This window comes from Rhizobium sp. Leaf311, assembly GCF_001423445.1.
Taxonomy (GTDB): domain Bacteria; phylum Pseudomonadota; class Alphaproteobacteria; order Rhizobiales; family Rhizobiaceae; genus Agrobacterium.
In genome coordinates, this window is sequence record NZ_LMNZ01000004.1 from 171,668 (window position 1) to 285,456 (window position 113,789).

Genomic DNA, 113,789 nt, shown 5'->3' on the forward strand with positions numbered 1-113,789 from the left:
ATGGCGGATGTAAGCGGCGGTTGGGAGGCGGCGTCGAAGCCGCATCATCCGGAAGACTAATTCTTCAACGAAAGGCGGACAGGGAATTGCCTTGCCCGCCTGTTTCGATTTATGCCACATACCCTAGTGCGTACGTAAATATACGCAGGCAAGGCATTGCTCCGTTCGATGACGGGGCCTTAAGAGGGTAAGTGACGTGGCAATCTGGCTGGAGCAGGCGTCTGCTGATTTTGAACGGGCATTCGCGGCATTCCTGACGACAAAGAGAGAAGTTTCAGAAGACGTCAACGCCGTGGTGCGCGACATCATCGATGACGTGCGGGCACGAGGCGATGAGGCGCTGGCCCATTACTCACTCAAGTTCGACAAGCTCGATTTCGCCACGCAGGCCATGCGCGTGACCGCGCAGGAAATCGATGCGGCGATTGCACTGGTGGACAAGGCCGTGCTCGACGCGCTGGAACTGGCAGCCAGACGCATCGAGAAGCACCATGCCCGGCAGATGCCGAAAGACGATATATACGAGGACGATATCGGCGTTGGCCTTGGCTCTCGCTGGACAGCCATCGAGGCTGTTGGGCTTTATGTGCCTGGCGGTACGGCAAGCTACCCGAGTTCGGTGCTGATGAATGCCGTCCCGGCAAAAGTCGCGGGCGTCGAGCGTATCGTCATGGTCGTTCCTGCCAATAATGGCGCCATCAATCCGGCCGTGCTGGCGGCGGCCCGCATAGCTGGCGTGGAGGAAATCTACCGCATTGGCGGCGCCCAGGCCGTGGCCGCGCTGGCCTATGGCACAGAGACAATTGCGCCCGTCGCGAAGATCGTCGGGCCCGGTAATGCCTATGTAGCAGCAGCCAAGCGCCACGTCTTCGGCACTGTTGGTATCGACATGATCGCAGGTCCGTCGGAGGTCCTCGTCATCGCCGACCGGAACAACAATCCGGAATGGCTGGCCGCCGATCTTCTGGCCCAGGCGGAACATGATGAGGGTGCCCAGTCCATCCTGATCACCGATGATGCCGAATTGGGCAAAGCGGTGGAACAGGCGGTCGAGCGGCAGCTGAAACTGCTGTCACGCACGCAGACGGCAACGGCCAGCTGGCGGGACTTCGGCGCCATTATTCTGGTTGACGACCTCTCAGACGCAATTCCCCTTGCCAACCGCATCGCGGCGGAACACCTGGAACTGGCGGTCGATGATCCCGATGCCTTGATGGCCGGAATACGCAACGCCGGGGCAATCTTTGTGGGTCGCCACACGCCGGAAGTCATCGGCGATTATGTTGGCGGGTCCAATCACGTCTTGCCGACGGCGCGCTCCGCCCGGTTCTCCTCCGGCCTGTCGGTGCTGGATTTCGTCAAGCGAACCTCCATTCTCAGGCTTGGTGCAGAGCAATTGCGCCAGTTGGCACCATCAGCGATAACGCTTGCTCACTCGGAAGGGCTGGATGCGCACGCGCGTTCGGTCGCCATTCGTCTCAATCTGGAAGGCTAAGGAATGGGGGCAGACGTGTTCAGGCTCTGCGACGTGGTTCTGGACGAGAGCATCGGCCGGTCCACGCCCGACGTTGAGCATGAGCGCGCCGTCGCCATTTTTGACCTCATCGAGGAAAACAGTTTCGAACCGGTCGGTCATGCCGGCGGGCCGTACAAGCTCAGTATCTCGCTGGTCGACTCCAAGCTGGTCTTTACGATCAAGACCGAGAGCGATGACGCGGTCGCCACGCATATTCTCTCGCTGACGCCTTTCCGGCGGATCATCAAGGATTACTTCATGATCTGCGAAAGCTATTATGAGGCGATCCGCTCCTCCACCCCCAGTCAGATCGAAGCGATAGACATGGGCAGGCGGGGCATCCACAATGATGGCTCGCAAACATTGATGGACCGCCTCTCGGGCAAGATAAAGGTGGATTTTGACACGGCACGGCGCCTCTTCACCCTTGTCTGTGTGCTGTATTGGCGGGGCTAGTCATGCAGGATCAGCCGGCTGCAGACTTGAAAGAGAAGTCGCCGCGCGCCATATTGTTCATGTGCGGCATGAACTCGATCCGCTCCCCCATGGCCGAGGTCATCGCCAAGCAGCTGGTTGCCCCCGGCATCTATATCCAGTCGGCAGGCGTGCGCGCAGGTGAGCGCGACCCTTTTGTGGATGTCGTGCTGGACGAGGCGGGTTTGACGCTCGGCAAGCACAAGCCGCGAACGCTTGAGGAGATCGAGGACGATTTCTTTGATCTCATCATCACGCTGACGCCAGAAGCACACCACACGGCTCTCGAACTGACACGCTCAAACGCGCTTGACGTTGTCTACTGGCCAACGATGGACCCGACCGTTGCGACGGGCACAAGAGACAATATTCTCGAAGCCTATCGTGAGGTTCGGGAACACCTTAAAAAGCTGATTTCGGAGCGCCTGCCGCAACGCGGAAGGCCATTTTCCGAGACACTTTAAAACGGTTGACAATTTAGGTTCACAAATGTGCGGCGATTGTGTAGTTTCCGCGCAATTTTCCCGGACTGTTCAGTCCGGCAATATCAACAGGAAGAAAAACCCTATATGACAAAAGAAGAAGTCCTCGAGTTTCCGGGCGTCGTTACCGAACTTTTGCCGAACGCAACCTTTCGCGTAAAGCTGGAAAACGAACACGAAATCATCGCACACACTGCCGGCCGTATGCGCAAGAACCGTATTCGCGTTCTGGCGGGTGACAAGGTGCTTGTCGAAATGACGCCCTACGACCTGACCAAGGGTCGCATCACCTATCGTTTCAAGTAATCGCCCGCACACCGGGACGACTGGCAGAGCATGACAGACGCAAAACAAAAGCTGATTCTGGCTTCCGGGTCGCCCCGCCGTCTTGAGCTGTTGAATCAGGTGGGCATCGAGCCCGCACGGCTCATGCCCATGGATATCGATGAAACACCGGCACGGCTGGAGCACCCGCGCACATTGTGCCGACGGCTATCCCTCCAGAAGGCCGAAGCCGCGTACAAGGCGGTCAAGGGTGAGCTTGCGTGGAAGGGCGCTTACGTCCTGGGCTCTGATACGGTCGTGGCTGTCGGCCGACGCATCGTCGGCAAGGCGGAATATATCGAGGAGGCATCTGCTGCTCTCCACCTTCTGTCTGGCCGCAGCCATTGGGTCTATACCGGCATCTGTCTGGTCACGCCCAGCGGCAAGGTTCGCCAGAAGGTCGTGGAGACGAAGGTGCGCTTCAAGCGTCTCTCGCAACACGAAATCCAAAGCTATATCGCGTCGGGCCAATGGCGCGGCAAGGCAGGGGCCTATGGCATTCAGGGCATCGCCGGCTGTTTCGTTCAGAAACTGACCGGGTCCTATACGAATGTGGTCGGTCTGCCGCTTTATGAAACCGTGTCACTTCTTGCCGGCGAAGGGTTTGAGGTGGCACCCGCCTGGCAGGAAGGTTGATCCCAATGACAGATGCATCTCACGAATCCAACGTCACGCCTTTGCGCAAGACGCAGCCCTGTCCCGAATGCAAAAGACCGTCGACGCGTGAAGACTATCCTTTTTGCTCGGACCGCTGCCGCTCGCTGGACCTCTCGCGCTGGCTCAAAGGCTCCTACGCCATTCCGGTTGCTGATGATGAGAGCAATCCTGACGAGGAAGGCGTTGCGAGGCGTCCTGCCGACGACGCCTACTGACGGAGCAAGCACCGTATTGATCTAAAGACAAAGGCCCGAAATCATTGAGATTTCGAGCCTTTTTTCTTTATCCCGAGCAGGGATGCCTTTTTACTGCGACCGCAGCTGCGACACGGCCAGAAGCGTATCTGCGCTGATAGACGTGCTGCCACTCAAGATTGACAGAACGGGTGATTGGGATCCCGACTGCACATCGTAAAGCGCCGTATAGCGTTTGACGATCTTCTCGACATATTCCGGATCCTGAAGCTGGGTAATGTCGATATATTTCGTAACCAGTTCCGCCTGCTTCGTCACATCCATATTGGCGATGGAGCTCGGCACGCTAAAGGCAGTCTTGAAAAACTCGAAGAGGGCGTCGTCGCTGAGAAAGCCATAGGCGCTGGAGATGGTGGGAGCCATCCGCTCGAAATACATGGCAAGGCGGACGCCTTGATTGGATTCGCCCTGCTGCTCTTCCAAGGTCTGCCGGACATACTGATTGACCGTTCCCAGCACTGCACCGCGCTGCTGTCCACCCTGGATGGCGTCTTTCGTGATATTGCCCTCTGCATCGAAATTGAATGAGGCGACAATCTCTGCAAATTTCTTGTTTTCATGTGTGTTTACGAAGCTGTTCGGGTCGTCCAGATCGGACGAGAACATCTTCTTGAGATCGTCCGACGTGACGCTCTCCGGGTCGATCCCGTTGGCTTCAAGGATGAAATTCGTCAGCCTCTTATCGGCCAGGAATTCCTTTACGGTCTCGACCGATTGCATTTTCGACTTGAAGTACTCGATCTCGGTGTCGGCCTTCTTGCCCGCCGCTTCTTTTTCGGCGCCGGTCAATGTTCTGAGTTTTATGCTTTCGTAGTCCGAGGCATAGCGGTCGGTAACGCTCTCAGACTGGGCCAGCACAGGTGCTCGCAGTTCGCCATCCGCGCTGAAATTGAAGGCCTTGTTCAACTCAACGAAACGCTCGTCTTTCAGCGAATTGACATAGCTCTTCTTGTCCGTGACGTCGCTCGTCAGGACGCGTTTCAGCTCCGACTGGCTGATCTCATCGGGATCGATGCCGTATGCTCGCAACGCCACATCCCAGACTTCGGTCACAGCGTCATTTTTCTTGTCTTTGTCCTTTTTGTTGGAAACAAAAAAGTCCTCAAGATTGGTAAACGTGTCGATCCTGGTGTCGTAATTCTTGACCGCGTCGTCGATTGTCGCCGTCTTGTCCTTGTTGAAAGCCGTCTTGTAGTCTTTCACCATGACTGTCGTCTGGGCAGAGGTCTGGGCCGTGTTGCCACTTGCCAGTGTCCCGTCAGTCTCGAAGTTGAATGCGTCAAGAAGCTTCGTGTTGCCATATGCGGTCGCCGCATTTTCGCTCGACATGAGGCTTGCGACGGTGGACGGCATGATTGTGCTGCTGAGGCTGAACGTCTTCTTGACGTATTCCAGCATTCGGCTGTCGGCGACAAGATCCTTGGCGGTGGTCACGGTCGCTATGTTCTTTTCCCAATACCGCGTGTTTGCATCGTGAAGCAGGGTCGAGGGAAATGTCGACTGGTTGTAGATATAGTCCAGCTTCAGGTCTTCGGTCTGGTCGGTTGTCTGGATAGAGCCGTCGATCGTTCCATCGGCCTTGAAGTTGAAAGCTTCCGCCAGTTTCTTCCAGGCCGGGTTCTTGGCTTTATTGGCCACACTTTCGGGATCGTCGAGATCGCTTGTCAGAACCTGCTTGAGATAGGTCTTGGATACGTTGTCCGATTCGAGCCCTACTGCTTCGAGAACGTAGGTGCGTAGCCTGGTGTTGTTGATGAGCCCATCGGCACTGGTGACCTTGCCGATCTGAGCTGCAAAATAGGTATTCTCTGCCTTGAGTGCGGTCTCTTCTTCGGTAAAGGACGCCCGGTAAGCATCCGTCAGGCTCGTGGACTGCGAGTCATTCTGGACTGTCTTCTTGTCGCCCTGGAAATTAAAGGCCTCAGCGAACTGGAGATATCGCTTGTCGGTCAGCGAATTTGCAAAGCTTGACGAGTCGGTCAGGTCGCTTTCCAGAACCTTTCTCATAAAGGCCTTGCCGTAGGTCATGTCCCCAAGGCCATAGGCCTTCATGGCATAGGAATAGAGACGGTAGTCGCCAAGGAACTCGTCGACAGTCGTTATCTCGCCGATTTTTTCCTTATAGTAAGCTGTCTCGCGCTCGACCGACGACTGACTGGCAACCTTGGACAAGGTTGAGTTGATGTCGCGGTTCACACTGAGATAGCTTGTATAGGTAGAAATCGACGCCATAGGGTAGCCTTGCAGGGTTTGGCCCTATCATGGCCAGCGTGCACGCTCTCATCGCGCGAATAACTTGCGCACTATATAACGAAAAACAACTGAACCAAAGCCAAAATCTCGCTGGCAAAAAGATCACCGCCGTGGGGGTCTACTTGCGACATTCTTCCACTCTCGCGCAAGCTTGGAGCAATAAAGCTCGTGTGTCGATCTCCGTCCGGAGGGTCGGCACGGTCGTCTCATGATGGGAAGGCCGGGACGTTTCTACAGTTTCTCATGAAGAGATGGAGTTAGAATGGCTACGCCTCCGAGCATATTGCCGCTTCCGAAAGTCGCTGCCCGCGGCCGCGATGTCGGGTTTGCGGTGGGCATCGTGTGCATTCTTTGCATCCTCTTCCTGCCGATCCCTGTCTTTCTCATCGATATGGGTCTGGCGTTCTCCATTGCATTTTCTGTTCTTATCCTGATGGTATCGCTGTGGATCCAGCGCCCGCTGGATTTCTCGTCCTTTCCGACCATTCTTCTGATCTCGACGATGATCCGCCTCGCGTTGAACATCGCCACGACGCGTGTCATCCTGTCCCACGGCAACCAGGGACATGAAGCCGCTGGCGGCGTGATCGCGGGATTCTCAAGCCTCGTCATGTCCGGCGATTTCGTGATCGGTCTGATCGTCTTCCTCATCCTGATCGTGGTCAACTTCATCGTCATCACCAAGGGTGCAACGCGTATCGCGGAAGTCGGCGCGCGCTTCACCCTCGATGCCATTCCCGGCAAGCAGATGTCGATCGATGCCGACCTCTCCGCCGGTATCATCAATGAGAAGGAAGCCCAGCTGCGCCGTCGCGAGCTGGAAGAGGAAAGCGCCTTCTACGGTGCCATGGACGGTGCGTCCAAGTTCGTGCGCGGTGATGCGGTCGCTGGCCTCATGATCACCGGCATCAATATCTGCGGCGGCATCATCATCGGCGTGTTCCGCCATGGCATGGCCATCGGTGAGGCCGCTGACGTTTTCGTCAAGCTTTCCGTCGGTGACGGTATCGTCTCGCAGGTGCCAGCGCTTATCGTTTCGCTGGCCGCCGGCCTTATCATTACCCGCGGCGGTACGCAGGGCTCCACCGATACGGCGGTTCTCAACCAGCTCAGTGGCTATCCAAAGGCGCTTGCTGTGGCATCCGGGCTGATGGGCGTTCTCTCGCTGGTCCCGGGCCTGCCTTTCCTTCCGTTCGTCATCCTCAGCATGTTGCTTGCCTTTGGCGCCTGGATCATTCCCCGCCAGTTGGCGCAGGTCCGTGATGCCGAAAGGGTGGCCGAGCAGGAGCAGACCACGAAGGCCCAGGATGCCGAAAAGGACACGGTCAAGAATTCGCTTCGCACCACCGAAATCGAGCTGGCCCTTGGCAAGCAGGTTTCACCGAGATTGCTCGGCGCGCACCAGGAACTGGGCTTCCGCGTGGGCAAGATGCGCAAGAAATTCGCGACGCAATACGGTTTCGTCGTTCCCGAGATCAAGGTCACCGACGACATCGCTATTCCCGACAAGTCCTATCAGATCAGGATCCATGGAACCACGGTTGCGGCCAGCACGCTGCGCGTCGGCGAAGTTCTGGTCATCACCGGCAAGGGCCGTCGCCCTTCCGTGCCGGGGGACGACGTTCGCGAACCCGCTTTCGGTATGCCCGCCATGTCGGTGCTGGAAAACTTTGCCGATGACCTGCGGCGCGAGGGCTTCCACCCCATCGACAATATCTCGGCCCTTCTGACCCACGTCAGCGAAGTCATTCGCAACAATCTGCCGATGCTCCTGTCCTATAAGGACGTGAAGGTTCTGATCGATCGCCTCGATCCCGAATACAAGAAGCTCGCGGACGAAATCTGCTCCTCGCATATGTCCTATTCCGGCCTGCAGGCTATCTTGAAGCTGCTGCTGGCAGAGCGTGTGTCCATTCGCAACCTGCATCTCATTCTGGAAGCAGTTGCAGAACTCGCTCCGCATCTTCGCAGAACCGAACAGATTGTCGAACACGTCCGTATCCGCATGGCGCAACAGATTTGCGGCGACCTGTCCGACAACGGCGTCCTGCGCGTCCTGCGACTGGGCACGAAGTGGGACGTCGTGTTCCAGCAGGCCATCAAGCGCGATACGAAGGGTGAAGTCATCGAATTCGATATCGATCCGCGCCAGGTCGAGGAGTTCAGCAACGAGGCGAGCAAAGTAATCCGTGAATACATGGACGTCGGGCTGCCATTCGTGCTTGTTACTTTGCCGGAAACCCGGTCTTATGTGCGCATGATAACGGAACGTCTCTTCAGCACATTGCCTGTCCTGTCACATGTCGAACTGGCCAAGGGCACGGAGATAAAGATACTCGGCTCGATCTCATGATCCCAGACCCGCAGGGAACGATAATGGCACTGTTTCTGGCATTTTGCCGGATCGGTGCCTGCGTCATGGTGATGCCGGGTTTCTCTTCCGCTCGCCTGCCCATGCAGATCCGTTTGCTGCTCGCTCTGGCGCTTGCCATGGCGATTTTGCCACTTCTATGGGACGGTATTTATCCCCTCGTAAGAACAGATACGATTTCCTTTCTCAAGATCATGTTCTTCGAATCGTTGATCGGCGCCACCTTCGGCATGATTGCCCATCTCTACGTGCTGGGAATGCAGTTTGCCGCAACGGCAATCGGCACGGCTATCGCCTTTACCGGACCGCCGGCGCAGGACGTGCTGGAAGACACGTCGGAAAACCAGCTGGCGAGCATGTTGTCATATGGCGTCCTGCTGCTGCTGTTCATTCTCGATTTTCACCATGTCATCTTCCGCGCCATCGTTGAATCCTATTCGTCGATACCGCTTGGCGGCGCCATGACCGCGCAGCGGATGCTGATTTCGCTGACAGATACGATCGTTGCCTCGTTCAATATTGCGCTTCGTGTGGCAAGCCCCTTCATTCTCTACGGGTTCCTGTTCAACACGGCGGTCGGTCTGGTCAACAAGCTTGCGCCCCAGATCCCGGTCTACTTCATCTCCACCCCCTATGCTCTGGCCGGTGGTCTGCTTCTGCTCTATTTTGGCATAGCAGCCCTGGTGAACCAGTACGTGACCGGATTTTTCCGGGTTTTTGCAAATATGTGAGGCGTCCGATGGACCCGTTGAAATCCAAGAAGCTCAACAGACTGGCGAAGGTTCAGGGTCACATCAAGAAGATGGCCGAGAACGAACTTGCCATCACGACGCGCGAGCGCAACGAGGTTTCCGAGAAGATCGAGGCACTCAGCGGTTATCTCAATTCGCTCGACCCGCTGCATCAACAGATGCTCAAGCATTATGCCGTTCGCCATGAACGCCTGCTGGTGCGTGACGTTCGCCTTGAGAACATTGAGAAGGCGCAGGAGCAGCAGGTTCTGAAAGAAACGAAAAAGGGTGAGCGTCTGGAAGAAAAACGCGATGCCGCCCGCGAGGACGAGCAAAGGGTGCGGGAAGACAACAGCATCTACGAGATGATTGATCTGCAGCTCGCGCTGAAAGACACCAGCCTCCAGCAAGGTTAGGCCTGTATCGTCATCCGATAAAAACGGAAAGGATGACGACGTGGCCATTTCTCCTCCAAGCGATCTTGTGCTTGATGTCGTGAATGCGGCTGACCCCACCCAGGTCATGGCGGCGCGCGAAAAGCTTCGCTCGGTAAGCGCAGCCAACCAGGCATCGGTGCTGACAGCCAGCAATGCCGGTTTCGAATCCGCAATCAACAGCATCGACACGACCGCCAGCAAAGCAGGCGTCCGCCGCATCGAGCCGCCCAAGAGCGACGAGAAGGTGCCCGAGACCTATCGCAAGTTCGAGGCCAGCGTCCTTTCGACAATGCTTCAGAACATGATGCCAAAGGACAGCGAAGAGGTCTATGGCAAGGGATCTGCCGGCGATTTCTGGAAAAGCATGATGGCTGAACAGATGGCCGACGCCGTTTCCAAGCGTGGCGGTATCGGAATTGCGGAGCAGGTCTATTCGCAGGCCTTGCAGAAGGCACGCAATGCGGAGGCTCCCACCACACCGAATGAAGATGACAAGAGCCTGGCCCTGAGCATGGTCACGGACTTCCAGCGGCGTACTTTTTCTGTAGCCGACACAAACAAGACTGAAAGCTAAGCGGCGGAGCGCTGAGACATCATGGAAATTGTAAATAACGACTACAGAACACAGGCCATTCTGGGCCGTCTGGAAACGGTGATCGACAACGAGAACCAGCGCATCGGCAAAGACCCGGACTTCGATTTCAAGCTTTCGAATGCCCACAAGAGCCGTTGCCTTTATGAACTCAGCATGCTGCTCCGCGATGTCGACGGCGCGCAGATTGCAGCAACGCACAAGCGCCAGATCCTCGACATCAAGGCAAAGCTCGCCATCAATACGCGTCGTGTGGAAGCCAACCTCCATGCGGTCAAGGCGGTCGTTGAGCTGCTGAAGAACGCAGCCAAGCGCGCCGAGGACGATGGTACCTATTCGCTGCAGCAGTTTGCTGGCGGGGCGCAATGATCAAGCTGATCGCGACAGGCGTCTGGATCCTTGTCGTCACACTCGGTGGCGTCTACGCAGCCGTGACCTTTGGCAATCACGGTGCGGACGACAAGGCGGCCGAGGTGGTGCGTCCACCGCACTTCGTACAGAGCGAAACCGTGACCCTGCCGGTCGTGGCGGATGGCAAGGTTTCCGGCTATTTCCTTGTTCGTGCGAGTCTTGAGGTGGACGAAGACGCCCTCAAGGACGTCAAGGTTCCCGTTCCAACCTTCCTCACGGATGAGCTATACAGCCTGCTGGTGGGCGACAAACTGGTCAATGTGAAAGATGCGGACAAGTTCGATGTCGCCGGTTTCAAGACCAGGATCAAGGACGGTCTCAATACGCGCCTCGACAAGCCGCTGGTAAAGCAGGTTCTCATCGAGCAGATGGATTTCATCTCGAAGGAAGAGATCGAAGCCCGGGACCCGAGCCGAAAGCCAAAGCAGATCGTCGTCGATACCGATCCGCCGCCGCCAAAACCGGCACCTGCAGCCGCCGCGCACTGACAGGCAGGCCTTGCAGATCAAGGAAAATGAACCGCCCGGACCGCAATGGTCACCTCGGGCGGTTTTTCTTTATAGAAATGCGACGTCCTTCCACCTCATGGGGGAGACCTTTACGCAAAGCCAAGGCGCAAGCAATCCCACCTCGTCTGTCCAGGGTTGAGCCTGGGAAGAGCGGGGGAGCCGAACAGTGATGGATGATGGGGTCAGTAGAACGATCGGACCAGCGATCCGACAAGCAGGTTCCAGCCATCGATAAGCACGAAGAACAGGATCTTGAATGGCAGCGAGATCGATGTCGGCGGCAGCATCATCATGCCCATTGCCATTGTGATGGTGGCCACCACCATGTCGATGACGAGGAATGGCAGGATAATCAGGAAGCCGATTTCGAAGCCGCGCCGAATTTCGGAAAGCATGAAGGCCGGGATAAGCACACGATATTGTGGCACCGTACCGTTCATCGTTTCCTGACCACGCTCATTTGCGAGATCGACGAAAAGAGCCAGATCTTTGGGTCTGGTATTGGCCACCATGAAGCCTCGGAACGGCTCAGCGGCCCGCTCCACGGCTTGGGCTTCGGTGATCTGGTTTTGCAAGAGAGGCTGCAGACCGTCCTGCCAGGAACGTTCGAAGGTTGGCGCCATGACGTAAAACGTCATGAACATCGCCATACTAGTCAGGATCATGGTCGAAGGCGTGGTGCCGAGCCCCATGCCGGAACGCAATATCGAAAATGCGATGATGAAACGAGGAAAACTCGTCACCATGATCAGAATGCCGGGGGCGATGGAAAGAACCGTCAGCAGCCCGAAGGTGCGAATGATCCACGACGCGGCGGAGCCATCGAGCGGCAGATTAAGCAAATCCGCCGGCGATTGCTGAGCATATGCAAGCCCTGGAGTGAGGGCTAAAATAAGCAGAAGGCCAAGTTTTCGAATCATTCTATCACAAAGGTTCTGAAGAGAACCTTGGATACGCGTCCTTTTGATCTGAGGTCAACGATTTCCCTCAAGTCATCCCTAAGATATTGAAAGCCACGCGGGCCCTGAAGCTGTTGCAGCGAAACCGTTCTGAGATAGGCCATCAATTCCTGATGGATATCCTGCGCCAGCGCGGTGTCTCCGGGGCCGGTGAACTGGAGCGCGATTTCCAGACGGACCCAGCTATCTGCCGGGTAGCCCAGATTTGTGACGATAGGGTCAAGCGGCAAAAGGCTGGGTGCCGCGCCCGCAGCGCCATGCTCTCCACCCGCTGCTGGTGCAGCACCATGCTCGTCCTTGGCAGCGGCAGGCTCTGCGGCATGTTCGGGTTCTGCAGCCGGTGTCGCTGCCGCAGGCGGTGACGGCACGAGCAATGTCTTTCCAACAAAGAACCCGCCTCCGATGCCTAGAAGCGACAGCACGGCAATCACGCCCGCTGTCACAATGATCGACGGCTTCTTCGGTGCTGCGGGTTCGGTGGTGATAAGGCTCATATTCGTATCTAACGTCTGTTCCCGAGAGCAGCTCCTGCAGAATGCGAGGGGCCGTATGTCTGCTTATGCTTGCGCGGTAGCGCGTCAGATCGGCGAGAAGAGATCGACGACCTGCTGGCCGACCGGCGGCTGCTGGATTTCGGTAATGCGCCCGCGCCCGCCGTAGGAAATACGCGCTTCGGCAATCTTCTCATACGAGATCGTGTTTTCGGAATTGACGTCCTGCGGCCGCACGATACCGGCGACGTTGAGAATGCGAACTTCATGGTTGACGCGCACTTCCTGGGAGCCGCTGATCAACAGGTTGCCGTTTTCCAGGATTCCGGTCACGACGGCGGCGACGAGAAGCGTCAGCTTTTCAGCGCGGCTGATGGAGCCCTTGCCGTTCGACTCGCTGGTGTTGTCGAAGCTGAGCGAGGAGTCGGCCTGTGGTTTCCAGCCAAGAATTTCGGCGTCGGCTTTCCAGCCGGTCTCGCGATTGTTCTTCTTGGTGCGATCGGTTTCGTTGTCGAAGCTCGCCTTGTCGTTGATCTGGATGTTGACGGTCAGGATATCGCCAATGTTCAACGCGCGTGCGTCCTTGAACAGCGCGGCCTTGCTATCGCTCCACAGCGAATAGCCGCTTGCCGAGCGTGCCGGCTGCTTGGGATAGGAGGCCAGCTGTGGCGTCTGGCTGAACTGCAGGCCGCTGCCGATCGGGCTCATCGACGGTGCATTGCCGATTTCTCTCAGCGTCTGGTTCTGCGTAATGCTGGAGCATCCTGTCAGAACACTTGCGGCGGAAAGGACAAGAATAAGCGCTTTGTTCATGACGGATCTCTTGATGTGGTTTTATCGGCAGCACTGGACATAATCGACGCCACCATGGCTGCCTTTTTTGCATCCATTTCGGCAAGGATAAGCCCGGACTGGCGGGGGGGCAGCTTCATGATGATGGCGGCGGCAAGACCCGGATTGACCTCTTCGAGCTGCGGAGCCGCAGCATCGGCCTTCATCGTCTTGTAAACGTTTACCAGATTGGCCTCAGCCTGCTGCATGAAGTCGTTTCGACGTTTCAGCCAGTCTTCGTATTCGGCTTTGCGTGCTTCCATGACGGCGATACGGTTGTCGACATCCTGTTGCAGCTGCTCGAGATCCTGTTTTTGCAGGAGATAACGCTGGTCGCGCGCCTGGTCGATGATGTTGGTGCAATATTGCTGGATTTCCTGGCCGCTCGTCTCGCCCGTTGTGACCCGCACCTGCTCCTGCGCCTTGGCGGAGGGAAGGGCGGCGACCATGACGAAGACGGCAATCAATGCGCGGCGCGGCGTGACGATCTCAGAAACTCTTGTCATCATTGTAGCACCAGTTCTGCTTGCAGCGCGCCGGCTGATTTAATGCCCTGAAGAATGGCGATGATGCCGTCCGGCTTGACGCCGATATTGTTCAGCCCAGCGACGAGAGATCGCAGGTTGGGGCCGTTGAGGATGGCGACCGGTCCGCCTGTTGCCTCTGCCGCGATGTCGGTCTGCGGCTGAACGGCGGTTTGACCACCACGCGAGAACGGCGCTGGCTGAATGACCTGCGGTGTTTCGGTAACCTGCACCGTCAATGTGCCATAGCTGACGGCGACCTGGGAAATGCGAACGTCCGCGCCGATGACGATCGTGCCGGTGCGCTCGTTGATGACGACCTTGGCCGGCGTATCGGTCTCCACCTGGAGGCTCTCGATGTTCGCCATGAGACGTGTGAGGTCTGCGGTGCGTGGCTTCTGGATGAAGACCACCTGGCTGTCGCGCGCCTCGGCAATCGGCTCGCCAAAGGAGGTGCGCGCGTAATTGTTGATGGCATCGGCAATGCGTGTCGATGTGGAAAAGTCGGGATTGCGCAGTTGCAGGACCAGATTGACAGAATCCTTGAACTGCGAGGGCAATTCACGCTCGATGATCGCACCGCTTGGGACGCGGCCGGAGGTCGTTACACCCTGCGTCAGCTGAGCGGCCTGGCCTTCTGCGCTGAAACCGGACACGATGACGGAGCCTTGCGCCACTGCGTAAATCTGCCCGTCCGCACCGGACATGGATGTCATGATAAGTGTGCCGCCGCGCAATGACGAAGCGTCGCCGAGCGAGCTGACATTGACGTCCAGCCTGCTTCCGGGGCTTGCAAAAGGCGGAAGATTGGCGGTTACCATGACGGCAGCCACGTTCTTTGAACCGGTCTGGTTGCCTTGCATGGAAATGCCAAGGTTCTGCAGCATCGCCTTCATGGACTGTTCGGTAAACGGTGACGACCGCATACTGTCACCGGAACCCTGAAGGCCGACGACCAGACCGTAACCGATCAACTGGTTCTCGCGCCCGGCTTGAAGCGAGGCAATATCTTTGACCCGGGCATTGGCCTGCGCATAGGCAATGGGTGCGGAGACGAAAAGTGCAGCAATGGCTAGGCTGGCAGCGATCAGGCCCTGACGAAAGTTCATTTCTCGAAAACCTCCACGGTCCCGTCCTGCATGGCGGTACCACTCACCGTCACACCGGTGTCTCTGTTGCGAACCCGCACGATATCGCCCGCCATGCCATCTTCAATGGCTGTGCCGGACGCGGACAGGTTCATGCCACCCTTGCTGTAGGTGATCCGGATCGTAGCGCCGCGCTGAACCGCAAACGGTTCTCGCAGGTCGCCAAGCGGAATAGTTCGACCGGCTACAAGCGTTCGCTTGGAAACCTTGCCGACAACAAGTTGTACGTTGTCGACATAGCCCGGCGCCAGGTTCGGATTTGTAACAGGAACTTCCGTCACCTGTTCGCGGGTAATGGTTTCACCGGGAAAAATCGTACCTGTGGGTATCACGGCGTATTTATCTTGCGAAAAAGCAGCCTGTGCGTTGAACACACACAGGCTCAGCATTGTCGCAAGCGCCATTTTGCAGAGACTGCCAGGCATATTTTTCGGGTGAAACGTCATGTTACCCAACCTTCATTTACTTCAAGTTCTGACTGACGATCGTGGCCATTTCGTCTGCGGTGGTGATGACCTTCGAGTTCATTTCATAAGCGCGCTGGGCCGAAATCAGGTCGGTGATTTCCTTGACGGAATCGACGTTCGAGCTTTCGAGATAGTGCTGCTTGATATAGCCGAAGCCGGTGGACTGCGGCGTTGCGTCAACAGCGTTGCCGGAGGCTTCCGTCTGCTGGAAGAGGTTGTCGCCGAGAGGCTTCAGGCCGGCTTCGTTGGCGAAGTTGCTCATGGTCAACTGGCCAAGTTCGGTCATCGTTTCCGCATTGCCGACACGCACGGACACAATGCCATCGGTGCTGATGGTCGTTTCGGTCGCATCGATGGGAATGGTGATGGCGGGCTGGATCGGCAGGCCATCGATCGTCACCAGACGGCCGGTCGAATCGCGGTTTAGCGCACCTGCACGGGTATAGAGCGTGTTGCCATCAGGACCTTCGACCTGAAGCCAGCCCTTGCCGACGATTGCGATGTCCAGATCGTTGCCGGTCTGGCTGATTTCGCCCTGAATATGCAGCTTGCGCACGGCGGATGTCTGTACGCCCAGACCGATGTTCGCGCCTTCCGGCACCACGGACTGGTTGGCACGGTTCATCACGCCCTGTGCGCGCTCTGTCTGGTACAAAAGGTCGGTAAATTCGGCGCGACCGCGTTTGAACGCAGTCGTGTTGATGTTCGCGATGTTGTTCGCGATGACCTCAAGGTTTGTCTGCTGGGCATCCATGCCCGTCGCTGCGATAGCTAATGCTCTCATTTTTTATGTCCTTAAGCGTCAGATCTGCATTTTCACGATGTCGAGATACGCCGAAACGATCTTGTCGCGCAGGGCAACAGCCGTCTTGAGCGTCTGGTCGGCCTGCATGACGGCATCGACCACTTCACGCGTATTGGCCTTGCCCTGAATGCCCGCAAACGACATGGCTTCACCCTTCTTGAGGGATTCGACCGCATCCGTTGCAACACCACCCAGCACGCTGGCAAAGCTGGGACCGGTAACTGCGGTTGCCGCGGTTGCCGCAGTTGATACGGCGCTGCCCGCCAGCGATGTCAGGCTGGAGGTGATTTCGCTGACGCTGTCTTTGGAAGAGTCGTTGGACAGCGACTTCAGGCTGCTAATGGAGTCGATCATCACTAACCCTTCAAGAGGTCGATAGTTGAGGAAATCAGGTCGCGGGTCTGCTTGATGACCTGGAGATTGGCGTCATAGCTGCGATTGGCTTCGCGAAGGTCGGCCATCTCGATCAGCATGTTGACGTTCGGAAGCTTCACCATGCCCTTTTCGTCGGCGGCCGGGCTGTCCGGGTCGTATTCCTGTGTGAAATCTGACCGGTCTACACCAAGCTTCTTCACCTCAACGAGATTCGTCTGGCTTGCACGATCCAGTTCCGTTGCGAAGGTGATTGTCTTGCGACGATATGGGTCGGCGCCAGGCGTATCGCCTGTCGTCCGGGAGTTGGCGATATTTTCCGAAACGATGCGCAGGCGCGTTGCCTGTGCTTCCATTCCGCTGCCTGCAATCTTCAAGGAAGATGATAATGAGTCCATTTTACTTGCCCACCGCGGTCAACATCATGTTGTGGAAGGATTTGACGAGTTGCGTGTTCAGTTCGTACTGACGCTTGATCTCGCCCGTCTTTGCCATTTCCGTTGAAAGAGAAACTGTATTGCCGGATTCCTGCATCCCGATTTCGTTGGCGAGCGGTGCATCCGACATGCCGATCTTGCCGCCGCCGGCGACTGCCAATTCCATATGGGCAGCGTTGGTGCGAGCCATGGGCATTCCAGCTGCCTGCAACTCGGTTTCGAACGGGACGACGTCCTTTGCCCGAAATTTCGGCGTGTTGGCATTTGCAATGTTGCTTGCGACGACTTCTTGACGCACAGAAAGCCATTCGGCCTGCCGGGACGCCAGCGAAAAGAGCTGAATCGGCTGCATGACAATTCTCCGTGTTTAACTTCACCCTGTTTTAGGCCGACAATCTTGCGCGGGACTTACGGGCTTTGGCTTTGTCCAAAGGCGGCGTTTTCGTCTTCTGACGCAGCACAAAGCGACCACTGTTAACGTTTTGTTTGCCTTATCGCTTTAGGCTTTCTTCATATTTTCCGATGAGCGGGATTTCTGTAACCCTTTGGGTTTTCTATGAATTCTGAGAACGACAGACTTTTGATGCCGAATCACGCTGCGCTTCGCGGAAGGCTTCGCCTTGCGTCCGTGCGGCGCGGTCTGTTGTCGGCCGGGGTCGTTGCGTCACTCACCGCGACCGGCTTTTTCCTGCCTGGCCTGTTGCTTGCTCCGGGCTTCAAGGGCTTTTCCTCCCATGCGAGTGTCGCAATCTCTGAGCCCCAGGTAAGTTCGGGCAATGTGGAGAGGGCAGCCAGAAAGCTGCGGGAGAGCCTGCTGTCTCCGGTGGCGCTCAGCATCATCGCGTCTGACCTCGGCCTTCGTCCGGATGACCTTTTCGGAACGCGAAGCCACGGCTACGTCTCGGTCCTGCTGGACTTGCTGGCAGGCGGAGGCAAGGATGCAAGCCCAATTGTGGGTGCGACCGAAGAGGGGCTCGAAGATGCGGTATCGATAACGCCGGTGCCTGAAAAGGCACGGATCGATGTCGATGTTCTGGCAGCCAGTGCTGAAGCTTCGCAGAAGATTGCGCAATATTTTGCAGCGCGCATCGTCAAGGAGATTGGTGGAGGGTCCGATCAATCGTCACTGGGCACTCTGGAAACGGCGCGTCTTGCGCTCGATAGTGCCGAGGCGGCTCTTTCCGGATTTCAGATGCGCCACGGCGATGATGCCGTTTCACATATTCAAAGCCTGCAGCAGAAAATCCGTGAAGACGATGCGGCAAGAGCGGCGCTAAAGGCAAGGCAGACGGAACTTGAGGATGCCATGTCCTTCGCCTCTTCCATGAAGGTGAATGACGTCCTTAACAGGAGCCTGCCGGCGCTTGCAGCCTTCGAGCCGCTGGAAGCCGTCAGACAGAGTTACACGGCTGCCAAGCTTGCGCTGGCGGATGTGAGCGTCGACCATGGGCCGAGGCATCCGCGCACCATCGCGGCGCAGGCAACGGTTGACGCCGTGCGGACCACGGCAATGCCCGCGCTTCGCCGTGTACAGGATGCCTTGAAACAGGAACATGCGTCCGTTCTAGCAGCTGCGGAGAACCAGACGCGGTTGCGTGCGGACCTTGACGCACAGATGGCCGCACTCGGCGATGCGCCATCAGATCTTGCCAAGCGGCAGGCAGCGCTGGAGAAGGCGCGCCGCGACTATATCATTTCGAGCGAGACCGCAGGCGGCATCTCAACGAGCCAACGCATGAGCGCATCGCTGGCAACACCGGCAAATCCGGGAACTCCTGATTATGATGGATTTACCGCCAATGCTATGGCTGTGGCCGGCGCTTTCGCCGGATTGCTCACATCGCTTCTGCTTCTGAGTTTCAGGCGCGAGGAAGAGGAACGTGAGGAGCAGGGGCAGGAGGTAGCGACGCCTTCGGTGTTGGAGATCGAACCTGTTGCGATGGTTGCGGAAGGTGAGGAAGTGGTCGCAGACGCGATAGAGATAGAGCCCGCGATCTTTGAGGATGTTGCCGACGAACAGGTTGAGCAGCAAACTGCCAGCCAGATGGTGGCGGATGAGCCCGACGCCATGGAGGCTGCGCCATCTGACAATGACGATGAGGCGCAGGAGACCGCGACGATCCATGCCGAGCCGGCAAACGACATACCGCTTGACGAGCGCGTCCGGCAGGTCCTGATCGACAACGCTGTACCGTCACACCGCATGAAGGCGAAGCCGCCCGAATTCAAGCTGCCGCCACTTCTGGCCGCAGCCCTTGCAGGCGAAGCGACGCATGATCAGGCCGAAACCGAGGAACTTCGTGCCCTGCGTCAGGAACTGGCCCTCTTGCGGGCGCGCCTTGTTCAGCACGATACGCGCCGCGAACAGAAGCGCAATCGCGCCTGACACTCCGATTTTTCTTGCATTCCAGAGTGCTGCGCAGCATTAGGGCGGCTGAGGCTGTCCTCCCAGGGGATGGCTTTCAACAGCTATCTCGTTTCCAGGAGGCAGGCATATGGTCGTGGTGATAGACGGCAAGGCGAAGGCAGCATCTGTAACCCAGGCCGTGCGCGAAGCAGCGCAGAGTCTCGAGCAGCAGACGGGCGTCAAACCCGGTCTCGCCGTGGTCATCGTCGGTAACGATCCCGCCAGCCATGCTTACGTCAACTCCAAGAGCAAGACGGCCAAGGAGTGCGGCTTCAACTCCATCCAGCACACGCTGCCTGAAGAAACCACACAGGCCGAGCTGGAATCCCTGGTCACGACACTGAACGCCGATCCTTCCATCCACGGTATTCTTGTGCAACTCCCGCTGCCGCGTCATCTGGATTCCGATACGGTCATTCAGTCGATCCTGCCGGAAAAGGATGTCGATGGTCTGAGCGTCCTCAACGCGGGCAAGCTGGCGACAGGCGACCTCGATACGGGTCTGATCTCCTGTACGCCTGCCGGATCCATGCTGCTGGTGCGCAGCATTCACGGCGATGATCTTTCCGGTCTCAATGCCGTGGTGATCGGGCGGTCCAACCTTTTTGGAAAGCCGATGGGTCAGCTTCTGCTCAACGCCAATGCGACGGTCACGATGGCCCATTCCCGCACGAGGGATCTAGCTGCCGTCTGCCGCCAGGCGGATATTCTCGTTGCGGCCGTTGGCCGTCCGCAGATGGTCAAGGCCGATTGGGTCAAACCCGGTGCGACCGTGATCGACGTCGGCATCAACCGCGTTCCCGCCCCCGAAAAGGGTGAAGGCAAGTCGCGGCTGGTGGGGGATGTTGCCTATGACGAGGCAAGCCAGGTTGCCGCCGCCATCACGCCGGTTCCAGGTGGGGTAGGGCCCATGACCATTGCAATGCTGATGGCAAACACGGTTATTGCAGCCCACCGTGCACTGGGACAGTCGGCGCCGAAATTCTGACAGTCAGGATTCAGGCGTCGGCGTTGCGGGTCGGCGCCGGGCCTGTGGATCCTCGGACCACCAGCTCTGCCTTCCACAGTTCCTGATCCGTGTTCGGCTCCCCGGACTTGATCTGGTTGATCAGCCGCTCTGCGATCCGCATACCCGCGGCCCTCAGGGAAGATCGCGTGGTGGTCAAAGGCACGGAAAAATTGACGGGCTTCAAAAGCGGCAGCACGTCATCATGCGCAATCAGCGACACCTCTCGTCCGGGTTTCAATCCCCGTTGATTGAGAGATCGCACCGCGCCCAAAGCCAGTGCGGTCGAGGCACAGATAACAGCCGTCGGCCTCTCATCGCGCGCAAGAAGTCTCTCCATGTTTAAAAAGCCTGCCTCGTCATTCATGACGCTGTGTATGACGTTGTCAGGCGTCAGCGCATATCCGTGTTCGGCAAGGGCAGCCTCCACGCCACGGTATCTGCGAAACGTAAAGTCGTAGCCTTCAGGGCCGTTCAGCAGGGCGATGTTGCGGTGGCCAAGCTGCAGCAGAAGAGAGGTCGCATCGCGAAATGCACTCTCATTGTCCACGTCGAGATAGGGATAATCGGTCTCGATGCCCCACGAGCGACCATGCACCATGAAGGGTATGGACAGGGCTTTCATCATTTCGATGCGAGGATCATTCTTCTTCATATAGGCAAGATAAAGCCCGTCGACGCTGCCGCTGGTGGCAAGCTCCCGTAATGCGGCTTCTTCATTCGCAGGATCTGTCGGCATGATGACGAGGTGAAAGCCGTTGCGTGCCGATGCTTCCCCAAGACCAGTCAGAAATTCACCGAAATGCACGTCCGACTGATGCTCAGGCCCTGTGGGCATGACGAGGCCGATGGAGCCCATTTTCCCCGTTGCCAGACGCTGCGCGGCGGCATTCGGGCGATAGCCGGTCTTTTGCGCAGCCTCGATAATCTTGCGGCGTGTCTCGGCATTGACCTCAGGATAGCCATTGAGGGCGCGGCTGATCGTCGTTTGGGATATGCCAAGCAATTGGGAAAATTGTTTCAGGTTCATTCGTCGTCCCCCTCCCGCATCGGCATCCGCTGGCGTAGCGCCACTCCACTCCGATCAACCAAACCGCTTTGAATACTAACAAGAGTCTTTGCTGCCCACAAATGCAAACTGAATATTTGCTCGCCAGATATGCATCTGCAAAGGGCGGCGGGATCACTAAAACGCAGTGGTTTCGGTTGGGGGTTGACTCTGCTTCCATCTCAGTGAGATGAATAGTCAGCCAAAGCGCTTTGAGTATCTTTGCGGACGCAGTCCGCTAATGTGATGGGAGGTAGATCACATGAAGAAGACTTTCTGGACGACCGTGGCCTTGGCCACGCTATTGTCGGGTGCAGCCCTTGCGGCCGAGTTGAAATTCAAGCCCGGGGACGACGCGAAGTTCAACTGGAAAAGCTACGAAGACTTCAAAACCGCAAATGCCGCCCTCAAGGGCGAGACGTTGACGATCTTCGGGCCATGGCGCGGCGAAGATGAGGCCCTCTTCCAGTCGGTTCTTGCCTATTTTGCCGATGCGACCGGCGTGAACGTGCGCTATTCCTCCTCAGAAAACTACGAGCAGCAGATCGTCATCGATACGCAGGCCGGATCTCCTCCCAATGTCGCCATTCTGCCTCAGCCCGGCCTGCTGGCCGACCTTGCCGCAAAGGGTCTTCTGACGCCGCTTGGCGACGATACGGCGAAATGGGTGAAGGATAATTACGGCGCTGGCCAGTCCTGGGTCGATCTTGGCATGTATCCGGGCAAGGATGGCCAGAAGGCCTATTTCGCCTTCCCGTTCAAGGCGGACGTCAAGTCTCTGGTCTGGTATGTGCCTGAAAACTTCGAGGAAGCCGGTTATGAGGTTCCCAAAAGCGTGGAAGACCTCGTCAAGCTTTCCGACCAGATCGTCGAGGACGGCGGTACGCCATGGTGCATCGGTCTCGGCTCCGGTGGTGCAACGGGTTGGCCCGGCACGGACTGGGTGGAAGATTTCATGCTGCGCACCCAGCCGCTGGATGTCTACCTGAAGTGGACAACCAATGAGGTGAAGTTCAACGATCCGCGCGTGGTTGCCGCCATCGAGGAATTCGGCAAATTTGCCAAGAACGACAAATATGTTTCCGGTGGCGCCGCTGCCGTTGCTTCGACCGATTTCCGCGACAGCCCCAAGGGCCTCTTCGATATTCCGCCGAAGTGCTACCTGCACCGTCAGGCCTCTTTCATTCCGTCCTTCTTCCCTGAAGGAACCAAGGTCGGGACCGATGTCGACTTCTTCTACATGCCGACATTTGCCTCCAAGCCTGAGCTTGGCAAGCCGGTCCTGGGTGCCGGAACGCTCTTTACCATCACCAAGGATTCCAAGGCCGCTCGCGCGCTGGTGGAGTTCCTGAAGACGCCGATTGCGCATGAAGTCTGGATGGCACAATCCGGCTTCCTGACACCCTACAAGGGCGTGAACCTGGACACCTATGCCAGCGAGCAGACCAAGCGGCAGGGTGAGATCCTCACCACGGCAACCAGCTTTGGCTTCGATGGCTCGGACCTTATGCCCGGCAAGATCGGTGCGGGTGCGTTCTGGACAGGCATGGTGGACTTCGTCGGGGGCAAATCTGCGCAGCAGGTGGGTGACGATATCCAGAAGGCCTGGGACGGATTGAAGTAACCGAAAATTCCGCCCGGCGGCGATCTTCCGCTGCCGGGCCGTTTCTCTCGCATGTCTCTGCCGCAACGGGGTTAACGCTGTCAGGCCGGGTATAGAACGGAAATACGGGGAGGGAATATGATTACCCAGATCGTTTCGGCGCTCGGCGTGATGATCGTCGGCGTCTTTGCCTGCGCTGCCTATTACTGGCTGTCCGACAAGGCGCTACAGCTCATTTTCCCGGTCAAAGATGGTGATGTCATTCACGCATCGCGCAACCTCAACCGGCGTGCGGCGGTTCGCCCCTGGCTTTTCGTGGGCCCGGCTCTGCTGCTGCTGACCGTCTATCTCGTTTATCCCGTCATCGCGACCTTCATTCTCTCCTTTTATGACCGCACAGGCGCCAATTTCGTCGGGCTCAGCAATTATCGCTGGGCGTTCTTCGATGCAGGTTTCCGTCAGTCCATCTTCAACAACATCCTCTGGCTCGCAGTCGTGCCTGCGGCTTGCACCTTCTTCGGTCTCGTCATCGCCGTCATGACCGACCGCATCTGGTGGGGCAACATCGCCAAGTCCATCGTCTTCATGCCCATGGCCATTTCCTTTGTCGGCGCATCCGTCATCTGGAAATTCATTTATGAGTATCGAGGCGAAGGCCAGGTTCAGATCGGCCTGTTGAACGCCATTGTCGAATATTTCGGCGGCACTCCGGAAGTGTGGATCTCCATGCCCTTCTGGAACAATTTCTTCCTGATGATCATCCTCATCTGGATCCAGACCGGCTTTGCCATGGTCATCCTGTCAGCCGCCCTGCGTGGCATTCCCGAAGAGACCGTCGAGGCTGCCGTCATCGATGGTGTCAATGGCTGGCAGATCTTCTGGAAAATCCTTGTGCCGCAGATATGGGGCACTATCGCAGTGGTCTGGACGACGATCACCATCCTCGTCCTCAAGGTTTTCGACATCGTGCTGACCATGACCAACGGCCAGTGGAACACCATGGTTCTCGCCAACCTCATGTTTGACTGGATGTTCCGCGGCGGCGGCGATGGCGGACGCAGCGCCGTCATCGCGCTCGTCATCATGGCGGCCGTCACGCCGATCATGATCTGGAACATCCGCCAGGCAAACCGTGAGATGGAGGGCCGTTGATATGAGCATCGCAACCCGCATTCGCCGCGTCGGTCTGCCGCGCCTTATCGTTCATATCAGTGTGCTCTTCGTCGTCCTGCTCTGGCTGCTGCCGACGCTCGGCATTCTCGTCAGCTCGCTGCGCGACAAGGACCAGCTTGTCGTTTCCGGCTGGTGGACGGCCTTTTCCAGCTCCAGCCAGACTGAAGCCCTTCGCCTTGCCGATCCTGCAACGCAGAAGCAGGAAGGCGACCGTTACGTCATTGCCGGCAACGTCTTCGAAAACGGTGCCGGCGGCAAGATTTCCGCCTTTGGTGTGCGTGTGCAGGACCCTGAAGCCTTTCCGGCTGGAGAGGTGGCTGATCTGGGTGAGGGCGAAACGCTCGTTATCAATGAGGACGGCACCTATCAATATAGCAAGAATGCCAGCTTTGAAGGCTCACGTGCCAAGCGTGTCTATCTTGCGGTGGCGACGCCGCCCATATTTACGCTGGACAATTACCGTACGGTGCTGACCTCGGAAGGCATCGGTCAGTCCTTCGTCAACTCGCTGACCGTCGCCATTCCCGCCACCGTCATCCCAATCCTTATTGCAGCCTTTGCGGCCTATGCCCTGTCCTGGATGAAGTTCAGCGGCCGGTCCTTGATGATCGCGATGGTCGTCGGCCTCATCGTCGTGCCCTTGCAGATGTCGCTTATCCCGCTGTTGCAGCTCTATAACTGGATCGGCAATGTCTTCGGTGTGCCATCCAAGACCTATGCGGGCATCTGGCTGGCGCATACGGCCTTTGGCCTGCCGCTCGCCATCTATCTGCTGCGCAACTATATTTCCGGTCTGCCAAAGGAAATCATCGAAAGCGCGCGCGTCGATGGCGCGAGTGACTTCGAAATCTTCGTCAAGATCATCCTGCCGCTGTCATTCCCTGCACTTGCGTCTTTCTCCATCTTCCAGTTCCTCTGGACATGGAACGATCTGCTCGTCGCCATGGTCTTCCTTGGCACGCAGAAGGATGAGCTGGTGCTTACCGGTGCGCTCAATGCGCTGCTCGGCTCGCGGGGCGGCAATTGGGAAATCCTTACCGCATCGGCCTTCGTCACCATCATCGTGCCGCTCTGCGTTTTCTTCGCTCTCCAACGATACCTTGTTCGCGGCCTGCTGGCAGGCTCGGTCAAGGGAGGCTGATACACAATGAATGCCCATACCAGACAGGATACCGAAATGACCTCTTCCGCTCTCGTGCCCGATAAGGATTGGTGGCGTGGTGCCGTGATCTACCAGATCTACCCGCGCTCCTATCAGGATTCCAACGGCGATGGCATTGGCGACCTCAAGGGCATCACTTCGCGGCTGGAACATATCGCCAAGCTCGGCGCGGATGCGATCTGGATTTCGCCCTTCTTTACCTCGCCCATGAAGGATTTCGGTTACGACGTCTCCAACTATGTCGATGTCGATCCCATGTTCGGTACGCTGGCGGATTTCGACGGGCTGATTGCCGAAGCCCACCGCCTTGGCATCCGCGTCATGATTGATCTCGTGCTGTCGCATACGTCTGATCAGCATCCATGGTTCGTGCAAAGCCGCTCCAGCCGCCAGAACCCGAAGGCGGACTGGTATGTATGGAGCGACGGCAAGCCGGATGGCACGCCGCCTAACAACTGGCTCTCCATCTTCGGCGGTTCCGGCTGGCAGTGGGACCCCACCCGTATGCAGTATTACATGCATAACTTCCTCACCTCGCAGCCCGATCTCAATCTGCACAATGAAGAGGTTCAGCAGGAACTGCTCAACATTACCCGCTTCTGGCTGGAGCGTGGCGTTGATGGCTTCCGTCTGGACACCATCAACTTCTACTTCCACGACAAGGAACTGCGCAACAATCCGGCACTCGCCCCGGAGCGCCGCAACGCGTCCACCGCGCCTGCCGTGAACCCCTACAATTTCCAGGAACATATCTACGACAAGAACCGCCCGGAAAATCTGGAATTTCTGAAACGCTTCCGCGCTGTGCTGGATGAGTTTCGGGATATCGCCGCTGTCGGGGAAGTGGGTGACAGCCAGCGCGGTCTTGAGATCGTCGGTGAATATACCTCCGGCGATGACAAGATGCAGATGTGCTATGCCTTCGAGTTTCTGGCACCCGATGCCCTGACGCCGCAGCGCGTTGCCGATGTGCAGGCGGATTTCGCCCGCGCGGCGCCCGAGGGCTGGGCCTGCTGGGCCTTTTCCAACCACGATGTTGTCAGGCATGTCAGCCGCTGGGGCGATGTGGTGGAAGACAAGGATGCTTTCGCCAAGGTTCTTTCCGCCCTGTTGATGACGCAGCGCGGTTCGGTCTGCATCTATGAAGGCGAAGAGCTTGGGCTGACGGAAGCCGACATCGCATTTGAAGACTTGCAGGATCCCTACGGCATTCAGTTCTGGCCGGAGTTCAAGGGCCGTGACGGTTGCCGCACACCGATGGTGTGGGATGCTGGCCACGCACTGGCAGGCTTTTCCACGGCTGAGAAGGCATGGCTTCCCATTCCGGCAGAGCATAAGCAACGCGCCGTCAGCGCTCAGCAGGGCGATGAGACATCGGTGCTGGAGCACTACCGCCGCTTCCTGACGTTCCGCAAGCAGCATCCGGCCTTTGCAAAGGGCACAATCGAGTTCCAGCCGGTCGTTGGCACGGTGTCGAGCTATACGCGCACGCTTGGCAATGAGACCGTGCTGTGCCTGTTCAACCTCTCGGCAGAACCCTCTGTGGTGACACTGCCGCAGGGTGACTGGCAGGTGCTCGACGGTCACGGCTTCTCCGCAGAGCAGAGCGGCAACGAGGTTACATTACCGGCATGGGGCGCCTACTTCGCCCGCCACGCCTGAAGATTGAGGGAGGACACCGCATGACTGGCGTTATTTTGAAGGATATCCGCAAATCCTACGGGCAGGTCAAAGTCCTGCACGGTATCGATCTTGATATCAAACAGGGCGAATTCATCGTCTTTGTCGGTCCGTCAGGCTGCGGCAAGTCCACGCTTTTGCGCATGATTGCCGGATTGGAGGAAATTTCCGGCGGCGAGATGTATATTGACGGGCAGCTGGTCAACGAAATCCCGCCGTCGCGGCGTGGCATTGCCATGGTCTTCCAGTCCTACGCGCTGTATCCGCACATGACCGTGTATGACAACATGGCCTTCGGGATGAAAATTGCCAAGGAAAGCCGTCAGGAGATCGACCGTCGCGTGCGCGCCGCTGCCGATATCCTGCAGCTGACGCAATATCTGGAACGCCTGCCGAAGGCACTCTCGGGCGGCCAGCGCCAGCGTGTCGCCATCGGTCGCGCCATTTGCCGCAATCCAAAAGTCTTCCTATTCGATGAGCCGCTGTCCAACCTCGATGCCGCGCTGCGGGTGGCGACCCGCATCGAGATCGCCAAGCTTGGCGAACAGATGGCCGATACGACGATGATCTACGTCACGCACGATCAGGTGGAGGCCATGACGCTGGCCGACAGGATCGTCGTCCTTAATGCAGGCCGTGTAGAACAGGTGGGTGCTCCCCTTGAGCTTTACGAAAACCCGGCCAATCTCTTTGTGGCGCGGTTCATCGGGTCACCGGCCATGAACATCATTCCGGCGAAGATTACTGCCAGCGGCGCCCGCACATCGATAGAGCTCGTTGGCGGCAAAACTCTCTCGGTCGATATTGCAACCAGTGAGAGTGAAAAGGGCAAATCAGCATCCTTCGGCGTGCGTCCCGAAGATCTGGCTATCGCGACTGGCGACGAATACCTTTTCGAGGGTAAGGTCTCCATCGTCGAAGCTCTTGGCGAAGTGACATTGCTCTATCTGGAAGCACCCGATGGCCAGGAGCCGATCATCGTGAAAATACCCGGCATAGCCGAGGTCAAAAAAGGTCAGCTTTTGCGCTTTTCTGCACCGTCCCAAAAACTGCATCTCTTTGACGGAGAAGGTCGCACCTATCGCCGGTAAACAGCCGATTTGAACGGCTTCGTAACCATGAAACGAGGCCGTTCCAGCCTGGAATATTCATTCCAAATCTCATAAAATCGTTTCACATCAATTGCTTGAGATGTGTTCCCCAATGCTGGCGCGATAGGGTTTCCCGTTATCCACAGGCTCCTCCGGCATCTGTTCCATATCGAAACGCCGAGAGAAATTGTTAATCAGTTCTGGCTAGTCTTCACCCTTGAATAATAACAGAGGGATCCCCCAGTGAACTCCCGGGCAGACGTCGGCAAACCCACCTATCTCAGCAAGGAAGAGTCTTTCATGTACGACCGCGAAGGTCGTTTCAAAATGGAAGACACAATGAATGCTGCGCGTATCGAATATACCGAAAAAGCCGTGATGAATATGGCGTCACGTCGCTGCGACGTTGTCAAAATCTCGCAATCGGAGGCAGTACTCGCGCTCATGACGCAGTACAACCTTCCCCAGCAGTTCTATCTGGATATTCCCGATGCGCGGATTACAAAGATTGGCTGTCTGCTGATGAAGGTGAACCCGAACAACACAATTCAGGTCCGGTTCCTGCATATTCTGAGCAAGAAGGAAATGGACCGTATTTTCGTATTCAGCACGCATCCGGCCCACAGGGATCGCAAACTCGATATCCGCGCCTGGTAGTCAAATTGGTCAGTGGTGCAGCCGGACTGTTCCGAGCTTGAACCACGCCTTGGCAATCTTGCCCTCAACGACCTCGTAGATACAGATGACATCCACCTCTCCGGGCCCTTCCGGGAAGGTGCGCGTCACCGTTTCATGGTCGACCACCGTGTTGCCGGACACGATGCGGCTGAGCAGTCTGCCGTGAAGGTTCGGCTCCTTGAACCGCTCGACATGCCTTTCGCGTATCTCCCCGGCGCCATTGGCGACGAGTTGATCGGGAAAGACATGATACTGGCAGTCGCTTGCCCACCATATCATGAAAGCATCCATGTCACGGGCGTTATATGCCTCAAGCTGCATATGGACGGGGTAGGCGGGGCTCAGCGGATCCATTGCGTCGGCTCAGTTGGAAAACACGCTCGCACCGTGATCGGCTGCGCCAACACTGCGCCGGAAGGGTGCAAACAGCTCGCGGCCCATGCCCCATTCATTGTCAGAAAGGTCAGCTGTCGCGGGTTCGCGGGCAGACAATTCCGCGGAAGAGACCAGAACCTCGATCGTGCCGGTGATGGCATCAAGGCGGATCATGTCGCCATTGCGAATGCGGGAAATCGGGCCGCAATCGACCGCTTCCGGTGTCATGTGAATGGCGGCAGGCACCTTGCCCGACGCACCGGACATGCGTCCATCGGTGACCAGCGCGACCTTGAAGCCGCGGTCCTGCAGAACACCGAGCGGCGGCGTCAGCTGGTGCAGTTCGGGCATTCCGTTTGCCTTAGGTCCCTGGAAGCGGACCACGGCCACGAAGTCACGGTTCAACCGGCCTTCCTTAAAGGCGGTCTGCAGGCTCTGCTGATCATGGAAGATGATTGCCGGTGCTTCAATGATATGGCGCTCCGGCTTGACGGCGGAAATCTTGATCACGGCCTTGCCCAGGTTGCCGGTCAGCATTTTCAGGCCACCGGTTGGCTGGAATGGCGTTTCGATGCTGGCCAGAACCTTGGGGTCATGGCTGACTTCAGGCGAAGCTCTGCGAGCGACCGTTCCATCGTCGTTCAGCGTCGGCTCGATCGTGTAGGCTTCAAGCCCCTGACCGAAGACGGTGCGAACATCATCATGCACAAGGCCCTGCTTCAGGAGCTGCTTGATGAGGAAGCCCATGCCACCGGCTGCGTGGAAATGGTTCACATCCGCCAGTCCGTTCGGATAGACGCGGGCCAAAAGTGGCACCACATCCGAGAGGTCGGAAATATCCTGCCATGTCAGCACGATGCCAGCAGCGCGCGCCATGGCGATGAGATGCAGCGTGTGGTTGGTCGAGCCGCCGGTGGCGTGCAGACCGACAACGCCGTTGACCACGGAGCGCTCATCGATCATTTCGCCCGCTGGCGTAAATTCATTGCCCTGCGCGGTAATCGCCAGTGCCCGCTTGGTGGCCTCCCGCGTCAGCGCATCGCGAAGCGGCGTGTTGGGGTTGATGAAGGACGAGCCGGGCATATGGAAGCCCATGATTTCCATCAGCATCTGGTTGGAATTGGCGGTGCCGTAGAAGGTGCAGGTGCCGGGGCCGTGATAGGACTTGGATTCGGCTTCCAGAAGTTCCGCACGGCCAACCTTGCCCTCGGCATAAAGTTGGCGAACGCGTGACTTCTCATCATTCGGCAGGCCAGATGTCATTGGCCCCGCGGGAATGAAGATGGATGGCAGATGGCCGAAGGTCAGTGCGGCAATGACAAGACCCGGCACGATCTTGTCACAGACGCCGAGAAACACCGCCGCATCGAACATGTTGTGGGAAAGGCCGATGCCTGCGGCCATGGCAATCGCATCGCGAGAAAACAGCGACAGTTCCATGCCCGGCTGGCCTTGCGTGACGCCATCGCACATGGCCGGAACCGCACCGGCAACCTGTGCAATGCCGCCCGCTTCCTTCGCGGCATCCCGGATCATGTTGGGGTAGACCTCAAAGGGCTGATGCGCCGAGAGCATGTCGTTATAGGACGTTATGATGCCGAGATTTCCAACTCTGTCGCCGGCAAGGATGGCCTTGTCGGCGGGGGAACAGACGGCAAATCCGTGCGCGAGATTGGCGCAGGAAAGAACGGAGCGATGAACGCCCTTGGAGACCTGAAGCCGAAGCCTTTCGAGATAGATCTCGCGGTAAGGTTTCGAGCGCTCGACAATACGGGCCGTGATAGCCTGAATACGAGGGTCGGCAGCCATGGCGTTCATCCTGTCTTTCTGGAGACCATCGGCCGGACGCTTGGGACCGTCAGCCGGTGATCATGTTGTTGTTTCAGGCACCTAAGGTCGCCGCGGCAACGCGACGGAGCTCAGGGCGCCCAGTAAATATGTACGGGCGAATCCGCGCGGTTGAGCACGGCCCGTACGGGCATGTCTTCCTCATCCAGATCGGACTTTGCCTTCTCAAGCGTTTCCTTCTTTGCCGCACCTTCAATGTGCAGCACGAGAAAACGGGCATCGTGAAGGGCGGAAAGATTGAACGTCAGCCGTTCTTCTCCTGCGGTTTCCGCTGCCATCGGCAAAACGGCGCGCTCCTCGTCCAGATCAAGTGCCTCTTCGAGATTGTCTCCACCGGGGAAGAAGGAGGCGGTGTGGCCATCCGTTCCCATTCCAAGGATCACGACATCGAATGGATCGCAGATTGCTTCCGTCTTGACGGTTGCAAGCGTTGCAGCGTCTTCCGGTGTTGCGAAAAACTGATAAAGCGGCACGAAATAGGCGTGCGCGGCCGCGTTTTGCAACAGGTTATCCGCCACCAATTTGTGGTTGGAACGGTCGCTTTCCGGCGGCACGAAACGCTCATCCACCAGCGTCACGCTGATGTTTTTCCAGTCCAGCTCATGCCGGGACAGTGCCTGAAAGAAAAGCTTCGGCGTCGAGCCGCCGGAAACGGCAATGCTTGCCGTTCCGCGCTCTTCGAGTGCACGTCCAAGACGGTCGGCAACTTCTTTTGCTAGGGTCTCGGCCAATTCGGTGCCACTATTGAAGATATGCTCCTGCGCAATCATTCGCATATCCTCACTCGGCTTCGTGCCATGTACGACCATCACGTTCGATCAGCGCAATCGCGCCACTCGGGCCCCATGTGCCTGACGTGTAACCCTGAACGCCCTGATTGACCGCTTCCCAGCTTTTCAAGATAGGATCGACCCACTTCCACGCCGCTTCCACTTCGTCACGACGCATGAACAGGGCCTGGTTGGAGCGAATCGTATCCATCAACAGGCGCTCATAGGCGTCGGGGCTGCGGACGTTGAAGGCCTGGGCAAAGCTCATATCGAGCGAGACCTGGCGCAGACGCATGCCACCCGGGCCTGGGTCCTTGATGAGCAGCGATTGCTTGACGCCTTCGTCCGGCTGCAGGCGAATGACCAGCTTGTTGGCCTCTACCTTGCCCGCAGCATCGTCGAAGATCGAATGCGGGATCTGCTTGAAGGTGACGACGATCTCGGAAACACGGGTGGCCAGACGCTTGCCGGTGCGGATGTAGAAGGGTACGCCCGCCCAACGCCAATTGGCAATTTCCGCCTTGATGGCAACGAAGGTCTCGGTGTTGGAGACGCCGCCTTCCAGCTCTTCCAGATAGCCCTTGACCGGACCGCCAGCGGAAGCGCCCGCGCGGTACTGGCCGCGCACCGTCAGCTTCTCGACGTTGGACTGGTCGATCAGTTTCAGCGAACGAAGAACTTTCACCTTCTCGTCACGCACCGCTTCCGCGTCCATGGAAGAGGGGGGTTCCATGGCAACGAGGCACAGAAGCTGGAGAATATGGTTCTGGACCATATCGCGCAGCGCACCGGCCTTGTCGTAATATCCGGCGCGGCCCTCAAGCCCGACGGACTCGGCAACGGTGATCTGCACATGGTCGATATGCGCGGAGTTCCACAGCGGCTCGTAAAGCGCATTGGCAAAGCGCAGCACCATCAGGTTCTGCACGGTTTCCTTGCCGAGATAGTGGTCGATACGGAAGATCTGCTCTTCCTTGAAAACGTTGCCCAGCGTGTCGTTGAGCTCCAGCGCCGACGCCAGATCGCGACCAATCGGCTTTTCCACGACGATGCGCGTGGACTTGGTAATCAGCTTGTGGTCACGGATCTTGAAGGCGATATCGCCGAAAATGCCGGGAGCGACAGCGAGATAGAAGGCGCGAATGCGGTCCTTGCCTTCGTCCAGAAGCTTCTTCAGCTTGTCCCAGCCGCCATCGGACTTTGCGTCAACCGGGATATAGAACAGGCGGGCGCAGAACTTCGCGACCTGCTCGTCGTCATATTCGCCCTTCTTCAAATGCTCCTTGAGAGCATCCTGAGCGAATTTGCGGTATTCGTCATGGGTCATGACCGAACGGGAGGCGCCGATGATGCGCGTTGGTTCCGACAGCTGGTTTTCCACCTGCCGGTGGTAGAGAGCTGGCAGAAGCTTACGCTCGGCCAGGTCGCCAGTGCCGCCAAAGACGACGCAATCGAAGGGCTCTACTGGAATGATTTGACTGCTCATACCGATTCTCTCGATCTCTCATGTGTTGGAGGCATCCATAATCTAATCGATTTAAAAATGCCAGACGTGTTGTGCAAAATTCTGTTTTTTGCTCATAAGCTATTGTAATTGCTGCTACAGAGCATGTTTTTAAGTTTCTTTTTATAGTGTCCGGTCAGAACCTGTCACGCAATGCGTACCAAGAAAGCGCAAGGAACAGCAAAGGTGCCCGCAATGCCGTGCCGCCGGGGAAGGAGGGCACGTCGAGTGACGAAAACTGCTCAAGCGCCTTGTGCCTGGAAACCACCATGTCGGCATAGAGCTTGCCACAGTAATTTGACAGCATCACGCCATGGCCGGAAAAACCGCCAATCGACATCACGCCGGGCATGACTTCGCGCACAAAGGGCTGACGGGTCAGCGTTATTCCGACCGAGCCGCCCCAGGCATGGGTCATCTCGATATCCTGCAAGGCCGGATAGATCTCTGCGATCTGCTTGCGGATATGCTTGGAAATGTCGCGTGGCGAATCCGCCGTATAGGCCTCTCGTCCACCAAACAGCAGCCGGTTGTCCGGCGTCTTGCGGAAATAGCGCACCACGAAGCGACTGTCGGCAACCGCCTCTTTTCCCGGAATGATGGTCGGGAACTTATCGAGCGGAACGGTCGCGCCGATGAAGGAGCGGATCGGCATGACATGGGCTGCCGTGACCGGCTCCAGATTGCCGATATGGGCATTGGTGGCAATCAGCACCCGTGCCGCTGTGATCGTGCCGGATGGCGTTTCGATCATGGTCTTGCCACCACTCTGGGTGATGGATCTGGCAGGCGTCATTTCGAAGATCTGCGCGCCCGCAGCCTTTGCGGCCTTCGCCAGCCCGGCGATGAGCTTGAGCGGATGGATGTGGCCAGTGCCGGTGTCACGAACGCCGAAATGGTAGTGATCGGAACCAAGCCGCTCTGCGGTTTCGGCCTTTTCCATGAAGGAAACATGGCCGTAGCCATAGCGGCTACGCATGGCCTCGACGCTCTGGCGATAGGTCTTTTCATAGCTTTTCTTGTGCAGGACATTGAGCTGTCCCGGCAGAAATTCCATGTCGATGCCGTGGTCGCGGGCAAAATCCAGCACATAGTGTTTTGCGTTTTCGGCAATGTCGAACAGCGCCTTGGAGCGTTCGAAGCCGACCTCTTTTTCCATTTCATCCGGCCATGCGCGCTGGCCGGTGCCGAACTGGCCGCCATTGCGGCCAGATGCGCCATCGCCGAACCGATAGCCTTCGACAAGCGCGACCGAAACGCCCGCTTTGGCCAGATTGAACGCGGCCTGCAAGCCAGTAAAGCCGCCGCCGATAATGGCGACGTCAACCGTTCGCGAGCCATCCATCGCGGCATATTGCGGCCGTTCACCCAGACTGTCCTGATACCAGGAAACGCCCGGAGATATCGGGCTTTGCCATGCCATGCTCAGGTCCTCACACGTTGAGGAGCAGGAACTCCCGCTCCCATGGGCTGATAACCTGCATGAAGGTTTCGAATTCGCCGCGCTTCAGGCCAGCATAGAGACCGACAAACTCATGGCCGAAAACCCGCTCCAGCTGCGGCTCGCCTTCCAGAAGCGCCACCGCTTCCAGAAGCCCGCGCGGCAGCTCGATCGACCCTTCATTGGCCGTCTCATAGGTCGGCTCGGTCGGCTCGATATTGTTCATGATGCCCAGCCAGCCGCAGGCGAGCGATGCCGCCAGTGCCAGATAGGGGTTGGCATCGGAGCTTGGCAGGCGGTTTTCCACACGCCGCGCGGACGGGCCGGAAATCGGCACGCGGAACGCCGTGGTGCGGTTGTCATAACCCCAGGCATTGTTCACTGGGCAAGCCATGTCCGGTGTCAGGCGACGGTAGGAGTTCACGTAAGGCGCCAGCATGACCAGCGCATTCGGCACGTAACGCTGCATTCCGCCGACGAAAGCGAAGAATTCCTTGGAGGGGCTACCATCCTTGTTGGAAAACACGTTTTCGCCCGTTTCGATATCGACCACCGACTGGTGGATGTGCATGGCCGAACCCGGCATGCCCTGCATGGGCTTTGCCATGAAGGTTGCATAGATCCCGTGCTTGAGGGCTGCTTCGCGGATCGTGCGCTTGAACAGGAACACCTGATCGGCAAGCTCTATCGGGTCACCGTGGCGCAGGTTGATTTCCAGCTGCGCCGGACCCTCTTCATGGATCAGCGTGTCGATTTCCAGACCCTGCTTTTCCGAGAAGTGGTAGATATCGTCGATCAACTCGTCGAATTCGTTGATACCGGCGATGGAATAGCTCTGCCCGCCGACGATGGAACGCCCCGATCGGCCTTTGGGCGGATGCAGCGGATAGTCGGGGTCGTCATTCATGGCGACGAGATAAAACTCGATTTCGGGGGCAACGACTGGCTTCCAGCCCTTGTCCTTGTAGAGATCGAGCACATTTTTCAGCACGTTGCGTGGTGTATAGGGAACGTATTTGCCTTCCTGATCCACGACATCGCAGATGACCTGCGCGGTCGGGTCGCTTTCCCAGGGCACAACGCAGAGCGTCGACAGATCGGGAACCAGCTTCAGGTCGCTGTCGCGTGGCTCATAACGGAAATTCGCCGTTTCATCCGGGTATTCGCCCGAGATCGTGTGGCGGTAGAGGGCCGATGGCAGGGCAAGCGATGTATCGCCGGTAAACTTGGCGGTCGGCATCATCTTGCCGCGGGGAACGCCCGCAAGGTCTGGCGTAATGCATTCAATATCTTCGATGCCGCGGGCCTTCAGCCATTGGGCGGCTTCCCGCCAGGAGGCGCATCCGCGTGTGGAGGAAACGTCGGCTTGTATCTTCTTTGCCATGTTTGCCGGTTTTTTCGGACGGAGCATGGTTTTCTTGGGAGGCATAAATCACCGGGTGTGTGTTTCAATTGGCGTCATCATAACCAGACTTTGGCAATTGGCGAGGGGGGAAAGCGCCATTGACAACGGGTCGGACTTCGAAAAGAGGAAGTACACTGAAACTAGGGAAACTCCATGACGGAAAAATGTAATGTGCTGATTCTGGGCGCGGGCGCTGCTGGCATGATGTGCGCCATTCGTGCCGGTCAGCGCGGTCGTTCCGTCATTGTCATCGATCACGCAAAGGCACCTGGCGAAAAAATCCGCATCTCCGGCGGCGGTCGCTGCAACTTCACCAATATTTATGCGGGGCCGAAGAATTACCTGTCCAGCAATCCGCATTTCGCCAAATCGGCTCTGGCCCGCTACACGCCGAGCGATTTTATCGCCCTTGTCGGGAAGCATCGCATCCCCTGGCATGAAAAGACGCTCGGCCAGTTGTTCTGCGACGACAGCGCCAAGGATATCATCCGTATGTTGCTGGCTGAAATGCAGGCCGTCGGGGCAAAGCTGCGGCTGCAAACGGAGATCGCGTCTGTCGACGCCGTTCCCACGGGCGGCTTTCGGGTTTCGACGTCGTCTGGCGTCATTGAAACAGATAGTCTGGTTCTGGCGACAGGTGGAAAATCCATTCCAAAAATGGGCGCGACTGGCTTTGCCTATCGCATTGCCGAGCAATTCGGCCTTGGCATGATCGAGACCCGCCCGGGCCTGGTGCCGCTGACGCTGGAACCAACGCAGCTGGAAAAACTCGCGGCGCTCTCGGGTGTTGCCGTGCCTGCCGAGATTTCGCATGGAAAGACGTCCTTCCGTGAGGCGCTGCTTTTTACCCATCGCGGCTTGAGCGGCCCATCCATCCTGCAAATCTCCTCCTACTGGAAAGAGGGCGATAGCATTCGCCTGCGGCTTGAACCTGAACTGGATGTGGCCGAACATCTGAAAGCCGCCAAGAAGGTCAATGGCCGCCAGTCCGCGCAGACTGCGCTTAGCGAAATTCTGCCGAAGCGGCTTGCCCAGCATCTGGTGGAACGGGCCAGCATCTCCACCCATCTCGCCGACCTCTCGGACAAGGCCCTTAACGCGCTGGCGGCACATGCGCAGGACTGGCAGATCAAGCCCTCCGGCTCGGAAGGGTACCGCACCGCAGAAGTCACGCTCGGCGGTGTCGATACGTCCCATCTCGACTCCAGATCGATGCAGGCGAAAACCGTCCCGGGCCTGTATTTCATAGGCGAGTGCGTGGATGTGACGGGCTGGCTCGGCGGCTATAATTTCCAATGGGCATGGGCTTCGGGATACGCCGCCGGGGAATCTGTGTAAAGCCTCGACATCTTAATGCCTTATTAAGAGGGCGGAGTCATGCTGATCGAATGCCAGCACAACGCAAGTTGATACATGATGTCTCGCTGGACGCCGGAACCCGGCATCGATCGGTTATGTTTCTCGTTCAGGAAGCCGCTCATGATGATGTCCAGAAAACCCGCTCGTGCTATTGCCATCGCCCGCACAGCCAGTGACAACGCAGTCTACGCTTTCCGTCTCAGCCTGATTTCGGCTGGCGCGATCGCCGCGTTCCTGGTGCTTTTGCACTAGGCTTCCCATAGCCTTCCCGCAACGAACAATCGCGGCCCTGGCACGTCGCCAAGGCGCAGACTGTTGCGCCGCGTCGGCGTAAAACCTGTCTTCTTCCTCCCGCCCGATTCTTGGCCTGTCCGTGCGGGTGATATTTAAGAAGACCAGTGCCGAATAAAGCTCTTGCATAGCAACCTCCATCTTTTGAGGGCTTCAGCATGAGCGATCTTTTTTGATTTATATGCAGCCAAGAATACCCTATGTTTTTCATCGATGAAAAACCTCGGTTGGGATGCATTTCAGATTTTCCTGGATGTCGCTAGAAGCTGCGGCCTGACCGGCGCTGCCGCTGCGACCGGTTTTAGCGCAGCCACCATCGGGCGGCGAATGCTGGAGCTGGAGCAATCTCTTGGCAAATCTCTCTTCATCCGAAGCCAGGCCGGCTATGTGCTGACATCAGATGGCCGAGCGTTGCTTGACCAGTTGCAGGCAATGGAAGATGCGGCGCGCAATATCGATGGCTGGCGAAAGTCCGCTGCTGCCTCGTCACTTGTTCGCATTGCCGCCGGAACGTGGAACGCCCGTCTCCTGACCACAAATTTCTCCGCAATTTGTACTGAGCGCGACGACTTCCGCGTCGATCTTTTCGTTGCAGAACAACGTGCAAGCCTCTCACATCGTGAGAACGATATCGGCATCCGGGCTTTCGAGCCGGAAGAACGGAACCTTGCCGCCATCAAGAGCGGCTACGTTGCTTATGCGGCGTATCGATTGCGCAATGCCGCAGCTTCTATTAGCGATCGCTGGCTTGCCGTTTCAAGCGAGAGCGCGATTTCCGCCTATCTGCGATGGCCGCACGAAAACAAGGCAGGAAACATCGTAGTCTCGGTCAATCGCCCGACTGCTTTGCTGGATTTGGTATTGGCTGGTGCTGGCGTTGCCGTCTTGCCCTGCTTCATCGGCGATGCGGAAGCGCGACTGGTGCGAGAGGGCGAGGTGATCGAGGAGCTGCGCCACAAGCAATGGATCGTCATGAACAACGAAGATCGCCACCGTCGCGATATCAGGACGGTGGCGGATCGTATGGTAAAATTGATCAAGGGCCACACCGATCTCTTCGCCGGACGGCATAGCCGCCCGGCTTGAGATCGAGGGTCACGCTGCCGCCTTACCCTGTGCGACGATGACGGGGATCATCAGGTCGCCCCAGTTTCCATCACCGCCGTGGTGGCGGGCGGAGCGGACGAGCTCTACCGAAACACCGGCCTCGACCGCATTCATGACCGCCTGGTTGAGGCGATGCAGATCATTGGCGAGCACTCGGATGGCGCTTTGCTGCTCCTGGCTCATGGATGAGGACTGTTCCTCGCTGCGTTCCTTAACTCTGGAAATCGAAGCCATTGTCTTTTCCTCCGTTCAATGGGCTTGATGCCTGTGTGTTGCTTGTCGCAAGTGCTTATCTCAAGTCGTCATTCCGCAGCCGGGCGGAACTGGTCGTGTTCGGTCGATTCCTTCATCGCCGTTGTGGATGACGTGCCGCCGGAGATGGCGACCGAGACCGCATCGAAATAGCCGGTGCCGACTTCGCGCTGGTGTTTGGTGGCGGTGTAGCCGTTGATTTCGGCGGCGAATTCCGCTTCCTGTAGCTCCGAATAGGCTGCCATCTGCCGGTCCTTGTAGCCGCGTGCCAGTTCGAACATGCCGTAGTTGAGTTGGTGGAACCCGGCAAGGGTAATGAACTGGAACTTGTAGCCCATGGCGCCAAGCTCGCGCTGGAACTTGGCAATCGTCGCATCATCAAGATGTTTCTTCCAGTTGAAGGACGGCGAGCAATTATAGGCGAGCTTCTTGCCCGGATGCACCTTGTGCACGCCTTCCGCAAAGCGCTTTGCCTGCTCCAGATCCGGCTTTGATGTTTCGCACCAGATGAGATCGCAATAGGGCGCATAGGCATTGGCACGGGCGATGCAGGGCTCCAGCCCGTGTCTGACCTGATAGAAGCCCTCCACCGTTCGCCCGGCATCATAATCCACGAAGGGCTGGTCGCGCTCATCTATGTCTGATGTCAAAAGCTTTGCGGCTTCCGCATCCGTGCGGGCGATGACCAGCGTTGGCGTTCCCATGACGTCGGCAGCCAGACGCGCCGCTGTCAGGTTGCGGATATGTGCCGCTGTCGGGATCAGAACCTTGCCGCCCAGATGGCCGCATTTCTTCTCCGATGCCAGCTGGTCTTCGTAATGCACGCCTGCAGCGCCCGCCTCGATGAAGGCTTTCATGATTTCAAACGCATTCAGCGGACCGCCGAACCCTGCCTCGGCATCGGCAACGATGGGTGCAAACCAGGTATCGACAGACAGGCCCTTGCCTTCGGCAGTCTCGATCTGGTCGGCGCGCTGCAATGTCTTGTTGATGCGCTTTGCCAGTTCCGGTGCCGCATTGGCCGGATAGAGCGACTGGTCCGGATACATTGATGATGCCGTGTTGGCATCTGCCGCAACCTGCCAGCCTGACAGGTAGATCGCCTTCAGCCCCGCGCGAACCATCTGCATCGCCTGATTGCCGGAGAGCGCACCAAGTGCATTGATGTAGCTTTCCTCATTGATGAGCTTCCACAGCCGGTTCGCGCCCATTTCGGCGAGAGAATGCTGGATGGTGACGGAGCCACGCAGGCGCTCCACGTCTGCGGCTGTGTAGGTGCGTTCGATACCATCGAAGCGACCCTGTGGCGCGTTTGGAACCAGTTTGTAAAAATCAGTCATGTCTCTCTCCCATGTCAAAATTGTCAGAAAAGCCACACATCCTTACTCCGATGAGATGTGTGATCCGATGTGACTGAATTTACAGTTTCGTGAATTTCTACGCCAGATAAAAAGGAAAATCAGTGACTTGAAAGAGGTCATGCTGTATCGTCTTTGACAGGGTGGTGTTGTAAAACTGTAAAATTTGTAAAATCGCCCAAGCGATGTTTACTGTGCGGATTTGTAAAGGGAGGAGATTTTGGTGGAGGCCAAGATTTTTGCAGGGCCGCGTGTTCGGCGCGTGCGCAACGGATTGGGTCTGACGCAGACGGCCATGGCCGAGGCGCTGTCGATCTCGCCTTCGTACCTCAATCTCATCGAGCGCAACCAGCGACCGCTGACCGTGCAACTGCTGTTGAAGCTCAGTTCCGTCTACAAGGTCGATCTGGATGACCTGCAGGGCGAGAGCGGGGGCATCGCCAGCCAGTTGCGGGAGGTCTTTGCCGATCCGTTACTTGCGGGTGAGGTGCCTTCGGGGCAGGAGTTGGTCGAGGTGGCAGAAGCAGCTCCGAACGCCGCGAGCGGTATGACCAAGCTCTACCGGGCCTATCGCGAACAGGCGCAGCGTCTGAGCGACCTCTCCGATCTTCTGGCGCGTGAGGGCCATCAAACAACGCTGTCGGCTACACGTCTGCCGATTGATGAAGTCAGAGAGCTGTTCGAGCGGCGCTCGGCGCATTTTGCCCAGCTGGATGCGGCGGCGGAGGCTTTTCATGCGGCTCTTTCTCCCGGTGACGATCTGGCCTCCGCCTTGAAGTCATGGCTTCAAAGGCACCACGGCATCGTCGTACGCTCCATGCCTGTTCATGCCATGCCCAATTTGCGCCGACGCTACGACAGGCACTCCATGCGGCTCTTCCTGTCCGAGCGGCTTTCGCCGCAGGATCAATTGCGCGAAATGGCCATGGAGGCCTGCCTTTTGGCGTTGACGCAGGAGATCGGCGCGGAATTGCAGGATTTGTCGCTGTCGGGCGAGGAAGCCAAACGCATCGCCCGGTTCGAGCTTGCCCGTTATGCCGCCCATGCCCTGATGATGCCCTATGGCGCTTTTCTATCTGCGGCGCAGCGTGCGCGCTACGATATCGACATTCTGCGCGGGCGCTTCAACGTGTCCTTCGAGCAGGTCGCCAATCGCCTCGTCACGCTGGCGCGTCCGGGTGCTTCAGGCATTCCGTTTTTCCTGATGGAAGTTGACAGTGCCGGAAATCGTTTTCGCAAGGCGGGGGCGCAGGGCTTTCCGCAGGCGCGGTTCGGCGGGCTGTGCGTGAAGCTGAACGTCCATGCGGCCTTTTCCCAGCCGGGGCAGGTGCTGGCCGAACAGGTGGAGATGCCTGACGGAGCCGCCTATCTCACGGTTGCGCGATCGCTGGATGGACCGCAGGCGGGCTTTGGAGAGCGCATTCGTCGCACCGCTGTCATGTTGGCCTGCGAAGCAGCGCTTGCGAAAGAAACGGTCTATGGCGACGTCATCGGCATCAAGGCGGGCAGCATCGCCATCGGACCCTCCTGTCGGCTATGCGAGCGGCAGGGCTGTCTTTCGCGGGCGGAGGCGCCGTTGACGCGGCCGCTGGGGCTGGATGAAATGGTGACGGGCCTGAGTGTTTTCGATTTTCAGTAGCGCCAAACAACACAATTGTTTGAAATTGCCGCGCTGCACATTTCCCGCTTGCCGAGCCAAGTTTTCCTTTCTAGTCTCTGCCAAAACAAGGGGATTGCGCGCTCTCCCACAGCGCGTTCAAACAGGAGACATCATGAAACATCGTTCGCTTCGTTTCAGCCTCGCCGTTGCTTCCGCCATTCTGGCCGCAGGCACGGCCTTCGCGCAGGAAAAGGTCGTCCACGTCTACAACTGGTCGGACTATATCGATCCTGCTCTTCTGGAAGAATTCACCAAGGAAACCGGCATCAAGGTCGTTTACGACGTCTATGATGGCAACGAGGTTCTGGAAACAAAGCTTCTGGCCGGCAATTCCGGTTATGATGTCGTCGCGCCGACTTCGCCGTTCCTGGCGCGTCAGATCAAGGCTGGCGTGTACCAGAAGCTGGACAAGTCCAAGCTGCCGAACCTCAAGAACATGTGGCCGGAAATCACAACGCGTCTGGCGCAGTACGATCCTGGCAATGAATATGCCGTCAACTATATGTGGGGCACCACCGGCATCGGTTACAACGCAGCCAAGATCAAGGCGGCGCTGGGTGACGTGAAGGTCGACAGCTGGGATATCATCTTCAAGCCTGAAAACGCTGAAAAGCTGAAATCCTGCGGTATCAACATCCTCGATGCATCCGATGAAACCTTCGCCATTGCCATGAACTATATCGGCAAGAACCCCGACAGCAAGGAAACCGCTGATCTGGAAGCGGGCGGCGATGTATACAAGGCGATCCGCCCTTCGGTCAAAACCTTCAACTCCTCGGCCTATATCGATGAACTCGCCAATGGCGACAGCTGCATCACCATCGGCTGGTCCGGCGATATTCTTCAGGCCAAGACCCGTGCCGAAGAGGCCAAGAACGGCGTCGAAGTGAATTATGTCATCCCGAAGGAAGGCACCTATATCTGGATGGATTCCTTTGCCATTCCGGCAGATGCCAAGAACGTCGATGCAGCCCACGCCTTCATCAACTTCATGATGAAGCCTGAGGTGGCCGCCAAGGCTTCGGACTACGTTCAATATGCCAATGGCAACCTCGCATCCCAGCCGTTGATGGACGAGGCTGTTTCCAAGAACCCCGGGGTTTACCCGGATGCAGAGACGATGAAGAAGCTCTTCACCATCTCGCCATACGGGCCGAAGGAACAGCGCGTGTTGAACCGCGTATGGACCCAGATAAAAACCGGCAGCTGACCGGGTTTTTAAAAGGGGCGGGTGGAAACTCCTGCCCCTTTCTCGTTCAGCCTTTACAAAAAAACAAATGGGACAGTTCATGGCGAAATCTCTTGGCCCGGTTAAACGCAAATTCTCTCCCTGGACCGATCCGGCATCGGTACCCTTCATCCGCTTCGAGAATGTGACCAAGAGATTCGGTGACTTTGTTGCAGTCGACAATCTGACGCTCGATATCTATGAGCGCGAATTCTTCTCGCTGCTGGGGCCATCCGGCTGCGGCAAGACAACATTGATGCGGATGCTGGCGGGTTTCGAGGAGCCGACACAGGGCCGTATCCTGCTGCAGGGCAAGGACATTTCCGGGGTGCCACCCTACAAGCGGCCTACCAACATGATGTTCCAGTCCTATGCACTGTTTCCCCACATGACGGTGGAAAAAAACATCGCGTTTGGTCTGGAGCAGGACAATATTTCCAAGGCCGACATCAGGACACGCGTTGAAGAGATGCTGCGTCTGGTCAAGCTGACCGAGTTTGCCAAGCGCAAGCCAAGCCAGTTATCCGGCGGTCAGCGCCAGCGTGTCGCTCTCGCCCGTTCGCTTGCAAAGCGACCGAAAGTGTTGCTGCTGGATGAGCCGCTGGGCGCGCTGGACAAAAAACTGCGCGAAGAAACGCAGTTCGAGTTGATGGATCTTCAGCAGACGCTGGGGCTGACCTTCCTGATCGTTACGCATGACCAGGAAGAGGCGATGACCGTGTCTGACCGCATCGCGGTCATGGACAAGGGGATCATCGTTCAGGTGGCAACGCCTGCCGAAATCTATGAGGCACCCAACAGCCGCTACGTGGCCGACTTCATCGGCGACATCAACATTTTCGAGGCTGAGATCAAGGAAAAGACCGCTGGCGCGGGCAAGCCGGAAACGGTTATGCTGGATTGCGAAGGGCTGCCTGTGGCGGTGGAGCAGGACTGTGCCGCCGCTGTCGGCAGCAAGGTTGCCTTTGCCATCCGGCCGGAAAAGGTTCGCATCTCGCTCGATCCGCCCGCGGAACAATCTATCAATGTCGGCCATGGCGAGGTCTGGGACATCGGCTATCTCGGTGACTTCTCGGTTTTCATCGTCAAGCTCGATGATGGGCGAGTGATGCGGGCCGCACAGGCCAACGTCTCCCGGCTTGTCGACCGCCCGATAACATTTGGTGATATGGTCTGGTTAAGCTGGAAAGCCGATTCCGGTCTGGTTCTCACACGCTGAGGGAGGGTAGTCATGGCGATCTCGTCACCTGAAAACCGGCAAAGCCCCATGCGCTGGCTGGTCGTTGCCGTCCCCTATCTCTGGCTGGCGCTGTTTTTTGCAGCACCCTTCTTCATCATCGTGAAAATTTCGCTCTCCGATACCGCCATAGCGATGCCGCCTTACGTGCCGGTATTCGAAGGCTTCAGCCGCATCGGCGAGTTTTTCTCGCAGCTGGATTTTGAAAACTATATTTTCCTGACCGAAGACCCTCTCTATATCGAGGCTTATCTCTCTTCGTTGCGCATCGCGACCATCTCCACCCTCTTGTTACTCCTGGTCGGCTATCCCATGGCGCTTGCCATGGCGCGCGCACCTGCCACCATCCGCCCCACGCTCGTCATGCTGGTAATTTTGCCGTTTTGGACGTCGTTTCTCATTCGCGTCTATGCCTGGATCGGTATCCTCAAGCCGGAAGGCCTTCTGACGGTCCTGTTCCAGACGATCGGCATTCTCGGGCCTGACCAGCAGGTCAATATTTTCCGCACCGATACATCCGTCTTCATCGGCATCGTCTATTCCTATCTGCCATTCATGGTGCTGCCGCTCTATGCCGCCTTGGAAAAGCTGGATGCAACCTTGCTGGAGGCTGCGGCCGATCTGGGCTGCCCGCCATGGAAGGCCTTCTGGAAAATCACCTTCCCATTGTCCTTGCCCGGCGTCATTGCCGGATCGATGATCTGCTTCATTCCCATTACCGGCGAATTCGTCATCCCGGACCTTCTCGGTGGTGCAGAAACGCTGATGATCGGCAAGACACTCTGGACGGAGTTCTTCGGCAACAGAGACTGGCCGCTGGCATCGGCCGTTGCAGTGCTCCTGCTGCTCGTTCTCGTCGTGCCCATTGCCATCTTCCAGAACCAGCAGAAGAAGGTGGTATAAGCCATGAAGCGCGGCAAATTCGACACCACCATCCTAACCCTCTGCTTTGCCTTTCTCTACATCCCGATCCTCATTCTGATAATCTATTCCTTCAATGCCTCGAAGCTCGTCACCGTCTGGGGCGGGTTTTCGCTGCAATGGTATAGATCCATGTGGTCCAATGAGGGCTTGATGGATGCGGCCTGGATTACCGTTCGCGTTGCATTGCTGAGCGCGACCATCGGCACGATCCTTGGAACGCTGGCGGCGCTGTCGCTCACACGCTTTGCACGGTTTCCCGGGCGAATGCTGTTTTCTGGCATGATCTATGCGCCACTCGTCATGCCGGAGGTCATCACCGGTCTCTCGCTGCTTTTGCTGTTCGTGTCGATTGGTGTCGACCGGGGCTTCTGGACGGTTGTCATTGCTCACACCACCTTCACCATGTGCTACGTCGCCATCGTCGTCCAATCCCGTCTGCTGACCTTCGACCGTAGTCTGGAAGAAGCCGCGCTGGACCTCGGTTGCCCACCGGTAAAGACATTTTTCCGCATAACGCTGCCGCTTATCTTGCCCGGCGTGGTTGCGGGCTGGATGCTGGCCTTTTCGCTGTCGCTGGACGACCTCGTCATCGCCAGCTTTACCACTGGCCCCGGTGCGACGACCCTGCCTATCAAAATCTATTCGCAGGTCAGACTTGGTGTCACGCCTGAGATCAATGCGATCTGCACCATCTTGATCGCCCTGGTGACGGTCGGCGTCATCTGCGCCTCCATAGCGTCGAAACGAAGCGAGTTGCAGAAACTGCGCGATGAACATGCGGCGGCAAAGGGCTGAAGACTTCGATGCCGTGTCTGCGTCTGGGAGCGCCTCTTGCTTTCCCAACGGTTCAAACTTGGCGGGCAATTTTTTGCCCTTAAATGGTGTAGTGGCTTGTTAACGCGTTGTTAATTTACACAGGTCAAATGTAGAGGCAACGCGGGTGCACTCAATGAGAGGGTTGCCGGGCCGGTGGCCAAAAAACATGATGTTATTTATTCCTGACTCTCGTTAAAAGCACAAATTTCAAGGCAGCTTCGGCTGCCTTTTCTTTTGCACCTAATGCTGGCCCTCAAGTCTCAGCGTCAGTCGGTCAGACCGGAGAGTTGCCCGGAACGCAGGTCACTTACCTTCCAGAGATCTGGAAACCAGGATAACCGGTATAAGTCCTGCTGCGATGATGATCAGGGCCGGTAGAGCGGCGTCCTGCACGCGCGACCGGGACGCATCCTCATAGACAAGTGTTGCCAGCGTGTTGAAATTGAATGGTCGCAACAAGATGGTTGCGGGAAGCTCTTTCAATGACTCGATGAAGACAAGCAGAGCTGCGGTAAGTGCTGCTGGCCGAATGTTGGGCAACAGGACGGCCATCAATGTCTGGAGGCGGTTGCGGCCAAGTGTTCGCGCTGCCATGTCGAGATGCGGCGAAAGCTTCTGGAAACCTGCGTCGATATTGCCTTCGGCCAGCGTCATGAACCTCACGCCATGCGCGTAAATGATCGCAAAGGCCGTTCCAGATAAAAGAAGTCCGGTGGAGTAATTCAGGTGGAGGCGCAGGAAGCCATCCAGCGCATTGTCGAACCCCGCAAGCGGCAACAAGACGCCGATTGCAAGAACGGTGCCGGGTATGCCGTAACCGAGAGAGCCAATGCGGCTTGCTGCGCGGGCGAGGGGTGATGTGTTGACACGCTGGGCATAGGCGAACAGAAATCCGCAGACGAGTGTGACCAAAGCGACCGAGGCTGAAATCTCCAGGCTGTGCGCAAGCGCCCTGGCGAATTTCGGGTTGGACAGGGCCTCCAACCGCCTTGCGGCGTAGCTGCTTAGCACGAGGACTGGTACGGCAAAGCCACAAAGCACGGGCAGGGCACAAAACGCCGTCGCCAGCCATCTGCGACCCGCACTCAGGGGCTTAAGCCCGACCATCCGGCTCATCGATGTCGATCTGGTCCCGGCGTATCTCTGGCGACCGCGCGCCATGCGCTCGATGGCGATAAGGCCAGCCACCACGATGATGAGCATGGACGCGATCTGTGTTGCTCCGGCAAGGTTCCCGCGATTGAGCCAGGTTTCGTATATGGCGAATGTCAGCGTGCGCACGCCGAGATACTCCACGGCACCAATGTCGTTCAGCGTTTCCATCATCACCAGCGCCAGGCCAATGATGATCGCGGGGCGCGCCATGGGCAATTGCACGGACACGAATATGCGCCAGGGCGATGCTCCCAACATTCTGGCGGCTTCTGCGGCCTGACGCCCCTGCAGACCAAAGGCTGCCCGCAGCGAAAGATAGACATAGGGATAGAGAACGCTGCTCAGCACAAGCACCGCGCCCGGCAGGGACCGAATATCCGGAAACCAGTAATCGCGAATGCTGCTGTAGCCAAAAAGCGACCGGATCATCGTCTGCACCGGGCCCGCAAAGTCGAGAAACTCGCCGAAGGCATAGGCTGCAAGATAGGATGGGATGGCAAGCGGCAGAACCAGTGCAAAAGAAAGGAAGCGGCGCAGCGGAAACTGAAATGTCGACACCAGCCATGCCGAGACGATGCCGAAGAAGGCGGTCGCAAGTCCGGTCATTGCCATCAGCGCCAGCGTTTGCCAACCAGCCCGAGGCAGAACATTGACCAACAGGTGCCGCCAGCCATCCGTGCCGCCAGTCAAAGCCAGATAGAAGATGGTCAGCAACGGCATGGCCACAGCCGCCGCAAGCAGGAGGGTCCAGAGAGAAAGCCAGGCGACCCGGCCACGTCCGGCGGCGGCAGCGATATGAGGACTGTGGGTCGGCAGCAATGCTCTTATCCTTGCGTCATCGGCGCAAGCCGATGCTTCGACAGAGACACAAGCCGGGGACGACTTGCGTCCCCATTGCTAATCCCGGAAGGCCTCAGTTCGCAAGGACGCGCTGGGACGGAAAGCTGATTTCCACCAGAGTTCCCTGATTTGGGGCGGATGTGATGGAAAAATTGGCCCTGTTTGCGTCGACCATTGCCTTTGTCAAAGGCAAGCCCAACCCTGTCCCATCGCCGCGCACACGGTTGCTCGATGACGAGACCTGCCGGAACGGCTTCATCGCCTGCTCCAGCTCGGAGCGGGTCATGCCGATGCCGGTATCGCGAATGCGCAGCACGACGCTTCCATTGGCTTCATACGCCGTTGAAACGACGATCTGACCGCCGGATGGCGTGAACTTGATGGCGTTGGACAGTATGTTGAGCATGATCTGCTTGATCGAACGAAGATCGGCAACAATCTGCGGCACCGCCTGCGACAAAGCGGTGCGGATGATGACGCGCTGGTTGTTGGCCTGCGGCTGCACGATAGAGACAGCTTCGGCAATCGTGTCGTTCAGAGCAACCGCCTTGAAATCCACATCCATCTGTCCCGCTTCGATCTTGGAAATATCCAGGAGATCGTTGACGATATCCAACACATGACGGCCTGAGCGGACGATGTCGTTGGAATATTCGATGTAGCGTGGATGACCGACGGGACCGAAACGCTCCGTCGCCATCATATCGGCAAAACCGATGATCGCGTTCAGTGGTGTGCGGATCTCGTGGCTCACGCGTGCCAGGAAATCGGTCTTGTGGGCATTGGCGGTTTCCGCGACGCGTTTTGCATTGCGAAGCTCTTCCTCGGTCCGCTTCCACTGGGTGATATCGCGGATGACCGCGCAATAGCCGTTGGAGGATTTCAACCGACCAATTGTCATGAACAGCGGCAGGAACCCGCCGGATGCCTCGCGCCCTATGACTTCACGACCGTCGTTCAGCACGCTCGCCACGCCATTGTTGGCAAGACCGGAGAGATAATCCAGCACAGCGCGCTGGCTCTCATGGGCAAACAGCGTCACGAATGGCTTGGACGAAATTTCCGCATTGTCATAATTGAACAATGCGCTCGCAGAGCGGTTGAGCGACCGAATGGTGCCATCTTCGCCCAAGAGAACAACGCCGTCTGTGGCCGTTTCGAGGATGGAATGAAGCTCCTCGATCTGACCGCGCAGGCTGCCAAGTTCGGCTTCTTCGCTTTCGCCCGCGTTCTCAGGGATAGCGTCTTCTGCCCGCAGCGAAATGCCGTTCTTTTCCTCGGTGGGAATAAGTGAGAGCATCAGGGCCGCTGCATCCTCCCAGCGGACGGATTGCAGCCGCGCCCTTACCGGAATGAGATCATTCTCCGCGCTCACCGCGATCATGCCGCCAGAGCGTTCCGAAACTGCGTCCAGCTCGTCACGCTGCAGCAATGCATCGAGCCCGCCGACCTCATCCAGCTCGGCAGTGCTGCCATAACCGGTCAGACGCAGAAACTCGGGGTTGGCGTGAATGAGCCTGTCGCCACTGTGGATCAGAAGCGCAATCGGCATCTGATCGACGGCATCCGCTGTCAGCGACATCGGGCCGCGTGGACCGCTCAACTCATCGGAAGCTTTGACACTCTCTGAGGTGCGATCTGTCTCTAGACGCGCCGCCGTTTGCGGAACCACAAAACTCACCGGCGCATCGCCACGCGTGTAATCGGCGAAGTCATCCGGCTCTTCCGTAGCAAGCACGTCCGTTTCCGGGGCGGCATCGGCAACAGGGGCTTCCTCCAGCGGCAGGGCCGCCTGCTGGATCTCTTGCGTCTGTTCGTTCTCGATGATCGGCTGCCCTGCCTCGGAATTCTGCGGCGCGACGACCTCAGGGGTGTCTTGGGTGCCAGCATCATTGTCGGCAACGGGCTTCAACGTCCGCGCGATCTCGTTGAACGCGGCCTGTTCGCTCGCGCTGAGTTCATCACGCAGCCTGCTGCGTCTGTTCTCGAACTGAATGACCTTGTCCGAATAACGTCGGCTGGGCGTTTCGGTCAGTTGCAGCACGGGCACTTCCGTTTCCGGCGGCAAATAGGATGCTGGTGCTTCCGAGGTGCCGGGCTGAGAGGCGTCATCCTCGCTGACTTCTGGCGCCAGCACATCCTCGTCATCGCCGGGGAGGGTGAACAATGTGGTTTCATCTGCCGCAACGTCGCTGTCCGCGGCTTCCTGTGCTTCTTCAGGTGCGGCTGTGCCGCTCGCCAGGGTCAGCCCAACAGCATTCGGGTCTTCCACCGCATCCGTCAGCCGCACGATGCCAAAGCCGCGAAAACCATCGAATTCCCGCGAGCGCGTATATGTTGGCAGCGCTGCCAGATCGATCGGAACTGTCAGCGACGTGCCTTCGACCGGCCAGTGGATGGTCTTGCCGGACCATGTGTCGCGACGGTTCAAAAGCTCGGTGATCTTGCCATCCGGATCGAGATTGAAGAGCGCCGCAAGATCGGCAAAGCTCATACCCTCGACATTGGCGGCCTTTGGCCCGACCGCATCGGCAAACTCATGTGATATGGAGCTGAAGCGTCCGGCAGCGTCGATCTTCCAAACGAAGCGTGATGCGCGACGGTTCGGGTCGAAAACGAATGGTTTTTGCTCATCCGCTGTCTGCTCTGCGTTTTCAGCGGATGGCGACGCTTCTGGCGTTGTTTCCTGCTGTGCAGATTTCTGCAGCTCTGGCTGAGCCTCGTCGATCTCGGGTTCTACTGTCTCGACGATATCGTCAACAGCGATTGCTTCGAGGTCGTGCTCGAGCAAGCTGTTGTCCGGCTTTTCATCCTCAGCTGCAACAGGCAGGACGTCCTGGAGCTCTTCAACCGTTTCGGCATCAGGCGTCAGGTCCGCGTCGTCAGGCTCCGAAACCTCTTCGATATCAGCGACCGCATCGAGAACCTCATCAAAGGCCATTGGCGGCGTGGGTTCCGCATCCTCGACGGGGAGGGCAGCCGACAGTGCTGGCAAGGTTTGTGGCGCTGCCGCCTCAACCTTCGGCGTTACGAATTCGCTGGAGGGATCCAGTGTCCCCAGAACGGTCTCGACCACGAAGATCAGGTTCAATTCCGGGTCGGAAGAGAGCTGTCCCGCCGCAGCAGGCAGGTAGCCCTTGCCCGCAGGAACCGGACGCTTGACGACTTTGCCGGCCTGTCTGGCCGCCATGGAAAGGAGGGTTCGCATGGTGATCGGCGTTATTCCAAGCGTCGCAAAACCATGGGATGCAGCCACAATCTTCGAATCGCCGTCCAGTACTGCCATGTGAATATCAGGGTCATCGAACCCTTCCAGCATTCGACGCGCACGTTCATCGATGCCGGGCACGGACTGGTCAACGGGTGCGCTGAAAAGAACGGCCGGCTGCCCCGGCTCCGCTTCGATGATCTCAGCCGTTGCAACAATGGAGATGCTTTTGAAGCCGGAATGGATGCGGATGGAAAATTGCCGGCATTCACCGGTCGTGGTCAGCCGCGATGCGGTTGCAGCGAATTGCCTGAATGTAACGTCCTGCTGTCGTGGGCCGTGTTCAAGGAAATCGTAAATCATAGGCGTGCCGAACAGGGCCGCACCTCTGCCGTTTGCCCAGAGCGGGCTTTTCAGATCCATCGAAAAAAGCGCCATGGCTTCGCCGCGCCCGAAACGGTCGCGTACACGCTCATGAACGGCAATGTCGATAAATGGATATTGAACGGCGGGCATGTTGGAACCTATTCTGGCACGAACCGACCTGCGCAACGGCACGACCTCCTCATGAGGCAGCATACAGCCTGCATCGGCTCGATGTTAACAGAATCTTAAATAACTTCACAGCGCGTTTCGGTCCATCTTCTCCTTAAGGAATTGGCAATTACAGTTAATTCCCTGGACGCAGAATGAGCCTTGTGTCTCAAAGCGAATGTGCTGGCAGGGAAGATGTTTTGCAATTGGCAAAGCCCCATGGATCTCATCAATCCAACGCTTTTTGCACGGTTAGGATCCATGCCTGTGAAACATGCTTGCTTTCCCAAGCTTTTTTCGCAAAAATTGTCTAAGGACTTGCAAAACGGAAAAAGTCCCCGTATGTGAGCCCCCGTGACGACGCTGCGGCGTTTCATATGCGGTTGTAGCTCAGTTGGTTAGAGCGCAGGTTTGTGGCACCTGAGGTCGGAGGTTCGAGACCCCCCAACCGTACCATCTCCCCACATCGGTTTTAGATTTGTCGTGATCACGGGTCGTTGTCTGCGCCCTGCGTGCGGTTCGTCATCTCGCGCCATGGATGTCCTGCGGTCGGCGACAGGCGTCAGCTCGCTTATTGAGCGGCTTTGTGCTGACATGCTTGATCTGCATTGGTCGGGGCGCCCGGGGCCGGCGCTACGAGGCCCGCGTGTAGCGTCTTCGCGGAATTTCCAGCCAACGGGAAGGCGAGAATATTTATTCGCGCTAAAAGTGATAAATAATATCAAAAATCCGTCTACGTTGCGTAATTCGAAAACGGGTGTGCATACCTGCCCGGTGCGCGAGATTGATATTCCCCATAAGTGTCTGTTTAGCTATAAGTAATATTTAGAATAATATAATATTAATGTAATCTCCGAGTGAATTAGAATAAAAGTTATTAGATAGCTTCAAGCAAGCTTGCCTTCCTAGGGATAAGTTGGAAAATGCAACCATTGGTGCATGATTCGCCCAATGGGAACCGATGGGGGAAAAGCTAGAATGATGGGAATATAGTCTAGACGGCATCACCGATACCTGGAATTGCTCGTCTTTCCTTTGTTGCGTTACGCAATTTCACGAACATTAGAACAGCGATACCCCAGCGTCTTCTCAGGCGCCGGATGCGTCGTCATGCGTGCATATAAGATCATCAAATATACGGGGGTGTATTATGATACTTGAACCAATGATTGCATTAGGAAGGCAAAGGCGTGGCCGAAAGTCTTCAAGACCAGACGCTGAAAGAGGTCAGCGCGGAAATTTCCGCCGAGTGCTTCCTCAGGTTTTGATGTGTGCCTGCACCTGTTTGACTGGTGTGGTTGGCACGGTTTCCACCGGTATGGCGGCAGAGCCGGGGGCCATGAACTGGGGCCCTGGCGCACCGGCGACCTTTTTCGGTGCCTTGCCACCTGTCCCGGGCGTCTTCATGGTCAACCAGACCGGATATTTCTCGGCAAGCCGGTACAATGGCTCGGATGGAAACCGCAACCCGCTTTTCGATCTGGATCAGAAAGGTGCCGCCAGTATCACCCGAATCCTGGGCATTTGGCCTGGGGATCTCGATGGCTGGCGGTTTGCTTCGCAGGTCGTACTGCCATTCGCCTACAACAATGTGGATTTCGAGAATATCCCGGTTTCCGGCGAGGTGGACGGGTTTGGTAACCTGGGTCTGGTCCAGACCGCAAACTACATCGTGGACAACTACCACAACATCGGCGTTTCCCTGGGATATGCGGCGCACACTTCAAGTTATAGTGCATCGCGCGGCGTGAACCTCCAGAACGGCTATTCCACGGTCGATGCAGCGGTTCACTACGACTACTTTGATCCAACCGGTTGGGATGTCGGCGTGCTCGTCGGCTATCACTACAACAACCGAAACGCTGCGACAGATTACCTTTCGGGCGATCTGTTCAGTACGGATTTCAAGGTCACCTATGCCGTCACAGATAAATTGAAGATCGGCGGATTTGGCGGTTTCCTCGTCCAGATCGAAGATGACGAAGCTGGCTCGACCAAGGTGTCTGGCAAACGGTACAAGGGCTTCAATTTCGGTCCGTCCGTCAGCTATAATTTCGGTCCGGCCGAAGTTTCACTCAGCTACCAGTTCTCGATCATCGCGGAGAATTCGCCCAAGACCAATGCCGTCTGGTTGGCCGTCTCCATGCCACTCTACGTGCCCAAGCCAAAGTCGTAAGTGGTTCAACTGCGATCTCCCCCACATGCTGCAAAGCCTGTGGGGGAGATTTTTTTAGCCTATGCTGCCGCGTGCACGGCCGCTCTGTTGCTGCTCCGGCCTGAATATCCGCCAGTCGGCTCCGTCCTGAACTGGCTGAGAAGGTCAGCGAGCTTCGTGGCTTCCTGGGCAAGGCCAGCACTGGCAGCATTCATTTCCTCGACCATGGCGGCACCCTGCTGCGTGGCCTGGTCCATGTGATTGACCGCGGTGCTGACCTGCATCAGGCCCGACGATTGATCCTGGGCAGCCGCGGAAATGGCGTCCATGTGCTGATTGATGAATTCAACCACTTCGGCAATCGTGGTGAGGCCGCGACCCGTGTCGCCCACGAGCTTCACGCCCTCATCGACAGCTGAATTGGAATTGCTGATCAGTGCCTTGATTTCTCTCGCCGCGTTCGCAGACCGCTGAGCAAGCTCTCGGACTTCCTGAGCGACGACGGCAAAGCCCTTGCCAGCCTCACCCGCGCGGGCGGCTTCGACACCTGCATTGAGCGCCAGAAGGTTGGTCTGGAAGGCGATCTCATCGATAACGCCAATGATCTGGCCGATCTGCCCGGACGCCTGCTCGATCCGCTCCATCGCCGATACCGCATTGCCCACGACCTCGCTGGAATGCGTGGCGTTGCCGCGCGCATCCCGCACGAGGTCTCGTGCTTCATTGGTGCGTGTCGATGTCGATTTGACGTTGGTGGTGATTTCTTCCAGCGCCGCAGCTGTTTCTTCAAGGGAGGCAGCCTGCTGTTCCGTTCTGCGCGCCAGATTGTCGGCGGCATGGGAAATCTCGCCGCTTCCTGCCTTGACGGCGCTGGCCGACTGGCCCACGGCCACCAGCACGTCGCGAAGCTGGCTGACAGAGGTGTTGAAGTCATGACGCAGGGCTTCGAATTGCGGTGCGAATTCCTCATGGATTTCGCAATTCATGTCGCCGCCTGCCAGTCGCTGTAGGCCGTGTGCAAGAGCTCCGGTGGCCTTGTTGAGACGCGCTTCCGCTTCCGCCTCGGCGCGACGCTGCAACTCTGCACGTTCCGCCTCGTTGCGTTTGCGCGCGTCTTCCGCTTCCGCCTCCAGCTGATGGTTTCGTATGGCGCTCTGGCGGAACACTTCGACACTGCGTGCGATGCTGCCGAACTGATCTCCACGTGTCGAGAAAGGAATCGGAGCCTCGGTCTTTCCCTCGGCCAGTTCCACCATGCGCATTTCAATCACCCGGATGATGCCAGAAACGTTGCGCATGACGACGACACACAGGATTACCACCAGAATGGTGACGACCAGTGCGATGATGCTGCCTTTGATGAAGTCATTATAAAGCGCAGTCTGGCGGTCTTGCGCTGCCGCGTTCAGGGCAATTCCCGTCTTGATGATGGCCTGGGCCTTGACGCCCACGCCGACATTCACGGCCTCTCCCAGCTGCGGCAAGGTCAGCGTCGCCGGTCCCTTGGGTGCGTTGGTGGCCATGGCGTTGGCTATGGCTTCCAGATTCTTGCCCTGTTCGCTTTTATCAAAATCATCCAGCGCCTTGATGATGTCGGCGGGCAAAAATGCGCGCATGGTCACGCCGTAGATTTGCTTGACCTCGCGCGCATGGGCGACGTAGCCCATGAAGGTCTTGGCGAAATCCTCGTCGGTCAGATATTTGGTGGCCAGATAGCCCTCAAGCAGACTTGCATCGTTGATTTGCATGAGAGCATGGAAGCCCTCAATGAAGCGCGCAAGATCGAGGTCGCCGATGGTAGCGCCGGATCGCGCAATCAGCGAGATGCCGTTTGCTACCACTGGGTAGAGCGTGGCCAGCTCTTCCGCCTCCGAGAGACCCTGCTTCCTGTCTCTTCTTGCCCTGGACTCATCCAGCCGCGACTTGCTTTCGAAAAGGAACTTCGCGGTGGCTTCAATCTGCTGATCCGAATTGCCCAGAGCCTTCCAGCTTTCATAGAGCTGCCGCAAGTTGACAAACGCGTTGTCGGTTTCCTTGCGTCTTGCCGCTACCTGGTCCGGAGGGGCCAGTCCTTCGCCGGGGACGAGCAGCGCAATATCGGCTCCGACATTGGCGAGCCTTTGCACCGCCAGCTGATTTTCAAGGGCGATATATCTGTTGTAGCTCGTCCAGACAGAGGAAATGCTCAAGAACAGAAAGGCGGCTAAGGGTGCAAATGCAATTAAATATAAAAGGCTACGAAGGCTGAGGTTTTTCACGTTTCTCTCCAGTGCGATGCCTGGGAGGCAAGCCTCCCCGTCAATTGCTGAAAGGATTTCGTTTCAACGCGCAATCAGGTTCAGGCGGGCCATTTCGATTGGCCGAGCCGTAGTTCCAACGCTGTGCAAAGCCAGTCGTGATTTCTCAAAACCGCCCTGTCGCCCCTGTTCCCTACTGCCCGGCTTCCCGCCCCAAAATCGACACTGAAAATCTCATGCCAAGCGAAAGATGGTAGACCAGCCTTCGCCAAGGCATGCGAGTAAATAAAATCCCCGTCAACTCAGAGTGTAATCTAATTCAAGTTAAAGAAAATATAATGTGTCCTAAAGTTGCTTTTTCTTTTTTATCAGGGAATGTCCTCGAATTAGCAAAACGCAATATTCCCCATGTCTGCAGTAGCATTGGCGTTTTTAAAGTATTTATGCCGACAAATTGTTGCTTATCTGTTATTTTTTTGGATATGCGACCGGATAGTATTTAAAAAAGAAAACCGCCAGGCGGTCGGCCTGGCGGTTGTATATTTATAAAAACTTAAATTCATTCCTTTTCGGGCTCCTGGATATCTCTGCCGATTGACCGGAGATAGCTTGCAATCTCTCCCAGAAGATGCCGCCTGGAGCCGAAGTCTCGCAGGATATTCCTGACGTTCTGTGCCGATGCCCTGTCGGCAGGTTCGCCAATGTAATATCCGTCACCAGCCGCCCGCATATCGCACCCGGCGGCCAGCAGCGCTTCCACAAGTTCAATGGCGCGTGTCGTCGGCTGCCGCATTCTCAAGATCTCCGGAAAGGTCGCTTCCGCAGAAGAGCGCTGACAGATCCAAAAAGCAGGTCATTCCGGTATTTTGGGCGATCATACCTCGGGTGAAGCGGGCGTCGAAACCTACCGCCAGAGGCGGAACGGGCTGCACCCGCTTTTCTTCTATCGTCAGGATATCGGAGACCCGATCCACGACGAGACCGATGATGACACTATCGACATCCGCTACCACGATCGCGCATCTCTCGTTACCGCGGTTGGAGCCCATCCCCAGCTTACCGGCGAGGTCGATGATGGGGAAGACGGTTCCGCGCAGGTTCATCACGCCGAGTACATTTTCGGGAGCGTGAGGAATGGGAGTGCAAGGCGCCCATCCTCTGATCTCACGCACCATGGTGGTCTTGACGCAGAATTCCTGCTCATGAAGATGGAAGGCAATGATGTCGACAGATGGAGCCGATCCGAAGTCTGTTGGAGAGTGCATCAGAATTCCTCCCATTCATTGGTGGCCAGATTGCCGGAAACGGCGCGGGCCAGGTTTTTGCGAATTTGTCTTGCAGGGGATTGTGAAGGCTCTACCGCCCGCAATTGTTTTCGGGCACTGGCACCACCATCGCTGCCGACGTTGAACTGCGAGATCAGCTTGAACAGCAGCTCAGCTTCATTTGCGAGACTATGCGAAGCAGCATTGGATTCCTCGACCATTGCGGCGTTCTGCTGGGTACCCTGATCCATCGTATTGACGGCGGTGTTGATTTCGCGAAGACCGATGGCCTGCTCGCGCGCACCTTCCACGATGGCCAGAACATTCGTGTCGATTTCCTGTACCTGCGTGGAAATCCGCTGAAGCGCGCTGCCGGTCTCCGCCACCAGTTCGACGCCGGTTTTGACCTGATCTGTCGACTGGTTGATCAGTGCCTTGATTTCCTTTGCCGCTGTGGCGGAACGCTGGGCGAGCTCGCGGACTTCCTGTGCAACGACCGCAAAACCCTTGCCGGCTTCTCCGGCGCGTGCCGCTTCCACGCCCGCATTCAGGGCCAGAAGATTGGTCTGGAAGGCAATGTCATCGATGACGCCGATGATATTGGCAATTTCCTTGGAGGATTTGTCGATTGCCCCCATGGCTTCGATGGCACGACCGACGACGACTGCGGATCTCTCGGCATTTGTACGCGCATCCGCAACGAGCTTGCCAGCTTCCTCTGCCCTGCGGCTCGAGCCTGCAACGGTCTGGGTGATCTCATCCAGAGCGGCTGCTGTCTCTTCGACCGAGGCAGCCTGTTGCTCCGTACGTTTCGCAAGATCCCCGGCCGCGCCCCGGATTTCGGCGGAGCCTGCTGCGATCGCCTTGGCATTGAGACCGACGTCGCGCATGGCACCGCGCAATTTCTCAGCAGCAGAATTGAAGTCCTGTCTCAGCTGGTCGAGCGATGGGATGAAGGGCTGGTCGATGACCGAACAGAGGTCTCCTTCCGCAAGGCTTTGGAGGCTGCTGCCCAGTTCGATGACGTTTTGGACCCGGCCTGTGACGTCTGTGGCGAACTTGACGACCTTGAACACCTTGCCATCAAGCCCGATGATCGGATTGTAGGAAGCCTGGATGTAGATCTTGTTGCCGTTTCGGCCAATGCGGGTGAACTCCTCCGCGATAAATTCGCCGCTTCGCAGACGTTCCCAGAAACGCACATAGTCCGGGCTTCTCGCATATTGCGGGTCGCAGAACATGGCGTGATGCTTGCCCTGAATTTCGTTGAGCTGGTATCCCAGCGTCTTCAGGAAATTTTCGTTTGCGGTGATGATGTCGCCAGCGGGCGTGAATTCGATAACAGCCTGGGCACGGGACAGGGCGTCCAGCTTGCCAGCATCTTCCGCAGATTTCAGTTTCGTGGCTGTGATATCGGTGGCGAATTTGATGACCTTGTAGGTCTTGCCGCCACGCATGACGGGGTTGTAGGAGGCTTCGATCCAGATTTCACGGCCGCCCTTGCCGATGCGCCGATATTGGCGGCGATCAAACTGTCCGGCTGCCAGCCTTTCCCAGAATGCGCGATACTCCGGTGACGCAGCTTCCGCAGGGTCTACGAACATACGGTGATGCTGGCCGACGATTTCACTCAGGGAATAGCCGATCGCCGAGCAGAAGTTGGCGTTCGCTGTCAGGATCTTGCCCGTAGGATCGAACTCGATGATGGCTTGAGAATTGTGCATGGCCGAAAGGATACGGTCGGCGTCCGATACAAGTAGCGGTAGTTTCATTTCGTCTCCTTCGGCCCCAGACGTTCTGCGAAGGCATGACTTCTCGTTCGTTGCCGTTGGTCGACAGACGTGGGGACCTTGCTGGTGCGTCATTAGACGACGGTGGATGATCGGTTGCAGTCTCCGGGCTTTTCCTGTGGCTCGCGTCCCGGTTGAAGGCGGTTGGCGAAGGCTATTGGCCCGATGATCCCATTTGTAGGGTTCACTTATTGACGAAAGATGAATTTATAAAATCAAACATGAGCAATTGTGCTGATTTGGGAGGTCATTGCCTGCCAAATTAGCATTATTTTTAAAATTGCAGGGGGAGAAGGCGATATTGGGCCCAGGCAAGCCGCTAGTATAGCGGCGCGTTTGCGAGCGCACGGGGCCGGTTCTGGCCGGCAACGGCAACTATTTCCGGCGCTCCCGAGGGGCCGCCAGTGATTTAAACTCGCTCCAGCCAATATCAACGCATTCGAGGCATATGTTGCCTACGAATACGATTTGAGCGCAAAAGCCTGATATCATCGGCTCAACGAGCCAAAAGGCCCGCCGAGCCGATTTTTCGATCATACCAAACGGAGCCTTTTAAGTCCGAGTGCATGAGTATATACGTATAAAGCGCTATCCGCGCCGAGAGAGATGGTGCAGGGTTCTCACCAGCACGAGAACCCGATCCGATTTTTGGTTGCTGCACCGGGGCACTGACTTAAGATCTACCGCTAAATCTCTCTGTCAGTCTTCAACGCCTTGAAGGTTTCGCAACTTCTGTCTAACCGATAGCACTAGTTCTGAAGCCCAGATATTAATTTCAGGTTAATTCAGGTTGTAGAGGTTTATCGATTGCAAGTTTTTCACGCTTTGGTGCAGTCGAACGCGGTCAAAACGCCCTGCAAGAATGAAAAAAGTCCGAAATTGTCCCGCAATCCTTGCGTTTTATCAAGTTATTAAACTCAGGTTAACAAGCAAGGGGTGAGAAGGCGGGCTAATGTTGCAAAGTGAGACAAATCCATGCCGGTGAGCGCATTGTCGGTCCTCGATCCTGACGCGTTGAAGGACTATGTCGATCTTCGGTCTGTCCCCAGCCACCGGTTCTTTGGGCAAAGCAACCTGATGGACAGGCTTCGCAACGCAGTGCCGTTTGACTACATCATCGTCTCGGGCCTCGATGTCGATCATTATCGCTTTGGGGGAGGGCTATCGATTGACACGGATCTGCCCCCGGCCTTTGTCGAAGCCTATATGGCCGACAAGCTGCACCTTGTGGATCCCTTCGTTGTTGCCGCCAGGTCGTCCCAGACACCGGTGGTCGAGGCGGAAGTCTACAAGACCTCGGAGGTGCCGCAGCGGCTGCTGTACTTGCAGCGCACCTTCAACGTTCACAACAGGACGATTATCCCCATCTGCCGGGAAGACGCACCCTATGGCACGGTTGGTTTTACCAGGATCACGCCGTTCAACGATGAGGAAATAGCTTTTCTTCAGATGATTGCCGAGGGCGTCTACAAGACATTTACAAAACCGTTGCTGGACCGTTTTGCCGCCGATCACATGAAGCTGTCCAAGGGCGAGCTGGCTTGCCTTGTCCAGGCCAGCCTGGGGCTGACGAGCGAGAACATTGCGAAAGCAACGGGCTATCAGGCTGAAACGGTCAACAGCTACATCAAATCCGCGACAAAGAAGCTTGGGGCGGCCAACAGGACGCAGGCAATCGCGCAAGCAATAAGACGCAGATTGATCGATTGACGACGTCTGGAAGACGTACATGCGTAATTTCGAATGGACAGTAGAAAGCCAAAGTGCGAAGTCTTCGGCCTGTAAACTGGCTTAGTTTAAACTTGGATGCCGTAAATTAACGATTGCGCAATTGCATCGGCTTATTTTTAGCGCACCGGGCCATTTGGCCGCGCCGGCATGATGTCGGCGACCTAGGCGTGCTCAACACGCTTAATGTCGGGAGAGCCGAAGAAGGCATTGCCCGTTCATGCGCAGCGGTTTTCGCTGACTAAATTCCAGTGGTTAAGATGCGAGTCTTTTTTCGTTCTCTTTTGGTCATTGCCATCGGCATCATCTCATTTCCAGCTTTCGCGCTTGACGCCCCCAAGGGTCCGGTCATTTTGACCCTTTCTGGAGATATTACGCATCCGAATGTCGGAACCACTGCCCAGTTCGATCTTGAGATGCTTGAGGCGCTGGATTCGCGATCGGGCAAGATGGAAACGCCCTGGACGACAGGCGAGATCACATTTGCCGGGCCACTGTTTCGCGCTGTTTTGAACGCAGCAGGGGCTCGCGGCAGCAAGCTCAAGGTTATCGCGCTAAATGACTATAGCGCGGAAATGCCTTTCGAGGATGCCACAAGGCTGGACACAATCCTTGCCACCCGCATGAACGGCGCAGTGATGTCGGTGCGCGACAAGGGTCCGATCTTCCTGATCTATCCCTTCGACAAGGACAGATCCCTCTACAATGAAAAGTACTTCTCCCGTTCTGTCTGGCAAATAAAGGCGATCGAGGTGAGGTAATGGGGGCTCGGGCTCGGTCCTATGGCGACGGAATAAGGAAGGCCAGCAAAAGCACTGCATTCCTGCAGGCTTTCGTTGCGATTCTGCTTGCCGGTCTGATCTACCTCATGTCGGGAATTTACCAGCGATACGAAGCCTTGCAGGACGGCGTGCGGGAAAACGCCATGTGGTCCGTCTACCAGCTGGACCGCGAAGCCCGGCGACTGCAGGAAGAAGCCAGGGTGATGGTCGCCAGCGGTGATTTTTCCGCAGAAGCGAAACGCTCATTCTTCACGCGCTACGATATTCTCTATTCGAGAATGACGATACTGAAGAAGGCCAATCTCGACCTGCAGATCCTTGACGATCCGAAGTTTACGGCAATCATCAACAACATTGAGCAGGCAGTCCTCAAATATGAAGGCTGGTTCACGGCTCTCTCAAGCGGTGAGCCCCTTGAGCGCCGTCAGCTTCAGGACTTCATGGAGGTGCTTGACCCACTCGTGGACGATACGGGCTCTTTGCTGGTGGGCGTCAACAGCAGCGTCAGTGCTGAACGGGCGGATGCGCGGGATGCCCTGCAACTGCTGCAGCTGAAAATCGGCACCTTGACCGCAGTCCTGTCGGTCTGTGTCGGCATTCTTGTCGTGATGCTTCAACGACAGCTTCGTTCGGTCAAGTCCGCCGCGCGCGCATTCGAGGATCTTGCCGTCGAGCTGAAGGCGGCTTATGCCAGTGCTGATGCTGGCAACCGCGCGAAGTCGCAGTTCATGGCCACGATGGGACACGAGGTTCGCACCCCCTTGAATGCGATCCTTGGCACGGCGGAGCTGCTAGAGCTCTCCGGCCTGCCGGACCGCATCGCCATCGGCGTCCAGACGATCCGCCGCTCTGGCGAGACCCTGCTGGAGATCATCAACGAAGTCCTCGACTATTCGAAGATGGAGAACGGCCATGTCGATATCGACAGGGCGCCTGCCGATATTATCGAGGTCGTGTCCGGCGTCGTTGCGATGATGGGCGACAGAGCCGCCGAGCGCGGCAACACGCTTGTATCCGATGTCAGCGATCTGCGCGGGCGCTCTGTTATTTCAACCGATGTCACCCGTGTGCGGCAGGTCGTTCTCAACCTTCTCAGCAATGCTCTCAAGTTCACGTCGAATGGCGTCGTCGCGTTGAAAATGACGTTTTCGGATACGGGGCCGGTCCCGCTGCTGAAAGTTGCCATCCGGGATAATGGTATCGGCATTGATGAGGCCGGTCTCGAAAAGCTGTTCAAGCCCTTCTCTCAGGTGGATGCGTCCATCAGCCGGCAATATGGCGGCACGGGGCTGGGTCTGACGATCTGCAAGGAGATTGTCGAAGCGCTGGGCGGCACAATCGGGGTTTCGAGCGAACCAGGTCTGGGAAGCACCTTCTGGTTCGAGATTCCGGCAGAGCCCGCCGTTCTCAATAACGACAGGACAATGGCTGCACCAGCGGCAATTTCAGGCCCTGCATTGCCCCCTCTGCGCGTCCTCCTGGTCGAGGACAATCTGGTGAACCAGGAAGTCGCAGCTGGCTATCTTGCGCATCTGGGACAGAAGGTCACCGTTGCGGGGAATGGCATCGAGGCTCTGGCCAAGGTCACATCGCATCGCTTCGATCTTGTGCTCATGGATATGCAGATGCCTGATATGGACGGGATTGAGGCCACGCGGCGCATCCGTGCGCTCGACGGCTGGACACGAACCGTTCCCATCGTGGCGCTGACCGGAAATGCCTCCGAGAGCGACCGGAAAGCCTGCGAGGAGGCCGGTATGACGGACTTCCAGCTGAAGCCGATCAACCTCGCCAAGCTGGATGCGATCATCCGAAAGAACATCCCTGGCGCAAGTGCGTCACACGCCGCAAGAGAAGACGCCAAACCCGGAATAAACGAGCGGCAGCAAAAGGAACTCATCGAGGTCCTGGGCAAGGATGGTTTCGACCACCTGATCGACAGCTTCTTTACGGATGCCGCCAATATTCTGGCTGAGGTCTCGAATGCAATGCGCTCCGGCGACATCGTGACCTGCGATCGAATGCTACACAGCCTGAGAGGTGCGGCAAGCAATGTCGGCCTGCAGGAGATTGCTGATGAGGCCCAAAGGCTGCGTCATGCACAACTTACCCAATCCGAATTGCAAGGCATTCAGCGTGCAGTCCAAGAACACCGGCACGTTCATGCCGCATAGGAGTTGACAATGCGCATTCTCGTCGTGGACGACAACAATACCAATCTGACGCTGTTATCGGAGCTCGTCGCGACGCTTCCCGGCTGCGAGGCGCTGGGTTTCCTCGATCCTTCAGAAGCGCTCTCGAAAATGCCGGATCTCGATTTCGAAATCGCTGTCATCGACTATCAGATGCCTGGTTACAACGGGATCGAATTGCTCCGGGAAATCCAGATGTTTGATCGCTATCGGGGAAAGCCGGTGGTCATGGTTACGGCCGATACGGATATGACGGTCAGGATGGCGTGTCTTGATGCGGGCTCGATCGACTTCCTCAACAAGCCCGTCAACCCTCTCGAATTTCTCGCCCGTCTGAAAAACCTCATCGCATTGGTGGACGCGCGCAACAAGCTTGCCGACAAAGCGGAATGGCTGCGGGTCGAGGTCGACAAGGCGGTTGCCGAAATTCGCGCCCGCGAAGAGGAGATTATCGACCGCCTTTCGATTGCAACGAGCTTCAAGGATTCCGACACGGGCTTTCACACCAAGAGAGTGGGCGAATATTCCCACCTGATTGCGAAGGCCCTTGGGCTGAATGAAGAGTTCTGTTCCGATATTCGTCTGGCTGCGCCGATGCATGATGTGGGGAAGGTTGGCATACCCGACGCGGTGCTGTTGAAGAAGGGCAAGCTTACGGAACAGGAATTCGCCTCCATGCAAACCCACACTCTCCTGGGTTCCGACATTTTGCGTGAATCGAAATCGGGCCTGCTGCGGCTTGCGGCCAGCATCGCGGCTACCCACCATGAGAGGTGGGACGGGCAGGGCTACCCACGACGTCTCGCGGGTGACGCCATTCCCATCGCTGGCCGTATCGTTGCCGTTGCCGATAATTTCGACGCACTGACCACGGAGCGCCCCTACAAGGAAGCATGGCCGGTCGAGAAGGCTGTCGCGCATATCAAGGGCCGTTCGGGTTCGCAGTTCGATCCCGCCTGCGTGGAGGCATTCGAGAAGGCGCTGGATGACATTCTGTCCGTGCGTGATCGACTTGCCGACAAGCAGGCTGCGTTTTTCGAGAATGCCGTCGCTTCGTGATCCGAAAGCGCGCGCAACTGACCATCGTTTCAGAAGAACGCTGCCCATAAGGGCGCGGCAAAAATCGGTTGGCTAAAATGTCCTGCGCTGGTATGCTTACCTCAACGTAACCTTTATGGACGCCAGCAGCATTGCTTGAAGCTTTCGCGCGGCGGAATGGATAAGACAGTGATTGACCCCGGAAACGGCCCAAAGCCGTCGGAACCAGGGGCATCGACAGTGGAAAAAGGGAGTGCCAAGCGCTCCCGTCGTGGCAAGAGCAGGCGTAACGGCAAACCCCGTGACGCTAATGTTTCGCCGCAGCTTCATGGTGTCGATTCCCGCCCGGATTCCCCATCCAAAGGCGATCCCGAGCGAGACTCGGCGCCGAAAAAGCGCAAGCGCCGCAGGCGTTCGCGCGGACAGGGCGGTGCACAGTCTCCCAATGAGACAGTCGTTGGCCGCGAAACTGCGCCCGAACAGCCAGCAAATGGCGCTCCAGCGCAGGCAAAACGAAAGAACCGAGGCGGCAAGCGCAGCCACCGAGGCCCGCAGGGCAGACCGCTCGTTCCCTCCCATGCGCCCAAGCCTGCTGCCCGCCAAAACGGCCCGGCTGCCGCGCAGCATTCGTCTGCAGCGCCTGAACAGGCGCGGCTGCTGGCCAGGACGCAAGGCCATTATCGCGATAGCGGCAGCGACGGAAGTGCGGACATGTATGCCGCGCTTGACCTTGGAACCAACAATTGCCGCCTGCTGATTGCTCAGCCCACGCGTCCCGGCCAGTTCCGCGTCGTTGATGCGTTTTCCAGGATTGTACGACTGGGCGAGGGGCTGGTTTCGACCGGTCGCCTGTCTGACGATGCGATGGACCGGGCAGTCGAAGCCTTGCGCGTCTGTGCCGCGAAGCTTTCCGGACGCTCGATCCGTCGTATGCGGCTGATTGCGACTGAAGCCTGCCGCGCTGCGAGCAATGGTGAGGAATTCCTGGCCAGGGTAACGCGTGAAACCGGTCTCGATCTGGAAATCATCAGCCGCGAAACCGAAGCCCGGCTTGCCGTTTCCGGCTGCTCCTCCTTGGTGGGCAGGGAAGCGCGCTCCGTCGTTCTCTTCGATATTGGCGGTGGATCGTCAGAGATTGCCGTCATTCGCGTAGGCGAAAACCGCTCCAACCGGCTTGCAAACCACATTACCCATTGGACATCGCTTCCAGTCGGCGTCGTGACGCTTTCGGAGCGGCATGGCGGTCGCGATGTGACGCCTCAAGTCTTTGCGGCCATGGTGTCCGAGGTCGAGGGGCTGCTGGACGCATTCCATTGCCCGCCTTTGGCGCAGGAAGCTCCGCACGAGGATTTTCATCTGATCGGAACGTCGGGCACGGTAACGACGCTGGCGGGTGTGCATCTCGATCTGCCGCGATACGACCGACGCAAGGTGGACGGGCTATGGCTTTCGGATGCCGAGGTCACCGCCATGCAGGACAAGCTTCTGGCCTGGGACTTTGCGGGCAGAGCCGCCAATGCCTGCATTGGTCCTGACCGTGCCGACCTCGTGCTGGCCGGATGTGCCATTCTCGAAGCGATCCGCAGACGGTGGCCTTCGCAGCGAATGCGGGTAGCGGACAGGGGGCTTCGCGAAGGCCTTTTGACGGATATGATGGCAGACGATGGCGCATGGCGCCGCAACAGAATTCGCCGTGCACAGATGCAGGGCAAGACGGAACGGAAAGGTTGACATGAGCAAGGCGCCCACAAGTACCAACCGTACCGGACGCAAGATCGGCCAGAAGGTAAAGAAGGCGAAGCTGAAGCCGTCTTCACGCGCCTGGATCGAGCGTCACATCAACGATCCCTATGTTCAGCGCGCAAAGCTGGAAGGCTACCGCGCGCGCGCGGCTTTCAAGCTGCTGGAGATCAATGACAAGCATCAAATTTTGAAAGGTGCGCGCCGCATCATCGATCTGGGTGCTGCTCCCGGAAGCTGGTCGCAGATTGCCGCCAAGGTGACGGATTCGACCGAAGACGATATTCGCGTCGCCGCGATCGACTTTCTCGAGCTCGATCCCATTCCCGGCGTCAAGATTCTGCATCTCGACTTTCTCGATCCGGCTGCCCCGGACCTTCTGATCGAATCTGTCGGTGGAACGCCGGATCTCGTTCTCTCCGATATGGCCGCGCCCACCACCGGCCACCAGAAAACCGACCATATCCGTACCATGCATCTGTGCGAAGTGGCTGCCGATTTTGCAGTGCAGGTGCTGGCCGAAGGCGGGCATTTTCTTGCCAAGACGTTCCAGGGCGGAACGGAACGGCAGCTTCTGGATATGCTCAAGAAGAACTTCAAGCAGGTCATCCACGTCAAGCCCGCATCGTCGCGCTCGGAATCGGTGGAAATGTTCCTGCTTGCCAAGCACTTCAAGGGAAGAAAACCCGGCGACGCCACGACCCGAGAACAGGATGTCGATCCCGACACAATTCAACCGGGCGCCGATCCACGCGATGACGACTACGAAGACATGGATATGCGCTGAAACCGGCGCATATCTTCATTCTGCGGGCTGCGATGCCTTTTCTCTATGGCCTGAAACGGCAGCTCCGGCGCGGCGGTCCATCGCAATCAGCGGAACGATGGCAATCAGCGAGACAGCCGCCACGACCATGAAGGCGGTGTGAAAATCCGCCAGCTGCAAATGCGCGCCCGAGATGTAGCTGCTGACTTCCAGAATAGTTGCCGCAAAGGCAACACCCAGCGCAAGGCTGATCTGCTGCAGAACCGATGCCATTGATGTGGCCTGGCTGGCCTGCGCGTCTTCAATGTCCGAATAGCCGAGCGCATTGGTGCCGGTGAAGAAGAAGGACCGGGCAAATCCTGCCGTGACCAGAAAGATCATGATCAGCGGATAGGGCGTATCGGGCGTGAAGAAAGAGTTGGCAAGCGTGGTAAAGGCGCCCACGACGCCAGCGCTGATCAGCACGGACCTGAAACCGGTGGCAGCAAAGACCCGCCGCGCCATGAACTTCGTGGTGATCGCGCCGATCGCACCTGCAAAGGTAATCATGCCCGACTGAAACGGGTTCAATCCGAAACCGATCTGCAGCATCAGCGGCATCAGAAACGGTATCGCTCCGGTGGAAATACGGAAAATCGTACCGCTGACCGAGGCTGCTCTGAAGGTGGCATTTTGGAAAATCTTGAAATCCAGAATCGGGGCAGGATGCGCTCTGGCGTGACGCATATACCAGAAGCCGCACAGGAAGCCGATGAGGGTGGCGGCAATTCCGATGATGGGAGGTAGCGCGGGAAGGCTGACGACGGACAGGCCGAAAACGACGCCGGATGCCGCGACGCCTGAAAGGATGAAGCCTTTCGTATCCATGGGCGGCGGATTGGTCGTCTCTATTTCCGGCAGATAGATGGTCGCCAGCCATATGCCAATGGCCCCGATGGGCACATTGATGAGGAATATCCAATGCCAGGAAAAATAGGTGGTGATGAAGCCACCGATCGGCGGGCCGGTCAGCGGACCGACGAGACCCGGAATGGTCAGCAACGCCATTGCGGATACGAGTTCACTGCGCTTGGTCGTGCGCAGAAGCACAAGTCTTCCAACCGGCGTCATCATGGCCCCGCCCATGCCCTGCAGGAAGCGTGACAGGACGAATTCGACCACGGATGAGGAGATGGCGCAACAGATCGAGCCGACGATGAAGATGGCGATGGCGAAGCGGAAGATCTTCTTTGCGCCGAACTTGTCCGCCATCCAGCCGCTGATGGGAATGAAGATCGCCAGCGCCACCATGTAGGAGGTCAGTGCCAGCTTCAGCGTGATCGGTCCCACATTGAGATCGGCCGCAATGGCTGGCAGCGAGGTGGCGATGACGGTGGAGTCCATCTGCTCCATGAAGAGAGCGACGGCAAGAATGAGCGGGATGATGCGGTTCATGGAGTGACTGCGGGAAGCCCGCATCCTGATGGGGTCGTTATGAGTTAACTACGCCCCTGCGCACCATTTGCCAACTAAACAATCTGCAAGGCTGCCGTTTCCATTCACGTCTGTGTGAGATTGATTTTTCTACACAATCTTACGCGTTACTGGTGATAGTCCTGTCGACGGGATGAAATATTGAAGGAGGTTTTGATGAGCAGTTTTCTGAATATGAACAGGCGTGGCCTGTTCGCGGCCGCGGGCATCGGCGCTTTGGCTGCGCCCTTCGTGCTTCGCAGCACGGCCTTTGCCCAATCCAACCAACCGCAGACATCCATGAAGGTGAACCACGCGATGCCACCCGAAACAAATCGATTCAAGCTCGGAAATTTCGAAGTTCTCGTCGTCAAGGACGGCGCCCGTGCTTCCGGCGCCCCCGGTGAGACATTCGGCACCAACCAGAGCAAGGATGCGGTGGGCGATCTGCTCCAGAAGAATTTTCTTCCCGCCGATCAGTTCGTCAACAGTTTCTCGCCTGCACTCATCAACACCGGCTCCGATCTCGTGCTGTTCGATACCGGCTTTGGCGAAGGCGGCCGCGAGGTTGGCAATGGACGCCTGATGGAAGGTCTTGCAGCCGCAGGCTATACGCCTGACGATGTGACCGTGGTCGTGTTGACGCATATGCATGGCGACCACATTGGCGGTCTCATGGAAAAGGGTGCGCCCGCTTTTCCGAAGGCACGCTATGTCATGGGCCAGGCCGAATATGATTTCTGGACAGACGCCAAGCGCGTCGGGACCCCGGCTGAAGGCGGACAGAAGGGCGTGCTGGCAAACGTCAAGCCGCTGGCCGAAAAAGCAACCTTTATCGGTGACGGTGCGACGGTCGTTCCGGGCATCACCAGCATGGCCGCCTTCGGCCACTCTCCGGGCCACATGATCTTCCGTGTCGAATCCGAAGGAAAGCAGCTGGTGCTGACGGCGGATACGGCCAACCACTTCGTGCTGTCTCTTCAGCGCCCCGAATGGGAAGTCAAGTTCGACATGGACAAGGCCGCCGCCGCTGCAAGTCGCAAGAAGGTTTTCGACATGATTGCGACAGACCGCCTGCCGTTCCTTGGTTATCACATGCCGTTCCCGGCTGTGGGCTACGCCGAGAAGCAGGATGTCGGTTACCGCTTCGTGCCCAAATCCTACCAGTTCGACATCTGACATCTGCTGCATTGCGGCAACAGGGGAAACCCGGACTTTGTTTCCGGGTTTTTTCTATTCCCTTCCTGTCATGAACGTGTTACCAGCCCTCGCCAACTTCCAAGCAATCCTTTGCATGGCGCCGGGGTGAACTTTTCGTTCCGGGTCGTCCTGCATTTTCAAAATAGGAATTTGGCCATGGCACGCATTATACAAACCCCCACAGGTCTTGACGCTCTGACATTCGACGATGTTCTGCTCCAGCCGGGGCACTCCGAAGTCATGCCGGGCCAGACAAATATTTCCACGCGTATTGCCCACGATATCGAACTGAACCTGCCGATCCTGTCGTCTGCAATGGACACGGTTACGGAAGGCCGCCTTGCCATCGCCATGGCGCAGGCGGGTGGCATCGGCGTTATCCACCGCAACCTGACACCCATCGAGCAGGCCGAAGAGGTCCGTCAGGTCAAGAAGTTCGAAAGCGGCATGGTCGTCAACCCTGTGACGATCGGACCGGATGCCACGCTCGCTGAAGCACAGGCGCTGATGAAGACCTACAGCATTTCCGGTATTCCAGTTGTTGAAAATGGCGGTTCTGGTGGCCACAAGAGCGGCCGCCTCGTGGGCATTCTCACCAACCGCGATGTGCGCTTTGCGTCCGATCCTGCGCAGAAGATCTACGAGCTGATGACCCGCGAAAACCTCGTGACGGTCAAGGAAAGCAGCGTCGATCAGCAGGAAGCCCGTCGTCTCCTGCACAAGCACCGCATCGAAAAGCTGGTTGTCGTCGATGGCAAGGGCAACTGCGTCGGCCTGATCACCGTCAAGGATATCGAAAAGTCGCAGCTCAACCCAAATGCCACCAAGGACGCACAGGGCCGCCTTCGCGCCGCAGCCGCCATCAGCGTTGGCGCTGATGCAATTGAGCGGGCAGAGCGTCTGATCGAGGCCGGTGTGGACCTTCTGGTAGTCGATACGGCCCATGGTCATTCGCAGCGCGTTCTCGACGCCGTCACGCAGGTCAAGAAGATGTCGAATTCGGTTCGCATCATCGCCGGCAATGTCGCGACAGCCGATGGCACCAAGGCGCTCATCGATGCCGGTGCGGATGCGGTCAAGGTCGGTATCGGCCCGGGTTCGATCTGCACCACACGCATCGTTGCCGGTGTCGGTGTCCCGCAGCTCGCGGCCATCATGTCGGCTGTGGAAGCGGCGCAGGCCGTGGATATTCCCGTCATTGCCGATGGCGGCATTAAGTTCTCTGGCGACCTTGCCAAGGCAATCGCCGCCGGTGCATCCGCCGTCATGATCGGCTCGCTTCTGGCCGGTACGGATGAAAGCCCGGGCGAGGTGTTCCTGTACCAGGGCCGCTCCTTCAAGGCTTACCGTGGCATGGGCTCCGTTGGTGCAATGGCGCGTGGCTCGGCAGATCGCTACTTCCAGGCGGAAGTGCGCGATACGCTGAAGCTGGTACCTGAGGGCATCGAAGGTCAGGTTCCGTACAAGGGTCCGGTTTCCGGCGTGCTGCACCAGCTCGCAGGTGGCCTGAAGGCTGCCATGGGCTATGTCGGTGGCGGTACGATCAAGGACTTCCAGGAACGGGCAACCTTCGTTCGCATCTCCGGTGCGGGCCTGCGCGAAAGCCACGCCCACGATGTGACGATCACCCGCGAAAGCCCGAACTACCCCGGCGCAGTTTGATCTTTCGATCCATTATGTAAAATGCCAATAAAGAGACGCTCTCCGCGCACGCAGCTTCGGAGAGCGTTTTGCTGAAAGGAAAAGAGAATGTCACCAACGACCGCAATGTTCTGGCCCATGATTGCTCACGCATTTCTGGTCTTCGGTCTTTACGTGCTGCTCTTTCTACGCCGCAAGGAATATACGTTCAGCGACAGGCAAGCCTTTCAGAATTTTCGCGAGACGGGCAAGGAATCGGACCGAAGCCTTGTGGTCAACAAGAACCTTGCCAACCAGTTCGAAATTCCGGTGCTGTTTCATGCTGTCTGTATCCTCCTCTACATTACCGATGCGGATAACATCGGCACCGTTGCTCTCGGCTGGGTATTTGTGATTGCGCGTTACGTGCACACCTATGTCCACGTCACCAGCAACAACCTCCGCTATCGTGCGCCCGCTTTCGCCATAAGCATGGCGTCCGTTATCCTGATGTGGGGCTGGCTGGCCGTATGGCTGGCATTGGAGTAGGCGGTTACCCGTGATCTGACGCCACCGGTTCCAGATCGCGAAAAGTTGTTTCGCGCAGCCTGCGTCGCTACACCGATCTCTTCTGATATGCGCTAATGTTACCTTGAGCCGCGCATAAGGGAGAAGATGATGACGGACAAGCCAGACATCACTCAGGCCATGATCGACGCCTATGATGAATATACGCATCTCAGCCTTGATCGCCGCAAATTCATGGAAAAACTGACGCTGCTTGCCGGGTCTGGCGCCGCAGCCGCAACCATTGCGCCTCTGCTCGCCGCCAGCAACGCGCAGGCTGCCATGGTTGAAGAAGCGGACGAACGTCTCGTCGCCGAGACCGTCAGCTACCCCGGGGCAAAGGGCGAGATGAAGGGATATCTCGTCAGGCCCAAAGACGCTTCGGCATCGCCGGGATCTGTCATTGTCATCCATGAAAATCGCGGTCTGAACGGACATATCCGCGATGTCGCCCGCCGGGTCGCGCTGGAAGGTTTTGTCGCACTCGCACCGGATTTCCTGTCGCCTCAGGGCGGAACGCCTGATGATGAGGACAAGGCCCGGGAAATGTTCAGCGGTCTCGATATGGCTGCCACTGTCGCAAATGCAGAGGCCACGCGCGCGTGGCTGGCAAAGCGCGAGGGTGCAAACGGCAAGGTCGGTGCCGTCGGCTTCTGCTGGGGCGGTGGACTGGTCAACCGACTGGCCACGAAGTCTGAAGGCCTGAACGCCGGTGTCGCCTATTATGGCGCCCAGCCGCCGGTCGAAGATGTCCCCGCCATCCGCGCGCCGCTGATGCTACATTATGGCGGACTGGATGAGCGCATCAATGCCGGCATAGACGCCTATCGAAAGGCGCTGGAAGCCAACGGCAAGCAGTTCGAGATCTTTGTGTATGATGGCGTCAACCACGCCTTCAACAATGATACGTCCAGCGCGCGCTATGACAAGAAGGCTGCGGATCTGGCCTGGGGCCGAACGATCACGTTCTTTCGCAAGACCTTGAGCTGAGCCTGGGTTTCCCGCAACCGTCTACCAGCCCGGGGCCAACTGGCCGGTTCGCAGCCGCGCCACCTTGGGAAACTGCTTGAGATCACCGTCCCGCTCATCGGGCGGCGAACTCAGCGAAATATTGTCGAGACACGCGGTTATGTGGTCCGTGATGGCGTTGATCAGCGAAGGGGAAAGACCCGGGCGCTTCATCAGGCCGATCTGCACGGGCGGCAGCGGCGGGAAACCGTCTGCAGCCGTCAGCACCCTCATGCCAGTTCTCAAGGTGGATTCCGGAAGCACGGAGACGGCCATGCCAGCCAAGACGGCAGCGGCGATGACGGTGGACGACCAGCTGGTAAACAGGACCTGATAGTCGCGCCCGTCTGCATCAAGCGCCGAAGCGGCCAGCTGTCGCCAGTGGCAATCGCGTCGCCCTACGGCGAGTGGTACGGGCACGTCGTCCCGCAGGGGATGGTTTGCGGAGGCCACCCAGCAGAGGGGTTCGGTCCGCACTATATCGGAGGTACGGGCGCGGGGATTGTGCGTCACCAGTGCGATGTCCAGCTCGCCCCGGGCCATTTTTTCCGCGAGACTCACCGAAGGTTCGCAGACAATGTAAAGCTCGACATTCGGATGCGTCTTGGCGAAGCGACCAATGATCTCCGGCATGTAGCGGTCGGCATAGTCATCCGGCGTGCCGATGCGCAGCGTGCCCTCCAGACGGTTATCATCGAAAGCGGCGACGGCTTCATTGTTCAGGCGGATGATGCGGCGGGCATAATGCATCAGCTTTTCGCCTTCAGCGGTGAGCCGGTTGCCGCGCCCGTCCTTGGCAAAAAGCTGCTTTCCCAGCCGCTCCTCCAACCGTCGCATCTGCATGGACACGGCCGATTGGGTCTTGAACACCCGGTCCGCCGCCTTGGTGAAGCTGCCAGAATCGATGATTGCAATGAAGGTATGCAGCTGGTCTATATCGAGGGGTGCGGACATGGCGTGCCATCCATCAGAATGATTGATGCCTGACATTAAAAACATTCGTTGGACTGATCAATAGTCTTGCGACATTTTGACGCTCGAAACATCAAACAATCAGTTGGGTCGTTCGCAAGGGCGGCCGGACCGGCGGCCTCTGCGCATGGGCGCAGCGGCAGCGCCTCATCGTGCCTGGATGAAAGGATAGTGTCATGCGCACGGCAGAACGGAAAATGGAACTTGGTTTGATCGCACCGCAGGCGGCCATGGGCCGACAGGTCGCTCAATCTGTCGTCAAAGGTTTCGTCACGTTTCTGCGTCGTATTGTCAATCGCACCAAGGCCAATAGCCTGTTGGATCTGGACGATCATCAGCTGGCAGACATCGGTCTGACCCGCAGCGATGTCAGGAAGGCTCTGAACCTGGGTCTTCGTGAAGACCCGACCACGCGTCTCGCGCAGCTAGCCAAGATCGCTTCGGTCAAAGCTCTGTAGCCCGAACAGCAATCAGTTTCCCCGCAGGGTGATTTGCCAATTAGCCCTGCCTTTTGCCCGGTGTCCGGCCTTAGCCGCACCGGGCTTTTTTATGCAGAAATGTCAGTACTGATATTCTTCGAAGACGGGCAGAACGGAGTTGTTCCAGCGGCCGTGGTAAAGCGACAGCAGGTCCTCGGCCAGTGTTGCCTTCTTGGCCAGCACCTCGTCCAGCGGGTTCAGGAACACGCTTTCGTCCTGTCCTTCGCTGTTCAGGCGCTTGCGAGCCTGCAGGCCCTGACGCGAAATCGAAACAACGTCACGGGCTACATCCAGCAGGTCTCGACCCGCAATCCTGGCCTTGAGGCCTTGGGCTGGCACCGTATCGCGCATTGCAATCACATCTTCCACGCTCCAGTCGGCGGTCAGCGCATCAGCCGCGTCCAGCGCGCTCTGATCGTAGAGAAGACCGACCCAGAAAGCCGGCAGCGCACAGATGCGGCGCCATGGACCACCGTCTGCGCCGCGCATTTCAAGGAAGCGCTTCAGGCGAACATCGGGAAACAGGGTGGACAGGTGGTTGGTCCAATCGCCGAGGTTCGGTTGCCATTCCGCGATCTCGCCTTTGAGCGCACCGGACATAAATTCGCGAAACGTCATGTGCGTACAGTCGCGGTATTTGCCATCGCGGACGATGAAATACATGGGCACGTCCAGCGCCCACTCGACGTAATCGTTGAAACCGAAATCAGGCTTGAATGCAAAAGGCAGGACGCCCGAACGGCGGTTATCCGTATCGCGCCAGATATCTCCGCGCCATGATAGCAGCCCGTTCGGCTTGCCTTCGGTGAAAGGCGACGAGGCAAAGAGAGCGGTTGCCAGAGACTGCAGTTTCATCGAAACCCGCATCTTCTGGCGCATATCCGCTTCCGAGGAAAAATCGAGGTTCACCTGGATCGTGCAGGTGCGATACATCATGTCGAGCCCCTGCGTGCCGACCTTGGGCATGTAGCGCGTCATGATCGCATAGCGCGATTTCGGCATCTGCGGTGTCTCATCATAAGTCCATAGCGGGCTGCCGCCAATGCCCAGAAAGCGGATGCCCATCGGTTCGGCAATCTCGCGGAGCGTCGCCAGATGATGGTTGGACTCCTTGCAGGTCTCGTGCAGATTTTCCAGCGGAGCGCCGGAAAGCTCGAACTGACCACCGGGCTCGATGGAGATTGCGCCCATGCCATTGGCTTCGGCAAGGCCGATGATGTTGCCCTCATCGATGATGGGTTCCCAAGCCAGTTTCTCCTGCATACCCTTCAGCAGTGCGGAAATGCTGGCTTCGCCGAAATAGGGGACCGGAGAATGGTCATCCCTGAAGAACGCAAATTTCTCGTGCTCGGTGCCGATACGGAAGCTTTCTGCAGGTCGACACCCGCCTGCCAGATAATCGGTCAATTCCTGGACGGAGGAAATGGGTGTCTGATCTGTCGTGTCGCGGGCCATGGAATTACCTTGTCGATGTCGCCTGAGAGGCTTTGTTCTCGCTGATAGGGCGCGCCACCGCCACACGCAAATGAATTTCTTTTAAAGATGAATGCGCCACCCTAGGAGATGGGCCTCCCGCTCGCTACCCTTTTCATCTCCAGTCGCCGAGACTTGCCTGAATGACGGCAAGCGCTGCCACAGCAGCGGTGTCCGCCCGCAGGATACGCGGCCCTAGCGGAATGGGCGTCACGCTGGGATGGTTCCGCAGCAAATGTCGCTCCTCGTCCGAAAATCCGCCCTCCGGGCCGACCAGCAGCGCGATACGCGTCTCCTTGATCCGGCTGAGCGTCGGCATGGGATTTTGCCCCTCATCGCCCTCGTCGCAATAGATAATCCGGCGGTCGTCCGGCCAGCTCTCCAGCAAGTCTTTCAACTTGATCGGTTCCTCGACGCGCGGCACGGCAAGGATACCGCACTGTTCTGCGGCCTCCGTCACATTGGCGCGCAACTTGGCGAGATTAGTAATCTTGCCCTGGACATGCTGCGTCATCACCGGTTGCAACACGCCCGCGCCCATTTCCACGGCCTTTTGCACCAGATAATCCATGCGGCCAACCTTCAGCGGCGCAAACAGATATTGCAAATCCGGCGCAGAAGGCTGCGGGCGGGTCTGCTCCTTGGGCGTCAGCAGGATTTTCTTGCGGGTAGGGTAGGAGAGTTGTGCTTTCCATTCACCATCACGGCCATTGAACAGCAGAATTTCAGCCCCATCCGCCATGCGCAGCACATTTGCGAGATAGTTGAACTGGTCGCTGTTTGCTTCGATGGCCTGTTCGCAATTGAGAGCCTCGGTTACGAAAAGCCGTTGCATTCTGAAATTGGCGCGCATGATTCTCTTTGGTGTTTTGGAGCCTGAACCATCCCGTTGCAGCAGTGGCAGCGAAAGGGTGGTGCATTCAATGCGCTGTCTTTCGTTTCAGCGCAATGCAGATGTAAACCCGGCTCCCGCTTTCTCTTCGAATTGCCCTAGAGCCGAATGAAAAATACATACATCACACCATAACACGCAGCAGCCAGTGCGGCGCTGGTGGGAACGGTGATGATCCATGCAGCGACAATGGTCATGAAATGCGAGCGGCGAACGAGGTAGCGCCTGCGGACTTCGGACGAATTTTCATTATCCTCGGCACTTCCGCCATCGCCCTTGCTGCGGTCGTTGTTTTCCGAACGCTCGGCATCCAGCCGCTTGCGGGCGTTTTGCGTATACCATTCGCGAAAGAAGCCTACGCCGAAGACAGCGCCGATCGCGGTGTGCGTGGTCGAAACGGGCATACCGAAGCGGGAGGCGACGAGAACCGTGAGTGCGGTGGAAACCGAGACGCAGAAAGCCCGCATCGGATTGAGTTTCGTGATCTGCTCCCCGACCAGTCGAATGAGCCGTGGGCCGAACAGAAGGATGCCGCAAGACAGTCCGAATGCACCAATGAGCAAAACCCATTGCGGAGCGGATGCCGTGTCTCCCACAATGACGCCCTGCGTGGCACGCACGATGGCAACGACAGGGCCGATGGCATTGGACACATCGTTGGCGCCATGGGCAAAGGACATGAGTGCCGCAGCCAGAATGAGCGGCCATTGAAACATCTTGCGCAGGGATTGGTTGCGGTTCTCCAGCCCTTGCGACTGCTTGGCAATCAACGGAATGCACAGGCGCCAGGTCAACAGACCGATGGCGAGCCCGGAGAGGATGGGTGTGCTGAAGGAAACGCTGACGACCTGATGAAGGCCGACCCAGATGAGATAGGCCGTGAAGACGCCGCTCATCACGCCTATCAGGACAGGAACCCAGGTGCGGGCCGCCGCGATCTTGTCATCGCGGTAAATGATGAATTCCTTGATGAAGGCCAGGAGCAATGTGGCGAAGAAGGCGCTGATGAAGGGTGTCGCCACCCAAGTCATGGCAATGCGGCCAAGCGAAAGCCAGTCCACGGCCGCAAAGCCATAAGCGGCCGTACCCGCACCGGCTACGCCGCCCACCACCGTGTGGGTGGTGGAAATGGGAGCCCTGAGATAATTGGAAAGATTGACCAGCAGGGCAGCGGTGATGAGAGCGGACAGCATTGCCCAGACGAATATGGAACTGTCGGGTATGGTCCTGATATTGATGATGCCGCTCGATATCGTTTCCACGACGTTTCCGCCGGTGGTCACAGCGCCCAGAATTTCACAGACCGCACCGATGACAAGGGCGACGGCCAGGGGCATGGCCTTGGCACCTACGGCAGGTCCGACATTGTTTGCAACATCTTTCGCGCCAATGCTCATCGCCATGTAGGCGCCGATGACGACAGCGGTGAAGATGATCATCGCGCTCGGCTGGCCAACGACATAGACGCTGGTGACAAGCGCTGAAATCATGAGGAACAGGAGGCCCAGACCCGGAGCGGTCAGGCCCCGTGTCAGGTGATAGCTCGCCTCTTCGACAAGAGTGAGCTTGTCCAGATCCTTGTCGAGTGTCGGCTTCATTCGGTTCTGGGGCTGTTGCGCCATCTATCGGCTTTCGGCTGCGGCGAAGACCGCATTTGCAGGCGCAGTCGCGGTATATCGTAGGGGGTTACAAATTGACTGTATTTACGTCTTGCTGCTGTTGCGTTTGCGCCATTTGCTTGCCGAATGAAAGGAAAAGTTCCTTCAGTTCCGGTTCATTGACCCGGCGCGATGCTTCTTCAGGGGCAACCCATTCAAGCGTGCGGCTTTCCTTTTCGGGAAAGTTCTTCACGAGATCAAGCACTTCAAGCAAATGCACCTGCACGCGGCACATGACCTTTACGCCGTTACGCAATTTCTTTTCGTAATCAAAAAAACCAAATGCTTCTTTTTCGACATTGCCGCGAACGCCTGCTTCTTCGAATGCTTCCTGCAACGCGACAGCATGGGCCTTCTTGCCTTCCATCGGCCATCCCTTGGGAATGACCCAGCGGCCTGTATCGCGGCTGGTCAACAGCAGAACTTCCAACTCACCCGTCTTTTTCCTGTGACGATAGCACAGCGCTGCATATTGCTGCCGCATGGGGCGGCGCAGCATCAGGCAGACATCACTTGCTAGTCGGGTGAGAATGTTCAAGGCAGTCCTTTTCCCACGTGGTTAGGTTGCAATTATATTATTCACAACATTATAGAGAAGCGGCCTGAAAGGCTGTCCCCAGCTTTTTCCTATGATTCGTCTGATTGTCAGGCGATGAATGGTGCACGTCAATAAGCAGCAGCTTATGAGCGAGCATTTTTGATGTTCGACACACATATCGAGTGATCGAGATTTCTGCCCTAGACGGACAGCCAGTGTCTAAGCCCCGATATAACGCCGTCAGCCTCAGCTTCAAGTGCAGAAAAGACGTTATCACGATCTTTTGCGAGCGATTTCAGCTCCGGCAAGGCATTTCCAACAGCAATGCCTCTCACACCGGGAAGTTCGAACATGGCCCGGTCGTTTCCTGTATCCCCGGCGACGACGACTTCATCAAGACCGATGTCGAGATGATCGCAGAGCCAGCGGATGGCGGCACCCTTGTCGGCACTCCGGGGCAGGATATCCAGGTCTCGGTCGCTGGAATAGACGATGCGCGCCTCGATGTGGTTCTCGCTCAGCAATCGTTCGATTTCGGCGAGATCGGACGCCGTTGCGTCATGGAGATACCAGCTGGACTTCAGGCCGTGCTGGTAGCGCTCCGGCTGGATGGACGCGCCGGAAACCGACGAAAGCACGGAGTGAATTTTCTCGGCGTCGAAGGCCTCGCCCAGAAAGGACGTGTAGGCCTCGTGCAGCGACGGATCATCGAGCCGCGACAGCATGGTGCCAACTCCGCCGATGACATAATCGGGCTGCGGCAGAGGCACGCCCTCGAGCAGCTCCAACTGGTCGTCCAGCAGCCGTCCGCTGTTGAAGACGAGCAGGGGGCGGACATCATCTGGCAGCGAATGCCAGAAGTCACGGAAGCGGGCCGTTGCGGCTGTGTTGCCGACAACGGTCCCGTCGAGATCGGTGGAGAATATGCGAACCGGTTTCAATCGCCGTCATTCCATGGTTCTGCCCAATCGGATTCCTCGAGCACAGGCATCATCGGGCGTCCTTCGACAACGGCAAGGAGCTGTTGCGCAATGCCGGTCCAGGTAAACAGGCTACGGGCCTTGTGGGCACCCATGCGCGACAGTCGACCGTAAAGCCGCTCGTGCTTGAAGGGCTTCATCATGGTGATGCCGAGGTCTTCCTTGTCGAACGGATCGGCAAACAGCGCATGGCGACCATAGCTGACTGCTCGGAACAGGCCGCCATGAATGGTAACAACCGTCGGCGTGCCGCTGGCCATGGCTTCGATCGCAGTCATGCCAAAGGGCTCGTAACGGCTGGACAGCACGAAAAGGTCTGCGGCGCGGTAGATATCCGGCAGGTCCTCATCTGCGACATAGCCCGAAAAGACGACCTTGTTTTCAAGGTTGAGCGACTTCACGCGGTCCTTCAACTGGTTGAGGATCGTCGTTTCCTGCTCGTCCATGTTCTCGCCACCGACAGCGAGATGGAGGCGGGCTTCGGGTTCACGCTCGGCCAGAACGGAAAAGCCGTCGATCAACAGGTCATAGCCCTTGTTGGTCGCTAATCGACCCAGTGCCAGCACGGTCTTGCCCTCGAAGCCGAAACGCTGGCGCAGCATTTGGCGCGAGCCTTCGGACACGGGGAAGAAGCGGTTGTCGTCATAACCGGGCGGGATCATGTGGATGTGCTTGCGCTTGAGGCCGTAATCCTCAATCAGCACGTCCAGCTGCACCGGCGTTGTCGCAATCACCATGTCGCAGCTGCGGTAGATGATGAGCTCGTGCTGGATGCGTTCCTTGAAGTTGAATTCAAGCTCGAACGTATCGGCCTTTTCCGGATAGTCGGTCTCCATCTGGCGCTTTTTCCAGATACCGATGGAATGTGGCGTATGAAGATGCGGAACCTTCAAGGCTTCCGAAAGCCGCTGGCCGGCAACACCTGCGTCCCAGTAATGGCTGTTGATGAATGAGTAGTTGAGATTGTTTTTCTTGATGAAACGCAACGCGTTCTCGCACCATTCCATCAGGTGACGATGCAGATACTCCTTGGGAATGAAGTCCTTGCCGCCGCAGGGGATGCGCACGACGCGTACGCGGTCATCCACCTCGTCAAATTCTGGCTGGTCTTCAAACTGGCGGGTGTAGAGGTCTACGGTGTAACCGAGCTGCCCAAGTTTACGGGCAAGTTCGAGGACATAAACAACCTGTCCTCCGGTATCGGCAGCGCCAAGCGGCGGGTGTGCGGCTACGTAGCCATGCGTCGATATGAGTGCTATCCGGGGATAGCGTTCAGTTTCGCTCGTGGTAGTCATAGCGTCCCATCGTGGTAAAAATTTCCAAATAACCCCATAAAAATGAGTTAGATCGGGAAAAGTTCCATCAGAAGACGATTAAATTTCCGATTGCTGATCCCAGAAAGGTATCGGACCGTACAGATCCGCGAGATAATCGATAAACAGGCGGACCTTGGCCGGGAGAAAACTGCGGCTGGGATAGACAGCTGAAAGCGCGACGCTTTTCGAGCTTTCATAGGCGGGCAGGACCTGTACGAGGGCACCGGATTTCAGCTCTGCGCCGATATCCCAGGTCGAGCGCAAGGCGATGCCGAGGCCTGAAATGACGGCTTCGCGGATAACCTCGCTGGAGTTGGTAATCAACATTCCCTCGGGCCGCAGGCTGGTCGGTCCCTCCGGGCCTTCCAGCCGCCAGAGATCGTTATTGTGGGCGGGCAGGCAGCGATGATGTCTCAACTCGTCGATGGACTGCGGCAAACCGTACTGCGCGATATAGCCCGGTGAGGCGCAGAGCACCCTGCGCACAGGTGCCAGCCGTTTGGCAACGAGACTTGAATCGGAGAGATCAGCAATTCGTATCGCGAGGTCGTATCCACCCGCCACGATATCGATAAATTCATCGCTCAGCACGAGGTTGATGACAAGCGACGGATGCCTGTCCATGAAGCCCTTGAGGTGAGGGGCAACATGCATTCGCCCGAAAGACGTCGGCGCGGAGACCTTCAGCGTTCCATTCAGCGTGTTGGACCGGCCAGAAACGAAATCTTCGGCTTCTTCCAGTCCTTCCAGAACCGCGAGAATACGCTGGTGAAACCCATGCCCCGCTTCGGTCAACGAAATCTGGCGGGTTGTTCTCTGAAAAAGACGTGCGCCGAGTTTTTCTTCCAGACGCTTGATCCGTTTGGAAATGACCGCAGGCGAATAGCCCAGTGCCTTGGCGGCCTGCGACATGCTGCCGGATGCAGCGACGCTTGCAAAAACCTCCAGATCGCCAAGGTTCGTCATTGGTGCCAGCCATTCTTTCCGATTTGGAAACAATCTCTAGCATTTGCATGGCTTGCGTCCAAGGCGCAAAGCTTCGTAAACTCGCCGCTCTGCATCGCAAGGAGGAGGCGCGTGGAGCACATGTCGCAGATGATAGAGTTTCTCAAGCCGCGATCCTCCGTGCTCGACAACAGGGCGAAGATCATTGCCGATCTTACCGATCTTCTGCCGCCCGAATGCCTGATCCACGAGACGCGCGAACTGGTACCCTTTGAGACTGACGCCTTCGTGTCCTACCGCAGACTGCCGCTTGCCGTGGCGCTGCCGCAAACGACGGCTCAGGTCTCGGCCCTTTTGAAATATTGTCACCGCTACGGCATTCCCGTGGTGCCGCGCGGCGCGGGCACATCTTTGTCCGGAGGGGCCATTCCGCAGGAAGATGCTCTGGTCATCGGGCTTTCCAAGATGAACCGCATCATTGAAATGGACCTGTTCAACCGCACCGCCACGGTGCAGGCAGGTGTCACGAACCTGTCCATTTCTGAAGTCGCGAGCCCTGAAGGCTTCTTCTATGCGCCAGACCCAAGTTCGCAGCTTGCCTGCACCATCGGCGGCAATATCGGCATGAACTCGGGCGGCGCGCACTGTCTGAAATACGGTGTCACCACCAATAACCTCCTAGGCGTGAAAATGGTGCTGGTGGACGGCACGGTGCTGGAACTGGGCGGCAAACATCTGGATGCAAGCGGATATGATCTGCTCGGCCTCGTCTGCGGCTCCGAGGGCCAGCTTGGCATCGTCACGGAAGCAACCGTGCGCCTGCTTGCCAAGCCGGAAGGTGCCCGACCCGTGCTTTTCGGTTTTGAGACCTCTGATGAAGCCGGGGCCTGCGTGGCCGATATCATCGGCTCGGGCATCATTCCCGTTGCCATCGAATTCATGGACAAGCCAGCCATCGAAATCTGCGAGTCTTTCGCCAAGGCCGGATATCCGCTCGATGTCGGCGCACTCTTGATTGTCGAGGTGGAGGGATCGGAAAACGAGATGGACGCCATGCTGGCCGATATCGTTGCCATTGCCCGCCAGCACGGCGTCAAGACGGTGCGCGAATGCCAGTCCGCGATGGAGGCGGCTGCCATCTGGAAAGGCCGCAAATCCGCCTTTGGCGCAACCGGTCGTATTGCCGATTACATCTGTATGGACGGCACGGTGCCGCTTAGCCAGTTATCTCATGTGCTGCAGCAGACGGGTGAAATCGTTGCCAGCCTCGGCCTGCGCGTCGCCAATGTTTTTCACGCCGGCGATGGCAACATGCATCCTCTCATTCTTTTCAACGCCAATGACCCGGAGGAAGCTGCCAAGGCGGAGGAGGCGGGCAATCGCATATTGCGGCTTTGCGTCGATGCGGGCGGTTGCCTGACCGGAGAGCACGGTGTCGGCATAGAAAAGCGCGATCTCATGCGCCACCAATATTCCGATGCCGACCTAGCACAGCAGATGGCCGTGCGCTCTGCCTTCGATGAGGGCTGGATCCTCAATCCCTCCAAGGTCTTCCCGCTGGATGGTCGTCCGGCATGACGAGGTCCGTGCTTTCTCCCGAAAATGAGGCTGGCGCTGCCGATATCATCCGCGACTACGTGGAGTCTGGCCGCTCGCTTGAAATCATTGGTGGCAATACGCGCTCCGGCTTCGGCAACCGTGTGGAGGCGGACGCCACCCTGTCCTCGCGCGGTATCAGTGGCATCGTCGCCTATAACCCAGCCGAAATGGTAATGACGGCGAAAGCTGGAACACCGGTGGCGGAGGTGGAAGCGGCACTTTCTGCTGCGAGGCAGATGATGGCATTCGAGCCGATGGATCACCGTGCATTGATGGGCACGAAGGGAGAGCCGACAATCGGCGGTGTTTTCGCCGCCAATGTTTCCGGGCCGCGCCGCTATGTGGCGGGTGCTGCGCGCGACAGCCTGCTCGGCATCCGTTTCGTCAATGGCAAGGGCGAGATCATCAAGGCGGGCGGCCGTGTGATGAAAAACGTAACCGGACTTGATCTGGTAAAGCTTCTGGCCGGCTCTTTCGGAACGCTTGGTTTTTTGACGGAGGTCACCTTCCGCGTGCTGCCAACACCGCCTGCGCAAACCACGCTGCTCATTTCCGGGCTGGAGGACGACGCGGCAACCAATGTGATGGCCGCTGCCATGGCAACCAGTACCGAGGTTTCCGGTGCCGCGCATCTCCCGGAAAGCGTCCGGTCCCGTTTCCTGAATGGTTCTCTGCCCGATGGTGCGGCAACCGTTCTAAGGCTGGAAGGGCTTCCGGCCTCCGTTGATGCGCGGGCGCAAAAGCTGCAGACCATTCTGTCGGCGCTTGGCCCCTCTCGCTTTCTTGACGCCGATGAAAGCAGGGTGCTGTGGCGCGATATTCGCAATGTGGCTCCCTATGCGGCAGATCAGGCAAAGCCCCTATGGCGCGTTTCGGTGGCACCCTCCCAAGGCCACAGACTGGTGGCTGCGCTGCGGCTGGAAGCGGGTATTGATGCCTTCTACGACTGGCAGGGCGGGCTGGTGTGGATGCAGATGGAGTTCGATCCCGAGGCGAATTTGCTCAGTCGCCACATCCGGGCGCTCGGCGGCGGCCATTCCACGCTGCTGCGGGCATTGCCCGCTTCCCGCCACGGCATATCGGCTTTCGAGCCACTCGTGATTGCCGAAGACGAGCTTTCCAGACGCATCAAAGCGAAGCTCGATCCGGCCGGAATCTTCAATCCCGGCAAGATGGGACCTCGCTGATATGCTTCATCTTTTTTCCTCGAGAGGTCTTCGCTGATGCAAACCTCGTTTACGCCACAGCAGCTGAGCAATCCTGACCTTGCCGAATCCGAAAAGATCCTGCGCAAATGCGTGCATTGCGGTTTCTGTACAGCGACCTGTCCCACCTATGTGACGCTGGGCAATGAGCTCGATAGTCCGCGAGGACGCATCTACCTCATCAAGGACATGCTGGAAAACGACCGGGCGGCGGACCGGCAGGTGGTCACGCATATCGATCGCTGTCTGTCCTGCCTTGCCTGTACAACGACCTGTCCCTCAGGCGTGGACTACATGCATCTTGTCGATCATGCGCGTATCCACATTGAAAACACATATAAGCGGCCCTTGATGGACCGGCTGATCCGCCAGTTGCTGGCCTTCGTGCTGCCTTATCCGAAGCGTTTTCGCAAGGCGCTCTGGCTCGCCCGGCTCGGCCAGCCGCTGGCACCGTTTTTGCGCCGGACAAAGGCGCTGAAGCCGCTTGCTTCCATGCTGGATCTTTCGCCGAAAACCGTACCCGCCGCTTCGGCCTTTGCACACCAAGGCTCTCATTTGCCGCAGGGCGAGAAACGCGGGCGTGTTGCCATTCTCACCGGTTGCGCCCAGCCGGTTCTCGATCCGGCCATCAACGATGCCGCCATCCGGCTTCTGACGCGGCTCGACGTCGAGGTCGTATTGCCGCAAGGCGAAGGCTGTTGTGGGGCGCTGGTTCACCACATGGGCAGGCAAGAGCAGGCGCTGGCTTTCGCGCGGCGCAATGTCGACGTCTGGATGGACGAAATCGAAAATGGCGGTCTCGATGCCATCATCATCACCGCCTCGGGTTGCGGAACCACGATCAAGGATTATGGTCATATGCTGCGGCTGGATGCGGCCTATGCCGAAAAAGCGCAGAAGATATCGGCACTCGCAAAGGATATTACCGAATATCTTTCCGATCTCAATCTGCCGCCGCTTGAGCGAAATGGTCTGACGGTGGCCTATCATTCAGCCTGTTCCATGCAGCATGGCCAGAAGATCGTGATGGCACCGAAGTTTTTGTTGAAGGCAGCGGGCTTTGCCGTGCGCGATCCGGCGGAAGGGCATCTGTGCTGCGGCTCTGCGGGCACCTACAATATTCTCCAGCCGGAGATTTCGGCACAGCTGAAGGCTCGAAAGGTCAAGAATATCGAGGCGACCAGGGCCGATATCATCGCCACCGGCAACATAGGATGCATCACCCAGATTGCGAGCGCTGCGTCCATGCCCGTCCTGCACACCGTGCAATTGCTGGATTGGGCCTATGGTGGCGCGGAGCCGGACGCCATTGGCAGACTCAATAAAAAACGGGCGGTTTGACCCGCCCGTTTTCTAAAATCCGGTATGCAGCTTTGACAGCGCTTCCGGCCTTGACGTCCCCCGCCAAGTTTATGCGTTACTTCTAACGCATTCCGTCGCGCCGACAAGTCCGTTTCGAGGGCATGGTAACGGATGGCAGGCAGGAATCACCCAACCGTTGCCATCAGATCACAATCACCTTGGTGCCGACATTGACCCTTTCATAGAGGTCGGTCACGTCTTCATTGCGCATTCTGATGCAGCCTGACGAATTGTTGCTGCCGATTGTCCAGGGCTGGTTCGTGCCGTGGATGCGATAAAGCGTCGAGCCGAGATACATGGCGCGTGCACCCATCGGGTTCTGCGGGCCGCCTTCCATGAAGGCTGGCAGGTAGTGTCCCTTGGCGGCCTCGCGGGTGATCATTTCCTGGGGTGGCGTCCAGCTCGGCCACTCATTCTTGCGGGTAATGCGGTGCGTGCCGGCCCATTCGAAACCCGGCTTGCCGACGCCAACGCCATAGCGCCGTGCCTTGCCATCCGCCATGACGAGATAGAGGAAACGGTTTGGCGTATCGATGACGATTGTGCCGGGCGCTTCCTTGCCTTGATACTGCACCATCTGCGGCAGGAACTGGGGAGCGATCCGCATATTCGGCGTATTCGGTCTGGCCGCTACGGCTTGCGCGCGCGGCTGAACCGTCTGCCGCTGGAAAAGGGAAGGGCGGACGGGGCGCTGGGGATAAACCACCGGACGAACCTGCCTGCCGCCAAGCTGCATGACCCATGGTGCCGTCAGATCCGGGCTGACGACGACCGGCGGGCGTTCACGATAGCGATCATTGGCGACGGCTGGCATGGAGAAGGCGCAGACAACGCTGAGCGCCAGAAAGACGGATTTCATCGACATCGGGTGGACTCTCTACATGGCACCGGAAAATAATCGTCACGTTCGCACCTCAAAAACAGCGAATGGTAAATGCGCGATCATGAAAAGCCGCTATTTTGCTTAAACCTTTTAATAGGGTTAGCAGGCGGTTTTGAAACAGGGTGAATCAATGGTAATCACCAGCCAACAGGGAAAAAGGCAATGGCTCCATGAGTGAAACCGGACTTTTTACGGGCGCAGATGGCATCACCCGCTGCTCATGGCAGCAGGAACTGCCGGATTATGCCCACTACCACGACGAGGAGTGGGGGCGTCCCGTCAAGGACGATATCAGGCTTTTCGAAAAGATCTGTCTGGAAGGGTTTCAGTCCGGTCTGTCCTGGTTGACTGTTCTTCGAAAGCGTGAGGCGTTTCGAGCAGCCTTTTGCGGTTTCGATTTCGACAGGGTGGCATTGTTCGACGAAGCGGATATCGAGCGCTGCGTGGCGGACAAGGGTATCATAAGGCATCGGGGCAAGATTGTTTCCACCGTCAACAATGCCCGACGTGCCATTGAGATGCGCGACGAATTTGGTTCGCTCGCCCGCTATTTCTGGAGTTTCGAGCCCAAACCGGACGAGCGTCCGCCCGTTTTCGACTATGCAACCCTGCGCGCCAACCCGATAACATCTGCATCTACCCGCCTTTCGAAAGATCTGAAAAAGCGCGGCTGGAGTTTTGTCGGGCCCACCACCATCTATGCTTTCATGCAGGCCATGGGCATGGTCAATGATCACATCGAAGGATGCCATTGCCGCTCTCGCATCGAACTGCAAAGGCTGGAGTTTGCGCGCCCGTGACCCGATTTTCACACATGGCTCTGGCCCTGCTTCTTGGCATTTCCTGCGCCACACCGGTTCAGGCGGAAAGCCGCAATGTGGATGGCATCTGGCTGGATGATGGCGAGACATTGAAACCTGCCACGCTGCCGACTGGCGGACCGCTGGTCTTGAACGGCTGGACGCGGCAAGGGCGCGGTGATGTCTACCGGCTCAAGGTCAAGGCCGGGGAAACGTTGAGGGTAACGCTGGCCAGCCGCAGCGAATTCGTTGTCATGGCTATCTTCGATTTCGCCAAGCCGGATGACGACGCAATCTTCTTCAGCGATGCGGGAAACAACGAGGCAGTGCTGACGCCCAGCGCAGATACCGAATGGCTGATCCGCCCCATCCTCGTTCTCAGCGCATCGCGGCGGGGTCTTGGTGCCAATTACACGATAACGGTAGAGAGGCAGCCATAAGCTGCCCCTCCGTCTTCGGTCTTAATGACCGCGAGACTTCAGCCATTCCTTCATCATGGCGATTTCCGCTTCCTGCGCCTTGATGACCTCCTGCGCGAGCTTGCGGATTTCAGGGTCCTTGCCATATTGCAGCTGGACCTTGGCCATATCGATCGCGCCCTGGTGATGCGGGATCATTCCGCGCACGAAATCGACATCGGCGTCACCCGTGTAATTCACCGACATATCCTCATGCATCTTCTTGGCGACCTCCGTGAATGCCTCGGTTGAAGCACTGCCGGATGTCGTCTTCTTTGACATGTCGTGGCCCGCATGGCCGCCGCCTTCCTGCGCGGAGACGGGTAGGGAGAAAGCAGCAACAAGCACTGCGGCGAGCGAGACGGTTTTTATGGACATGGATTATCCTTCCTGTGTCTGACGGAATTTTGCGTTTTTATTTGAATGTAGGTCAGGCGCGGGGAGGGGGTAACGGCGGCGCAGGGATGTTGCCTATGAAGGCCTGCTGCGGATTGCCCTGCGGATGAACCTGCGTCAACCTTGCCTTTGGGGCAAAGCGGAACTGCGGAATAACGACGAGGCAGGCGGCGCAAAAAGGCGCATGGCTCATGCTGCCCCGATGCGGGCAGGGGTCACTCTTTCCGGCGTGATGGGGCGCAGGTTTCGAAGCGGCGTGGTCTGCGTGCTGTGCGTGAGACCTCTGGCTGTTGGCGTCGCTCGTTGGGATTGAAAGCCCAAACGCCGCCTGCGCGGGCATCGCCCCGTAGAGCAGGCAGGCCAGAAACATCAGCATATGAATGACAGGACGCATGGCACAGATGTAGCGACGGAAAAACGTCAGCACAATGGCTGTCAGGCCAGCTCGCTGGCGACCACCGAATGGATGATCTGGTAATCCCGGCTTTCTTCGCCAAAGGGCACGACCGGCCACATCCACTGCCGCGATATCTTCGGGATCTGCACGCCGTGCGTCAGGTCGTGGATCTGTTGCACCGCTCCATCCTTGCCAGTCACTTCAAAGCCGGTGTCGGTGATGAGGCAAACTTTCGATGGCAAGCCGCAGAGCCCTTCCACATGCGCGCGGATAAGCCGTGGCAGCGTATCGTCAGGCATGGCATTTACAGGCTCTTTCTCCAGGCGGTGCTGCACACCGGTGCCGATCTGCGACAGGAGATTGGCGGAAATGACGAGATCGAGATAGGGCACTTGGCGCAGAAAACTCAAGGGTTCCGGCGTTTGTCCCGCCTTCAGGGCGTCGTAACCGGACAGATCGCGGCTGCTGAGAACGACGTTGTTTCCGGGCTTTGCCCAAAGCTTTGCACGTAGACTTGCCAGATGCACCAGATCGACCAGCACAACCGTGTCAAAAGCGGATGCGAGCGCCCCTATCGGCACATCACGCACGAGGCCGGAACCGAGCACGACAGCGGTACGCCGCTGCTTCATTCTGGACGCGGTCGCGAGAATAAACTTTCTGCTGTTTTCCTCATGCTCAGCCCACATCTTTCGGCAGCGGTTCGCCCGCGCCCAGAGGTTGACGGAATAGCGGATATGAGGCCGGAATTCCGGCGGCGTCTTGCCGTAGGTGGCAGCGTAATTGATGGCTTCGAGGATCATGGTTCAGCGATAGACTTCCCGGCGGTGGCCGATTTCGATGACGAGAACGACCAGCCTGTTGTCCTGGATGTCGCATAGGATGCGATAATCGCCCACGCGGTAGCGCCAATAGTTGCCGAGCTCAGAGCCTTGCAGTGCTTGGCCGGTCCGGCGTGGATTGTCATCCATCGCAATACGGTCTGTCAGGTAGGAAATGATACGCGTTGCATTGGGTTTCCCAAGCTTTTCCAGCTGCTTGAGCGGCTTTTCCTGAAACTCAATTGTCCAGGCCAAGGCGGCGCTTCACTTCTTCAAGAGTATAGGTGCGTTCGTTATCCTCAAGCCGACGCCGAGTTGCCTCTTCCGCCAGATACAAATCCTCCATATCCTCGATATGCTTTTCAATGGCCTCGCGGATATAATAGGCCGACGTGCGGCCGGTGCGCTCGGATAGAGCCTTGAGGCGCTCATAGGTTTCGTCGGGCAGTCGGATGGCGGTTTGTTTGCTCATGATCTCTTCTCCCGGCGGCAGAGTGGGATGCGTGTATCCCACCTAGCATGAATTCCGTCCGTGCGCCAGTAAATCTGCATAGCTGCGGCCTTGCCGCATAGGGCTTCGTCCTCTATGACACCGGCTTGATTTCAAGAGACAATTGGACCGGCATCATGAGCGAAAAAGCAAAAAAGCCTCAGAAACTGAAAGCCCGCCTGCCGCGCGGCTTCGTGGATCGTTCGGCTGCCGATATCCATGCCACCAATGAGATGATCGAGAAAATCCGTGGCGTCTATGAACTCTATGGCTTCGATCCCATCGAAACACCGCTCTTTGAATATACCGATGCGCTCGGCAAGTTCCTGCCTGATAGCGACCGCCCCAATGAAGGCGTGTTTTCGCTGACCGATGATGACGACCAGTGGATGAGCCTGCGCTACGATCTGACAGCGCCGCTTGCCCGCCATGTCGCCGAAAACTTCAACGAAATACAGCTGCCCTTCCGCACCTATCGTGCGGGATATGTCTTCCGCAATGAAAAGCCAGGCCCCGGCCGCTTCCGCCAGTTCATGCAGTTCGATGCCGATACTGTCGGCGCACCGGGCGTGCAGGCCGATGCCGAAATGTGCATGATGATGGCTGATACGCTGGAAGCGCTTGGTATCAAGCGCGGCGATTACGTGATCCGGGTCAACAACCGCAAGGTTCTGGATGGCGTGATGGAAGCCATCGGCCTTGGCGGTGAGGAAAATGCTGGCCGTCGCCTCAACGTGCTGCGCGCGATCGACAAGCTCGACAAGTTTGGTCCAGAAGGCGTGAAGCTGCTGCTGGGCCCCGGTCGTAAGGATGAATCCGGCGATTTCACCAAGGGCGCGGGTTTGGGTGACGAGCAGATCGAGAACGTCTTGTTCTTCGTGGGGATCAAGGATTACGCGCAAAGCGCTGATGAACTCGCCAAGCTTATTGCTGGAACATCAAAGGGCACAGAGGGCGTCGAAGAGCTGAACATGATCGGCGCGCTGGTCTCCGGCGCTGGCTATGGTCCTGACCGCATCAAGATCGACCCCTCCGTCGTTCGTGGCCTCGAATACTACACCGGCCCGGTCTATGAAGCCGAACTCACCTTCGACGTCACCAACGAGAAGGGTGAAAAGGTCGTCTTCGGGTCTGTCGGCGGCGGTGGTCGTTACGATGGTCTGGTGTCGCGTTTCATGGGGCAGCCGGTTCCGGCAACGGGCTTCTCCATCGGCGTTTCGCGCCTGATGACGGCTCTGAAGAACCTTGGAAAGCTTGGGCAGGTAAAGCCGCTTGCGCCTGTGCTTATTACCGTCATGGACGGCGACGTGGAAAGCATGGGGCGCTACCAGCGCTTCACGCAGGCGCTGCGTGCGGAAGGCATTCGCGCTGAAATGTATCAGGGCAACTGGAAGAAATTCGGCAATCAGCTGAAATATGCCGACCGTATGGGTGCCCCCATCGCCATCATTCAGGGCGGTGATGAACGCGCCGAGGGCGCTGTGCAGATTAAGGACCTGATCGAAGGCAAGCGCCTGTCGGGTGAGATCGAGGACAACGCCTCATGGCGCGAAGCCCGTGTGGCGCAGGAAACGGTGCCGGAGGCGGAGCTGGTTTCGAAGGTGAAAGAAATCCTGGCAGCACAGGCCGAGGATCGCCGCCGGGCAAAAGAAAGCGAAAATCGCACCGTAGCTTACGATCGCAATCAAGTCGGCGACCTCGCTGATGACGTTTAAAGGTCTTCCATGCCTCTGATCGATATGCCAGACTTTTCCGCAGAGCTTCTGGATGAATTTGCGGCCCGTAATACGGCACGGGTCAACACCCCCGTCATTCAGCCGGCGGAACCGTTTCTGGATATGGCTGGCGAAGATTTGCGCCGCCGCATCTTCCTGACGGAAAGCGAGACGGGGGCGAGCCTTTGCCTTCGCCCGGAATTCACCATTCCCGTCTGTCTGCGCCACATCGAAACCGCTACCGGCACGCCGAAACGCTATTCTTATCTGGGCGAGGTGTTCCGTCAGCGCCGTGAGGGAGCAAACGAGTTCTATCAGGCCGGTATCGAAGACCTCGGCGATACGGATATCGCCAGCGCCGATGCCCGTGCTGTGAGTGACGCGAGTGCCGTGCTGAAGCGTTTGCTTCCGGGCCGCAGGCTGTCAGTGACGCTGGGCGATCAACAGGTGTTTGAAGCGGTCATCGCTGCGCTTGGTCTGCCGCAAGGCTGGCAGAAGCGACTGGTCCAGGCATTCGGCGATACGGTGCAGCTTGATGCCCTGCTTCAAAGCCTCGTCAGCCCAAAGCCGATGACGGGGCTTGATGCGCGGGTGGCCGGTCTGCTCGCCACGGGCGATGAAAAGGTTCTGGTCGATTACATCGACAGCGTCATGCAGGATACCGGCTATTCCACCAATGCCAGCCGTGCCCCGCAGGAGATTGCCAGACGCCTGCGCGAAAAGCTGGCACTGGCCGCCACGCGTCTGCCGGATGAGAGTTTCGAACTGCTGAAGCAGTTTTTGTCCCTGCAAGCGCCCTTGTCGCAGGCCTCGCAGACGCTTGTGCAGTTTGCCGATAAGGCAAGGCTGAAGCTCGATGCGGCACTTTCCGCCTTTGATGCCCGTGTGGCTGCTCTTGCCAATGGCGGGATCGATCTGGACAGCGTGCATTATCGTGCCGCCTTCGGGCGCCCGCTTGATTACTATACTGGTCTTGTGTTCGAGGTGGGTGTCGAAGGTGAAACGGCGGTTCTGGCCGGTGGCGGGCGCTTCGACCGGCTGATGACGCTGCTCGGCGCGAAAGACAAGATACCGGCGGTTGGCTTCTCGCTCTGGCTGGATCGCATCGAAGCCGTGAGGGCCAAACCATGACCATCACCATTGCTCTGCCCTCCAAGGGGCGCATGAAGGAAGATTCGTCTGCCATTCTGGAACGCGCGGGCCTCAAGGTTGTCGCCATCGGTAGTGACCGCTCCTATCGCGGACGGATCGAGGGGCGGGACGATATCGAGATCGCCTATCTCTCGGCCTCCGAAATCGCTCGCGAAATCGGCAATGGCACGGTTGATTTCGGCGTTACCGGCGAAGACCTCGTCCGAGAAGATTTAAGCGATGTCGAAAATCGCGTCGAATTCTGCGCCCGGCTTGGCTTTGGCCATGCCGATGTCGTGGTGGCGGTGCCGGAGATCTGGCTGGATGTGGACAGCATGGCCGATCTTGGTGATGTGGCCTCCGAGTTCCGCGCCCGCCATGGCCGCCGTCTGGCCATCGCCACGAAATACTGGCGGCTGACGCAGCAGTTCTTCTCGCGCCAGCACGGCATCCAGCTTTATCGCATCGTGGAAAGCCTTGGCGCCACGGAAGGTGCACCGGCAGCAGGGCAGGCGGATATCATCGTGGATATCACCTCCACCGGCTCGACGCTCAAGGCGAACCACCTGAAAATCCTGACCGATGGCGTCATTTTAGGCTCCGAGGCCTGTTTTGTGCGGGCGCGAAAAGCCGAGCATGATGGCGATGCCGTGGTGGCGGATATTATCGCGCGGGTCCAGGCAGCGCTTGGCTAAGAGTGTAATTGCTCTATGCTCTCCTTCTAATGGATGGAGGAAGCGATGCGCATTACAGGCCAGTGCCACTGTGGCAATATTGGATTTGAAGCGGAGGCAGACCCACAAAAGGTGGGTATTTGCCATTGCACCGATTGTCAGCGTCTGAGCGGTTCACCGTTTCGCGTCACGATCCGCGCCAAACGCTCTGATATCACGCTGACTGCCGCTAAGCCGAAGGTTTACCGCAAGGCAGGCGACAACGGCAACATGCGCTTGCAGCACTTTTGCGGGGAGTGCGGATCGCCCTTGTTCACCAGCGCAGAGCAGGAAGATGGCATCTGGGGCATCCGATGGGGTGCCATCAACGAGCGCTCTGATCTAAAGCCGCGTGCGCAGATTTGGACGCGCTCCAAGGCGGCGTGGCTCGATGATATCGAAGAGCTACCGGCTTATTCCAAGGACTTCACCCAATAGAAAAGCCGCCGGGGTTGTCCGGCGGCTTCTTCATGTCTGAAACGTCAAGGCTTATGCGTGCGCGACTGCAACACCGCGCTTGGCATCGATGGAATAGGCGCCAGCGCCGAATGTGCCGAGAAGAATGTAGGCGCCTGCCAGCGTGATGTTCTTCATCAGCATGATGCCGTTCAGTGTGTTGATCCAGCCCAGAGCTGCATCAGGCCAGCCGGGAACGGCAACCGTGCCGCTGTGGAAGACGAGGCCGGTGAACACGCAGAACACGGCAAGAGCAAAGGCCGCTACCTTGGTCTGGAAGCCGACGAGAACGGCAAGGCCGGTGATCAGCTCAAAAGCGCCTGCAAGATAGGCAAGAGCGGTTGCGGCAGGAAGGCCAGCGCCGCTGATCATGCCCGCCGTACCGGCAGGGTCGGTCAGCTTGCCGAAGCCAGAAAAGATGAAGATGAAGGAGAGAAGAATACGCGCAACAAGCACGAGTGCATTCTGACTGCTGGACATGGAAATCTCCGAAGATGTTGCCCGATTGGCGTTAATTGATAAATGACATATGCGCCAATTCGCTGTCTCAATACAGATGAACAACTGGAGACAATTTGTTCACTATTTGAAGACAGTGGTGCGAACGACCAGCCTTCATCCGCTCTGTTTCATGGCGACCGCTTGGTGATGAATATGAACATCACCACAACGAAAAAAGGCGGCCCGTGAGGACCGCCTTTCGTATTTCAGAGGGTCTAGACTTCTTAGAAGTCCATACCACCCATGCCGCCGCCTGGCATTGGAGGCATTGGAGCGTCCTTCTTAGGCAGCTCTGCAATCATGGCTTCTGTCGTGATCAGCAGGGAAGCAACCGAAGCTGCGTTCTGCAGGGCTGTGCGAACAACCTTGACCGGGTCAACGATACCCATGGCAATCATGTCGCCATATTCAGAAGTCTGAGCGTTGTAGCCGAAGTTTTCTTCGTTCTTGTCGAGGATCTTGCCGACAACGATGGAAGCTTCGTCACCAGCGTTTTCAGCGATCTGGCGAACCAGCGACTGAAGAGCGCGGCGAACGATGTTGATGCCAGCTTCCTGGTCGTCGTTTGCACCCTTGACGGTGATCTTCGTGGAAGAGCGCAGGAGAGCGGTACCGCCGCCTGGGACGATGCCTTCCTGAACAGCAGCGCGCGTCGCGTTCAGAGCGTCGTCGATGCGGTCCTTGCGTTCCTTGACTTCGATTTCCGTGGAGCCGCCAACGCGGATCACGGCAACGCCGCCAGCGAGCTTTGCAAGACGTTCCTGCAGCTTTTCGCGGTCGTAGTCGGAAGAGGTTTCTTCGATCTGAGCCTTGATCTGGGCGACGCGGCCTTCGATGTCGGTCTTCTGGCCAGCACCATCAACGATGGTGGTGTTTTCCTTGGAGATCGAAACCTTCTTCGCCTTGCCGAGCATGTCGAGCGTGACGTTTTCGAGCTTGATGCCGATGTCTTCGGAGATAACCGTACCGCCGGTCAGAATCGCGATGTCTTCGAGCATGGCCTTGCGGCGATCGCCGAAGCCAGGAGCCTTGACAGCAGCAATCTTCAGGCCGCCACGCAGCTTGTTGACGACCAGCGTCGCAAGAGCTTCGCCTTCGACGTCTTCAGCGATGATGACGAGTGGCTTGCCGGTCTGAACGACAGCTTCGAGAACAGGCAGCATGGCCTGCAGGTTCGAAAGCTTCTTTTCGTGCAGCAGAACGTAAGCGTCTTCAAGGTCAGCAACCATCTTTTCGGGGTTGGTGACGAAGTAAGGCGACAGGTAGCCGCGGTCGAACTGCATGCCTTCAACGACTTCGAGTTCGGTTTCAGCGGTCTTGGCTTCTTCGACGGTGATAACGCCTTCGTTGCCAACCTTCTGCATGGCTTCAGCAATGTCGAGACCGACCTGCTTGTCGCCGTTTGCGGAGATCGTGCCGACCTGTGCAACTTCTTCAGATGTGGAGATCTTCTTGGCCTTGGCCTGAAGGTCCTTAACAACTTCGGAAACAGCGAGGTCTATACCGCGCTTGAGGTCCATTGGGTTCATGCCGGCTGCAACAGCCTTGTTGCCTTCGCGAACGATGGCCTGTGCAAGAACGGTCGCAGTGGTGGTGCCGTCACCGGCGATGTCGTTGGTCTTCGAAGCAACTTCGCGGACCATCTGTGCGCCCATGTTTTCGAACTTGTCTTCGAGTTCGATTTCCTTGGCGACAGAAACACCGTCCTTAGTGATGCGCGGTGCGCCGAAGGACTTGTCGATGATGACGTTACGGCCCTTAGGGCCGAGCGTGACCTTCACTGCGTCTGCGAGAACGTCGACGCCACGAAGCATCTTTTCGCGCGCTGTGCGGCCGAATTTAATTTCTTTAGCTGCCATTGTAGAAAACTCCCGGGCTCACGGCCCATTGGTTGTCATGTAAGGATTGAGAAGAACCGGCTAAAATCAGCCGATAACGCCCATGATGTCGGATTCCTTCATGATCAGAAGGTCTTCGCCGTCGAGCTTGACTTCGGTGCCGGACCACTTGCCGAACAGAACGCGGTCGCCAGCCTTGACGTCCAGAGGAACGAGCTTGCCGCTATCATCGCGAGCGCCGGTGCCGACAGCGACGATTTCGCCTTCCTGTGGCTTTTCCTTGGCGGTATCAGGAATGATGATGCCGCCCTTGGTCTTGGCTTCAGACTCAACGCGACGAACAACGACGCGGTCATGGAGCGGGCGGAAAGTAGTGCTTGTCATTGTCTAATCCCTCGATCAAATGACTTAACGGACCGTCAGGTCCGCGTGATAATTGTTAGCACTCCTCATTGGAGAGTGCTAGCGAGGCAGAGATAGGGGTGCAGCAATGGCGAGTCAAGAACGCCCTGTCGGAAAAATTTCATGGAAAATGGTTATCAGGGTTTCATGACAGATATTGCAGACCCTTCCCCGACCGTCCGGCCCTCGCTCACAGAGCTCACCGCTGTCTTTGCCCGCATTGGTTGCCTAAGCTTCGGCGGGCCGGCAGGGCAGATCGGCATGATGCATCGCATTGTCGTGGATGAGAAGCGCTGGGTATCGGAAGCCCGCTTCATGCACGCACTCAACTATTGCATGTTGCTGCCGGGGCCGGAGGCGCAGCAGCTTGCCACTTACATCGGCTGGCTGATGCATGGCGTCCGTGGCGGCATCATCGCCGGAACGCTCTTCATTCTGCCGGGCTTCCTGACCATCGTCGCTCTTGCCGCGGCCTATTGCCTTTATCAGGATACGCACTGGCTGCCGGGCCTGCTGTTTGGTTTGAAAGCCTGCGTGCTGGCCATTGTCATCGAGGCATTGATCAGGGTGGCGAAGCGCGCACTGGTTAGTCGTTTTCTGGCAGGCATCGCCGCTGCTGCCTTCATCGCGCTCTTCATCTTCGGCCTGCCTTTTCCGCTGGTGATTTTTGCAGCGAGTCTGATCGGCTTTCTGCGGGCGCGTCATGCCGCTGTGGAAATGGGTGAAACGGATGCGGAAACGACATCCGTCACGCTCCTGTCGCGGGTGAGGGGTCTCGTGCTGGGGCTGGTCATCTGGCAAATCCCGCTGGCGCTGATCTTCCTTTCCTCCGCGCCGGAGACATTGGCGAATTTGCAAGGCTTCTTCTCGCGCATGGCGGTCGTCACCTTCGGCGGGGCCTATGCCGTGCTGGCCTATGTCGCGCAGGTAGCGGTGGAAACCCACGGCTGGCTGACCGCCGGCGAAATGCTGGACGGCCTGGCGCTGGCCGAAGCCACGCCAGGGCCCCTCGTGCTGGTCCTGCCCTATATCGGTTTCCTGGCAGGTTTCCGCCATGCGGAATGGCTCGACCCGATGGTCGCGGGTGTGCTGGGTGCGACGATAACGGCCTGGGCGACCTTCGTGCCGAGCTTTATCTTCATCTTTCTCGGCGCGCCCTATGTCGAAAAGCTGCGCAACAATCGTGCCCTCTCGTCAGCGCTTTCAGCCATCACGGCTGCGGTCGTCGGCGTCATTCTCAATCTCTCCCTCTGGTTTGGGCTGCATGTGCTGTTTGGCGAGGTCAAACGCATCGCCGTTGTGCCGAGCTTCGGCCCCGGCATGTCCTGGCCGGTCTGGACGACGCTCGATCCCTTCGCGACCGGATTGCTGGTGCTGTCCCTGCTGATGCTGATGCGCTGGAAGGTCGGAATGGTGCCGGTGCTGGCGCTCGGGATCGCAGGCGGCGTCCTTCGGCTTTGGCTGATGTGATGTGCCGCTGGGGAGCCCGACGGCACATCATTCGCTGCGCTATTTCGTTTCAACAACCGGTCCCACGGTGGCATGCGCTGTTGCCAGGGTAGGGGCGCGGTGGCTCTTCGACTTGTAGAACGGCCGCTCGACATATTTATGCGCGAGGTAGGCAAAAGGAATGGCCGTGGCGAAGGTCAGCGCCGCCAGCATGGCGAAGTATGTGCCCTGGCTGAGGCCCTGATCGTTCAGCACATACATCCAGCCATAGAGCGGGATCATGTGCAGCAGATAGAGCGAATAGGAGACGGTGCCGAGGAACATCATGACGGGATGCTCCAGAAACAGTGCCACGAAACCCTTCTTGCGGCCCTTGTCCCGCACCATGATGGCGCTGGTGAAAACGAAGATCCAGGCACCAATGGCGAGATCGAAATACCCGACCACGGCGGCCAGCGGCAACACGACGGGTGGCGACATGAACGGCTGTTCGTCCCAGCGCATCTTCCAGAGGTAGTAGCTGGCGATGCCTGTCGCGAAATAAATGGCGTAATTGGCAAGGATTGCCCCGTTCGGCCAGTGACGGAAATACCAGACGCCGAAGACAGCGGCCGCCAGAAAACCCACACGCAGCAGATTGCTGGAATGGTGGAGGCACCAGAAGGCGAGCGGCGCAATCAGATAAAACTGGAACTCCGTGGAGATATTCCAGGCCTGACCCAGAAAAGCATAGGCGCCCAGTGGCAGCCAGCTATCGGGAATGATCCCGTGCAACATTGTCATATGGGCAAGCGTATTCATTTCCCAGTTTTCGAAGCTGCGGTCCAGAATGGCGATGCGACCGGCATTGCGCACACTTCCGAAGTCTGCGGTGTGCAGCGCCTGATAGGCTATCCATGCAAAGCCAATGGAAAGGAAGAAAGCAAATATATAGACCGGATAGATGCGTTTGATGCGCCGGGCTATGTAGGTCGAGTAATCTTCAGACAGCGACGACATCATCACGAAGATGACAAAACCGCTCATGATGCAGAATATCTGGACGCGGATTTTTTCGTTGATCAGGGGTTTCAGCGCACCCATGCTGTCCGGGTCGATACCGGCTGCCGGTAGCAGGTGAACCAGAACAACCCATGCGGCCAGAAGACCGCGAAGACCCTCGAGCTGGTCTATCCTCTTCATCGATGGCTCCTCGATTGAGTAAGCCAGCCCCACCGCTATAAAAACACGCCAGAGGTGCGTTCGCAACATACTGCGATGCAAAAACGCGAATTCGCCGGAGGTAGCCCGCCTTTGCGGGCCAGCTTTTTTGCTTGTAATCGGCGTGCCGGTTTGCAATGTCACGCCATGAATTCTTGAAGCTTGGAAGCATCTCATGGCGCAACGCATCTCCACCCTTGGCGAAATTACGGACCGGTTCGACGTCGTTCTCTCGGATGTCTGGGGTGTGCTGCACAACGGCGTCAGCGCCTTTCCGGATGCTGCAATTGCGCTGGAAGCGGCACGCAAGGCGGGCTTGACGGTGGTGCTCATCACCAATTCCCCGCGTCCCGCTCCCGGCGTCATTCCGCAGTTACGGGCGCTCGGCGTTCCGGACACCGCCTACGACCGCATCATCACCTCCGGCGATGTGACGCGCGAGCTGATTTCGCAAGGGCCGAAAAAGGTGTTTCTGCTTGGTCCCGAGCGCGACATGCCGCTGCTGGACGGTCTCGACGTCGAAGTCGTGTCGCAGGAAGAGGCGACAGCTGTCGTCTGTACCGGTTTCTTTGACGATGAGACCGAAACGCCGGAAGACTATACCGACATGCTCAAGAGTTTCGTCGCCCGTTCCGTGCCGATGATCTGCGCCAACCCCGACCTTGTGGTGGAGCGCGGCGAGCGCATCATTCCCTGTGCCGGTGCCATGGCCTTATATTATGAGCAACTGGGCGGGGAGGTTCGTATCGCAGGCAAGCCGCATTCGCCGATCTATGAGGCGTGTCTGTCGGCAGCCAGAGAGGTGCATGGCGAATTTTCCAAGGACCGCGTTTTGGCCATCGGCGATGGGATGCCGACGGACGTGAAGGGCGCCATCAATGCCGGGCTCGAGCTTCTTTACATCGCCGGTGGCATCCATGCCGCGGACTATGCGTTGAACGGTGAGATCGACGAAACGCTTCTGAAGGACTATCTGCAGAAAGAGGGCGCTGCTCCCGGTTGGTGGATGCCACGTCTGGCGTGATCGGGCTGTTCAGGGATCCTGCGGAAATGACTGTCTTTCATCGCAACGAGAAAAAAGAGCCGCTGCCACCGCAACTGCGCGGTGGCGTGGTCGCAATCGGCAACTTCGATGGTGTCCATCGCGGCCATCGCGCCGTGCTGGATCATGCGCTGGAACTGGCAGCTGCCCGCGATGTGCCCGCATTGGTGCTGACGTTCGAGCCGCATCCGCGTACCGTATTTCGCCCGGAAACGCCGGTCTTCAGAATTACGCCCGCCTCCATCAAGGCGCGTGTGCTGGAAGCCGAGGGTTTCAATTCCGTCATCGAATATCCGTTCGACAGGGATTTCTCGCAGCGATCGGCGGAAGATTTCGTCAAATCCGTTCTGGTGGACTGGCTTGGCGCCAGCGCCGTGGTCACGGGTGTCGATTTCCACTTCGGCAAGGGCCGCGAGGGTGGCCCTGCCTATCTGATGGCGGCGGGTAAGAAACACGGCTTTGATGTCGTCCTGATCGATTCCTTCCGCGATGAGGGTACCGAGATCGTATCGTCCAGCCGTATTCGTGATCTCCTGAGCCAGGGCGATGTCGCGGGCGCGGCGGGTCTTCTGGGCTATCGATATACGGTCGAGGCAGAGGTGATCGGTGGACAAAGGCTTGGTCGCACGCTCGGTTATCCCACCGCCAACATGGCATTGCCGCCGGAGACGGACTTGAAGCCGGGCATCTATGCCGTGCGCTTTCGCCGGCCGGATGGTTCGCTGCATGATGGCGTGGCAAGCTTTGGCTACCGCCCGACTGTCACAGAGGATGGGGCAGCCCTTCTGGAGACCTATCTGTTCGATTTCTCCGGTGACCTCTATGGCGAAACCTGCTCTGTCTCGTTCTTCGGCCATCTGCGCGACGAGCTGAAGTTTGACGGGCTGGACGCACTGGTGACACAGATCAAACGCGATGAGGAAGAGGCGAGGGCGCTTCTGTTAGGCGTCAAACCGCTCGGCTCGCTGGACAGCAAAATCGCTTTCTGAAACGGCGGGAACGCAGCGCGTCATCTATTCGCTTTTCAAACGGCGCGAAACACCTTAAAGAACGGCATTATGCACCAGTATCGGTCGATGAAGATATCCCGAATTATTGGCCCGGCCTTCCCCGCGCTGTGACAGCCGGAAGGTCCGGGATTTTGGCGCTTGTCGAAGCGCTTTCCGTTATCGCACTTCTTGAATCAAAGACACGGGCGCGACCTTTCAGGGCCCCGCAACGAACGGCACGGTTATGAACGACACCGCACAGACAATTGACTATTCCACCACGCTCTACCTGCCGCAGACGGATTTTCCCATGCGCGCCGGCCTGCCGCAGAAAGAGCCGGAAACGGTGAAGCGCTGGCAGCAGATGGGGCTCTACAAGAAGCTGCGCGCTTCTGCCGCTGGCCGCGAAAAATTCGTGCTGCATGATGGCCCTCCTTACGCCAACGGCAACATCCATATCGGCCATGCGCTCAACAAGATCCTCAAAGACGTCATCACCCGCTCGTTCCAGATGCGCGGCTTTGACGCCAACTACGTTCCCGGCTGGGATTGCCATGGCCTTCCCATCGAGTGGAAGATCGAGGAAGCCTACCGCGCCAAGGGCAAGAACAAGGACGAGGTGGAAATCAACGAATTCCGCAAGGAATGCCGCGAATTCGCCGCCGGTTGGATCAAGGTGCAGTCGGAAGAGTTCAAGCGTCTCGGCATCGAAGGCGATTTCGACAATCCCTACACGACCATGAACTTCCATGCGGAAGCCCGTATCGCTGGCGAACTTCTGAAGATCGCCAAGAGCGGCCAGCTCTATCGCGGCTCCAAGCCCGTCATGTGGTCGGTTGTCGAGCGCACGGCTCTGGCTGAGGCCGAGGTCGAGTATGCGGATGTCGAGAGCGACATGATCTGGGTGAAGTTCCCGGTGGTTGAAGGTGCCGCTGACCTTCAAGGTCAGTCGGTCGTCATCTGGACGACAACGCCATGGACCATCCCCGGCAACCGCGCCATCTCCTTCTCCTCGCGCTTCCCTTACGGTCTGTTCGAAGTGGAGACGGCAGAGAACGACTTCGGCCCGCAGCCGGGCGAAAAGCTGATCTTCGCAACGAAGCTCGCCGATGAAGCCGCCAAGAAGGCAAAACTGACCTTCAAGCTGGTCCGTCCTGTTACGGCAGAGGAACTGGGCGCGATCACCTGTGCCCATCCGCTGGCGTCACTCGGTTATGACTTCAAGGTTCCTTTGCTCGATGGCGATCACGTCACCGATGATGCCGGTACGGGCTTCGTGCACACCGCACCAAGCCACGGTCGCGAAGACTTTGATGCATGGACCTCCAATCTGCGCGCGCTGGAAGATCGTGGCATCTCGACCAAGATCCCGTTCCCGGTTGGCGATGACGGCTTCTACACGGAAGATGCTCCCGGTTTCGGCCCTTCGGCTGAAGGCGGCGCTGCCCGCGTGATGGACGACAATGGCAAGAAGGGTGACGCCAATGAGCGTGTCATCAAGGCGCTGATTGCAGCCAATAACCTCTTTGCCCGTGGCCGTCTGAAGCACAGCTATCCGCATAGCTGGCGCTCCAAGAAGCCCATCATCTTCCGCAACACGCCGCAATGGTTCGTCTATATGGACAAGGAGCTGGGTGACGGCACGACGCTGCGCTCGCGGTCGCTGTCGGCCATCGACGACACGCGTTTCGTGCCTGCCGCTGGCCAGAACCGTCTGCGCGCCATGATCGAGAACCGCCCGGACTGGGTGCTGTCGCGTCAGCGCGCCTGGGGCGTGCCGATTGCCGTCTTTGCCGATGAGAAGGGCGAAGTGCTGGTCGATGATGCCGTCAACGCCCGCATTCTGGAGGCCTTCGAGGTCGAGGGTGCCGATGCGTGGTTTGCGCCAGGTGCCAAGGAGCGCTTTCTGGGTGCGGACCATGACCACGCCAAGTGGCATCAGGTCCGTGATATCCTCGATGTCTGGTTCGACTCTGGCTCAACGCACACCTTCACGCTTGAAGATCGCCCTGACCTGAAATGGCCAGCCGATGTCTATCTGGAAGGCTCTGACCAGCATCGCGGCTGGTTCCACTCGTCGCTTCTGGAAAGCTGCGCGACGCGTGGCCGTGCGCCTTACAAGGCCGTCGTCACCCATGGTTTCACCATGGACGAGCAGGGCCGCAAGCAGTCCAAGTCGCTCGGCAACGTCGTGGCACCGCAGGACGTCATGAAGGAATCCGGCGCTGATATTCTGCGCCTGTGGGTCATGACCACGGACTATTGGGAAGACCAGCGTCTGGGCAAGGCCATCATCCAGACCAATATCGATGCCTATCGCAAGCTGCGCAACACCATCCGCTGGATGCTGGGCACGCTGGCGCATGACAAGGGCGAAGAGATCGCCTATGCCGAGCTGCCGGAGCTGGAAAAGCTGGTGCTGCACCGCCTGTCCGAACTGGATAAGGTCGTGCGTGACGGTTACGACGCGTTCGACTTCAAGAAGATCACCCGCGCGCTGATCGATTTCGCCAATGTCGAGCTGTCGGCCTTCTACTTCGATATCCGCAAGGATGCGCTCTATTGCGACGCTCCCTCGTCGCTCAAGCGCCGCGCCTCGCTTTGCGTCATCTCGAAGCTCTTCGATTGCCTCGTCACCTGGCTTGCCCCCATGTTGCCCTTCACCACGGAAGAAGCATGGTTGTCCCGTTATGCGGATGCGGAATCGGTGCATCTCGTGCAGTTCCCCGCCATTCCTTCCGAGTGGCAGAATGAAGCAGTGGCCGCACGTTGGGAGAAGATCCGCAAGGTGCGCACCGTTGTGACCGGCGCTCTGGAAGTTGAGCGGCGCGAAAAGCGTATCGGTTCTTCGCTGGAAGCAGCCCCCGTCGTGCATGTCGCCGACCCAGAACTGCTGGCTGCACTTGAGGGTGAGGACTTCGCGGAAATCTGCATCACCTCGGCCATCTCTGTCGTTGCTGGCGAAGGTCCTGCAGATGCCTTCCGCCTCGGTGAAGTCCAGAAGGTGTCGGTCGAGCAGAAGCTGGCCGAGGGACAGAAATGTGCCCGTTCCTGGCGCATCACCACGGATGTGGGCTCCGATCCTGCGTTCCCCGACGTATCGGCGCGAGATGCCGCCGCGTTGCGCGAACTTGGCGTCGGTGCTTAAGAAAATGGCCGGATGAATTGCACTTTAAGCGTTCATCCGGTAAACCTGCCTGAAATTGGCCGGATTTTAGCAGCAATGGGGGCTACCCAGTCGTCAGGAAAGCTAAAGCATGGATCTGAAAATCACTTCGATTTTTTAGAATGCGCGGCGACGGGAATTAGGATAAAGAGCGCCCTGTGAATGTCCGGAAGGACATGAAGGCGCTTCGGGGCGGAAGGGTTTCCATGAGCATGACGCAGAGTTTTCGCATATACGGCACCGTTCTTGGCGCGGTATCTGTTTGCCTTGCACTGAGCGCCTGCACCAGCCCGACCTACGGAACGGGCAAGTCGTCCGCCGAACAGCTGGTTGACGACCTTGGCAACGCCACGTCCATTACCGGCAATCAGGACAAGCGCAGCGTGAAGTATAACCCGCGCCCCAGTCTCGTTGTTCCTGCCCAGGCCCGTGCCGAGCAGCTGACGCAGCCGCAGCAGAGCCTTGCCAACCGGGAAACCAATCCGCAATGGCCTGAGACGCCGGAAGAAGCGCGCGAGCGTCTGCGCAAGGAAGCCGACGCAAACCGTGACAATCCGAATTATCGCTCGCCACTGCTGGCCGGCAACGGCACCAACGGCCAGATGACGGAAAGCCAGAAGTGGGAAGCATTCCGCAAGGCCAAGGCCGATGCGCAGGGCGGCTCCATCGTCAACAGCAATCAGCGCAAGTTCCTGACAGACCCGCCGCTTGAATATCGCAGCGTTCCGCAGGAAGAGCTGGCCGATCTCGGTACGCCGGAATCCAAGAAGGAAAAAGAGCGCAAGAAGAACGCCGCCATGGCTGGCACCGGCAAGAGCTGGTGGAACCCCTTCCAGTAAGGGTTGGGAGTTCGCATCTTCCGCCTTTGGAGCGTAGGGGCGTTGCAAAACATCGCTTCGAACTCCGTCACCCCGCACTTCATGCGGGTCCGGTGCGTAAAGTCTTTTGATCGCGAAAGACTCTTTATCGCCGCAGACGCGGCTCCGCTGGATACCGGGTCAAGCTTGGTATGACGAAAGAGGGGCATTCCGCGCCTTTCACTCTCCACGCTTGCCCTGAAAGAATCCGCGCAAAATCTGCGCACTCTCCACCTCTGCCATGCCTGAATAGACCTCCGGAGCGTGGTGGCATGTCGGCTGGTTGAAAAAGCGCACGCCGCTTTCCACCGCACCGCCCTTGGGGTCGTTGGCGCCATAATAGAGGCGCCTGATGCGGGCGAAGGAAATGGCCGTGGCGCACATGGTGCAGGGTTCCAGGGTCACATAAAGGTCTGCGCCGCTCAGTCGCTCTCTGCCCAGTTCCTCGCAGGCCATGCGGATGGCTAGGATTTCGGCATGGGCTGTGACGTCGTTCAATTCGCGTGTGCGGTTGCCGACGCTGGCGACAATGTGGCCATCCAGTACCAGCACGGCACCGATGGGGACCTCGTCCCTTTGGCCTGCTCTTTGCGCTTCTTCAAGCGCAAGGTCCATGAAATGCGTCGTTTCCGCCATTGTCCGTGCAATTTCCTCTTAACCAGTGCCGCGCGACCTGATAGGACACGGCAAACAACAGGCAAACAACAAATGACATTCAAAGACAAGCCGAAGCGCGCTGGCGACAAAACATTCGACCGTGACAGGAAGCCGAAGCCTTCGGCGACACCGGACACGGCGCGCGACAAGAAGCCATTTACAGCCAAGGCCGAGACTGTCGTGAGCGAGACGGCACCCAGCAAGCCGGAGCGGATTTCCAAGATCATGGCGCGCGCAGGCGTGGCTTCGCGCCGCGATGTGGAACGGATGATCATGGAAGGGCGCGTGTCGCTGAACGGCGTCAAGCTGGACAGCCCTGTCGTCAATGCCACCCTGGATGACAAGATCGAGGTTGATGGCCAGCCGATCCGTGGTGCGGAGCGTACGCGCCTGTGGCTTTACCACAAGCCAGCCGGTCTGGTGACGACCAATTCCGACCCGGAAGGGCGTCCGACGGTTTTTGACAATCTTCCGAAGGAGCTTCCGCGCGTTCTTTCCATCGGTCGTCTCGATATCAACACCGAAGGCCTGCTGCTGCTGACCAATGACGGCGGCCTCTCGCGCGTTCTTGAACTGCCGACCACTGGCTGGCTGCGCCGTTACCGCGTGCGCGCCCATGGCGAGGTCGATCAGGCCGCGTTGGACAAGCTCAAGGAGGGCATCGCGGTAGACGGTGTTCTCTACGGCGCAATCGACGCCACGCTTGACCGCACGCAGGGCCACAATGTCTGGATCACCATGGGTCTTCGCGAAGGCAAGAACCGTGAGATCAAGAACGTGCTTGGTGCGCTGGGTCTGGAAGTGAACCGCCTCATTCGCATCTCCTACGGACCGTTCCAGCTGGGTGACCTGCCGGAAAGCCAGGTCGTCGAAGTGCGTGGCCGTATGCTGCGCGATCAGCTTGGGCCCCGCCTCATCGAGGCTGCCGGTGCCAATTTCGATGCGCCGATCTATGATGCCGTGGTCGAGGAAGACGAGGCCCCGGTTCAGCGTCCCGTCAAATCCGAATGGACAAAACGTGGCGATGCCGAGCAGAACCCGCGCGGCGGCAATTTTGCAGAAAAGCGCGACAACCCGCGTGACCGTGCGCCGGGCAAACCGGATGCAAAGCGTCCAGGAAAGCCTTTCGCAAAGGGTCGCGATGAGGATCGTGACGACGACCGTCCGAAGCGCCCGCCCATGGGCAGCAACCGCACAGCCAATGTGTGGATGGCACCAGGCGCGCGTCCCACGCGTGACGGCAAGGAGCGCAAGTCCGTGCGCGCCGAGGCAGAAAGCGTCTTCAAGAAGCCTTCAGCAGAGGCGGATGCGCGCCGCGCAATCGTCAGGCATCGGGATTCCGACGGTGAATGGATCCGCGCCGACAAGCCGGCGCAGGACGAGAGCCGTGGTCGCGGCAGGGGTGAACGCGGCGAGAAATCCTTCGGTGATCGCAAGCCACGCGACGCAGGCAACCGGGGTGAACGCCCACGCGGCGACAAGCCCTTTGGCGACCGTCCTTCCCGCGGCGGGGAACGTAGTGAGCGGCCCTATGGCGACCGCAAGCCTCGCGATGCTGGAGAACGCTCATTTGGAGATCGTCCGGCTCGCCCGGAAAGGTCCTTCGGGGATCGCCCTGCGCGCAGCGAGCGGCCCTTCGGTGATCGCAAGCCGCGTGAGGATGGTGACCGTCCGCGTTCAGAGCGTCCATTTGGCGACAAGCCACGCGGCGCAAAGCCCTTTGGTGACAAGCCTCGCGAAGGCCGTCCTTCTGGCGGCAAGCCAGGTGGCTTTGGTGGCAAGCCGGGCTTCGGCAAGCCGCGGGCAGAGCGGTCTGAGGGCGGGTTCGGTGGCAAGGGGCCCGGTGGTTCCAAGGGTCCCGGCGGCAAAGGTCCCGGTAGCGGTGGCAAGGGTCCAGGTGGTAAACCTTCTGGAGGCAGAGGAATGACGCGTAATGCGGATCGTAGGCGGTGAGTTTCGCGGCCGGTCACTGGCCGCACCGAAATCCAACACAATCAGACCCACGATAGACCGGACACGGGAAAGCCTCTTCAACATATTGAGCCACGCCTATCCCGAAAGCCTGGATGGGACGCGCGTTCTTGATGTTTTCGCAGGCACAGGCGCGGTCGGGCTCGAGGCTCTGTCGCGCGGCTGTCGCGTGGCGCTGTTTGTCGAAAACGGCGTCGAGGGCAGGGGGCTGTTGTGGGAAAACATCGATGCTCTGGGCCTGCATGGCCGCGCGCGCATCCTGCGTCGTGACGCGACCAAACTGGGTAGCGTCAACAATATCGAGCCCTTCGATATGCTGTTTGCCGATCCGCCCTATGGACAGGGACAGGGCGAGAAGGCCTTGGCGGCGGCCCATCACGGAGGCTGGCTCGTGCCCGGCGCGCTTGCCATTCTGGAAGAGCGTGCAGACGTGCTGCTTACCGTCGAACCCGTATTCAAATTGCTGGAAAGCCGCACCTTTGGCGACTCCAAGATGCATTTCTATCGCTACGAGCCCTGACGATTATTTGCCCTCGATGATGCGCGTCTTTCGGCGCGCGTCACTCTCCTGTCGTCTTTGTCTCATAGAGCGGGTCAAGCATATGACATGTAGGAGAGGCCGCACTTTTGGCTGGAAAGAAAAAAAAGGCCTCTGGCAAGAAGCGTAAGCGCGAGGAAGCCACAAGAGAAGTCCGCGACCCATCCTTTGCGCTCGCCCTTGGTGGCGGTGGCGCACGTGGCATCTGCCACATCAACATTGTCGAGGCCCTCGATGAGCTCGGCATTCGCCCCACCGCTATAGCGGGCTCCTCGATCGGCTCCATCATCGGCGCGGGCATGGCTGCTGGCATGAGTGGCCGTGACATCAGGGAATATACGCTTGAGCTGATGGGCAAGAAGGGCAGCGTCGCCAACCGGCTCTGGAGCCTCGGCCCGGCCTCCATGCGCCACGCAGCTTTTGGATTTCGTCTGGGTCAGTTTAATCTTGAACTGGTGCTCGATGCGCTTTTGCCATCCGCCCTGCCCAAAAGGTTTGAAGATCTGGGCATTCCGCTGAAAGTCACAGCGACAGACTACTACGCGCAATCCGAAGTCATCGTCGAAAGTGGCGATCTGCGCCAGGCGCTGGCGGCATCTTCTGCCATTCCGGCCCTGTTCATGCCCATTCGGATGAATGATCGCATTATGATCGATGGCGGCATCTTCAATCCGGTGCCCTATGACCATCTGCTCGATGACGCCGATATCGTCATTGCAGTGGATGTGGTGGGAGGGCCCGAAGGTGACGGGACGACAATGCCCAGCCGCTTTGAAAGCCTGTTTGGTGCAAGCCAGCTGATGATGCAGTCGGTCATTTCGCTAAAATTGCGAATGCGCCCGCCGCACATCTTTCTGCGACCCCCGGTCAATCGTTTCAAGGTTTTGGATTTCAGGAAAGCACATGAAGTGCTTGCGGAATCCGAAGTGACGAAAGACGAACTCAAGCGGCAAATCGAAATGCAGGTGGAGCTTTACCATCGCGGCCATGGTATCGAGCCGTAGGCATTTCGCTCAATTACGAGTGAAATGCGCCTTTGGCCTTGATGCGGCGTGTGCGTCGCAATAAATGAAGGTCAACGAAAGGCTTCGCCCCATGTCCTCAGCTATTGATTCCTCAAAGCTTCTCGATCGTGCCAGCGAATTGGTCGATCTGGCCCGCCGCGCCGGTGCGGATGAGGCAGATGCCGTCATCGTTCGCTCCCGCTCGCAATCTGTCGGCGTTCGGCTCGGCAAGGTCGAAAGCACGGAATCGTCGGAAAGCGATGATTTCTCGTTGCGCGTCTTTGTTGGCAGGCGCGTTGCCAGCGTTTCGGCCAATCCCGGCTTCGACCTCAAGACACTGGCGGAACGCGCGGTCGCCATGGCCAAGGTCTCGCCTGAAGACCCCTTTGCCTGCCTTGCGGACAAGGATCGATTGGCGACTTCCTATGATGATCTGCAATTGTTCGATCCGACCGAAGTTTCGGCAGATGAGCTGCGTGAAGCGGCTCTTGCCGCCGAAGAGGCTGCGCTCAGCGTCAAGGGTGTCAGCAACTCTTCGGGTGTCGGGGCATCCAGTGGCATGGGCGGTCTCGTGCTTGTAACCTCGCACGGCTTTTCCGGTAGCTATATGGGAAGCCGTTTCGGCCGCTCCGTCAGCGTTATTGCCGGAGAAGGCACGAAGATGGAGCGCGACTACGAATATGACAGCCGCCTCTATTTCAAGGATCTCGACAATCCCGAAGACATCGGCCGACGCGCCGGTGAAAGAGCCGTCAAGCGTATCAATCCCCGTCAGGTGGACACGGGCAGCAATGTGACCGTCGTCTTCGACCCACGCATCGCGCGTGGTTTCGTTGGCAGCATTGCCGGTGCCATCAACGGTGCTTCCGTTGCCCGCAAGACCAGCTTCCTGCGTGACAAGATGGGCCAACAGGTTCTCAAACAAGGCCTTTCGATTACTGATGATCCGCAGATCGTGCGTGGCCCGTCATCCCGCCCGTTCGATGGTGAGGGTATTCGCGGCGAAAAGCTCGTCATGATCGAGGACGGCGTTCTCAAGCATTGGTTCCTGTCGACATCGACTGCCCGCGAGATTGGCCTTACGACCAATGGCCGTGGAGTGCGCGGCGGAACGGCTGTATCACCCGCATCGACCAATCTTGCGCTGGAGCCCGGCGATATCTCGCCACAGGACCTCATTGCTCAGGTGGGTAGCGGCTTCTACGTCACGGAGTTGATCGGCCATGGCGCCAATCTTCTGACGGGCGAGTATAGCTGCGGCGCAAGCGGTTTCTGGATTGAAAATGGCGAGAAGGCCTTCCCGGTTTCGGAAGTGACCATCGCATCCAATTTGAAGGACATGTTCATGCGGGTTACGCCTGCAAACGACATCGACCGCAAATATGGTGTGGCTGCGCCGACACTTGCCATTGAAGGCATGACGATCGCCGGGCGCTGATACGACCGGTCGGCGGTTGCCTTTGAACACAGGCCATGCGCATGGTCTGATGGTGGCCGCATGTGCTCATGCTTATGCGCCGCCTCTCAACGGAAGATGACAGATATGAATGTTGCCGATTGGCACTCCGATCTCGAACTCATTGTGGATGCTGCCCGTCAGGCTGGAAAAGTCGCGCTGGGTTATTTCCGCAAGGATCCGGAAGTCTGGTGGAAGAGTGGCCATTCGCCGGTGAGTGCAGCAGATTACGCTGCCAATGAATTGCTGGAACGGTTGCTGCGCACAGCGCGCCCGGACTATGGCTGGCTTTCCGAAGAGACCGATGACGATAGTGACCGGTTGACGCGGGACACGGTGTTCGTGGTGGACCCGATAGACGGCACCCGCGCCTTCATTGCCGGCAAGGATACGTGGTGTGTCAGTGTAGCGGTGGTCCATCACGGCAAGCCCGTCGCCGCAGCGCTTGTTGCGCCGGCCTATGACGAAGAATTTACCGCGCTTCCGACGGGGTCAGCCATGAAGAACGGCAAGCCTCTGGCCGTTTCGTCCAGCGGTGCCGACAAGATCAGGCTGGCAGCCTCCGAAGACGTTATCGCCAAGCTTCCCGGGAGCCTGAAGTCGCGAGTTCATCGGATCGCACATGTGCCGTCACTTGCTTACAGGCTTGCCATGGTCGCAGATGGCCGGATTGACGGGACGTTGGTCAAACCGCATTCCCATGATTGGGATCTCGCGGCGGCGGATCTCATTCTCGAGCGTGCCGGAGGAATGTTGGTCGGGCTGGATGGCAATCGTCTGGTATACAATCTACGGCAGGTCTCCCACCCTGAATTATGCGCGGCGGGCAACCTGTTGCTTCCACATTTGCTGGAGCCGTTGAACTTGTCTGACAGAGGTTGATTTTCACAGCAAAATCCCGCAGATGAAGGCTTCTCGGGCCAACAGACAATTAGAAAGAAGTGAAATATGACTGTAGCGGGCAACCAGAAACAGCTTCTGCACCTCGTATTCGGCGGCGAGCTTGAAAATCTCCAGGACGTGCAGTTTCGCGATTTGAAGGCGCTTGATATCGTCGGTATCTTCCCGGACTACGCAACCGCATTGACGGCATGGAAGTCAAAAGCCCAGCAGACTGTGGATAACGCTCACATGCGCTACTTTATAGTGCATATGCACCGTCTTCTTGAGCCAGATAGCAAATAATCGCTGCTTTCCTACTTCGTTTGTACTATACCCAGTGGGGCAAAAAGTTGTGCGGCTTCCGTAAGGTTACGCACAACATCTGGGTGCCACTCGGCTTTTCGAGAGCTCTC

The 113,789-nt window shown here is 57.9% G+C and carries 106 protein-coding genes, 1 tRNA gene and 1 pseudogene (1 of these 108 cut by a window edge); 62 read left to right on the forward strand and 46 right to left on the reverse strand.

Annotated elements, in window-relative coordinates:
- The 7 genes from ASF69_RS06565 to yacG all read left to right on the forward strand — a co-directional run.
- A protein-coding gene (locus ASF69_RS06565; RefSeq protein WP_062586505.1) for a DUF2948 family protein crosses the window boundary here: on the forward strand, positions 1-60 show its end. It extends 378 nt beyond the left edge of the window; 60 of the gene's 438 nt are visible here — the last part of the coding sequence; its start codon lies beyond the left edge, outside the window; its stop codon occupies positions 58-60.
- Positions 61-196: 136 nt separating this feature from the next.
- Positions 197-1,495 (forward strand): histidinol dehydrogenase, encoded by a 1,299-nt coding sequence (hisD, locus tag ASF69_RS06570; RefSeq protein ID WP_062586507.1) that lies wholly within the window; start codon positions 197-199, stop codon positions 1,493-1,495.
- A 3-nt stretch (positions 1,496-1,498) separates the two neighbouring features.
- A complete protein-coding gene (locus tag ASF69_RS06575; protein WP_062586509.1) occupies positions 1,499-1,972 on the forward strand; it encodes a UPF0262 family protein in 474 nt (157 codons plus the stop codon).
- Positions 1,973-2,031: 59 nt separating this feature from the next.
- Positions 2,032-2,454: a low molecular weight phosphatase family protein gene (locus tag ASF69_RS06580; RefSeq protein ID WP_112964156.1), complete on the forward strand. Its 423-nt coding sequence runs from the start codon at positions 2,032-2,034 to the stop codon at positions 2,452-2,454.
- 105 nt (positions 2,455-2,559) lie between these two features.
- Positions 2,560-2,778, forward strand: coding sequence for a translation initiation factor IF-1 (gene infA, locus ASF69_RS06585; protein ID WP_027673809.1), 219 nt, complete (start codon positions 2,560-2,562; stop codon positions 2,776-2,778).
- A gap of 30 nt (positions 2,779-2,808) precedes the next feature.
- Positions 2,809-3,432 carry a Maf-like protein gene (locus ASF69_RS06590; protein ID WP_062586513.1) on the forward strand — a complete coding sequence of 208 codons (624 nt, stop codon included), beginning with the start codon at positions 2,809-2,811 and terminating at the stop codon, positions 3,430-3,432.
- 5 nt (positions 3,433-3,437) lie between these two features.
- On the forward strand, positions 3,438-3,668 hold the full coding sequence (gene yacG / locus ASF69_RS06595) for a DNA gyrase inhibitor YacG (RefSeq protein WP_062586515.1): 231 nt from the start codon (positions 3,438-3,440) through the stop codon (positions 3,666-3,668).
- Positions 3,669-3,758: 90 nt separating this feature from the next.
- Here yacG and ASF69_RS06600 read toward each other — a convergent pair whose 3' ends face one another.
- Positions 3,759-5,939 (reverse strand): DUF1217 domain-containing protein, encoded by a 2,181-nt coding sequence (locus tag ASF69_RS06600; protein ID WP_062586517.1) that lies wholly within the window; start codon positions 5,937-5,939, stop codon positions 3,759-3,761.
- A gap of 283 nt (positions 5,940-6,222) precedes the next feature.
- Between ASF69_RS06600 and flhA the strand changes: the two genes are divergently transcribed.
- The 6 genes from flhA to ASF69_RS06630 are packed head-to-tail and all read left to right on the forward strand — an operon-like array spanning position 6,223 to position 10,990.
- Complete coding sequence (gene flhA / locus ASF69_RS06605) at positions 6,223-8,313, forward strand: flagellar biosynthesis protein FlhA (protein WP_062586519.1); 2,091 nt, start codon at positions 6,223-6,225, stop codon at positions 8,311-8,313.
- Positions 8,310-9,062 (forward strand): flagellar biosynthetic protein FliR, encoded by a 753-nt coding sequence (gene fliR / locus ASF69_RS06610; protein ID WP_062586520.1) that lies wholly within the window; start codon positions 8,310-8,312, stop codon positions 9,060-9,062. Before flhA ends, fliR begins: the two co-directional genes overlap by 4 nt.
- 8 nt (positions 9,063-9,070) lie before the next feature.
- Positions 9,071-9,478 carry a hypothetical protein gene (locus ASF69_RS06615; protein ID WP_082469650.1) on the forward strand — a complete coding sequence of 136 codons (408 nt, stop codon included), beginning with the start codon at positions 9,071-9,073 and terminating at the stop codon, positions 9,476-9,478.
- 40 nt (positions 9,479-9,518) lie between these two features.
- A complete protein-coding gene (locus ASF69_RS06620; protein ID WP_062586521.1) occupies positions 9,519-10,073 on the forward strand; it encodes a rod-binding protein in 555 nt (184 codons plus the stop codon).
- Between the two features lie 21 nt (positions 10,074-10,094).
- Entirely contained in the window at positions 10,095-10,460 is a 366-nt protein-coding gene (locus ASF69_RS06625; protein WP_062586522.1) for a hypothetical protein, read from the forward strand.
- Positions 10,457-10,990: a hypothetical protein gene (locus tag ASF69_RS06630; RefSeq protein ID WP_062586525.1), complete on the forward strand. Its 534-nt coding sequence runs from the start codon at positions 10,457-10,459 to the stop codon at positions 10,988-10,990. Before ASF69_RS06625 ends, ASF69_RS06630 begins: the two co-directional genes overlap by 4 nt.
- A 203-nt stretch (positions 10,991-11,193) precedes the next feature.
- On the opposite strand, the gene fliP is transcribed toward ASF69_RS06630, so the two are convergent.
- From fliP to flgB, 10 genes and pseudogenes are all read right to left on the reverse strand, one after another.
- On the reverse strand, positions 11,194-11,931 hold the full coding sequence (fliP, locus tag ASF69_RS06635; RefSeq protein WP_062586527.1) for a flagellar type III secretion system pore protein FliP: 738 nt from the start codon (positions 11,929-11,931) through the stop codon (positions 11,194-11,196).
- Positions 11,928-12,464, reverse strand: coding sequence for a flagellar basal body-associated FliL family protein (locus ASF69_RS06640; RefSeq protein WP_062586529.1), 537 nt, complete (start codon positions 12,462-12,464; stop codon positions 11,928-11,930). The genes fliP and ASF69_RS06640 overlap by 4 nt, the downstream gene beginning before the upstream one ends.
- An 84-nt stretch (positions 12,465-12,548) precedes the next feature.
- Positions 12,549-13,274, reverse strand: a complete 726-nt coding sequence (flgH, locus tag ASF69_RS06645) for a flagellar basal body L-ring protein FlgH (protein WP_062586531.1) — start codon at positions 13,272-13,274, stop codon at positions 12,549-12,551.
- Positions 13,271-13,801, reverse strand: coding sequence for a MotE family protein (locus ASF69_RS06650; RefSeq protein ID WP_112964074.1), 531 nt, complete (start codon positions 13,799-13,801; stop codon positions 13,271-13,273). Before ASF69_RS06650 ends, flgH begins: the two co-directional genes overlap by 4 nt.
- Positions 13,798-14,838 (reverse strand): annotated as a pseudogene (locus ASF69_RS06655) (flagellar basal body P-ring protein FlgI); the annotation flags it as partial. The gene ASF69_RS06650 and the pseudogene ASF69_RS06655, both read right to left, overlap by 4 nt.
- An 83-nt stretch (positions 14,839-14,921) precedes the next feature.
- Positions 14,922-15,368: a flagellar basal body P-ring formation chaperone FlgA gene (flgA, locus tag ASF69_RS06660; protein ID WP_062587190.1), complete on the reverse strand. Its 447-nt coding sequence runs from the start codon at positions 15,366-15,368 to the stop codon at positions 14,922-14,924.
- A gap of 58 nt (positions 15,369-15,426) precedes the next feature.
- The gene (flgG, locus tag ASF69_RS06665; RefSeq protein ID WP_062586535.1) at positions 15,427-16,215 is read right to left on the reverse strand and encodes a flagellar basal-body rod protein FlgG; all 789 of its coding nucleotides are present in this window, start codon (positions 16,213-16,215) and stop codon (positions 15,427-15,429) included.
- An 18-nt stretch (positions 16,216-16,233) separates the two neighbouring features.
- A complete protein-coding gene (locus ASF69_RS06670; RefSeq protein WP_062586536.1) occupies positions 16,234-16,590 on the reverse strand; it encodes a flagellar hook-basal body complex protein FliE in 357 nt (118 codons plus the stop codon).
- Positions 16,591-16,592: 2 nt separating this feature from the next.
- Positions 16,593-17,006, reverse strand: a complete 414-nt coding sequence (gene flgC / locus ASF69_RS06675; protein ID WP_062586538.1) for a flagellar basal body rod protein FlgC — start codon at positions 17,004-17,006, stop codon at positions 16,593-16,595.
- Between the two features lies 1 nt (position 17,007).
- On the reverse strand, positions 17,008-17,397 hold the full coding sequence (flgB, locus tag ASF69_RS06680; protein ID WP_062586540.1) for a flagellar basal body rod protein FlgB: 390 nt from the start codon (positions 17,395-17,397) through the stop codon (positions 17,008-17,010).
- A 231-nt stretch (positions 17,398-17,628) separates the two neighbouring features.
- On the opposite strand from flgB, the gene ASF69_RS06685 reads away from it, so the two are divergent.
- Both ASF69_RS06685 and folD read left to right on the forward strand, forming a co-directional pair.
- Positions 17,629-19,431 carry a hypothetical protein gene (locus ASF69_RS06685; RefSeq protein ID WP_062586542.1) on the forward strand — a complete coding sequence of 601 codons (1,803 nt, stop codon included), beginning with the start codon at positions 17,629-17,631 and terminating at the stop codon, positions 19,429-19,431.
- A gap of 109 nt (positions 19,432-19,540) precedes the next feature.
- A complete protein-coding gene (gene folD / locus ASF69_RS06690) occupies positions 19,541-20,440 on the forward strand; it encodes a bifunctional methylenetetrahydrofolate dehydrogenase/methenyltetrahydrofolate cyclohydrolase FolD (RefSeq protein WP_062586544.1) in 900 nt (299 codons plus the stop codon).
- A gap of 10 nt (positions 20,441-20,450) precedes the next feature.
- Here the strand turns inward: folD and ASF69_RS06695 are convergent, their stop codons facing one another.
- Positions 20,451-21,488, reverse strand: a complete 1,038-nt coding sequence (locus ASF69_RS06695; RefSeq protein WP_062586546.1) for a substrate-binding domain-containing protein — start codon at positions 21,486-21,488, stop codon at positions 20,451-20,453.
- Positions 21,489-21,768: 280 nt separating this feature from the next.
- Between ASF69_RS06695 and ASF69_RS06700 the strand changes: the two genes are divergently transcribed.
- From ASF69_RS06700 to ASF69_RS06725, 6 genes are all read left to right on the forward strand, one after another.
- Entirely contained in the window at positions 21,769-23,130 is a 1,362-nt protein-coding gene (locus tag ASF69_RS06700) for an ABC transporter substrate-binding protein (RefSeq protein WP_062586548.1), read from the forward strand.
- A gap of 117 nt (positions 23,131-23,247) precedes the next feature.
- Complete coding sequence (locus ASF69_RS06705) at positions 23,248-24,261, forward strand: sugar ABC transporter permease (protein WP_062586550.1); 1,014 nt, start codon at positions 23,248-23,250, stop codon at positions 24,259-24,261.
- Between the two features lies 1 nt (position 24,262).
- A complete protein-coding gene (locus ASF69_RS06710; protein ID WP_062586551.1) occupies positions 24,263-25,423 on the forward strand; it encodes a carbohydrate ABC transporter permease in 1,161 nt (386 codons plus the stop codon).
- Positions 25,424-25,429: 6 nt separating this feature from the next.
- Positions 25,430-27,106 (forward strand): alpha-glucosidase family protein, encoded by a 1,677-nt coding sequence (locus tag ASF69_RS06715; RefSeq protein ID WP_082469651.1) that lies wholly within the window; start codon positions 25,430-25,432, stop codon positions 27,104-27,106.
- Positions 27,107-27,126: 20 nt separating this feature from the next.
- A complete protein-coding gene (gene ugpC / locus ASF69_RS06720) occupies positions 27,127-28,215 on the forward strand; it encodes a sn-glycerol-3-phosphate ABC transporter ATP-binding protein UgpC (protein ID WP_062586552.1) in 1,089 nt (362 codons plus the stop codon).
- A 300-nt stretch (positions 28,216-28,515) separates the two neighbouring features.
- Positions 28,516-28,872 carry a hypothetical protein gene (locus tag ASF69_RS06725; RefSeq protein ID WP_062586553.1) on the forward strand — a complete coding sequence of 119 codons (357 nt, stop codon included), beginning with the start codon at positions 28,516-28,518 and terminating at the stop codon, positions 28,870-28,872.
- A 9-nt stretch (positions 28,873-28,881) separates the two neighbouring features.
- On the opposite strand, the gene ASF69_RS06730 is transcribed toward ASF69_RS06725, so the two are convergent.
- The 6 genes from ASF69_RS06730 to ASF69_RS06755 form a co-directional block, all read right to left on the reverse strand.
- Entirely contained in the window at positions 28,882-29,247 is a 366-nt protein-coding gene (locus tag ASF69_RS06730; RefSeq protein WP_062586554.1) for a nuclear transport factor 2 family protein, read from the reverse strand.
- A gap of 9 nt (positions 29,248-29,256) precedes the next feature.
- Complete coding sequence (gene edd, locus ASF69_RS06735; RefSeq protein ID WP_062587192.1) at positions 29,257-31,077, reverse strand: phosphogluconate dehydratase; 1,821 nt, start codon at positions 31,075-31,077, stop codon at positions 29,257-29,259.
- Between the two features lie 110 nt (positions 31,078-31,187).
- Positions 31,188-31,886, reverse strand: coding sequence for a 6-phosphogluconolactonase (gene pgl, locus ASF69_RS06740; RefSeq protein WP_062586555.1), 699 nt, complete (start codon positions 31,884-31,886; stop codon positions 31,188-31,190).
- A gap of 10 nt (positions 31,887-31,896) precedes the next feature.
- Positions 31,897-33,372, reverse strand: coding sequence for a glucose-6-phosphate dehydrogenase (gene zwf / locus ASF69_RS06745; RefSeq protein WP_062586557.1), 1,476 nt, complete (start codon positions 33,370-33,372; stop codon positions 31,897-31,899).
- A 154-nt stretch (positions 33,373-33,526) separates the two neighbouring features.
- Positions 33,527-34,813, reverse strand: coding sequence for an FAD-binding oxidoreductase (locus ASF69_RS06750; RefSeq protein WP_062586559.1), 1,287 nt, complete (start codon positions 34,811-34,813; stop codon positions 33,527-33,529).
- Between the two features lie 10 nt (positions 34,814-34,823).
- Positions 34,824-36,260 (reverse strand): glutamine synthetase family protein, encoded by a 1,437-nt coding sequence (locus ASF69_RS06755; RefSeq protein WP_062586560.1) that lies wholly within the window; start codon positions 36,258-36,260, stop codon positions 34,824-34,826.
- Positions 36,261-36,389: 129 nt separating this feature from the next.
- Here ASF69_RS06755 and ASF69_RS06760 point away from each other — a divergent pair, with 129 nt between their 5' ends.
- From ASF69_RS06760 to ASF69_RS06770, 3 genes are all read left to right on the forward strand, one after another.
- Entirely contained in the window at positions 36,390-37,574 is a 1,185-nt protein-coding gene (locus ASF69_RS06760) for an NAD(P)/FAD-dependent oxidoreductase (RefSeq protein ID WP_062586561.1), read from the forward strand.
- Positions 37,575-37,715: 141 nt separating this feature from the next.
- Complete coding sequence (locus ASF69_RS23735) at positions 37,716-37,847, forward strand: hypothetical protein (protein ID WP_280136377.1); 132 nt, start codon at positions 37,716-37,718, stop codon at positions 37,845-37,847.
- 252 nt (positions 37,848-38,099) lie between these two features.
- Entirely contained in the window at positions 38,100-38,972 is an 873-nt protein-coding gene (locus tag ASF69_RS06770) for a LysR family transcriptional regulator (RefSeq protein ID WP_062586563.1), read from the forward strand.
- Positions 38,973-38,981: 9 nt separating this feature from the next.
- On the opposite strand, the gene ASF69_RS06775 is transcribed toward ASF69_RS06770, so the two are convergent.
- Together ASF69_RS06775 and aceA are read right to left on the reverse strand one after the other, a co-directional pair.
- On the reverse strand, positions 38,982-39,227 hold the full coding sequence (locus tag ASF69_RS06775) for a hypothetical protein (RefSeq protein ID WP_062586564.1): 246 nt from the start codon (positions 39,225-39,227) through the stop codon (positions 38,982-38,984).
- Between the two features lie 68 nt (positions 39,228-39,295).
- Positions 39,296-40,585 (reverse strand): isocitrate lyase, encoded by a 1,290-nt coding sequence (gene aceA, locus ASF69_RS06780; RefSeq protein WP_062586565.1) that lies wholly within the window; start codon positions 40,583-40,585, stop codon positions 39,296-39,298.
- Between the two features lie 238 nt (positions 40,586-40,823).
- Here aceA and ASF69_RS06785 point away from each other — a divergent pair, with 238 nt between their 5' ends.
- The 5 genes from ASF69_RS06785 (at position 40,824) to ASF69_RS06805 (ending at position 46,447) form a co-directional block, all read left to right on the forward strand.
- A complete protein-coding gene (locus ASF69_RS06785) occupies positions 40,824-42,242 on the forward strand; it encodes an XRE family transcriptional regulator (protein WP_062586566.1) in 1,419 nt (472 codons plus the stop codon).
- A gap of 133 nt (positions 42,243-42,375) precedes the next feature.
- Positions 42,376-43,473, forward strand: coding sequence for a polyamine ABC transporter substrate-binding protein (locus tag ASF69_RS06790; protein ID WP_062586567.1), 1,098 nt, complete (start codon positions 42,376-42,378; stop codon positions 43,471-43,473).
- Positions 43,474-43,552: 79 nt separating this feature from the next.
- A complete protein-coding gene (locus ASF69_RS06795; RefSeq protein WP_062587193.1) occupies positions 43,553-44,710 on the forward strand; it encodes an ABC transporter ATP-binding protein in 1,158 nt (385 codons plus the stop codon).
- A 12-nt stretch (positions 44,711-44,722) separates the two neighbouring features.
- On the forward strand, positions 44,723-45,631 hold the full coding sequence (locus ASF69_RS06800; RefSeq protein WP_062586568.1) for an ABC transporter permease subunit: 909 nt from the start codon (positions 44,723-44,725) through the stop codon (positions 45,629-45,631).
- Positions 45,632-45,634: 3 nt separating this feature from the next.
- Positions 45,635-46,447: an ABC transporter permease gene (locus ASF69_RS06805; protein WP_062586569.1), complete on the forward strand. Its 813-nt coding sequence runs from the start codon at positions 45,635-45,637 to the stop codon at positions 46,445-46,447.
- A gap of 324 nt (positions 46,448-46,771) precedes the next feature.
- Here ASF69_RS06805 and ASF69_RS06810 read toward each other — a convergent pair whose 3' ends face one another.
- Both ASF69_RS06810 and ASF69_RS06815 read right to left on the reverse strand, forming a co-directional pair.
- Positions 46,772-48,343 (reverse strand): iron ABC transporter permease, encoded by a 1,572-nt coding sequence (locus ASF69_RS06810; protein ID WP_082469678.1) that lies wholly within the window; start codon positions 48,341-48,343, stop codon positions 46,772-46,774.
- Positions 48,344-48,536: 193 nt separating this feature from the next.
- Complete coding sequence (locus ASF69_RS06815) at positions 48,537-52,187, reverse strand: ATP-binding protein (RefSeq protein WP_062587195.1); 3,651 nt, start codon at positions 52,185-52,187, stop codon at positions 48,537-48,539.
- 397 nt (positions 52,188-52,584) lie between these two features.
- Between ASF69_RS06815 and ASF69_RS06820 the strand changes: the two genes are divergently transcribed.
- Positions 52,585-52,661: transfer RNA gene (locus ASF69_RS06820), tRNA-His, on the forward strand.
- Between the two features lie 793 nt (positions 52,662-53,454).
- Positions 53,455-54,381, forward strand: coding sequence for a transporter (locus ASF69_RS06825; RefSeq protein ID WP_162238065.1), 927 nt, complete (start codon positions 53,455-53,457; stop codon positions 54,379-54,381).
- Between the two features lie 59 nt (positions 54,382-54,440).
- Here the strand turns inward: ASF69_RS06825 and ASF69_RS06830 are convergent, their stop codons facing one another.
- The 4 genes from ASF69_RS06830 to ASF69_RS06845 all read right to left on the reverse strand — a co-directional run bounded on the left by ASF69_RS06830 (position 54,441) and on the right by ASF69_RS06845 (position 59,634).
- On the reverse strand, positions 54,441-56,549 hold the full coding sequence (locus ASF69_RS06830) for a methyl-accepting chemotaxis protein (protein WP_244475416.1): 2,109 nt from the start codon (positions 56,547-56,549) through the stop codon (positions 54,441-54,443).
- 607 nt (positions 56,550-57,156) lie between these two features.
- Positions 57,157-57,390, reverse strand: coding sequence for a hypothetical protein (locus ASF69_RS06835; protein WP_062586572.1), 234 nt, complete (start codon positions 57,388-57,390; stop codon positions 57,157-57,159).
- Positions 57,362-57,862, reverse strand: a complete 501-nt coding sequence (locus ASF69_RS06840; protein ID WP_156462005.1) for a chemotaxis protein CheW — start codon at positions 57,860-57,862, stop codon at positions 57,362-57,364. The genes ASF69_RS06835 and ASF69_RS06840 overlap by 29 nt, the downstream gene beginning before the upstream one ends.
- Positions 57,862-59,634: a PAS domain-containing methyl-accepting chemotaxis protein gene (locus tag ASF69_RS06845; RefSeq protein WP_062586574.1), complete on the reverse strand. Its 1,773-nt coding sequence runs from the start codon at positions 59,632-59,634 to the stop codon at positions 57,862-57,864. Before ASF69_RS06845 ends, ASF69_RS06840 begins: the two co-directional genes overlap by 1 nt.
- Before the next feature lie 993 nt (positions 59,635-60,627).
- Between ASF69_RS06845 and ASF69_RS06850 the strand changes: the two genes are divergently transcribed.
- The 6 genes from ASF69_RS06850 (at position 60,628) to ASF69_RS06875 (ending at position 67,919) form a co-directional block, all read left to right on the forward strand.
- Complete coding sequence (locus tag ASF69_RS06850; protein WP_062586575.1) at positions 60,628-61,362, forward strand: autoinducer binding domain-containing protein; 735 nt, start codon at positions 60,628-60,630, stop codon at positions 61,360-61,362.
- 278 nt (positions 61,363-61,640) lie between these two features.
- A complete protein-coding gene (locus tag ASF69_RS06855; RefSeq protein ID WP_062586576.1) occupies positions 61,641-62,141 on the forward strand; it encodes a molybdopterin-dependent oxidoreductase in 501 nt (166 codons plus the stop codon).
- Positions 62,141-64,336, forward strand: coding sequence for an ATP-binding protein (locus ASF69_RS06860; protein WP_062586577.1), 2,196 nt, complete (start codon positions 62,141-62,143; stop codon positions 64,334-64,336). The genes ASF69_RS06855 and ASF69_RS06860 overlap by 1 nt, the downstream gene beginning before the upstream one ends.
- 9 nt (positions 64,337-64,345) lie before the next feature.
- A complete protein-coding gene (locus tag ASF69_RS06865; RefSeq protein WP_062586578.1) occupies positions 64,346-65,413 on the forward strand; it encodes an HD domain-containing phosphohydrolase in 1,068 nt (355 codons plus the stop codon).
- Positions 65,414-65,569: 156 nt separating this feature from the next.
- Positions 65,570-67,123, forward strand: coding sequence for a Ppx/GppA phosphatase family protein (locus ASF69_RS06870; RefSeq protein WP_082469680.1), 1,554 nt, complete (start codon positions 65,570-65,572; stop codon positions 67,121-67,123).
- A 1-nt stretch (position 67,124) separates the two neighbouring features.
- Positions 67,125-67,919, forward strand: a complete 795-nt coding sequence (locus ASF69_RS06875; RefSeq protein ID WP_062586579.1) for an RlmE family RNA methyltransferase — start codon at positions 67,125-67,127, stop codon at positions 67,917-67,919.
- Between the two features lie 15 nt (positions 67,920-67,934).
- On the opposite strand, the gene ASF69_RS06880 is transcribed toward ASF69_RS06875, so the two are convergent.
- Positions 67,935-69,332, reverse strand: a complete 1,398-nt coding sequence (locus ASF69_RS06880; RefSeq protein ID WP_062586580.1) for an MFS transporter — start codon at positions 69,330-69,332, stop codon at positions 67,935-67,937.
- Positions 69,333-69,527: 195 nt separating this feature from the next.
- Between ASF69_RS06880 and ASF69_RS06885 the strand changes: the two genes are divergently transcribed.
- From ASF69_RS06885 to ASF69_RS06900, 4 genes are all read left to right on the forward strand, one after another.
- On the forward strand, positions 69,528-70,529 hold the full coding sequence (locus tag ASF69_RS06885) for an MBL fold metallo-hydrolase (RefSeq protein WP_062586581.1): 1,002 nt from the start codon (positions 69,528-69,530) through the stop codon (positions 70,527-70,529).
- 177 nt (positions 70,530-70,706) lie between these two features.
- Positions 70,707-72,212: an IMP dehydrogenase gene (guaB, locus tag ASF69_RS06890; protein ID WP_062586582.1), complete on the forward strand. Its 1,506-nt coding sequence runs from the start codon at positions 70,707-70,709 to the stop codon at positions 72,210-72,212.
- An 87-nt stretch (positions 72,213-72,299) separates the two neighbouring features.
- Complete coding sequence (locus tag ASF69_RS06895) at positions 72,300-72,719, forward strand: MAPEG family protein (RefSeq protein ID WP_156462006.1); 420 nt, start codon at positions 72,300-72,302, stop codon at positions 72,717-72,719.
- A gap of 129 nt (positions 72,720-72,848) precedes the next feature.
- On the forward strand, positions 72,849-73,727 hold the full coding sequence (locus tag ASF69_RS06900; RefSeq protein ID WP_062586583.1) for a dienelactone hydrolase family protein: 879 nt from the start codon (positions 72,849-72,851) through the stop codon (positions 73,725-73,727).
- A gap of 21 nt (positions 73,728-73,748) precedes the next feature.
- On the opposite strand, the gene ASF69_RS06905 is transcribed toward ASF69_RS06900, so the two are convergent.
- Positions 73,749-74,699 carry a LysR substrate-binding domain-containing protein gene (locus ASF69_RS06905; RefSeq protein ID WP_062587198.1) on the reverse strand — a complete coding sequence of 317 codons (951 nt, stop codon included), beginning with the start codon at positions 74,697-74,699 and terminating at the stop codon, positions 73,749-73,751.
- Positions 74,700-74,893: 194 nt separating this feature from the next.
- Here ASF69_RS06905 and ASF69_RS06910 point away from each other — a divergent pair, with 194 nt between their 5' ends.
- Positions 74,894-75,175: a DUF1127 domain-containing protein gene (locus ASF69_RS06910; protein WP_062586584.1), complete on the forward strand. Its 282-nt coding sequence runs from the start codon at positions 74,894-74,896 to the stop codon at positions 75,173-75,175.
- 102 nt (positions 75,176-75,277) lie between these two features.
- On the opposite strand, the gene ASF69_RS06915 is transcribed toward ASF69_RS06910, so the two are convergent.
- The 7 genes from ASF69_RS06915 to ASF69_RS06945 all read right to left on the reverse strand — a co-directional run bounded on the left by ASF69_RS06915 (position 75,278) and on the right by ASF69_RS06945 (position 83,019).
- Positions 75,278-76,651 (reverse strand): glutamate--cysteine ligase, encoded by a 1,374-nt coding sequence (locus tag ASF69_RS06915; protein ID WP_062586585.1) that lies wholly within the window; start codon positions 76,649-76,651, stop codon positions 75,278-75,280.
- Between the two features lie 133 nt (positions 76,652-76,784).
- Complete coding sequence (locus ASF69_RS06920; RefSeq protein ID WP_062586586.1) at positions 76,785-77,522, reverse strand: 16S rRNA (uracil(1498)-N(3))-methyltransferase; 738 nt, start codon at positions 77,520-77,522, stop codon at positions 76,785-76,787.
- Positions 77,523-77,659: 137 nt separating this feature from the next.
- Positions 77,660-79,183, reverse strand: a complete 1,524-nt coding sequence (locus ASF69_RS06925; RefSeq protein ID WP_062586587.1) for an inorganic phosphate transporter — start codon at positions 79,181-79,183, stop codon at positions 77,660-77,662.
- Positions 79,184-79,247: 64 nt separating this feature from the next.
- Positions 79,248-79,757, reverse strand: coding sequence for an NUDIX hydrolase (locus ASF69_RS06930; protein WP_200939047.1), 510 nt, complete (start codon positions 79,755-79,757; stop codon positions 79,248-79,250).
- 200 nt (positions 79,758-79,957) lie between these two features.
- Positions 79,958-80,698, reverse strand: a complete 741-nt coding sequence (locus ASF69_RS06935; RefSeq protein WP_062586589.1) for an HAD-IIB family hydrolase — start codon at positions 80,696-80,698, stop codon at positions 79,958-79,960.
- Positions 80,695-82,032 (reverse strand): glycosyltransferase family 1 protein, encoded by a 1,338-nt coding sequence (locus ASF69_RS06940; protein ID WP_062586590.1) that lies wholly within the window; start codon positions 82,030-82,032, stop codon positions 80,695-80,697. Before ASF69_RS06940 ends, ASF69_RS06935 begins: the two co-directional genes overlap by 4 nt.
- A 78-nt stretch (positions 82,033-82,110) precedes the next feature.
- On the reverse strand, positions 82,111-83,019 hold the full coding sequence (locus ASF69_RS06945; RefSeq protein WP_062586591.1) for a LysR family transcriptional regulator: 909 nt from the start codon (positions 83,017-83,019) through the stop codon (positions 82,111-82,113).
- A 120-nt stretch (positions 83,020-83,139) separates the two neighbouring features.
- Here ASF69_RS06945 and ASF69_RS06950 point away from each other — a divergent pair, with 120 nt between their 5' ends.
- Genes ASF69_RS06950 through glcF form a run of 3 tightly spaced genes read left to right on the forward strand, consistent with a single transcriptional unit; the run spans position 83,140 to position 87,143 of the window.
- Positions 83,140-84,576 (forward strand): FAD-linked oxidase C-terminal domain-containing protein, encoded by a 1,437-nt coding sequence (locus tag ASF69_RS06950; protein WP_062586592.1) that lies wholly within the window; start codon positions 83,140-83,142, stop codon positions 84,574-84,576.
- An 8-nt stretch (positions 84,577-84,584) separates the two neighbouring features.
- The gene (locus ASF69_RS06955) at positions 84,585-85,784 is read left to right on the forward strand and encodes an FAD-binding protein (RefSeq protein ID WP_062587199.1); all 1,200 of its coding nucleotides are present in this window, start codon (positions 84,585-84,587) and stop codon (positions 85,782-85,784) included.
- A gap of 36 nt (positions 85,785-85,820) precedes the next feature.
- On the forward strand, positions 85,821-87,143 hold the full coding sequence (glcF, locus tag ASF69_RS06960) for a glycolate oxidase subunit GlcF (RefSeq protein ID WP_062586593.1): 1,323 nt from the start codon (positions 85,821-85,823) through the stop codon (positions 87,141-87,143).
- Between the two features lie 163 nt (positions 87,144-87,306).
- Here the strand turns inward: glcF and ASF69_RS06965 are convergent, their stop codons facing one another.
- A complete protein-coding gene (locus tag ASF69_RS06965) occupies positions 87,307-88,029 on the reverse strand; it encodes a L,D-transpeptidase (protein ID WP_062586594.1) in 723 nt (240 codons plus the stop codon).
- Positions 88,030-88,217: 188 nt separating this feature from the next.
- Between ASF69_RS06965 and ASF69_RS06970 the strand changes: the two genes are divergently transcribed.
- Positions 88,218-88,847 carry a DNA-3-methyladenine glycosylase I gene (locus ASF69_RS06970; protein WP_062586595.1) on the forward strand — a complete coding sequence of 210 codons (630 nt, stop codon included), beginning with the start codon at positions 88,218-88,220 and terminating at the stop codon, positions 88,845-88,847.
- 14 nt (positions 88,848-88,861) lie between these two features.
- Positions 88,862-89,287, forward strand: a complete 426-nt coding sequence (locus ASF69_RS06975) for a hypothetical protein (RefSeq protein WP_062586596.1) — start codon at positions 88,862-88,864, stop codon at positions 89,285-89,287.
- A 21-nt stretch (positions 89,288-89,308) separates the two neighbouring features.
- Here ASF69_RS06975 and ASF69_RS06980 read toward each other — a convergent pair whose 3' ends face one another.
- From ASF69_RS06980 to ASF69_RS07000, 5 genes are read right to left on the reverse strand one after another with little or no spacing between them, the layout of a single operon-like run.
- Entirely contained in the window at positions 89,309-89,683 is a 375-nt protein-coding gene (locus ASF69_RS06980) for a DUF305 domain-containing protein (RefSeq protein WP_062586597.1), read from the reverse strand.
- Positions 89,684-89,735: 52 nt separating this feature from the next.
- Positions 89,736-90,128, reverse strand: a complete 393-nt coding sequence (locus ASF69_RS06985) for a hypothetical protein (RefSeq protein WP_062586598.1) — start codon at positions 90,126-90,128, stop codon at positions 89,736-89,738.
- Positions 90,129-90,136: 8 nt separating this feature from the next.
- Positions 90,137-90,901: a hypothetical protein gene (locus ASF69_RS06990; protein ID WP_062586599.1), complete on the reverse strand. Its 765-nt coding sequence runs from the start codon at positions 90,899-90,901 to the stop codon at positions 90,137-90,139.
- Between the two features lie 3 nt (positions 90,902-90,904).
- The gene (locus tag ASF69_RS06995; RefSeq protein WP_062586600.1) at positions 90,905-91,174 is read right to left on the reverse strand and encodes a type II toxin-antitoxin system RelE/ParE family toxin; all 270 of its coding nucleotides are present in this window, start codon (positions 91,172-91,174) and stop codon (positions 90,905-90,907) included.
- Positions 91,158-91,391, reverse strand: coding sequence for a DUF6290 family protein (locus ASF69_RS07000; protein WP_062586601.1), 234 nt, complete (start codon positions 91,389-91,391; stop codon positions 91,158-91,160). Before ASF69_RS07000 ends, ASF69_RS06995 begins: the two co-directional genes overlap by 17 nt.
- 155 nt (positions 91,392-91,546) lie before the next feature.
- Between ASF69_RS07000 and hisS the strand changes: the two genes are divergently transcribed.
- The 4 genes from hisS to ASF69_RS07020 are packed head-to-tail and all read left to right on the forward strand — an operon-like array spanning position 91,547 to position 95,406.
- Positions 91,547-93,124, forward strand: coding sequence for a histidine--tRNA ligase (gene hisS / locus ASF69_RS07005; RefSeq protein WP_062586602.1), 1,578 nt, complete (start codon positions 91,547-91,549; stop codon positions 93,122-93,124).
- Between the two features lie 9 nt (positions 93,125-93,133).
- Complete coding sequence (locus ASF69_RS07010; protein ID WP_062586603.1) at positions 93,134-94,255, forward strand: ATP phosphoribosyltransferase regulatory subunit; 1,122 nt, start codon at positions 93,134-93,136, stop codon at positions 94,253-94,255.
- The gene (gene hisG / locus ASF69_RS07015) at positions 94,252-94,950 is read left to right on the forward strand and encodes an ATP phosphoribosyltransferase (RefSeq protein ID WP_062586604.1); all 699 of its coding nucleotides are present in this window, start codon (positions 94,252-94,254) and stop codon (positions 94,948-94,950) included. Before ASF69_RS07010 ends, hisG begins: the two co-directional genes overlap by 4 nt.
- Before the next feature lie 45 nt (positions 94,951-94,995).
- The gene (locus ASF69_RS07020; RefSeq protein ID WP_062586605.1) at positions 94,996-95,406 is read left to right on the forward strand and encodes a GFA family protein; all 411 of its coding nucleotides are present in this window, start codon (positions 94,996-94,998) and stop codon (positions 95,404-95,406) included.
- Between the two features lie 51 nt (positions 95,407-95,457).
- On the opposite strand, the gene ASF69_RS07025 is transcribed toward ASF69_RS07020, so the two are convergent.
- The 3 genes from ASF69_RS07025 to groES all read right to left on the reverse strand — a co-directional run bounded on the left by ASF69_RS07025 (position 95,458) and on the right by groES (position 98,147).
- Entirely contained in the window at positions 95,458-95,904 is a 447-nt protein-coding gene (locus tag ASF69_RS07025; RefSeq protein ID WP_062586606.1) for a DoxX family protein, read from the reverse strand.
- Between the two features lie 245 nt (positions 95,905-96,149).
- A complete protein-coding gene (groL, locus tag ASF69_RS07030) occupies positions 96,150-97,784 on the reverse strand; it encodes a chaperonin GroEL (RefSeq protein WP_062586607.1) in 1,635 nt (544 codons plus the stop codon).
- A 66-nt stretch (positions 97,785-97,850) separates the two neighbouring features.
- Complete coding sequence (gene groES / locus ASF69_RS07035) at positions 97,851-98,147, reverse strand: co-chaperone GroES (RefSeq protein ID WP_045229730.1); 297 nt, start codon at positions 98,145-98,147, stop codon at positions 97,851-97,853.
- Positions 98,148-98,288: 141 nt separating this feature from the next.
- On the opposite strand from groES, the gene chrA reads away from it, so the two are divergent.
- Positions 98,289-99,635, forward strand: coding sequence for a chromate efflux transporter (gene chrA / locus ASF69_RS07040; protein ID WP_244475418.1), 1,347 nt, complete (start codon positions 98,289-98,291; stop codon positions 99,633-99,635).
- 39 nt (positions 99,636-99,674) lie between these two features.
- Here chrA and ASF69_RS07045 read toward each other — a convergent pair whose 3' ends face one another.
- On the reverse strand, positions 99,675-100,796 hold the full coding sequence (locus ASF69_RS07045) for an acyltransferase (RefSeq protein ID WP_062586608.1): 1,122 nt from the start codon (positions 100,794-100,796) through the stop codon (positions 99,675-99,677).
- A 193-nt stretch (positions 100,797-100,989) separates the two neighbouring features.
- Between ASF69_RS07045 and ASF69_RS07050 the strand changes: the two genes are divergently transcribed.
- The 4 genes from ASF69_RS07050 (at position 100,990) to ASF69_RS07065 (ending at position 106,850) form a co-directional block, all read left to right on the forward strand.
- Positions 100,990-101,838, forward strand: a complete 849-nt coding sequence (locus ASF69_RS07050; RefSeq protein ID WP_062586609.1) for a TIGR01459 family HAD-type hydrolase — start codon at positions 100,990-100,992, stop codon at positions 101,836-101,838.
- 26 nt (positions 101,839-101,864) lie between these two features.
- Positions 101,865-102,845, forward strand: coding sequence for a bifunctional riboflavin kinase/FAD synthetase (locus ASF69_RS07055; protein ID WP_062587201.1), 981 nt, complete (start codon positions 101,865-101,867; stop codon positions 102,843-102,845).
- A 244-nt stretch (positions 102,846-103,089) separates the two neighbouring features.
- A complete protein-coding gene (gene ileS, locus ASF69_RS07060; protein WP_062586610.1) occupies positions 103,090-105,993 on the forward strand; it encodes an isoleucine--tRNA ligase in 2,904 nt (967 codons plus the stop codon).
- Positions 105,994-106,217: 224 nt separating this feature from the next.
- A complete protein-coding gene (locus ASF69_RS07065) occupies positions 106,218-106,850 on the forward strand; it encodes a hypothetical protein (RefSeq protein ID WP_112964142.1) in 633 nt (210 codons plus the stop codon).
- Between the two features lie 198 nt (positions 106,851-107,048).
- Here ASF69_RS07065 and ASF69_RS07070 read toward each other — a convergent pair whose 3' ends face one another.
- Positions 107,049-107,504 (reverse strand): nucleoside deaminase, encoded by a 456-nt coding sequence (locus tag ASF69_RS07070; RefSeq protein ID WP_062586612.1) that lies wholly within the window; start codon positions 107,502-107,504, stop codon positions 107,049-107,051.
- Between the two features lie 72 nt (positions 107,505-107,576).
- Between ASF69_RS07070 and ASF69_RS07075 the strand changes: the two genes are divergently transcribed.
- The 6 genes from ASF69_RS07075 to ASF69_RS07100 all read left to right on the forward strand — a co-directional run bounded on the left by ASF69_RS07075 (position 107,577) and on the right by ASF69_RS07100 (position 113,679).
- Positions 107,577-109,478 carry a pseudouridine synthase gene (locus ASF69_RS07075; RefSeq protein WP_062586613.1) on the forward strand — a complete coding sequence of 634 codons (1,902 nt, stop codon included), beginning with the start codon at positions 107,577-107,579 and terminating at the stop codon, positions 109,476-109,478.
- Positions 109,459-110,016, forward strand: coding sequence for a 16S rRNA (guanine(966)-N(2))-methyltransferase RsmD (gene rsmD / locus ASF69_RS07080; protein ID WP_062586614.1), 558 nt, complete (start codon positions 109,459-109,461; stop codon positions 110,014-110,016). Before ASF69_RS07075 ends, rsmD begins: the two co-directional genes overlap by 20 nt.
- Before the next feature lie 107 nt (positions 110,017-110,123).
- Positions 110,124-111,038: a patatin-like phospholipase family protein gene (locus ASF69_RS07085; protein ID WP_062586615.1), complete on the forward strand. Its 915-nt coding sequence runs from the start codon at positions 110,124-110,126 to the stop codon at positions 111,036-111,038.
- 91 nt (positions 111,039-111,129) lie between these two features.
- On the forward strand, positions 111,130-112,476 hold the full coding sequence (locus ASF69_RS07090) for a TldD/PmbA family protein (RefSeq protein ID WP_062587202.1): 1,347 nt from the start codon (positions 111,130-111,132) through the stop codon (positions 112,474-112,476).
- A gap of 96 nt (positions 112,477-112,572) precedes the next feature.
- A complete protein-coding gene (locus tag ASF69_RS07095; RefSeq protein WP_062586616.1) occupies positions 112,573-113,376 on the forward strand; it encodes a 3'(2'),5'-bisphosphate nucleotidase CysQ in 804 nt (267 codons plus the stop codon).
- A gap of 66 nt (positions 113,377-113,442) precedes the next feature.
- A complete protein-coding gene (locus ASF69_RS07100) occupies positions 113,443-113,679 on the forward strand; it encodes a DUF4170 domain-containing protein (protein WP_062586617.1) in 237 nt (78 codons plus the stop codon).
- Positions 113,680-113,789: the final 110 nt, after the last annotated feature.

Excerpts from the sequence above, each read along its gene's own strand:
- ASF69_RS07025 (WP_062586606.1), bottom strand. The coding sequence starts at position 95,904 with ATGTCCAGCAGTCAGAATGCACTCGTGCTTGTTGCGCGTATTCTTCTC.
- ASF69_RS07070 (WP_062586612.1), bottom strand. The coding sequence starts at position 107,504 with ATGGCGGAAACGACGCATTTCATGGACCTTGCGCTTGAAGAAGCGCAA.
- edd (WP_062587192.1), bottom strand. The coding sequence starts at position 31,077 with ATGGCTGCCGACCCTCGTATTCAGGCTATCACGGCCCGTATTGTCGAG.
- ASF69_RS06835 (WP_062586572.1), bottom strand. The coding sequence starts at position 57,390 with ATGCGGCAGCCGACGACACGCGCCATTGAACTTGTGGAAGCGCTGCTG.
- ASF69_RS06875 (WP_062586579.1), top strand. The coding sequence starts at position 67,125 with ATGAGCAAGGCGCCCACAAGTACCAACCGTACCGGACGCAAGATCGGC.
- ASF69_RS06905 (WP_062587198.1), bottom strand. The coding sequence starts at position 74,699 with ATGTCCGCACCCCTCGATATAGACCAGCTGCATACCTTCATTGCAATC.
- fliR (WP_062586520.1), top strand. The coding sequence starts at position 8,310 with ATGATCCCAGACCCGCAGGGAACGATAATGGCACTGTTTCTGGCATTT.
- groL (WP_062586607.1), bottom strand. The coding sequence starts at position 97,784 with ATGGCAGCTAAAGAAATTAAATTCGGCCGCACAGCGCGCGAAAAGATG.
- ASF69_RS06580 (WP_112964156.1), top strand. The coding sequence starts at position 2,032 with ATGTGCGGCATGAACTCGATCCGCTCCCCCATGGCCGAGGTCATCGCC.
- ASF69_RS06920 (WP_062586586.1), bottom strand. The coding sequence starts at position 77,522 with ATGCGCGCCAATTTCAGAATGCAACGGCTTTTCGTAACCGAGGCTCTC.
- ASF69_RS07000 (WP_062586601.1), bottom strand. The coding sequence starts at position 91,391 with ATGAGCAAACAAACCGCCATCCGACTGCCCGACGAAACCTATGAGCGC.
- ASF69_RS06715 (WP_082469651.1), top strand. The coding sequence starts at position 25,430 with ATGAATGCCCATACCAGACAGGATACCGAAATGACCTCTTCCGCTCTC.
- flgB (WP_062586540.1), bottom strand. The coding sequence starts at position 17,397 with ATGCAGCCGATTCAGCTCTTTTCGCTGGCGTCCCGGCAGGCCGAATGG.
- ASF69_RS07010 (WP_062586603.1), top strand. The coding sequence starts at position 93,134 with ATGCCTCTGATCGATATGCCAGACTTTTCCGCAGAGCTTCTGGATGAA.
- ASF69_RS07075 (WP_062586613.1), top strand. The coding sequence starts at position 107,577 with ATGACATTCAAAGACAAGCCGAAGCGCGCTGGCGACAAAACATTCGAC.
- flgG (WP_062586535.1), bottom strand. The coding sequence starts at position 16,215 with ATGAGAGCATTAGCTATCGCAGCGACGGGCATGGATGCCCAGCAGACA.
- ASF69_RS06750 (WP_062586559.1), bottom strand. The coding sequence starts at position 34,813 with ATGGCATGGCAAAGCCCGATATCTCCGGGCGTTTCCTGGTATCAGGAC.
- folD (WP_062586544.1), top strand. The coding sequence starts at position 19,541 with ATGGTCGTGGTGATAGACGGCAAGGCGAAGGCAGCATCTGTAACCCAG.
- ileS (WP_062586610.1), top strand. The coding sequence starts at position 103,090 with ATGAACGACACCGCACAGACAATTGACTATTCCACCACGCTCTACCTG.
- ASF69_RS06630 (WP_062586525.1), top strand. The coding sequence starts at position 10,457 with ATGATCAAGCTGATCGCGACAGGCGTCTGGATCCTTGTCGTCACACTC.
- ASF69_RS06615 (WP_082469650.1), top strand. The coding sequence starts at position 9,071 with ATGGACCCGTTGAAATCCAAGAAGCTCAACAGACTGGCGAAGGTTCAG.
- flgC (WP_062586538.1), bottom strand. The coding sequence starts at position 17,006 with ATGGACTCATTATCATCTTCCTTGAAGATTGCAGGCAGCGGAATGGAA.
- ASF69_RS06800 (WP_062586568.1), top strand. The coding sequence starts at position 44,723 with ATGGCGATCTCGTCACCTGAAAACCGGCAAAGCCCCATGCGCTGGCTG.
- aceA (WP_062586565.1), bottom strand. The coding sequence starts at position 40,585 with ATGACTGATTTTTACAAACTGGTTCCAAACGCGCCACAGGGTCGCTTC.
- ASF69_RS07045 (WP_062586608.1), bottom strand. The coding sequence starts at position 100,796 with ATGAAGAGGATAGACCAGCTCGAGGGTCTTCGCGGTCTTCTGGCCGCA.
- ASF69_RS06845 (WP_062586574.1), bottom strand. The coding sequence starts at position 59,634 with ATGAAACTACCGCTACTTGTATCGGACGCCGACCGTATCCTTTCGGCC.
- ASF69_RS06755 (WP_062586560.1), bottom strand. The coding sequence starts at position 36,260 with ATGCCTCCCAAGAAAACCATGCTCCGTCCGAAAAAACCGGCAAACATG.
- ASF69_RS06730 (WP_062586554.1), bottom strand. The coding sequence starts at position 29,247 with ATGGATCCGCTGAGCCCCGCCTACCCCGTCCATATGCAGCTTGAGGCA.
- ASF69_RS06805 (WP_062586569.1), top strand. The coding sequence starts at position 45,635 with ATGAAGCGCGGCAAATTCGACACCACCATCCTAACCCTCTGCTTTGCC.
- ASF69_RS06870 (WP_082469680.1), top strand. The coding sequence starts at position 65,570 with ATGGATAAGACAGTGATTGACCCCGGAAACGGCCCAAAGCCGTCGGAA.
- ASF69_RS06980 (WP_062586597.1), bottom strand. The coding sequence starts at position 89,683 with ATGTCCATAAAAACCGTCTCGCTCGCCGCAGTGCTTGTTGCTGCTTTC.
- ASF69_RS06710 (WP_062586551.1), top strand. The coding sequence starts at position 24,263 with ATGAGCATCGCAACCCGCATTCGCCGCGTCGGTCTGCCGCGCCTTATC.
- pgl (WP_062586555.1), bottom strand. The coding sequence starts at position 31,886 with ATGATTGCGCAGGAGCATATCTTCAATAGTGGCACCGAATTGGCCGAG.
- ASF69_RS06815 (WP_062587195.1), bottom strand. The coding sequence starts at position 52,187 with ATGCCCGCCGTTCAATATCCATTTATCGACATTGCCGTTCATGAGCGT.
- ASF69_RS06625 (WP_062586522.1), top strand. The coding sequence starts at position 10,095 with ATGGAAATTGTAAATAACGACTACAGAACACAGGCCATTCTGGGCCGT.
- ASF69_RS06925 (WP_062586587.1), bottom strand. The coding sequence starts at position 79,183 with ATGGCGCAACAGCCCCAGAACCGAATGAAGCCGACACTCGACAAGGAT.
- ASF69_RS06640 (WP_062586529.1), bottom strand. The coding sequence starts at position 12,464 with ATGAGCCTTATCACCACCGAACCCGCAGCACCGAAGAAGCCGTCGATC.
- ASF69_RS06900 (WP_062586583.1), top strand. The coding sequence starts at position 72,849 with ATGACGGACAAGCCAGACATCACTCAGGCCATGATCGACGCCTATGAT.
- ASF69_RS06850 (WP_062586575.1), top strand. The coding sequence starts at position 60,628 with ATGCCGGTGAGCGCATTGTCGGTCCTCGATCCTGACGCGTTGAAGGAC.
- hisS (WP_062586602.1), top strand. The coding sequence starts at position 91,547 with ATGAGCGAAAAAGCAAAAAAGCCTCAGAAACTGAAAGCCCGCCTGCCG.
- ASF69_RS06590 (WP_062586513.1), top strand. The coding sequence starts at position 2,809 with ATGACAGACGCAAAACAAAAGCTGATTCTGGCTTCCGGGTCGCCCCGC.
- ASF69_RS06760 (WP_062586561.1), top strand. The coding sequence starts at position 36,390 with ATGACGGAAAAATGTAATGTGCTGATTCTGGGCGCGGGCGCTGCTGGC.
- ASF69_RS06695 (WP_062586546.1), bottom strand. The coding sequence starts at position 21,488 with ATGAACCTGAAACAATTTTCCCAATTGCTTGGCATATCCCAAACGACG.
- ASF69_RS06775 (WP_062586564.1), bottom strand. The coding sequence starts at position 39,227 with ATGGCTTCGATTTCCAGAGTTAAGGAACGCAGCGAGGAACAGTCCTCA.
- ASF69_RS06990 (WP_062586599.1), bottom strand. The coding sequence starts at position 90,901 with ATGATCCTCGAAGCCATCAATTACGCTGCCACCTACGGCAAGACGCCG.
- ASF69_RS06945 (WP_062586591.1), bottom strand. The coding sequence starts at position 83,019 with ATGACGAACCTTGGCGATCTGGAGGTTTTTGCAAGCGTCGCTGCATCC.
- yacG (WP_062586515.1), top strand. The coding sequence starts at position 3,438 with ATGACAGATGCATCTCACGAATCCAACGTCACGCCTTTGCGCAAGACG.
- groES (WP_045229730.1), bottom strand. The coding sequence starts at position 98,147 with ATGACAAGCACTACTTTCCGCCCGCTCCATGACCGCGTCGTTGTTCGT.
- ASF69_RS06970 (WP_062586595.1), top strand. The coding sequence starts at position 88,218 with ATGAGTGAAACCGGACTTTTTACGGGCGCAGATGGCATCACCCGCTGC.
- ASF69_RS06880 (WP_062586580.1), bottom strand. The coding sequence starts at position 69,332 with ATGAACCGCATCATCCCGCTCATTCTTGCCGTCGCTCTCTTCATGGAG.
- rsmD (WP_062586614.1), top strand. The coding sequence starts at position 109,459 with ATGCGGATCGTAGGCGGTGAGTTTCGCGGCCGGTCACTGGCCGCACCG.
- ASF69_RS06790 (WP_062586567.1), top strand. The coding sequence starts at position 42,376 with ATGAAACATCGTTCGCTTCGTTTCAGCCTCGCCGTTGCTTCCGCCATT.
- infA (WP_027673809.1), top strand. The coding sequence starts at position 2,560 with ATGACAAAAGAAGAAGTCCTCGAGTTTCCGGGCGTCGTTACCGAACTT.
- ASF69_RS07090 (WP_062587202.1), top strand. The coding sequence starts at position 111,130 with ATGTCCTCAGCTATTGATTCCTCAAAGCTTCTCGATCGTGCCAGCGAA.
- ASF69_RS06885 (WP_062586581.1), top strand. The coding sequence starts at position 69,528 with ATGAGCAGTTTTCTGAATATGAACAGGCGTGGCCTGTTCGCGGCCGCG.
- ASF69_RS06650 (WP_112964074.1), bottom strand. The coding sequence starts at position 13,801 with ATGATGACAAGAGTTTCTGAGATCGTCACGCCGCGCCGCGCATTGATT.
- ASF69_RS06855 (WP_062586576.1), top strand. The coding sequence starts at position 61,641 with ATGCGAGTCTTTTTTCGTTCTCTTTTGGTCATTGCCATCGGCATCATC.
- ASF69_RS06975 (WP_062586596.1), top strand. The coding sequence starts at position 88,862 with ATGGCTCTGGCCCTGCTTCTTGGCATTTCCTGCGCCACACCGGTTCAG.
- ASF69_RS06865 (WP_062586578.1), top strand. The coding sequence starts at position 64,346 with ATGCGCATTCTCGTCGTGGACGACAACAATACCAATCTGACGCTGTTA.
- ASF69_RS06910 (WP_062586584.1), top strand. The coding sequence starts at position 74,894 with ATGCGCACGGCAGAACGGAAAATGGAACTTGGTTTGATCGCACCGCAG.
- ASF69_RS06950 (WP_062586592.1), top strand. The coding sequence starts at position 83,140 with ATGTCGCAGATGATAGAGTTTCTCAAGCCGCGATCCTCCGTGCTCGAC.
- ASF69_RS06725 (WP_062586553.1), top strand. The coding sequence starts at position 28,516 with ATGTACGACCGCGAAGGTCGTTTCAAAATGGAAGACACAATGAATGCT.
- chrA (WP_244475418.1), top strand. The coding sequence starts at position 98,289 with ATGGAAAATGGTTATCAGGGTTTCATGACAGATATTGCAGACCCTTCC.
- ASF69_RS06670 (WP_062586536.1), bottom strand. The coding sequence starts at position 16,590 with ATGATCGACTCCATTAGCAGCCTGAAGTCGCTGTCCAACGACTCTTCC.
- ASF69_RS06895 (WP_156462006.1), top strand. The coding sequence starts at position 72,300 with ATGTCACCAACGACCGCAATGTTCTGGCCCATGATTGCTCACGCATTT.
- ASF69_RS06795 (WP_062587193.1), top strand. The coding sequence starts at position 43,553 with ATGGCGAAATCTCTTGGCCCGGTTAAACGCAAATTCTCTCCCTGGACC.
- ASF69_RS06860 (WP_062586577.1), top strand. The coding sequence starts at position 62,141 with ATGGGGGCTCGGGCTCGGTCCTATGGCGACGGAATAAGGAAGGCCAGC.
- ASF69_RS06705 (WP_062586550.1), top strand. The coding sequence starts at position 23,248 with ATGATTACCCAGATCGTTTCGGCGCTCGGCGTGATGATCGTCGGCGTC.
- ASF69_RS07055 (WP_062587201.1), top strand. The coding sequence starts at position 101,865 with ATGACTGTCTTTCATCGCAACGAGAAAAAAGAGCCGCTGCCACCGCAA.
- ASF69_RS06915 (WP_062586585.1), bottom strand. The coding sequence starts at position 76,651 with ATGGCCCGCGACACGACAGATCAGACACCCATTTCCTCCGTCCAGGAA.
- guaB (WP_062586582.1), top strand. The coding sequence starts at position 70,707 with ATGGCACGCATTATACAAACCCCCACAGGTCTTGACGCTCTGACATTC.
- zwf (WP_062586557.1), bottom strand. The coding sequence starts at position 33,372 with ATGAGCAGTCAAATCATTCCAGTAGAGCCCTTCGATTGCGTCGTCTTT.
- flgA (WP_062587190.1), bottom strand. The coding sequence starts at position 15,368 with ATGGCGCTTGCGACAATGCTGAGCCTGTGTGTGTTCAACGCACAGGCT.
- ASF69_RS23735 (WP_280136377.1), top strand. The coding sequence starts at position 37,716 with ATGATGATGTCCAGAAAACCCGCTCGTGCTATTGCCATCGCCCGCACA.
- ASF69_RS06840 (WP_156462005.1), bottom strand. The coding sequence starts at position 57,862 with ATGCACTCTCCAACAGACTTCGGATCGGCTCCATCTGTCGACATCATT.
- hisG (WP_062586604.1), top strand. The coding sequence starts at position 94,252 with ATGACCATCACCATTGCTCTGCCCTCCAAGGGGCGCATGAAGGAAGAT.
- fliP (WP_062586527.1), bottom strand. The coding sequence starts at position 11,931 with ATGATTCGAAAACTTGGCCTTCTGCTTATTTTAGCCCTCACTCCAGGG.
- ASF69_RS06940 (WP_062586590.1), bottom strand. The coding sequence starts at position 82,032 with ATGACTACCACGAGCGAAACTGAACGCTATCCCCGGATAGCACTCATA.
- flhA (WP_062586519.1), top strand. The coding sequence starts at position 6,223 with ATGGCTACGCCTCCGAGCATATTGCCGCTTCCGAAAGTCGCTGCCCGC.
- glcF (WP_062586593.1), top strand. The coding sequence starts at position 85,821 with ATGCAAACCTCGTTTACGCCACAGCAGCTGAGCAATCCTGACCTTGCC.
- ASF69_RS06965 (WP_062586594.1), bottom strand. The coding sequence starts at position 88,029 with ATGTCGATGAAATCCGTCTTTCTGGCGCTCAGCGTTGTCTGCGCCTTC.
- ASF69_RS06810 (WP_082469678.1), bottom strand. The coding sequence starts at position 48,343 with ATGCCGTTGCTGACCATCTTCTATCTGGCTTTGACTGGCGGCACGGAT.
- ASF69_RS06600 (WP_062586517.1), bottom strand. The coding sequence starts at position 5,939 with ATGGCGTCGATTTCTACCTATACAAGCTATCTCAGTGTGAACCGCGAC.
- ASF69_RS07095 (WP_062586616.1), top strand. The coding sequence starts at position 112,573 with ATGACAGATATGAATGTTGCCGATTGGCACTCCGATCTCGAACTCATT.
- flgH (WP_062586531.1), bottom strand. The coding sequence starts at position 13,274 with ATGAACAAAGCGCTTATTCTTGTCCTTTCCGCCGCAAGTGTTCTGACA.
- ASF69_RS07050 (WP_062586609.1), top strand. The coding sequence starts at position 100,990 with ATGGCGCAACGCATCTCCACCCTTGGCGAAATTACGGACCGGTTCGAC.
- ASF69_RS07065 (WP_112964142.1), top strand. The coding sequence starts at position 106,218 with ATGAGCATGACGCAGAGTTTTCGCATATACGGCACCGTTCTTGGCGCG.
- ugpC (WP_062586552.1), top strand. The coding sequence starts at position 27,127 with ATGACTGGCGTTATTTTGAAGGATATCCGCAAATCCTACGGGCAGGTC.
- ASF69_RS06700 (WP_062586548.1), top strand. The coding sequence starts at position 21,769 with ATGAAGAAGACTTTCTGGACGACCGTGGCCTTGGCCACGCTATTGTCG.
- ASF69_RS06685 (WP_062586542.1), top strand. The coding sequence starts at position 17,629 with ATGCCGAATCACGCTGCGCTTCGCGGAAGGCTTCGCCTTGCGTCCGTG.
- ASF69_RS06575 (WP_062586509.1), top strand. The coding sequence starts at position 1,499 with ATGGGGGCAGACGTGTTCAGGCTCTGCGACGTGGTTCTGGACGAGAGC.
- ASF69_RS06770 (WP_062586563.1), top strand. The coding sequence starts at position 38,100 with ATGAAAAACCTCGGTTGGGATGCATTTCAGATTTTCCTGGATGTCGCT.
- ASF69_RS07020 (WP_062586605.1), top strand. The coding sequence starts at position 94,996 with ATGCGCATTACAGGCCAGTGCCACTGTGGCAATATTGGATTTGAAGCG.
- ASF69_RS07100 (WP_062586617.1), top strand. The coding sequence starts at position 113,443 with ATGACTGTAGCGGGCAACCAGAAACAGCTTCTGCACCTCGTATTCGGC.